Source organism: Cobetia sp. MMG027 (assembly GCF_027947415.1).
Classification (GTDB): domain Bacteria; phylum Pseudomonadota; class Gammaproteobacteria; order Pseudomonadales; family Halomonadaceae; genus Cobetia; species Cobetia marina.
Genome location: NZ_JAQJIO010000005.1, coordinates 288237 through 385409, shown reverse-complemented (window position 1 = coordinate 385409; position 97173 = coordinate 288237). Strand labels below are relative to the sequence as shown.

Here is a 97173-nt window from a genome sequence, read left to right as displayed (position 1 = left end):
GGGGCGGGGAGCATCAGTCCTTGTCGTGGGTGTAACCCAGGCTTTTCAGCGCGCGCTCGTCATCCGACCAGCCACGCTTGACCTTGACCCACAGGTTGAGCATCACCTTGGCATCGAAGGCACGCTCCATCTCGAGACGCGCTTCGCGACCGATGTTCTTGATGCGCTCGCCGTTCTCGCCGATCAGGATCTTCTTCTGGCCCTGACGCTCGACCATCATCAGCGCGCTGATGTGCAGCGTACCGCGCTGATCGGTCTTGAATTCCTCGATCTCGACGGTCATCTGGTACGGCAGTTCGTCGCCCAGCTGACGCATCACCTTCTCGCGCACCAGCTCGGAGGCCAGGAAACGTGAGCTCTTGTTGGTGATCTGATCATCCGCGAACATGTGCTCGCCGTGCGGCAGACGCCCCATCACGTTCTCGAGCAGCAGGTCGATGTTGGTGCCATTCTTGGCCGACATCGGGATGATGGCCGCGAAGTCACGACGCTCCTGCAGACTCTGGAGCCAAGGGGCCAGAGTGGTCTTGTCCTTCAGCCAGTCGATCTTGTTGACGACGAGAATCACCGGCGCCTTCACGTGGGCCAGCTTCTCGAGCACGATCTGGTCTTCTTCCATCCAGCGGGTGCGGTCGACGATGAACACCACGGCGTCCACATCGCGCAGCGCCTGGGTGGCGGTCTGGTTCATGAAGCGGTTGATCGCCTTGTTGCGATCGCGCTGCATGATGTGGATCCCCGGGGTATCGACGAAGACGCACTGGGTGCCGTCCTCGGTGTGGATGCCCATCACCTGGTGACGTGTGGTCTGCGGACGACGCGAGGTGATCGAGACCTTCTGGCCCAGGATGTGGTTCATCAGCGTCGACTTGCCGACATTGGGGCGCCCGACGATGGCGACGAAGCCACAGCGGGTATCCGGCAGCGGCTGATCGCTGACACCGGCGGCCGCCAGCATGCCCTCGAGGGCATCGGCGTTGCCGGTGTGCGTCTCGGTAGAGGCATCAGGGGCGTCGCCGCTCGGGGTGACGTTGTCTTCTGGGGTATGGCTCATGAGCGGCCTCCGCGGGCAGGTTCGAGCAGTTGCAGCGCGAACTCGGCCGCCTGCTGTTCAGCATGGCGACGGCTGGAGCCGACGCCTGTGGTCTTGGTGTCGATCATCTCGACGTGGCAATCGACGCTGAAGGTCTGCGAATGCGCTTCGCCTTCGACGCTGGTCACCTCATAGCGTGGCAGGGCCGCCTGACGCGATTGCAGGAATTCCTGCAGACGTGTCTTGGGATCTTTCTGGGTGTCCTGGAGGTTCAACGCCTCAAGACGGCTGTCGTACCAGCGCAGCACGTGTTCACGCACGACCTGCATGCCAGCATCCAGATAGATGGCACCGATCACGGCTTCCACGGCATCGGCCAGGATGGATTCGCGACGATGACCGCCGCTCTTCATCTCGCCGGAGCCCAGGCGCAGGTTCTCGCCCAGCTTGAACTCACGGGCAAGCTCCGCCAGGGTCTGGCCCTTGACCAGACGCGCACGCAGGCGTGACAGCTGGCCCTCACGGGCCTGGGGGAAGCGCAGGAACAGCGCTTCGGCGATCACGAAGTTGACGATGGAATCGCCAAGAAACTCGAGCCGCTCATTGTTCTGGCCACCATAGCTTCGATGGGTCAATGCCAGTTCCAACAGACTGGCATCCTCGAAGGTGTGGCCGATACGCTTTACAAAGGCATTCAGCGGGCTACTCACAGGTCTCCCTACTCTCTTTTTGTCGCTGACGCCCGCAGGCGTCCTGTCGAATGGTGCATCAGTCTTGACGGCTGATGCCTGTCGTCATCGACATGCTTCGCGATGCCCGAAGCCTACACGGCTTGAGGAGTTGCCGATCGCCACCATCCCAATCCGATATTCGTCAGCCGCGCTGCCCGCAGGCTCGTGGCCTCGGGTCCGACATGATGAACAGCAGGTTGACATGGCAGGCACGACGCATCGTCCCATGTCGAAAGATCCGTCCTTGCGGTACTGGCACGCCGCCGGGCGGCGCTGCCAGACACGACCGGGCCGCCTCTCGGCGGCCCGGTCAATGCACTGATCAATGAATCAGGCGTACCGAGGAAAAGTCCGGGAATCCGTCCTTCCAGTGCATCCACACCGCGACCGCCTTGCCGACGATGTTCTCTTCCGGCACGAAGCCCCAGTAGCGGCTGTCGTTGGAATGGTCGCGGTTGTCACCCATCACGAAGTACTGGCCTTCAGGCACCCGGATCTCGCGCATCTGCGGGCCGGGGTCCTGAGGGTTATTGTAGATTTGATGGGCGTGTTTCCCCAGTGTCTCATCCAGCAGACTCTCGCCGGGCTGCTCACTGACATTGCGCGCATTGAGCGTCTTGCTGACCGCCTGGCCATTCACGTAGAGCTGCTTGCCCTCATAGCGGATGGTGTCACCGGGCAGACCGACGACGCGCTTGATGAAGTTGGTGGACGGGTCCTCCGGGAAACGGAACACCATCACGTCACCACGCTCGGGCTCGCCGACCTCCAGCACCTTGGTGTCGACCACCGGCAGGCGCAGGCCATAGTCATACTTGTTGACCAGGATGAAGTCGCCGATCTTGAGCGTCGGCAGCATCGAGCCGGAGGGAATCTGGAACGGCTCATAGGCGAATGAGCGCACCACCAGCACCAGCAACAGTACCGGAAAGAACGACTTGGCATAGTCCACCAGCCACGGGTCCCGCGTCAGCTTCTCACGCGTACCACTGTCCAGCTCCCCTTCGACGGATGCCTCGGCCTTGGCCAGACGCGCCTTGCGCGCACCGCGCAGGGCAATCAGGTCTATCAGCCACACCACGCCGGCTACCGCTACGGCAATCACCAATACTAGCGAGAAATCCATCGTCATCCCTGTCTGCCCTGGGTCTTGGGGCAGGCCGCCAGCCGGCGGCCTGCATCAGTCGTTCATCTTGAGCACGGCAAGGAAGGCGTCCTGGGGAATTTCCACCCGGCCGACCTGCTTCATGCGCTTCTTGCCCGCTTTCTGCTTCTCGAGCAGCTTCTTCTTGCGGCTGACGTCGCCGCCGTAGCACTTGGCGGTCACGTTCTTGCGCAGCGCCTTCACGGTGGAGCGTGCCACGACCTGGCCACCGACGGCCGCCTGGATCGCCACGTCGAACATCTGACGCGGAATCAGTTCCTTCATTTTCTCGACCAGCAGTCGGCCACGGCCGTGAGCATGGTCGCGGTGGATGATGGCCGCCAGCGCATCGACGCGATCGCCATTGATCAGCACGTCCAGACGTACCAGCTTGGCCGCCTCGAAACGCTCGAAGCTGTAATCCAGAGAGGCATAGCCCTTGGAGATGGACTTGAGGCGATCGAAGAAGTCCATCACGACCTCGGCCATCGGCAGCTCGTAGACCAGCTGGATCTGGCTGCCCAGGAACTGCATGTCGAGCTGGACGCCGCGACGATTGACGCACTCGGTGATGACGTTGCCGACGTATTCCTGTGGCACGAGGATGGTGGCGCGGCAGATCGGCTCACGCAGTTCATCGACGTTGGCCATGTCCGGAAGCTTCGAGGGGTTGGACACCGGCAGCACGTCGCCGTTGTCCATCAGCACCTCGTAGATCACCGTCGGCGCAGTCGTCAGCAGGTCGAGATTGTACTCGCGCTCCAGACGCTCCTGGATGATCTCCATGTGCAGGGTGCCCAGGAAGCCGACGCGGAAGCCGAAGCCCAGTGCGTCGGAGTTCTCCGGCTCGTAATCCAGCGAGGCATCGTTGAGCGCCAGTTTCTGCAGCGCGTCACGGAAGTCCTCGTAGTCATCGGAGCTGATCGGGAACATGCCGGCGTAGACCTGCGGCTTGACCTTCTGGAAGCCCGGCAGACGCTCGACCTTGTCGGCCGTCTTGGTGTGCACGATGGTGTCACCCACCGGCGCGCCCATGATGTCCTTGATGCCGGCGACGATGAAGCCGACCTCGCCGGCACGCAGCACACCGGTTTCCTTGCGCTTGGGCGTGAAGATACCGATCGCGCCGGTTTCCCAGTCGCGGCCGGTGGACTTCAGGCGGATCTTCTCACCCTTCTTCAGGGTGCCGTCGAAGATACGTACCAGCGAGACGACGCCGAGGTAGTTGTCGAACCAGGAGTCGATGATCAACGCCTGCAGCGGCGCTTCCGGATCGCCCTTGGGCGGCGGAATGTCACGCACCAGACGCTCGAGCAGCGCTTCCATGCCCATGCCAGACTTGGCCGACACCTGACAGGCATCCGTCGCGTCCAGACCGATGATCTCCTCGATCTCCTGGGAGACCTTCTCCGGGTCCGCCTGCGGCAGATCCATCTTGTTGAGGACCGGCAGCACCTCGAGGCCCTGCTCGATGGCGGTGTAGCAGTTGGCCACCGACTGGGCTTCGACGCCCTGACCGGCATCCACCACCAGCAGCGCCCCTTCACAGGCATACAGCGAGCGCGAGACTTCATAGGAGAAGTCGACGTGGCCCGGGGTATCGATGAAGTTCAGCTGATAGGTATTGCCATCATCGGCGTGGTAGTCGAGGGTCACCGACTGAGCCTTGATGGTGATGCCGCGCTCACGCTCGATGTCCATCGAGTCAAGCACCTGCTCCTTGAGCTCACGGTCACTCAAGCCTTCGCACAGCTGAATGATGCGGTCAGCCAGCGTGGACTTGCCGTGGTCGATGTGGGCGATGATTGAGAAGTTGCGGATATGCTTCAAGGACGGCGGCGTTACGCGTTCGGTCATGGATCACTGCTCTGTATTTGTGCCCGTCTCCGTGAAATCACACGGCCAACACGGGAGACGACGGAAATCGAATTGCACGCATTGTACAGTCCGACTTGAGGCGATGATAGAAGGCGTTACCTTTTGCACCTCTCTCACCCAGCCGTTCGAACGGCAGTCACAGGGCAATCCTCATTCTTGCGAGCCCCGCGAGAAGGGGCTCGCCCCTGAATGCAGACGGGGCGCACAGTCGCCCGTGCGCCCCGTCGTCACTCGCCTCCCTTGCTGGCGTCCGCGTCATTCATCGCGCATGCGCAGAGCGATGTACAGCGGGCGACCGTTGCGCACCAGGCGCAGCGAGACCGGGCGATCCGCCGGCAGCTTGGCCACCACGTCACGCAACGACTGCACGCTGGTCAACGGCTGCTGATTGAGCTCGACCAGCACATCGCCGGCAGTGATGCCCGCCTCTGCCGCCACGCCCTGTGGGTCGACCTCCAGCACCTTGACGCCATTGTCGAGGTTCATGTCTGCCAGCGCCGCCTTGCCAAGCTCGGTCACGGCAATGCCCAGGCCCTGTTTGTCATTGCTGGCAGCGGCAATCTCGTCCTGATCGCTGCCCGGCCAGTGACCTACCTTGGCCTGCAGGGTCTGATGCTTGCCATCTCGCAGGATGGAAAGCTTGAGCGAATCCCCCGGCGAGCTGGCACCGACCATGCGCGGCAGGTTGGCGGAGGTTTCCACCTCATCGCCATCGACCGCCATGATGATGTCGCCCGCCTTGAGGCCGGACGCTGCGGCCGGGCCATCCGGGTCAAGATCGGCGATCAGCGCGCCACGCGCCCGGTCCAGCCCGAAGGATTCGGCCAGATCCTTGGACACCGGCTGGATGACGACCCCCAGCCAGCCACGATCGACGCGACCATCGGTCTTGAGCTTGTCGGCCACATCCATCGCCACATTGATGGGAATCGCGAAGCTCACCCCCATGAAGCCACCGGAGCGGGTGTAGATCTGGGAGTTGATTCCGACCACGTCTCCCTCGAGATCAAACAGCGGCCCCCCGGAGTTGCCCGGGTTGATCGCGACATCCGTCTGGATGAAGGGCACATAGGCATCCGAGGGCAGCGTGCGATCGATGGCACTGACGATCCCCGCCGTGACGGAGTGATCGAAGCCGAACGGCGAGCCGATGGCCGCCACCCACTGACCGACTTCCAGAGCGTCACTGTCGCCCATCGGCAGAGTGGGCAGATCATCCGCCTTGACCTTGAGCAGCGCGATATCGGTCTTCTTGTCCTCGCCGACCACCTGAGCCTTCAGCTCCCGACGGTCATTCAGGCGCACCATCACCTCGTCGGCACCATCCACGACGTGGGCGTTGGTCATGATGTAGCCATCGTCGGAGATGATGAAGCCGGAACCGAGGCTGGAGCGCTTCTCGATCCCCCCACGCCCCTGACCGGGGAACTGATCACCGAAGAAGTGCTTGAAGAACTCCGGCATCTCCTGGCCATCCGGGCCACGAAACACCGGGCCCGAGGTACGTTTGATCTCGGTGGTGGTCGCGATGTTGACCACGGCAGGCGCCGAATCCTTGACCAGCTGGGTAAAATCGGGAAGTTCACGCGCCTGGGCCATCTGGGCACCCATCAGGGCAGCCATGGCCAACGCGGGCGCCATCAGGCGAGAAAGCGATTTCATCGATGCGACTCCTGGTACGTCCTGTCACTTGTTATGAGGCACGCTGTCACTTGCCATCCAGCATGCTGACGTCGCACATCACGACCATGGCGACGTCCCATTCATTGACGCCAAGACGGCGTTGAAGTTCAGCGAATGATACCGCGCTCGACGCAACATCAGGTCGCATGAAAGCGACAGACGACATGCAGCAGGCATTCTCGGGGACGGGCGAGGGTCGACCACTGCCGCTCACGCGCACGAGCAGCTGTCAGCCGAGCGCAAGAGCCGTCAGACGGCCTTGATGGCCAGCGAGCCCACCCCCAGGCGACGCAGCAGGCGGGGACGATACAGCGCCTGCTGCTCAGGACGCGCGGCATGCCAGCGCACCACGCCCAGCCCCGCCGCCAGCGAGAGCGCAAAGCCCAGCGGCACCACCAGTGCCCCTGCGCCTGCCAGCTGCTCGGCCACGATACCGCCGAGCATGCCACTCATCAGCGGCAGGCCATACAGCAGTCCCGCACTGCGCAGGAAGGCGGATTCGTCGATACCGATCACGACCCGTTCGCCGACCATCGGCCACGCCTCGCCAAGCGGCACATGAATCAGCACGCGGTGTGCCTTGCGGCGCGAGAACTGGCTCAACAGCCCGCTCCCGCAACTGCTGCGAGCCTTGCAGGCTCCACAGGTGGAGCGGCGCTGAGTCTCGACCCACACCCCTTCCCTGCCATGACCGGTGACCTGCCCTTCTTCCTGCATCATCTTGCCGACTCCTGAAATCTCGCCACCTGCCGGCAGCACATACGGGTAGAATAACGCCTTTCAGGGGGACGCTTCACCTCACCCCGCCGCCATTGCCCATCATCCCGGTCGACCGGGATGACACCCATGTCCGCACAGGAACTCTCATGAGCGAAGTACCGCCACCCTCCACCTCGCGTCTCGACCCCCTGCATGGGGTCACCCTCAAGGCGTTGCTGACCTGGCTGGTTAACCATTACGGATTCGAGACGCTGGGCGAACTGATCCCCATCAATTGCTTCCTGAGTGACCCCAGCATCAACTCCAGCCTCAAGTTCCTGCGACGCACGCCCTGGGCACGCGCCAAGGTCGAGGCGCTCTACATCCAGACGGCAGATCGCTATCTACATGACTGAGGCGGAGAGTGGCCACACCGCCAGGTGACGGCGCTGGCCGGACGCGACCAGGATATGCGGGCGCAACCAGAATATGCGGGCGCAACCAGGATATGCAGACGCAAAAAGAGGGGCAGCCACTGGCTGCCCCTCTTTTCCTGTCGCCACTTGCTGCTTTCACCTACCTTGGCAATGACGCCATCGCAGGCCAGTCATCCCGCGAAGGTTACTGGGCGACATCCTGCAGACTGATCCATTCGCTGCGCTCCGGCACGGGGCCGCGCTCGGACGACTTGCTCAGGTACGCTTCAAGCAGTCGACGCTGGGCAAGATCCGCCGCCGCGACGTTGCTGGACGACATGCCGGAGTCATAACCGCCATTCTGCGGGGCCATGAACATGGGACGTGACGGGGAAGCCGTCACGCCGACCTGCATCAGGCCGCCTGCAGCACTCGGTTGTGCCCACTGGGAAGCCTCGGCATTCACGGACGGCTGGCTGACCTGATGCACCGCGCCACCCTGCAGGCCTGAAGCCCCGCTGGCCAGCTCCGCGCCTGAGCCGTTGAGGCTCGGCACGCCGGTGTCAGTGCCGTTGAAGACCTGCACACCGGTGATCACCATCACCGCGACACCCGCCGCGATCGCGGCAGAGCCTGCGAAGGAGAAGAGGCTGCGGCGCTCGGCCACGGGTTCGGCAACCGGCGCTTCACGGGAGATCATCTCGACCTCGGCACTCACGGCCGCCGAGATATCCATGGTGAAGCTGCTCTCGCGCTCGCGGTGCATGACGCTGCGCGCAAGATGATAGCGACGCCAGGTGTCTGCCGCCTCAGGCGATTCGTCGAGCCCCTTGAGGACACGTCGCAGATCCAGCTCGTCACCCTCCGCATCCATCAGCGCGGACAGCGACTCCTTCACGGATTCGGTGGTCTTAAGATTCATGCGTAAATACCCTCACACTCGACAGGCCATCACGGGGCACAACCTGCATTTCAGACAACGAATGGCGTCATGACACGACTGGCTCGCTGCATGACTCTTGGCGGCCCGACTGAACGAACCGGCAATCTGCACACTATGATCACGCGCGCGCCAGTTCGTTCCGCGATTCATTCAGAAAACATTCACTTTTCATGCACTATCTGAACAAGCCATTGTTTTTGATGAATTTTCTCAGCAGACAAGGATGTAGACCATCGGAGACAGATACTTGCCTGTCGGGTCCTGCTCGACCGCCAGACGCCATCTTCAACAGTGCCCCTCTCAGTCAGCTACCGCCCCAGCTGCAGCAGGACTGAGCAGCCCCTGGATGGCCTTGTCCACCGATTCGCGAGCACGGAAGATGCGTGAGCGAACGGTCCCCACCGGGCACTGCATCACCTCGGCGATATCCTCATAGGACAGACCGTCGAACTCGCGCAGCGTGATGGCGGTGCGCAGGTCTTCCGGCAATTTCTCGATGGCATCGAACACCACCTTCTCCAGCTCGTCACGCGCCATGGCCGCTTCCGGTGTCTCGACATCCGCCAGACGTCCGGACTGATCCAGCACCTCGGCATCCCCGATGTCCAGATCCGTCCCCGGGGGACGCCGCCCCCGCGAGACCAGATGATTCTTGGCGGTATTGATGGCGATGCGATACATCCAGGTATAGAAGGCGCTCTCCGCCCGGAAATTGGACAAGGCGCGATAAGCCTTGATGAAAGCTTCCTGGGCGACATCCTGGACTTCGGCATGATCATGCACATAACGGCTGATCAGGCCGAGAATCTTGTGTTGATACTTGTTGACCAGCAGATCGAAGGCGCGGTTATCCCCTTTCTGGGCGCGCTCGACCAGCTGCTGATCTGTCTCATTGACACTCATTCACTCGCTCCCTCCGCGGGAGTGGAGGCACCGCTAGAGACGACTCGCAAAGACGTCCCCGGGGCATCAGTACCTGATGGAAATTGCGACTCGCGCATATGGAATCCGGCCCCTTTGACATTCATGCTCATGGATGCGTCGCGCAATTCGAACAGCACACTGGCTACCTTGCACCCGTTCGGGCGACCAAAATCAACGCACAGTGTTCCTGTTTATCATTTGCACGGCAAGACACGTGGTGGCCAAAGCCACAGGTTTTCCATGCCTACGCCTGAGATGACCGTGTTTGGCGACGCTGACTCGCTCAAGTGTAACGTTTACTTTACGACTGACTCATTGCCAGGCATGACACTCGCTCCTGACCCCTCCATTTACCTTGACAGGTGATTTATATTGCGCCAAAGCCGCTGACAAGCGTCAAAGCAGCAGATACCATGGAGCCATTCACGACTCCACTCACGGCAGGGGGACAGCCTCTGCCAGGATCTGCGCTCACGATTGCGGACCGAACAACGCTCAGGACACCGTCATGTCAGAACAGCACGTCAACAACCTCAACGTCCTGTCCCAGGATGTACTGATCACTCCGCAGGCGCTCAAGCAGGACATCCCGCTGACCGACAAGGCCGAGCAGACCGTCATCGAAGGCCGTCGCACCATCCAGCGCATTCTGGACGGCGAAGATCCGCGCCTGCTGGTGGTGGTCGGCCCCTGCTCCATCCATGACCTGGACGCCGCCCGCGACTATGCTCGCCGCCTGAAGGTGCTCGCGGAAGAGGTCAAGGACAGCCTCTACATCGTGATGCGCGTCTACTTCGAGAAGCCGCGCACCACGGTCGGCTGGAAGGGATTGATCAACGACCCGCACCTCAACGATTCCTTCGAGATCGAGGAAGGCCTGCACATCGCCCGCGGCCTGCTGGTCGAACTGGCCGAGATGGGCCTGCCGCTGGCCACTGAAGCGCTGGACCCGATCTCCCCGCAGTACCTGCAGGACTGCATCAGCTGGTCCGCCATCGGCGCGCGCACCACCGAATCCCAGACTCACCGTGAGATGGCGTCTGGCCTCTCATGCCCGGTCGGCTTCAAGAACGGCACCGACGGCTCGCTGGATGTCGCCGTCAACGCCCTGCAGTCCGTCTCCCACGGCCACAACTTCCTGGGCATCAATCAGGCCGGTCAGGTCGCGATCATCCGCACCCGCGGCAACGCCTACGGCCACGTCGTGCTGCGGGGTGGCAACGGCAAGCCGAACTATGACAGCGTCAGTGTCGCCCTGGCCGAGCAGGAACTGGCCAAGGCCGGCGTCACCGCCAACCTGATGGTCGACTGCTCCCACGCCAACTCCAACAAGGACCCGGGCCTGCAGCCGCTGGTGCTGGAAAACGTCACTCAGCAGATTCTCGAGGGCAACCGCTCCATCATGGGCCTGATGGTCGAATCGCACATCAACTGGGGCGCCCAGAAGATCAATGCCGACCGCAGCAAGATGGAATATGGCGTTTCCATCACCGATGCCTGCATCGACTGGGCGACCACCGAAGAGACCTTCAAGACCATGGACACCAAGCTCAAGGACGCCCTGCGCGCCCGTCTCGAGCAGTCCGCCGAAGCCTGATACGCACCGGACAGGCAGACAGAAAAAGCCCCGCCGATCGGCGGGGCTTTTTTGTGGCCACTCAGTACCTGCGAATCAGTACTTGCGAATCAGTACTTGCGAATCAGCACTTGCAGATCAGGGCTTGCGGATCAGTTCTGACGTACGCCGTCAATCTCGCGCACGAAGGGCGGCAATGCCTCGATCAGCTGCTGACCGTAACGCTTGGTCAGGATGCGCCGATCCAGAATCGTGATGCGCCCTTCATCGGCCTCCTTGCGGATCAGGCGTCCGCAGGCCTGCACCAGCTTGATGGACACATCGGGCACCGCGATGCGCATGAACGGATTGCCGCCTCGCGACTCGATCCACTCTGCAAGCGTCGCACCGACCGGGTCATCCGGCACCGCGAACGGCAGCCGCGTGATCACCACATGGGTCAGGTACTTGCCGGGCAGATCGATCCCCTCGGCGAAGCTCGCCAGGCCGAAGATGATGCTGCCGCGACCACCATCCACCGCCTTGCGGTGCTGACTGAGCAGCTCGTGCTTGGGCAGGCGACTCTGGGCCAGCACCCGCTTGCGGGTCTCGTTGTCCAGCGCCTTGTTGACCGCCGCCAGCTGCTTGCGCGAACTGAACAGCACCAGCACCGCCTCGCGCACATCCAGCGCATTGACGAAATCGACGATCGCCTGCTCATGCGGGCCGGGCGGCGACGGTTCTACCGCCTCGCGCGGGATGGCCAGCACCGCCTTGCCATAATCGAACGGGCTGGGCAGTCGCTGATAGCGATAGCGATTGGCCAGACCAGCGCGCTCCTGCAGGCGTTCGAAGCGGTTGAGCGCCGTCAGGGTCGCGGACGTCAGTACCGCGCCGAAACAGGCCCCCCACAGGTGGCGCGCCAGGGTCTCCGCCGCCGAGACGGGGCTGGCCGAGACGGTCATCTCCGGTTCGCCATTGAAGCGCTCGAAGGTCAGCCAGCGCGCATGCGGCGGGCCATCCGCGGGGTCGCTCAGGCCGATGGCCTCCCACAGCGCATGGGCTTCCAGCGCACGTCCATGCAACAGGGCCACCAGCGGCAACCAGTCCTCGGCATTCTCCTTGGGCAGGCCTGTCGCCTTCTCCGGGTCCAGACTCTCGCGCAGGATATCGGCGATCTGCTCCAGCGCCCGTGACAGCTCCGCGAAGCCCTTGAGCAGATTGTGCCCCAACTCCTTGAGCGCCTCCGGTGCCTGGCCGCGCTCGAAACGATGATTGGTGGCATCATCGCCCGCCCCCTCCGGCAGGTCAGCCAGCTGGTGGCCCAACCCGAACACCTCGCCCAACCGCGGCTCGATGTCGGCCAGCAACTCCGGCATGCGCGCCAGCAGGCGCCCGATGGTCGGCTGACTGCCCAGCGCCGCGTTCAGCTCGGTGAGCGACTTCTTGAGATTGCCCAACCAGCGCAGCGTCTGATTGATCGGCGTGCGGTGGTGGAAGTGGTCCAGCGCCTTGTCCGGCAGGTGATGCGCCTCATCGAAGACGTAGATGCAGTCACTGGGTGAGGGCAGCACCAGCCCGCCGCCCAGCGAGAGATCCGCCAGCACCAGATCATGGTTGGCGACGATGATGTCGGCCTGCTCCAGCTGACGGCGGGCACGGAAGAAGGCGCACGCCGAGAAGTGGCTGCAGCGGCGATTGGTGCACTGGCGGTGGTCCGTGGTCAGCCGCGCCCAGTCGCGATCCTCGACCTGCAGCGGCCAGCTGTCGCGGTCCCCGGCCCACTCGCCGCTGGCATAGTCCTCGGCCATCTTGCCGGCCAGCTCCACGAAGCTGCCACCATCGCTGGCGATCATGTCGCGCTCGAACAGCGCCATGGTCGGGTTGTCCTCGACGCCTTCCAGCGCCTGATCCAGCTTCTGTACGCACAGATAGCGCCGCCGCCCCTTGGCCAGCGCATAGTCGAAGGTCAGCCCCGAATGCTTCTTGAGCGCCGGCAGGTCCTGATGCATGACCTGCTCCTGCAACGCGATGGTGGCGGTGGAGACCACCAGCCGCTTGTCGCGTGCCTTGGCCACCGGCAGCGCGGAGAGCAGGTAGGCGAGCGTCTTGCCGGTACCGGTACCGGCCTCCAGCACGCAGACGTGCTCGTTGCCGAGGCGATACCCTTCCGGATTCTGCTCGATGTTGCCCAGGGTGCGTGCAATCTCGGCGATCATCAGCCGCTGCCCATAGCGCGGCGTCAGCTCAAGCCCCTCAAGCAGCTTGCGATAGGCGGTCTGGATCTCGCCCTTGAGACTGTCTTCCAGCATTGCGTGTCTCTCCTTGTGCCGAGCTGACCGCCGTGCGGTGCCCTAGCGCAAGACGGCGAACAGCCTGAGCTGTTCGCCGTCTTGCGCTTACTTTCTTCTGACTGCGCTGCCGAGCCATGCCCTGATGAGTGGCATCGGTCATCCAGGCCAGACAGCCAGCATGAGCGGGGTATCACCCTCGCGTCACAGCATGCCCTGTGGCGGTTGCTCGCGGGGCAGCGTTTCCTGGATGTACTCCTCGATCTCCGGCAGGGAGAACACATCCTCCTCGCCGATGAAGCTGATCAGGCTCACGTCACTGAAGCTGGCACGATGCACGTAATCTTCCGGCACCTCCGGCAGCGTGAAGTTGATGGCATGGGTGGCATCTTCCAGCGGCAGTCCCCGCCCGGCCACGTCACTGACCACCAGCACCTTGAGCTTGCCGTTGCGGAAGGCGTCCTGCGCCTCGAGACGTGCCGTCTGGGTCTCGGCACCCGACATCAGCGCCACCTCGATGCCTGCCTCGCGCAGAGCGGCATCGATGCGACGCACCAGCGCACGGGTATTGCCGAATACCACCACGCGCTCCAGCGCGTCCTGCTCGACAAGCTTGACCAGCAGACGCAGCTTGTCGTCGTCGCTGACGGTATAGGCCTGCACGCCCGCGTTGTCTGCCGGGATGGCAGCCGCGGCTTCATGCTCCACCGCCACCTGAGCGGCCTCATGCGTCCACTGCTCTGCCAGGCCCAGCACGTCGGAGGACAGCTCGGCGGAGAACAGCAGTGTCTGGCGCTCCTCGGCACGCGGCGTGGCGCGGATGATGCGCTTGACGTCCGGGATGAAGCCCATCGACAGCATGCGGTCGGCCTCGTCGACCACCAGCACTTCGGTCTCGGAGAGATCGACATCGCGCTTGGTATGGAAGTCCAGCAGGCGGCCCGGCGTGGCGACCAGCAGGTCGACCTTGCGCTCGAGACGCTCACGCTGCTTCTGGTAGTCCATCCCGCCGACCACGCAGGCCACGGAGATGCGCGCGAATTCGGAGAATGCCTTGGCATCCTTCTCGATCTGCAGCGCCAGCTCACGGGTCGGCGCGATGATCACGGCACGCGGGGCACCCGGCTTCTGACCTTCCGGCGCCTTCTCTTCCAGAAAGTAGGCGAGCGTGGCGATCAGGAAGGCAGCCGTCTTGCCGCTGCCGGTCTGGGCGCGCCCGACCACGTCACCGCCCAGCAGCGCCTTCTCGAAGGTCTGGGTCTGGATCGGGGTGCAGTATTCGAAACCGGCCTTCTGGATGGCACGCATCAACGGCAGCGGCAGATCGAAATCGTGGAAGCGCCACTGACCGGCGACCGGCGCGACCTGGAACTGATCAAGGTTCCACTTGGACTGGGAGCGACGCGGCTTGCGGCGACGACGCTTGGGCTTTCTGGGCTTCTGGTTCGGGTCCTGCGGCTCTTGCTGAGTCTGCTCAGCGGCTGGCTGGGTCTGATCCGTCTCGCTCATGTAATCCGTTCTTTTCAAGGGTTCATATGCGACAGGCGCGGGCCGCTCTCGGAATCTCGCCACGACAGGCCACACCCGGATGGTTCGTCATGCCCAGTGGTCTCACCTGGTTCGCCTGACCCGCTTGTGACAAGCGGTCGTCTCGGGCTGCATGCGCCTTTGCCGGATTGGGAGTCATCCCGTGCCTGTCTGCTCCCCTTCGGGGGTATGCGTCTCCAGGGCCACGCAGGCCCCGGGTGCAGACATGCACGAATGCTCTCACCTGTTCTGAACGGATTCACGCATCCGGATCTCCCCTGCCCGAATGTTCGGCAGGGGCTGGAGCGGACGTCGGCCATGAGGGTCAGCTCACCTGGCATCGGTCATGTCATCGCCGCGCACAGGGAACCGACAGGCTCATGGGTCGCCACAAGGGCGGCCAGTACTGCGTGTCGGTGGAATGGTTGTCTTCTGTCATCTTCTTTGGGCCCGGCGAGGACACGCTGAACGCTTCCTGCCGGAGCGACCGGGCGGTACGTTGCAGGCCAGGTCAACGAGGCTGGCGGGTCCTGAGAGCCGTTCCCCCGGCACGGCATTCAAGCAACGTGCCGCGAAGGCAGGGTACTTGAGACATGCGTGTGGAGGGTGAGGCTTCGGATCCTGCGGCCAGTCGCGAGTCGCGCCTGCGGGTAACAACGATGATGCCGGATCATTGTACCAGCACGTGACCATCTTCGCGCCCCTGCGTGGCATCGTGATGACCCCGCCCGGGCATGGGGAAACCTCCCATCACCATCTGCGTCCTGCAGACATCAGGGGAGCGGCGTGTGACATGGCGCATGGCACCTGCCCCGTGCAGGCTGGTAGAATGCCCGCCAACTGATGCGATTGCCCGCACGCCACGCCCTGACTTGCGCGTGTGCCCGAGGCTGGCGACTGCTGACACCGAACAGGAAAGCCCGAAGATGACACGCAGAAAGAAGAGCCGCTCCATCGCCGACAAGGTGCAGATTCGCACCGGCCGCCGCAAGGACTTCAAGAAGTGGCGCGCCGAGAATCCGGATCAGGTACATTCCGGACCTCGCTATGTGGCCAAGAAGAAGGATCAGCGCAAGAGCCAGGCAGCCGCCAAGCTGGAACGCATGAACGCCGCCCCGCTGCTGCCGCTGCATCCGGACGCCCCTGCCGAGCAGGACGACAAGGGCGGAAATGATGAGGGAGGCAAGGCGTGATGCGACTGGTGTCCTTCAACATCAATGGCATCCGTGCGCGTCCGCATCAGCTGGAAGCGCTGATCGAGGCGCATCAGCCGGACGTCATCGGCCTGCAGGAAACCAAGGTGCAGGACAGTGAATTCCCCCACGCGCACATCGAGGCACTGGGATATCACGTGGTCTGGCACGGCCAGAAGGGCCACTACGGCGTCGCGATGCTGACCCGCCAGGTGCCGAAGAAGGTGCATTACGGCATGCCCGATGACAGCGAAGATGCCCAGAAGCGCATGATCGGCGTCGAGATCGACGGCCCGAACGGCGAACCGCTGATCGTCTACAACGGCTACTTCCCCCAGGGCGAGAATGTCGAGCACCCGGTGAAGTTTCCCTACAAGACGCGCTTCTATCAGCAGCTGTTCCGCCTGCTGGAAGAGGACCACACCCCCGATCAGCACGTGGTGGTGATGGGCGATTACAACATCTCGGCGACTGACCGCGACATCGGCATCGGCGAGCCCAATCGCAAGCGCTGGCTGCGCGAAGGCAAGACCAGCTTCCAGCCCATCGAGCGCGAGTGGATGGAGCGTCTCTACGCCTGGGGCCTGACCGACAGCTTCCGCCACGTGCACCCGGAAGTCGATGACCAGTTCAGCTGGTTCGACTATCGCTCGCGTGGCTTCGAGCGCGAGCCCAGACGCGGCCTGCGCATCGACCTGATCATGACCAGCCCGGGGCTGACCCCGCTGATCAAGGATTCCGGTGTCGATTACGTGCTGCGTGGCATGGAAAAGCCATCGGACCACGCGCCCGTCTGGACCGATATCGGCTGATACGCTGAGCAACGCTAGCGCGAACACGATCGCCAGATACGCAAACGCCGCCTTCCCCCCGTCTCAGGACGACCAGGAAAGGCGGCGTTTGCGTTGCACTGACGGTCAGACAGCCAGGAATCGCGGGGGTGGGCGCCTCAGCGCTGCGCGAGTGACTTCAGCCAGTCATCGGCCCCTTCGGCGCCGCGTGCCTGCGCCTTCTTGAAGGCCTCACGCGCGGGGTCCAGCTGGTCAAGCTGACGGGCGACCACACCGCTGAGCAACCAGTGACGCGCGGAATCATCCCCGCGCTCACCGGCACTGGCCAGGGCACCGCTCGCGATATCCCAGCGCCCCCAGTCATAGGCCAGTTCCGCCAGCTGCCGAGCATCCTCGACACGGCCACTCTGCTCGGAAACCGTCGCCCACGCCGTCAGCGAGTGCTCGATGTCGCGCGCCGAGGTCCAGGCCTCTGCCAGCTGACGACGCAGTACCGGCGTGTCTACCAGCAACGGCTGCCCCTCGGGGGTTGCCGACGTTGAAAGTCCCGCCTCGATCAACTCCGCGGCTCGCGCCGGCGCGCCGGCGGCCAGTTGCAGATCGATGCGCTGCTGATAGGCCTCGCGACCACTGACGATTCCCGCCGCCCAGGCGGCTTCCCAGGTACTCGCCGCACGCCGCTGCTGATTGAGACGCTGATAGAGCGCCACGGCGCGCTGCCAGTCCTGCGCATCCCGCGATTCGCCAAGTCCCTGCTCGACCAGTGCCACCGCCGCAGCATGGCGTCCCGTCTGCTGATAGACGCTGACGGCAAGTTTCAGGCGATCGCCTTCAGGCGCACTCGCTCTGCTGGCGCGCTCCAGCCAGTCCTCGGCCCGCGACCACTGGCCACGGTTGGCTTCCAGGCTGACGGCCAGCCACAGATCATCGGCACTCGCCGAGCCGCCATGCAGGTACTCCGCCAGACGTGCGGTACCGGCTTCCTGCTCTCCCGCCCGCAATCTCAGCATGGCTTCGCGCCGCAGCCACTTGCGCGCCTGACTGGCATCGACGCCCGGCAACCGGCGCGCTTCGCCATAGAGACGCGCCGCCTGGGCCTGATCCCCTTGTCTTGCCCGCGCGCTGGCGGCCAACGACAGATACAGCGCACGTACCTCGCCACGTTGCTGACGGGCTTCCCGCTCGGCACGCTCGCCGACCTCGTCGTAATCCCCCTCTTCCAACCGTGACTGGAGCGTGCGCAGCTGCCCCGCGACCTCCGCCGACACGCGCATTGCCCCATTCGCGGTGGCGACGCCCCCGACCTCCATCATCAGCATCAGACAGGTGGAGACCAGGGTCACGCGCGTCAGGCGACGCCCGCCGCGACGAATCGCCGTCATCAGACGAGCGCCGAGACCTTCAGGCGTCGCTGACTCGGCAGGCGCCTGTCGCGTGGACTGCCCGCGCGGTGAGCGCTTGGCGGAATGCTTGTCTTGGTTCGACATCGTACGGATATCCTTTGCTCCACGACTCAAGTACGTCTCAGATACGCCTCAGGCGTCATGCCTGCCATCTGCTTGCAACACCAGCTCTCTTCTACACCAGATTCGCGGCGAAGACATGAATGACAGGTACCGCTTTGCATGCGCCCGGGTTGCCTCAACGCAACTGGAACTCAAGCCGTTGACGCGCCTGACGCGCTGTCTGGGCCGCCGGGAACTCCCAGCGCGCGATGGCCTTCATCGCGGCGCGATCAAAGACACCGGAAGGCTCTGCACGCACCACCCTCAGCGAACTGCCATCGACATTGCCATCCGGACGAATCACGAAGGCCACCTCGACGAAGCCCTCGATGCCACGCCGGCGTGCACGACTGGGGTACTCAGGCGCCGTGCGCAGCGTCGGGCGGGGCGAGCCCCCTTGCGCCGCGGGTGCCGGGGTCGACCTGGCCTCCGATCGAGAAGCACTGGCGGTGGCCTGGGCACTGGACTGGGCTGACGCCTGGGAGGCGGGTGCCGGGGCCGGCTTCGGCGTTGGCTTGGGTTTCGGATCCGGTTTCGGCTCCGGTTTCGGCTCCGGTGTCGGCGGACGCTTCACCTCCAGTGGCGGCAGGCTGTCATCCAGCGTCAGCTCCGGCGTTGGCGGCAGTGGTGTCTTGACCTCAGGGATCGCCACCGAGCTTGTCACCTCTGGTGACGGCATCGGTGCCGCTTTAGGCGGCGGCGGTGGCTCGGCCGGTGGTGTCGGCAAGGCCTCTGCCGGCGCCGCTTCAGGGGCGGGTGCCTCTTCAGGCGCCTGAACGGTCGAGACCGACAGCGGCTCAGGCGCCGGCGCATCGTTCACCGGCGGCGCCACCAGCAGTGCCAGGGCATAGAACAGGGCCAGCGCCAGCAGGGCTCCGCCCAGCAATCCGATCAGTCGATTGGCATACAGACGTCGCGTCATGTCATTCGCCTTTCGATGCCGCGACCGCGATGTCCTGCACTCCCGCACTGCGCAGCGCATCCATCGTCTCCACCAGCAGCCCGGTCCGCGATTGACGGTCCGCCTGGATCACCACCGGTTGGCCATCGGCCAGCTCCGCCACCGCGTCCCCGACACGGTGGGCATCCACCGGCTTGCCATCGACCCACACCGCGCCCTCGGCGGTGATCGCCACCATCACGGCCGCATCCGGACGCGCCGTGGCATGCGAGGCCTCGGGGCGCTGGATCTCGACCCCCGACTCCTTGACGAAGCTGGTGGTGACGATGAAGAAGATCAGCATGATGAAGACGACGTCCAGCATTGGCGTCAGGTTGATCTCGCCGCTGTCTTCCGCGGCTTCCATGCGACGTCTACGCATGCGGTGTCTCGCTTGTATCAGAGGAATCGGAGTCAGGCGCGATGGACATGCCGCCAGGTACCTTGCCCTTGCGGGCATCATCCACGGCGCGCGCCAGGCGGTCGTGCAGGCGTTGGTCCTCACGACGCACGACACGCTCGAAACGGGTCACGAACAACAGTCCCACCACCGCCACCGCCATGCCGGCCAAGGTCGGCAAGGTGGCACGCGCCACGCCATCGGCCATCGCTCGCGCCTGGCCGGTACCGGCGATCGCCAGGGAATCGAAGACGTGAATCATGCCGGTCACGGTGCCCAAAAGGCCCGCCAGCGGGCAGATCATCACCAGCAGCTTGAGCCACGGCAACGGCGCGCGCAGGCGTGACAGCAGCTCACGGGTCAGTACCTCGCGGTGAGTGAGCGCCGACCAGCTGTGGTGCTCGCTGCGCGCCACCCAGTCGTGGATCAACTGGCGGCGTGCCGGCCGATGCACCAGCCGCCAGTAAAGGCCGCGCTCCAGCGCCAGACCGAACAGCAGCATGGCGATCAGGCAGATCACCACGATCAGAGGCCCGCCGCTATCCACCAGCCGCATGACCGGTGCCAGCGCACCGGGCAACAGGGAAGAAGAGGCCAGCGACTCAGGCATGCTCGGTTTCCCGCGTGCGGGCATTGGCCGTCGCCGCGGCGGCGGGCGCACGACGCTCGAGGTGATCCGCCAGACGCGCACTGGCACGCCCTTCCAGGCGTCCCATCAGCCCCTTCGACAGGCTCGACAGACCGGTCTGCGCGAACAGCAGCGGCACGGCGGTGATCAGACCCAGCACGGTGGTCACCAATGCCTGGGAGATGCCGCCGGCCATCAATTTCGGATCGCCGGTACCGAAGACGGTGATCGACTGGAAGGTGCCGATCATGCCGGTCACGGTGCCCAGCAGACCCAGCAGTGGCGCGATGGCCGCCAGCAGCTTGACCAGTGCCTGACCACGTTCCAGCTTCGGTTGCTCGGCGAGCAGCGCCTCATCGAGACGCGCTTCCAGCGCTTCCGGCTCATGATCATGACGCATGCCTTCAAAGCGGGTCAGCACGCGGCCCAGCGGGTTGTCATCCTTGAGCTGGGTCAGATCCGCTTCCTGACGCTTGACCGCGCGCCGCGTGGCCGTCAGGCGCACCAGCTGGATCAGCGCGATGATCAGCCCCAGCACGCCAAGCCCGACGATCACGTAACCGACCGCCCCGCCCTGCTTGAGTCGCTCGGTCAGCCCCGGCGCACGTGACAGGGCGCGGGTGACATCACCCCCGGTGGGATCGAAATCGAGTCGATCGGTATCGCCGGCATTGAACGCCGCCAGCTGATCACGCATGGTCGCTGGCGTCTTGCCGGCAAGGCCGAGACTTTCCAGTGCGCTTGCACCATCCACGGCCTTGTCATCGGACAACGGTGAGAGCAGCAGATCGCCACTGAAGGCCATCTGCTCGCCGACACGCACGATCTCGCGTGGCTTGATGCTGCCATCGGCACCGGCCAGCGGTGCCTTGAAACGCAGCGCACGGCCACTTTCGCGGGCGATGCTACTGATGTCGGCCGTCAGGGCCGCGAGTCGCTCACGACCGGGCACTTCATCCCGCGGACCAAGGTCCGGCAGTCGGGCCTGCCCACCGGCCAGCAACCAGTTGCCGGCCACCCCTTCACGGACTTCCCGCGCATGCTTGCGCGCCACCGTGAAGACCTGGCCGAGATCACCCTGCTGCGCCTGGCGCTCGTCATCCAGGCCGCTGAGGGTCGCCTGCTGCTGCTTCGCTTCGGCTTCAAGGGTCTCGCGCTTCTCGCGCAGGCTGTCACGTTGCGCCTCGGCCTTGGCCACGGCCGCCTTGAGCGCTTCACTGTCCGACAGCAACGTCTCCAGGCGTGTCTGATCGCGACCTTCCGCCTGACTGGCCGCCTGCTCGAACTGCTCGACGCTCAGTGCCTGTGCCGCGGAGCCGGTCACGGCATGTGCCGGCAGCGCGCTCATGCCGAGCACGCCCAGCAGGCTCACGCCGAGCCACCCGCGCTTGAGCGCGCCAGACATCGACAGTCGCGGGAATGTCTTGTGCATCATGGACATCAGCTGGACTCCTGCGCGGACGGGGTAGACGAAGCGGCATTGGAGACAGCCTGACGAGAGGCGTCGAGCTCCACGTTTTCCACCGGGACGGACAGCGGCAAGGTGAGCAATGACGGTGCCTGCTGGTCACGCGCCATGCTGATTCCCTGGCGCAGCTCGCTCAGCGCACTGTCATCCAGTACCTGCCAGCTGTCATTCTGCGTCTTCCATGCCCCGCCGTGCTGGCCATCCAGCGTCAGGTAATAAAGCCCCACGCGACCGACACGCAGATACTGCACCTCGGTGTCCTCCGCACCGATCAGCCCCGCACGCCAGGTATCCAGGCCCTGGCCGTAGCTCAGCTCCTGCTGCCAGGCATTGAGCAGCTGATCGAGGCGCTCGTCATTGGTGAGACTGGCGTTGGACAGGTTGTCGCGCAGCCGTGCGACACGCGCCAGACGCTCTTCCTTCAGGAAGGGCAGGTCCTGCTCGATGAACGCTTCCAGCTCATTGACCTGCTCACGCAGCAGGCCCGGCAAGGACTCGCGAGTGGCCTCGAGATTCTCGAGCGCCGTGCGCTGACGCTCGATTCGCGCGGCACGGTCGGCATTGAGAGGGGTCAGTTCCGCGGTATAGCTTTCCAGACGCGCCGCTTCCTGACGCGCCTCGCGCAGCCTCACCAGCAATTCGCGGGTCTCGTCGTCAGCCGCGTCGATGCGCGACTGCAACTCCCCCTGGGTCTGCTGATGACTCGCCGCACTGTCACGCAGCGTCTGTGCATGAACCGGCAGACTCGTGGCACACAGAGGCACCATCAGCGCCAGCGCGGGCAGCATGCCGCCAAACGCGCGCGCCCTCGGGAAAGAGAAAGAAGTGGAACGCCGCACGGACATCTCCTGAAGAACAAGACTGGGTTGCATCCTCGGTCACTGGCCATGCTGCCAGAGAGTCGCGAGTGGAAATGCAAATCACTGGCAGGGACGGTATTACAAACAAGAACAATTATCAATTGATCTCGATCCGCACTCGCCTCCATCTCTGCAATGCCGCGTTGCAGGCTTTCCCCTCGCGTGCCGACGCTCATGCAGAGCCTGTCAGATGTCATGCCCTCGGGATGCCATGCAGGCAGACGCCATGACGTGACGATGTCTGATCCGGGCACAAAAAAAACGCGACCCGCCGAAGCGGGTCGCGTTTTCTGCTCATGTCCGGTCCGGGTGTCCGGCGCCGGATGAGAGGTCAGCGCACTGTCTTACAGCTTGCCTTCCAGCTCCGGCAGCACCTCGAACAGATCTCCGACCAGACCGTAATCCGCGACCTGGAAGATCGGCGCCTCATCATCCTTGTTGATCGCGACGATGACCTTGGAGTCCTTCATGCCCGCCAGGTGCTGGATCGCACCGGAGATGCCGACGGCAATGTACAGGTCCGGGGCAACGATCTTGCCGGTCTGGCCGACCTGCATGTCGTTGGGCACGAAACCGGCATCCACGGCGGCACGTGAGGCACCGATGGCGGCGCCCAGCTTGTCGGCGATGCCGTCGAGCAGAGCGAAGTTCTCACCGTTGCCCATGCCGCGGCCACCGGAGATCACCACCTTGGCAGCTCCCAGCTCCGGACGCTCGCTCTCGGCCAGCGTCTCGTTGACGAAGCTGGAGACACCGGCATCCTCGACGACATCCACCGCCTCGATGGCCGCCTGGCCGTCAGCCGCCACCGGGTCGAAGCCGGTGGCACGCACGGTGATCACCTTCAGGACGTCGTCACTCTTGACGGTCGCGATGGCGTTGCCGGCATAGATCGGACGCAGGAAGGTATCGGCACTCTCGACCGCGATGATCTCGGAAATCTGTGCGACGTCCTTCAGCGCTGCCACGCGCGGCATGAAATTCTTGGCCGTGGTGGAAGCACCGGACAGCACATGGCTGTAGTCGTCCGCCAGCGCCACGACCAGTGCCGAGACATTCTCCGCCAGCTGATGGGCGTAGACCGCGTTGTCCGCCACGCGCACACGCTTGACGCCGGCAAGCTTCGCGGCCTGCTCGGCAACGCTCCCGACACCTTCCCCCGCGACGAGAACATCGATATCGCCACCGATGGCGCTGGCAGCCGCTACCACACTGGCAGTGGTACCTGTCAGCTGGCCATCGTGATGATCGGCAATGACGAGAATGCTCATGAGATCACCTTTGCTTCATTCTTGAGTTTGTCCACCAGCTCATCGACGGAGCCGACCTTGACGCCACCCTGGCGCTCGGCCGGCGGCGTCACCTTGACCAGCGTGACCTTCGAGGCCGTGGAGACACCCAGCTCTTCCGGCGTCTTGACGTCCAGCGGCTTCTTCTTGGCCTTCATGATGTCCGGAAGCTTGGCGTAGCGCGGCTCGTTGAGGCGCAGGTCCGTGGTGACCACCGCCGGCAGGCTGAGCTTGACGGTCTGCAGCCCCCCGTCGATCTCACGAGTGACGTTGACGCTCTCGCCGTCGACCACCACCTCGGAGGCGAAGGTGCCCTGCCCCATGCCGGTGAGCGCCGCCAGCATCTGGCCGGTCTGGTTGTTGTCGGCATCGATGGACTGCTTGCCGAGAATCACCAGGCCAGGCTGCTCTTCCTCGACCACCTTGGCCAGCAGCTTGGCCACTGCCAGAGAGTCGACGGCGTCATCGGTCATCACCTGCACCGCGCGATCTGCCCCCAGCGCCAGCGCGGTACGCAGCTGTTCCTGGGCGGCCTTCGGCCCGATGGTCACGGCCACGACCTCGGTCGCCACGCCTTTTTCCTTCAGGCGTACCGCTTCTTCCACGGCAATCTCGCAGAAGGGGTTCATGGCCATCTTGACGTTGGTCAGATCCACGTCAGACTGATCCGCCTTGACGCGAATCTTGACGTTGTAATCGATGACGCGTTTCACCGCGACGAGTACTTTCATGGTGTCCTCGCTGATCTCTCATGGAGCGAGAGGCTGCTCGAGGCGCCCCCGCTCGATTCATGCAAGCGTTTGATAGGTGAATATCATCCAAAATAGGTCGTGCTGACAAGCACCGCGTCACGGCACCCCATCCCACGACCCGAAGGCATGCTGCCTGCTGCTGGCGAACGCTGCTCGCCGGCCGTTGACAACCGGCCCTGATGGCAACGGATCATCATTCTCATGGGGGCATCTTGCGCAGAATTGGGGGTCGGGGTCAAACCGGAAAGCCACCATCCGGGTGCCCGGACATGAAACCCGTCAGGCGATATCCTGCAACACGCCGTGTGGCTATTACGTCAGACCCAAGCATAATAAACAAACGGTCGTTTTAAATGCTACTGTTGCGGCATGCTATGCGGCTGCCTTGCGCATGACAGCTCGCCACGACGGGATGGGAGCCATATCCTTCACTGTCGACACGACGAGCACAGCATCGTTTTTTGCTTTGGCGAGCCACCGCCCTGACGCGCGCCGCCGAAGATCAATAGCCCTGCGATCAGCAACGACTGATCGTGATACGCCCACCCCGCCGGATCCGCGGGGCCTGATACAGGGCATCAAGATTGAGGAGACGGGTCATGGAACGCGAATTCATGGATTTCGACGTCGTCATCGTCGGTGCCGGGCCTTCCGGCCTGTCGGCGGCCTGTCGACTGATGCAGCAGGCCAATGAGGCGGAGCACGAACTGACGGTCTGCGTGGTCGAGAAAGGCTCTGAAGTCGGCGCCCATATCCTGTCAGGCGCAGTGCTGGAGCCACGCGCACTCACCGAACTCTTCCCCGACTGGGCCGAGCGCGGCGCGCCGCTCAATACCGCCGTGACCCGTGATGAAGTCGTGCTGCTCAAGGATGACCAGAAGGCACAGGTCATCCCCAATGCACTGGTTCCCAAGACCATGCACAACGATGGCAACTACATCATCAGCGCCGGCAACCTGACCCGCTGGCTGGGCGAGCAGGCAGAGGAACTGGGCGTCGAGATCTTCCCGGGCTTCGCCGCTCAGGAAGTGCTGCACGGAGAAGATGGCACGGTGCGCGGCATCGTGGTCGGCGACATGGGCGTGGCCGCCGATGGCAGTGAAAAGGATGGCCACATGCCGGGTATGGAACTGCGCGGCAAGTACACCCTGTTCGCCGAGGGCTGCCGCGGGCATCTGGGCAAGCAGCTGATCTCGCGCTTCTCTCTCGACAAGGACGCCGATGCCCAGCATTACGGCATCGGCCTCAAGGAGCTGTGGGATGTCCCGGCCGAGCAGCATCAGCCTGGGCTGGTAGTCCACGGCAGTGGCTGGCCGCTCAAGGGCAACGCCGAAGGCGGCTTCTTCCTCTATCACACCGATGACCAGCAGGTGGTGGTGGGCCTGATCGTCGATCTCGCCTACGACAATCCGTACCTGTCACCCTTCGATGAATTCCAGCGCATGAAGCAGCACCCGACCCTGGCTCGGCACCTCGAAGGCGGCAAGCGGGTCTCCTACGGGGCGCGCGCCATCGCCAAGGGCGGCCTCAACTGCCTGCCGAAGATGAGCTTCCCGGGTGGCCTGCTGATCGGCTGTGACGCCGGTACGCTCAACTTCGCCAAGATCAAGGGCCTGCACACCGCGATGAAGTCCGGCATGCTGGCGGCGGAGAGCGTGTTCGCCGCCATCAAGAGCGGCGATGAGGGTGGCGTGGACCTCGTCGACTTCGGCAAGCGCTTCCAGGACAGCTGGGCCCATGAGGAGCTGGATGCCTCGCGCAGCTTCGGCCCGGCGATGCACAAGTACGGCACCTTCCTCGGTGGCGCCTACAACTTCCTCGACCAGCTGATGGGCGGCCGACTGCCGACCCTGCATGACACCACCCCGGACTACGCGCGCATGCGCCCGGCGGATGAATGCACGAAGATCGAGTATCCCAAGCCGGACGGCAAGCTGTCCTTCGACAAGCTGTCCTCGGTGTTTCTCTCCAACACCAATCACGAGGAAGACCAGCCGTGTCACCTGCGTCTGGCAGACCCGGCGCTACCGGTGCGTGACAACCTGCCGCGCTTCGCTGAGCCGGCCCAGCGCTACTGCCCCGCCGGGGTCTACGAGATCATCGAGGAAGCCGGTGAGCCGCAGTTCCAGATCAACTTCCAGAACTGCGTGCACTGCAAGACCTGTGACATCAAGGACCCGGCGCAGAACATCACCTGGGTCGCCCCGGAAGGTGGCGGTGGCCCCAACTATCCGAACATGTGACCCAACGCTGCCCGCCAGCTGACAACGCCGCCGTGGCCCTGCCGCGGCGGCGTTGTCGTTTCTGGCCTCCCGTACGGAGCTGCTCCGTGGACCGCTGCGCGGTCCGCTTCAGCAGGGAGATGTCGCGCTCTCACGAGGGCGCTTCTTGTGTTATTCCAAAATAGTCTCAAATACTTCATTGATATAACTTTCCATGGATAGCACATTAGCCATCCTTGATTTCACTCACTCCAACGGGGTCAGACGGCGCAGCACCCGAGCGTCGACTCGCCTCTTCCTGACTTCCCTTGCTTCGGAGCCACCATGTCCGTCACTCGTCAGATACTGCTCGCCCTGGGGCTGGGTATCCTCAGCGGCCTTGCCCTGAACGCCGGAGCAGGTGCCTTGCCCGAGGGCAGTGTCGCCTGGCTCGACGTCAACCTGCTGACGCCGGTAGGCCAGATCTTCCTGCGTCTGCTGCAGTTCGTGGTGGTACCGATGGTCTTCGGTGCCCTCATCCTCAGCCTGACCAGTCGCGAAGGCGGTGCTGACGTGGGCCGCCATGCCGGGCGTCTGCTGGGCAGCTACGTGGTCACCAGCGCCGTGGCGCTGACGCTGGGCATGCTGGTCGCTCATTGGCTCAGCCCGGGCAGCGGTGCCGAGAGCCTGGTGGACTCGGCGCCTGAAGGCCGCAATGCCGACAGCATCGCCCAATGGCTGGTGGGGCTGGTGCCCAACAACCCCTTCACGGCGCTGGGTGGCGGCGGCCTGCTGCAGGTCATCTTCGCGGCCGCCCTGATCGGCCTGGCGATGCGTGCCCTGCCGGAAGAAAGCGCGCCGCTGCATCGCGTGATCGAAAGCGGCTACACCGTCAGCCTCAAGGTACTGTCCTTCGTGCTCAAGCTGGCCCCGCTTGGTGTCTTCGCGCTGATCACCTCGGTGATCGCCACCCAGGGGCTGGATCTGCTGATGCGGCTGGGCATGTACGTGATCGGTCTGATCATCGCGCTGGCCTTGATGGCACTGCTCTATCTGGTGCTACTGGCCGTGACCGGTGCCCGCCCGCTGGCCTTCATGCGCCACTTCGGCCAGAGCCTGGGCTTCGCCTTCGGTACCGCCAGTTCCGGTGCCACCCTGCCGCTGGCGCTGGGCAATGCACGCGACTACGGCATGCAGGAATCCCTGGCCAGCTTCGCGCTGCCCTTCGGTACCGCGCTCAAGCGTGATGGCGCCGCCGTGCTGCAGGGCTTCAATGCGCTATTCGTGGCGCAGCTGTTCGGTATCGACGTCACGACGTCACTGGTGATCACCGTCTTCACCACCGGTCTGCTGGTCAGCTTTTCCACGGCGGGCGTGCCGGGTGCCGGGCTGGTCGCGATGACCACCGTGCTGGGCGCGGCGGGCCTGCCGCTGGAGGGCGTGGCCGTGGTCGCCGGCGTCGACCGCTTCACCGACGGCCTGCGCACCGCCCTCAACGTGATGGGCAACTGCGCCAACGCTGCCCTGCTGGAGCGCTTCGAGTCGCGCAAGCCCGCCGCGGAGCCCAAGACGCCAGCCTGAGCGCGCACGGAAAGCGCGCCCCACAAACGACAACGCCCGCCAGAGGTTTCTCTGGCGGGCGTTGTCGTTTCGGCAATATCCTTGTCGGGCTTGCCTGAATGCTACCCTTCGCTGGCCTCGCCGGTGGCGACCGGGCGTTCGGCGTCACTGATCCAGTCACTCCAGGAGCCGGCGTACAGACGCGGCAGCGGCAGTCCCGCGATCGCGAAGGCCAGGATATTCTGACAGGCGCTGATGCCGGAACCGCAATAGGCGATCACGGCGCTGTCATCCGGCAATGTCCGGCGCAGCTCGCGCATCAGGCTCATGCGGTCCTTGAAGCGACCATTGGCCTCGAGATTGCCGGGGGTCGGGCGACACAGGGCGCCGGGGATATGGCCGGCCACCGGGTCGACCGGCTCCTGCTCACCGCGAAAGCGCGCTTCACCCCGGGCATCCAGCAGCACCGCCTGACTGCCCACCACCTCCTCGGCAGTGACCAGCAGGCTGTCGTCAAAGCTCGGCTGCCAGTCACTGGGCGCGGAGGCCACTGGCTGGGAGGGAGCGCGCTTGAGCTCGCCCATGGCCTGATTCCAGGCCTGGATGCCGCCATCCAGCACACGCACATCCGGATGCCCGGCCCAGGTCAGCATCCACCACAGGCGCGCCGCCGCCATCTGGCCACCCATGTCGTCATAGACCACCACCTGTTGCTCGGGCGTGATGCCGAGACGGCGAAACAGCTCGGCTGTCGCCTGGTGCGACGGCAGTGGATGACGACCGCCCACGCCGTCCTCGCGCACGGGCGCGGAAAGATCACGTTCCATATCGACATGGATGGCCCCTGGCAGGTGCCCTTCACGCCACATCCGCTCGCCCGCCTCGCCATCCTCGAGGCGAGCGCGGCAATCCAGTACCACGGGGGACTTGAGCCCTGCCATCGCCAGCTGGGTCACCAGCTGACTGGCGTCGATCAAGGGTGCCTGCCGCTGGTCCGGGGCCAGCAACGATGAGGTGGAGACGGAGGCTGCCGCCAGTGCGGCAGGATCGGGATACTGGGCCATGGGAACTCCTTTCCAGCGGACGGTGACGCCATGAAGGCATGATGGCCCTCACGTCGATGATTGGCAATCGCGCACCTTGCCACCCTGGGCGTCTGGTCTTACAGAGCGGACAGTGGCGCACGCGAGGCGATCAGGCGTCGCTTGCTGCCATCGGTAAAGCGCACTTCGACCAGCGGATTGGTGTCATTGCCGGACACCTCTTCGATCACGCCCTCGCCAAAGGTGTCATGAGCGACACGCTGCCCCACCTTCCAGCCACCGACGCTTTGCAGCACGCCAGACACCTCGCTGCGAGAAGAGGATGACGTGCGGGAATGACGGCCCCCGGAACGAGGCTGACGCCGGCTGGATGCGGCGTCAGCGGTCTTGCCTACGCCACCGGGCTTGCTCTGGTGCTCGGCTCTGGGCCTGGGCGAGGCCTCAAGCGTCGGCGGCGTGATGCCATGACGTACCAACGGCAGGCGCGCCAGATAGGCCTCGCCAAGGGCTGGCGCGCTCACGCGCAGGGTCTCGGTACTTTCAGAGGACGCCTCGCGACTGGATGCGTCGCCTTCACCGGCCTGCTGGCGAGCGAGCTTGGCACGCTTGCCCGCACCGTGAATCCAGTCACCGAGGCGGGAGCAGTCCTCTACACACAGTTCCGCCAGGAAGCGACTCGGCGCATGGGTCCCGCCATCCCGCCACAGATGCAGCTGTTCGCGAGCACGGGTCACACCGACATAGCACAGACGTCGCTCTTCCTCGAGGCGCTCCGGCGACAGCGGGTTGTCGCGCGAGTAGGCCGGGAAGTCCTCTTCGTTCATGCCCCAGAGGCCTACCAGCGGCCATTCCAGCCCCTTGGCACCATGGACCGTGGTGATCAGCACGCCATCGGCGGCATCCTCGACCGGGTTGCGCAGCAGGTTGACGAAGGCCTCGGGGTCGTTGGCAAGCTCCCCCGCCTGCTCGATCAGCACGTCCAGCAGACGCACGTCCTCCTCGCCCTTGTCCCGTCGGGCCGCGGCCCGTCTCAGCACCTTGTCGGCTTCCAGCTCATCGACCACGTGCCGCAGCAGCCGCGCGGGAGCCCAGTCGCCCAGCGAAGGGAGATCACACAACAGCTTCCAGCGCTTGTGCAGGTTGCGGCGCTGCAGCGGCTTGAGCCCTTCGAGAATCGGGTCTTCCTTGCGCGGCCAGCGCTGGCTGTCGGCCAATTGCTGACACAGACGCTCGAGGCGTTCGCGCGCGACGAAGGCGGTGGGCTGGGTGAACAGCAACATCAGATGCGCCGGGTCACGCAGCCGCGTGGCGTCACGCGCAAGCTCCAGATAGCCTGCCAGCGCCTGCACCAGTGGCAGGCGGAACACGAAGCGATCGCCCTGCCCGAGACGGAAGGGAATCCCGGCCTTGAGCAACTGCAGCTGCACCGGCACCGACAGCGCCCAGCTGCGCACCAGCACGGCGGCCTCGGCACCGCTGCGCCCCGACTCACGCCAGGCGGTCAGCGCCGCGACCAGACTGGCGGCCCCCTGCCCTTCGAACAACCGCGTCGGCGGTGTGCCGGGTGCAGCCAGACACAGCTGATCCGGGCGGCGCGCATTGGCGGCGATCGCGTGATTGGCCGCCAATGCCAGACGATGACCATGGCGAAAGGTGTAACTGAGCGGGAAGTCCAGCGGGGACGGGAAACTCTCGGCGAAACGCGTCAGCATGTAATCAGGGCGGGCGCCACGCCACTCATAGATGCACTGGTTGGCGTCACCTACCGCCATGACTTCTGCCACGGTGCTGGATGATTCGCCGGTGACTGCCGGCGAGGAAGCCGCAGTGGACGGCGCACCGGCCAGCAGCGCCAGCATGCGCTGCTGCGCCTCATTGATGTCCTGATACTCATCGATGATGACGTGCTGCAGATGCCCCTGGATACGCGCACGGGTCTCCGGCTCCTTCTCCAGCTGACGCAGCGGCCGGTAGAGCAGATCGGCATAGGTCATCTGGCCATGCTGCTCGAGCAGCTGCTCAAGCTGGGCGAAGGACTCGACGAAGTGACCGGTGTGCTCACCAAGGTTCATGCGCTCGTACAGCAGCGTCGGTTCGCACATCTCGGCCTTGACCAGATCACAGAACTGGGCAAGCGCTTCGAGACGCTCACCTTCCAGTGCCGCCTCACGATCGGCGCGGTCGGCATCGCCCAGGGCACGCTGGGCGGCCTGCTTGAGCAGCCGCTCCAACGCCCAGTCCTGCTGGATCAGCTCGCGCGGCGCCAGACTCCCCCAGCGCACCAGGGTAGTGGTCAGGCGATGACCGATGGAGTGGAAGGTGCGGACATCCGGCAGCCGCGTGCCCGGTGGCGCCGACTGCGCCAGCTTGGCGACGAAGTCCTCGCGCGCCGAGCGGTTGAACATCAGCACCAGAATCCGCTGCGCCGGAATGCCTTCCGCCAGCAGACTCAGCACTCGCGCCACCAGCGTGGTTGTCTTGCCGGAGCCTGCCACCGCCGCGACCCGTGCGTGTCGTCCGCGATGTGCCACCACGGCACGCTGCTGATCCGTCAGCCGTTGCGTCAGCTGGCCGACGGCGTGCGCGAGCGGCGAGACCGGTTCCGCACCGTCGGTGGCGACATCATCTGGCGTGACGCCGATGGCCTCGACAGGGGTATCAGGCGCGACTGGCGGGAGAGTAGAAGACATGAAGACCTGCAATGGCTGACGAGGGACGGCAAGGATGCCATGCGTCGTTGATGAATACGGTTCAGGCGGCGCTGCCGCGGGCGATACCGGGTGGCTCAGGTGTCGAGGTCACGGGCACTCAGTACGCCGAGCATCTGCCAGTGGCCGTCGCTCATGAAGCCCAGTGCCTGATCGCCATTGTCCAGCTCGCGCATCTCGGCCTCTTCCAGCAGACGATAGTAGAGATTGCGATGCAGACGCGCGGCGAGTCCGAAGCGCACCGGCGCTTCCGGCAACCACAGGCCATCCGGTGTCTCGCTGAGCGTCAGACGGGTATCCCCTTCCAGTCGCACGATATCACCCTGGTCGGTGACCAGCTGCCAGATGTCCGGCTGAGGCTGAGGCTGAGGCTCAGCCTCTCCGAGTGCTGCCTGTCCAGGCTGTGTCTGACCAGACTGTGTCTGACCAGGTTCAGACTCGACACGGGTGCAATCCACCGCCAGGAAGGGGCGATCCTCGACCTGGATGGTGACCTTCTCCGCCGGCGTGACCAGGCAGTAGCTGCCATCGGGTTCGCGCCGCATGACCCGCGACAGCATGTGCACCAGCCGTGCACGACCGATCGGCGTGCCTTCATGCACCCAGCGACCATCGGCGCGGATGACGAGATCCATCTCGCCGCAGTGCTCCGGGTGCCAGGTCTCCACCGGTGGCAGTGGCCCATCCTTGCCGGCCCTGTCGCCCAATCGAGTGAGAATGGCGGCTGGATTCATGACATTTCCTCCCTGCCTGGCGTGTCACGCTGCCCGTGGGCGCTCATCCGTCGATGAGCATGCCGCTGCTGGCCAGCGCTTCGCGAACGTTGTCCGGGGCTTCCGGCGCGGCGGCGCGGAACAGACGATAGAAGTTGGCGGTGGTCTGCATCGCCAGCTCATCGACGGTGATGCCGCGCTCGGCGGCGATGCATTCGGCGACCTCGACCACGTTGCCCGGCACGTTGGAGGTGCCGCGGTACGGCACCGGCGCCAGGTAGGGGCTGTCGGTCTCGATCAACAGGCGATCCAGCGGGATGGCGCGCGCCAGCTCGCGGACATGCTCGGCATTGCGGAAGGTGACGATCCCGGAGATGGACACCATGAAACCGTGGCCCACCGCGACACGTGCCATGTCCAGATCTTCCGTGAAGCAGTGCAGCACGCCACCCACGGCGGGATCGGTATGCTCCTTGATCAGCGCCAGGGTGTCCTCGCGGGCTTCACGGGTGTGGATGATGACCGGCAGCTCCAGCTCGCGCGCGGCAATCAGATGACGCGTGAAGCGCTCGTATTGCAGTTCACGGCTGACGCTCTCGTAGTGATAATCGAGACCGGTCTCGCCGATGGCCACCGCACCGAAGCGCTCGGCACACTTCTTGATGTCCTCGACCGAGGGCTCCGGGTCCACCTGATGCAGCGGATGCACACCGGCGGAAATCACCACATCGTCATGCTGCCGGGCGATGGCCGAGATCTCGGGCACATCGTCCAGCGTGACCGCGATGGCGAGAAATTGGTGCACGTGACGGGCGCGTGCGGCGTCCAGCACGACGTCAAGGCTGCCGCCATGTTCTTCAAGCTTGAGGCGATCAAGGTGGCAATGCGAATCGACAAACATCCGGAAACTCTCAGACTGGGGGCCACGCGAGGCATGGCGAAAACATGAACGACCGACACGCCAGCATGGCGGCGCCGGTCGGGGTGACAGGCAGAGCGGGGTCAGCTCATAGCGTATAGGTGGCGTGGCCCTTGCCCAGCATGCCGGCCAGATGGTTCTCGATATGGTCACGCACCTGGCGGTCCTCTTCACTGAAGTGGATGCCGATGCCTGCGGTACGGCGACCGCCGACACCCGAGGGGGAGATCCAGACCACGCGACCGGTGACCGGAATGCGCTCGGATTCTTCCGGCAATGTCAGCAGCAGGTAGACCTCCTGCCCCATGGTGTAGCGCTCGGTGGTCGGCACGAAGATACCGCCTCGCACGAGAGTCGACATGTAGGCGGCCAGCAATGTCTTCTGGTCGCGAATCGTCAGCGACAGTGCCTTCTGGCCTTGCTGTGGAGCGGTGTGCATCCTTCACCTCCGGCCGGTGATCCGGCGAATTCAGTCTCGTGGCTCGGCGTCTGCTCTTCTCACGACGACGCCGAGCAGCGTGAATCTCATGGCGCCTGTCCTGCGGTTCGCGCGGCGCCTGCTGTCAGTCTAGCCCGCGGGGCACGTTGAGCGCTGCCTCCTGCTCACGGGCATCACGAACGCAGCAGCGCTGCCCAACGCACCAGCCAGGACTCCAGCACCAGCTGCGGGTTGGGGTTGCCCCCCGCCGCCAGCAGACGGCGCTGCTCACGGGCAAAGTCCAGCAGCTTGAACCAGTCACGGGTGCGGCCATTCTTGACCGCCTGACGCAGCAAGGGCTCAAGACTCGGGTCACGCAGCTGCGCGGTATTGCCAGACAAGCCCATGCGTATCAGATCTTCCAGCCAGGCAATACCGTACCACAGCACCTGCGACAGCGGTTGGCGCTCCAGACGCCAGGCTTCCGCCACCGGCTCTCCCCCGCGCACCAGCGCGTCGAACAGTTCACGCAATGCCTGCCTGAGCTGGCGCTGGTCCGCCTCGCCCAGACGCACCGCCAGCTGCGGCAGGCCTCCTGCCATGCGCAGCAACGATTGGGCATCTTCGCCCAGCTGCTCGCTCAACCACGGCAGACTGTCTTCAGCCGACGGAATCACCAGGGGCCACTGCTGGCAGCGGGAGCGAATGGTCGGCAGCACGCGCGATGGCATGTCACTGAGCAGGATGAACAGGGTGTTGGCGCCGGGCTCCTCGAGACTCTTGAGCAGCGCGTTGGCCGAGGCGATGTTCATCGATTCCGCAGGCTGCAGGCGAATGACACGATAGCCGCCCTGCTGGGCCGTCTGAGCGACGAACCGGTTGACGTCGCGGATCGGGTCGATACGGATCATCTTGCCGACGTCCTGAGGTGACACCGCCATCAGGTCAGGATGGTGCCCTGCCGCCAGCATGTGGCAACCATGGCAGTCACCGCAGGCGGCAGCGCCGGGTTTGCCCTGTGCGGTGCGGCACAGCACACGGGCGATCATCGCATCCGCGAGTTCCTGCTTGCCAAGCCCCGAAGGCCCGCTGAGCATCACCGCGTGCGGCAGGCGACCGCTGTCATGCACGGCGGTGAAGTGCTGCCACAGCGAGTGCTGCCACGGCAGCGGCGAGAAACTCGAGAGTGTCACGCCGTCATCACTGGATCGCGTTGCACTCATGCGGTCTCTCCTGCCTGCCAGGCGGCGATGCGGGCCGACAGCACGCCGGCGATCTCGGCCTGTACCTCTGCCAGCGACTGATCGGCATTGATGGTGGCAAAGCGCTCGGGGGCTGAATCGCGCCGCTGGTGATAGCCGACTCGCACCGCTTCGAAGAACTGCTCGGCTTCCTGCTCGATGCGATCCGCGCCTTCGCCGGTCTCGGCGCGCCGTGCGGCCAGACGCCCTCGTGCGGCCTCGACCGGCATGTCCAACAGCAACGTCAGATCCGGCTGCAGCCCTTTCTGCACCAAGGCTTCCAGTGTGGTGATGTCGGCCAGCGGCAAGCCACGTCCGCCGCCCTGATAGGCGAAGGTGGCATCGGTGAAGCGATCACACACCACCCAGGCACCACGTTCCAGCGCCGGGCGAATGGTCGCGGCCAGGTGCTGGGCACGCGCGGCGAACATCAGCAGCAGCTCGGCATCATCGCTCAAGGCCTCCGCGGGGGCCGGGTCCAGCAACAACCGGCGAATGGCTTCCGCCCGCTCACTGCCTCCGGGTTCCCGCGTACGCACCACCTCGATGCCGTGCGCCTCGAGCTCGGCGACCACGAAGGCGACATTGGTGCTCTTGCCGACACCTTCTCCTCCTTCCAGGGTGATGAAACGCCCCGTCGATGGGCTCACCTCGAGGGGGGGGATGTGGCGAGAAGACGTCGTGCTTGCGGCGCTCGGACGTGAAGACATGAGGTTTCCTGATTCAGACGGCAGATGACTCGCGACGAAGGCCCACGCGGCATGGCGATGATCACCGGACCACGCGGAGATTTCGCCTCATTCACGGCGTATTACCGCTTGAGAATATAGCGGCGCACGGCGTTGTTGTGCTCTCGCAGAGTGCGCGAGAAGTGGTGCTTGCCCTCGCCCTTGGCGACGAAGTAGTAGGTGTCGCCTGGCTTGGGGTGTACCGCGGCTTCCAGGGCGGCACGCCCCGGCATCGCGATCGGTGTCGGCGGCAGGCCGGTGATCACGTAGGTATTCCAGGGGGTCGGCTTGCGCAGATCGGCACGCGACAGCGAGCCATCATAATCCTCCCCCAGCCCGTAGATCACGGTCGGGTCGGTCTGCAGGCGCATGCCACGCTCCATGCGACGCTTGAACACGCCGGCGATCTCGCCACGTTCTTCCGGGGCACCGGTCTCGCGCTCGATCAGCGAGGCCAGAATCAGGGCCTCGTACGCGGTGGTGATCGGCAGGTCGTCGTCACGCCCGGCCCACACGTCCTCCAGCGTCTTGCTCATGCGCGCGTAGGCCTGCTTGTAGAGCGACAGATCGCTCACGCCCTTGTGATAGCGGTAGGTGTCCGGGAAGAAGCGCCCTTCCGGCTTCTCGCCTTCTGCCCCTACGGCCGCCATCAGCTCCTCATCGCTCATGTCGCGAGTCGTGTGCTCAAGCTTGGGTGAGGCGTCCATGGCGGTACGCATCTGGGCGAAGGTCCAGCCTTCCGGCACGGTCAGGGTATAGCTGACGACGTCATCGCTGGACAGCAGTGCCACCAGCTCACGCCCGTTCAGGCCCGGCGTGAGACGGAATTCACCGGCGCGCAGACCATTGACGGCATCAGGCTCCAGACGTGCCCATATCTTGTACGGCCAGCTGGCCTCGATGATGCCTCGGGATTCCAGCTCGCTCACCACCTTGGAGAGACTGGCACCGCGCGGGACCTCGAACAGCTGTTCCTGCTCGATCGCCAGCGGTGACAGCAACTGTGCCTGCCAGTAACGAAAGCCCACCATACCCGCAGCCACGGCCACGACGACCAGCATCAGAAGGATCTTGAATACACGCATAATCGGATTTCCAGTCTTCATGGCGAAGAAGGTGTCTGCTCGGGAACGCCCCCGCAGCCTGGACGCCTTCCATCAATACGCGGGCTCGCCCAGCAAGCGCGCGACAATGTCGTTCAGTGGCGCAAGCGCCGGATGCCCCTCATCACTCCATTGGGCCAGAGGCGCTCCCGACGCCGCCAGCAAGGTGCGCAGCGGCCAGACGCCCTGCACGGAATTCATCACCACCGCCACCTCGGCCGCCCTCAGTGATGCCAGTCCTTCGCGCACTCGCATGACGGGGAGCTCGGCCTCTAGCGCCACCAGCAAGGTGCCCTCGACACCGGCGCGATCCAGGCATGGCGTGAACCATTGCCCGTCGCGATACCAGGCGAGGTTCATGCTGGTGGCCTCGACGAGCTCATCGCTTGCCGTCAGCAACAGCCCCTCCCGGATGGCGGGGTCTGTCCACTCACGGCGTGCCAGCACATTCTCGAGCCGGTTGAGATGCTTGAGTCCCGCCAGCGCCGGCTGCTCCGCCACGCGCAATTCGCACACGCGCGCCGTGATGCCCTGACGGGCCTCACGATTGACCACAAAGGGCATTGCGCGTGCCCGCAGACGAGGTTCGGGTGACTCGGGTGCCTTGTAGCCACGACCACCGGACCCGCCGGTGACGACCAGCTTGAGCACCTCGAGCCCCTCGCCCCGACAGACATTCAGACACGCATCGAGCGCCTGCGACGAGGGCACGGGCAAGCCAAGTCGCCGGCAACCACGGGTCAGTCGCGCCAGGTGCCGTGACCATAGCTGCGGCTGGCCATCGCGCACCAGAATCGTCTCGAACACGCCCTCACCATAGGCAAGGCCGCGATCCTCCATGGGCAGGTCCGCCGCAAGCGAGTCGTGAAGCATCTCCTGCGTGGTACCGGTATGGTCAGCCGTCATCGATGCAACACTCCTTCGCGACATGCATGGCACACAAGGTGTCAGCAAGACATCGTGATCCGGTCATCACCGCCTGGCAACGCCCCACAGACAGACGCGCCCCCGGATGGGAGCGCGTCAGAGGGGAGATCACGACAGCGTGCGACCTCAGTCCTTGAGCTTGCCGAACACCAACGAGCCGTTGGTGCCACCGAAGCCGAAGGAGTTGGACAGGGTGTACTCGATCTTCATGTCGCGTGCGACATTGGGAACGTAGTCGAGATTGCAGCCCTCGGCCGGATTGTCGAGGTTGATGGTCGGCGGGGCGACCTGATCACGCATCGCCAGCACGCAGAACACGGCCTCGACGGCACCGGCGGCACCCAGCAGGTGACCGATCATCGACTTGGTGGAACTGACGGCCACATTGCGCGCCGCGTCGCCCAGCACGGATTCGACGGCCAGGCTCTCGGCCTTGTCGCCGGCATTGGTGGACGTGCCGTGAGCATTGATGTAATCGATCTCGCTCGGGTCCAGCTTGGCATCCCGAATGGCGTTGCGCATCGAGGCGGCCGCGCCACGGCCGTCTTCAGGCGGCGCCGTCATGTGATGCGCATCATCGGACATGCCGAAACCGAGCACCTCGGCGTAGATGGTCGCACCACGTGCCTTGGCGTGCTCATACTCTTCCAGCACCACGACACCGGCACCGTCGGACAGCACGAAGCCATCACGATCACGGTCCCATGGGCGGCTGGCCGCCTGAGGGTCGTCGTTGCGGGTCGAGAGCGCGCGCGCCGCGGAGAAGCCGCCCAGACCCAGCGGTGTGGTCGCCATCTCGGCACCACCGGCCACCATCACGTCAGCATCGCCGTAGGCGATGGTACGAGCGCTGTAACCGATGTTGTGCGTTCCGGTGGTACAGGCGGTGGTGATCGCGATGTTGGGGCCGCGATAACCGAACTGGATCGCCAGGTTGCCGGAGATCATGTTGATGATGGAGCCCGGCACGAAGAACGGCGAGATGCGACGCGCACCGCCTTTCTCCAGCGCCTTGTGATTGTGCTCGATCATCGGCAGACCACCGATACCGGAACCGATGGCAACACCGATGCGATCGGCATTGTCTTCCGTGCACTCGATACCGGAATCGGTGATGGCCTGATGGGCCGCCGCGATACCGTACTGGATGAAGAGGTCCATCTTGCGGGCCTCTTTCGGGTTCAGATACTGACCCACATCGAAATTCTTGATGGAACCGCCAAAACGGGTATTGAAACCGCTGACATCGAAATGCTCGATGGGTGCGATGCCACTCTTGCCCGCCTTGATGTTGCTCCAGCTTTCCTCGACGGTATTCCCTACCGGGGTCACCAGGCCTAGACCTGTCACCACTACCCTTCTGCGAGGCATCGTGTCTCCTCCAAAACTATCGACTTGGCACGCCTGGGCCAGCTGCACCTGGGCGGTAATTGAGCGCATTATACAGAAACCTTGCCAGTGATGGGCAGTCGGTTTTCCTGCGGTTTTCCAGACGCTGTCCTGCGCACAGGCGACAAGGGTGACACCGCCATGTCACCTGCGATCAACACTGCCGACCACACGCCCTGCTCCCGCCTCTTTTCGCCCACAAAGACAGGGCTCTGGCACAGGAAGGTCGCGCGAGACATCCCGGGACAGGCTCACGCTCCTGCGCAGACCTCGCCCTTGCCTCGGACGTCGCCCGCCCCTGGCACCGCCAAACTCTCGCATCTCCCGCCGACAGAGAAGTCTGCCGTCCTTGCTGGCCGCTCTGCCGAGAAAGGCACGGCCGACCAGCGCTCAAGAGTGACGAATGGCAGAAACGACAAGAGCCGCACTGAAGACAGTGCGGCTCTTGAACGTACAGACGATTGCATCACGACCCTGAGCCACGAAGGGCCCGCTGGTCGCTTCAATCCACCTTACTGGTGGTTGACGATGTAATCGATAGCTTCCTGCACGGTGGTGATCTTCTCTGCTTCTTCGTCAGGAATTTCAGTATCGAATTCCTCTTCCAGAGCCATCACCAGCTCAACGGTGTCCAGGGAGTCGGCGCCCAGGTCTTCAGTGAAAGAGGAAGAGTTCTGGATGTCTTCTTCTTTGGCGTTCAGGCGCTCGGCCACAACCTTCTTGACGCGTTCTTCAATGGTGCTCATTTAACAATCACTCCTAGTGGTACGGAATCCGCAGCTCGAAAAAGCTGGGCGTAGTTTATAGGCCACCCCAAAAGGACGCAACCACGTCCCCGCGCGGGGCTTAGCGCATGTTCATGCCGCCGTTTACCTGCAACGTCTCACCGGTAATGTAGCCTGCTGCATCACTGGTCAGGAAGCCGACTGCCGCAGCAATCTCTTCCGGCTGGCCAAGGCGCGCCAGCGGGATGTTGCCGAGCAGCGCTTCGTGCTGCGCTTCCGGCAATGCTTCGGTCATGTCAGTGGCGATGAAGCCCGGCGCCACTGAATTGACGGTAATGTTGCGCGACGCGACTTCACGCGCCAGCGAGCGGGCAAAGCCTTCCATGCCTGCCTTGGCGGCAGCATAGTTGACCTGACCGAGGTTGCCCATGGTCGCGACCACGGACGAGATGTTGACGATGCGACCGAAGCGCGCCTTGGTCATGCCGCGCAGGCAGCTCTTGCTGACACGGAAGACCGACTTGAGGTTGGTGTCGAGCACCGCATCCCAATCATCTTCCTTGAGGCGCATCAGCAGGTTGTCACGGGTGATGCCGGCGTTGTTGACCAGGATGGTCGGTGCGCCGAAGCGCTCGCCGATTTCCTTGAGCACGGCGTCGACGCTGGCCTGGTCGGTGACGTTGAGCAGCATGCCCGCGCCTTCGATACCGTGCGCCTCGAGGTCAGCGCCGATGGCGGCCGCCCCTTTTTCGCTTGTGGCCGTGCCGATCACGATACGGCCCTGACGGCCGAGTTCACGGGAGATGGCTTGGCCGATGCCACGACTGGCACCGGTTACCAGTGCGATTCTGCGTTCGCTCGTCATCTTGAGTCCTGAGTTGGCTGATCCAAGTCACATGACTGGCCGCGCGGGCCAATCACGAGCTTACTGATTCTGTTCGGCAGCGGTCTCACGGGCAAGTTCCAGCGCCGCTTCCAGGCTGTCCGGGTCGTTCACGGCCAGGCCACGGGCCTGACGCTGGATACGCTTGCCGAGACCGGTCAACACCTTGCCCGGACCGCATTCGATGAAGGTCCGCGCGCCGCTGTCGAACATGGCATTGACGCAATCCGTCCAGCGCACCGGCTGATAGAGCTGCTCGATCAGACGCTGACGCAGTGTCTCGACATCCTCATGGGCCTTGACATCGACATTCTGGATGACGGTGTAGCGCGGCGCACGGAAGTCGATGTCGTTCATCGCCTCGGCCAGCTTGTCAGCCGCCGGACGCATCAGATCGCAATGCGAAGGCACGGAGACCGGCAGCGGCATGGCACGCTTGGCACCCGCCTCCTGACACGCCGCGATGGCACGCTCGACGGCAGCCGTGCCGCCCGCGATGACCACCTGACCCGGCGCATTGTAGTTGACTGCCGCGACCACTTCACCCTGCGCCGCACTGGCACAGGCAGCTTCGACCTGAGCATTCTCGAGACCGAGAATGGCCGCCATCGCGCCCTGCCCCTGAGGCACGGCAGTCTGCATGGCTTCGCCGCGCAGATTGACCAGCTTGACGCCTTCGGCAAAGCCGATCACGCCGGCGCAGACCATCGCGCTGTATTCGCCCAGGGAGTGACCGGCCATGCGCGCCGGACGCGGACCTTCCAGCTCCTGCCAGACGCGCCAGATGGCAACGCTGGCCGTCAGAAGCGCAGGCTGGGTCAACTCGGTACGATTGAGCTCCTCTGCCGGGCCTTCCTGCGTCAGATGCCAGAGATCGCGCCCCAGCGCGTCAGAGGCTTCTTCGAAGGTAGTGCGGACGACGCTGTAGCGCTCCGCCAGCTCCCGCAGCATGCCGACCTGCTGGGAGCCCTGTCCCGGGAAGATGAGGGCCAGGGAATCTGTCATTGCTGTCACCATTTCCATCTGTTCAGGTGGGACTGACACGGGTAAGGAAACCCGATTTCCGCTGGCCCGCCAGTGCGCTGCGCCGTGTCGCTCCCCTCCGGAGCCATTCACCAACGCCACACACTCCTGCCAGGGGAAAGCCTGCTTCTCCCTTCACTGCATTGTACTCACCAGCGACACACTTGCTGCCTGCTGCCACCCTCTCACTCGCCATCCCTCGCGAGCACAGGCCTTCACACCTGCCGGACATCCCGGACATCAGGCGGCGCCTTCGCGTCAGACCCGATGCCACATCGGTCGAGCGCAGGCATTGTCGCACCGAGTGAGACTAAGCTCGACCCCCGCCGACCAAGAATCCGACCAATTTACGCAATTAACCCGGCAGGCTGCCCTTGAGAGCATGCGCAAGACGCTCCGGCAAGCCTCGGCGCGCCTCACTCGCCGCGCGCGAGACAGCATAGGCGAATCCCTCCGCGGCCGCCCCGCCATGACTCTTGACGACCACGCCGGCCACCCCCAGCAGACTGGCACCGTTGTAGCGCACCGGATCCAGCTGACGAGACAGGCGCGTCAATGCCGGACGTGCCAACCAGGCCATCAGGCGCGTACGCCAATCCGCCGCCAATGTCGCCCCCAGCTGTGCCGACAGCATCTGGGCCAGCCCTTCACTGCTCTTGAGCACGACATTGCCGACGAAACCGTCGCAGACCACGACGTCTACCTCACCTGCGAAGAGGTCGCCCCCTTCAACGAAGCCGAGATAATCGAAATTCGCACCGCTGCCAGCCAGCAAGGCATGCGCTTCCTGCACCTGCGCCGTCCCCTTGCCGGATTCGACACCGACATTGAGCAGCCCCACGCGCGGGTTGGCGACACCTTCCACCAGCTGGCACCGCACGGCACCCATGCGAGCAAATGCCAGCAGATGCTGCGGCGCGACCGCCACATTGGCGCCAAGATCCAGCAGACTGCAGGACCGCTCTCCCTGCGTGGGTACCGCCGCACAGATGGCTGGCCGCTCCACTCCCTCGACCGTTCCCACGTCCCGCATGGCCAACGCCATCAAGGCGCCGGTATTGCCCGCACTGACGCAGGCGTCGGCCTGCCCGCTCGCCACCAGGTCGAGCGCACGGGACATGCTGCTGGGCTCGCGACTGCGCACGACACGCGAGGGGCGAGCATCAGACGCGACAATGCCGTCGACAGCGAGTGTCTGAAGGCGATCACGAACACGGGAGAGTGAAGCAGGGAGGGAATCAAGCTCGGCATCCAGAAGATGCCCTGGACCCACCAGCGTGGCGCTGAGTCGTGGGTCACGCAACAGTGCACTGGCAGTGCCCCGTAACGTAGCGCGGGGACCGAAGTCCCCGCCCATCGTATCGATGGCGATACGCACGGCGTTACGCCGTGCGCTGCATCAATGCTTTAGGCATCGACGACTTTACGGCCACGGTAGAAACCGTCGGCAGACACGTGGTGACGCAGGTGAACTGTACCGGTTTCCTTGTCCTGGGACAGGGTCGGTGCAGTCAGGGCGTCGTGGCTGCGACGCATGCCACGCTTGGAACGGGTTTTGCGGTTCTGCTGAACTGCCATGGGAATTACTCCAATCTTGTCGACAAATTGAGTTCAGTGCTTGTCCTTCAGGGTGCCAAGCACACTGAATGGATTCACAGCGGGTGCGTCCGAGGCCTCGGGTTCCACACCGCTGGCCAGCTGGTCGCGAGAGACGGCACAATCGGCCTCCTCGTGGTAGACCACCTGCGGCAGGACAAGGAGCACTTCATCCTCGATCACTGACAGGAGATCCAGCTGTTCGTTTTCCACCACTACCGGCTCGTACTCACCGGGCAGCTGCGATGCCAGTGCGTCATTGGTGACCAGTCCCAACAGGAATTCGCTGGAAAGCGGTTCCGGCTCGGTAGGTCCCAGGCAGCGCTGGCACAGCAGACTTGCCTCGAAGGCGATGCTGCCCTCGATGAAGCTGCGACGCTGAGTATCGATGTCAAAGGCCAACGTGATGCTCACGTCACCCTCCTGCGCACCGATCGCTTCAACTACACGGGGCATGTCCGCCAGAGGAATCACGCCTTCAAGGCGTTTTCCCGCTGACGCCAGCCGGTAGGGCTCGACCTTGGTCGGCAGTCTTGTGGTCAACATAGGCGCGCCATAATAGGGATTCCCCCTCCCGGTGTCAAAATGCATGAGCAACTTGTTCATTCTGCCAGCCCACGGCATGGCGGCCTTTCCGCGCCACCCGACCCGAGCATGAGCGCAGATGAGGTCAGGCGGATCCTTCAGCGCGCGATTGTACGCCTGTGTCGCTTCAATGCCGAGAGGATTTGCGGCATCCTCCAATCTCAAGCATATCAACGAGTTGTCGTGAGAAAGCATGGCGGCGATGCATCACACGGAGAATCACGCGCGCGCCGGCCCCTCTCGACCTTCTACCCCTCTCATGCTCCGCCCCCTTCGCGTCCCGAACGCATGCACGAATCGAGAGCCCAAAAAGAGAACAACGCCATGACACGACTGGTACTGGCTTCCAGCTCCCGCTGGCGCCGAGCCTTGCTTGATCGACTCGGACTCCCCTACACATGGGGGGCGCCTGACATCGATGAAACCCCTCGTCCCACGGAATCTCCCGAGGCACTGGTCCATCGCCTGTCCCTGGGCAAGGCCAACGCCCTGGCGGAGGCCTATTCACACCACTTGATCATCGGCAGCGACCAGGTGGCCGTCTTCGGGGGCGAGATCCTCGGCAAGCCACAGGACCTGGCCGCCGCCCGCGCTCAGCTGACACGCTTCTCGGGACGCCGAGTCCGCTTCGTCACCGGCCTGGCGCTGATGGACACACACAGCGCGCGACACTGGGTCTGCCATGAAAGCTACGACGTGGTGTTTCGCACGCTGAGCGAGCAGGAGATCACGCGTTACGTCGAGCGCGAATGCCCGCTGGACTCGGCCGGCAGCTTTCGCATGGAGGGGTTGGGCATCACGCTCTTCGAGCGTCTCGAGGGACGTGATCCCAACACCCTGATCGGCCTGCCGCTGATTCGCCTGTGCGAACTGTTGCGTGAGGCAGGACTGGATCCACTGCTGGAGGGCTAGGGCAGGCGATAGCTGACCGGCGAGACATTGGCGTCAAGCCCCAACGCGCTGGCCATCACACCGGCAAAGCGCCGCGTGAAGCGCTCGAAGGGATCCTGACGCGGCGTGTAATCATGCACGCCACCCTGCGGCGCCAGCTCGGCGGCCAGCTCCTCAAGCGTTGCGGTGCGATCCACAAGCCCGAGCGCGCGAGCCTGCTCGCCGGTCCAGATCAGTCCGGAGAACAGCGCCGGATCGTCCTTGAGCCGCTCACCGCGCCCGGCCTTGACCGCCGCGATGAACTGCTGGTGAGTCGTGGCCAGCACGTTCTGCCAGAAGTCGCGCTGCTCAGGCGAGATCTCGGAGAAGGGATCGAGAAACGCCTTGTTGTCACCTGCCGTGAACACACGTCGCTCGATCCCCAGCTCTTCCATCGGCCCCTTCAGCCCGAAGCTCGAGGAGATCACCCCGATGGACCCGACCAGACTCGACGGTGCCGCGAGAATCTCGCCGGCGCCGGCTGCCATGTAATAGGCGCCACTCGCCCCGAGATCCTCGATCACGGCGATCACCGGCTTGCCACCCTGCTCCCGCATGCGCATCAACTCGTCATAGACGCGCTGGGACTGCACGGGACTGCCGCCGGGGGAATTGATATCCAGCACCACCGCCACGGAGGCCGGCGACTCATTGGCCGCTCGCAGGCCCTTGATGATGCGCTCGGCATTGGCTTCGCCATCCGCCTCGATCACGCCCTTGACGCGCACGACACCGAGGTGCCGTTCACCGGGCAAGGCTGCCGGCTGGCTGCCGAGCGTGAAGAGGGTCACGGATGTCGCGATCGAGGCAATGAACAACAACGCGAACAGGAAGCGAAAGAACAGCTTCCAGCGCCTGGAGCGCCGTTGCTCGGTGACCACGCCCTGCACCCAGCGGTCCATCATCTCGAGCTGCACGGTACGCTCACGCGCCTGCCAGTCCACCTCGCTGCTGGAGGTGGCAGCGCTGTCAGCGCCCTGTCCGCTCGCGCCCGCTTCACCCTCGTCCTTGCCACCTGGCCCTTCACGCCAGGGATCCTGCGGCCTGTCACTCATCGCTTGCTGCTCCTGTCATGGGCAGGACACCGTCATCATCTGACCGCGCCAAGCCACTCCATCAATTCATCGAAGTGCGAGACGATGCGCTGTGGGGCACAGGCCTCGAGTCGCGGCACGCTGTGCACGCCATAGGTGACACCGACACTGTGCATGCCCAGCGCACGCGCCATCTCGAGATCATATTCGGTATCGCCGACCATCAGCGCCTCATGCGCCTCAACGTTCAACTCGGCCAGCAGCTCTTCGAGCATCAGTGGATGCGGCTTGGACAGCGTCATGTCCGCGGTACGCGAGGCGTGGAACCAGTCACCGCAGTCATGGGCCTGGAACATCCGATCCAGCCCGCGACGACTCTTGCCCGTCGCGACGGCCAGCAGCTGCTCCGGGTGAGCTCGCAGACGTTCGATGCCATTTTCCACACCCGGAAAGAAATCCAATGGCGTGGTATCGACTGCCACGAAATGCTGCTTGTAGGCCTCGACCAGTGCCTCGCACTGGGCAGCCGAAGCTCCGGGGAACAGCCGCGCCATGGCCTCCGGCAATCCGAGACCGATGATGTCGCGCGCGGCATGCGCCGGAAGCTCTCCCATGCCGACCGCCAGCGAGGCCGCCTGCAGGCAATCGACGATGCGTGCCTCGGAGTCCATCAAGGTACCGTCCCAATCGAAGATGACCAGACGATAGCGAGGTGAAGGCAGTACCGCAGAGGCGTCAGTCATGACGGGCTCCCAATTCTCGAGCATTGGCAAGGACGCGCTTCATGCGCTTGTCCAGCGGCGCACGGACCGTCACGGTCCGCCCGTCGGTGGGGTCCGGGAAGCTGAGCTGAGCGGCATGCAGGAACAGGCGCTCCAGCCCGACCTTCTTCGCCAGCGCATTGCCGCGCTCGGTCCCGTACTTGGTATCGCCGAGCAGCGGGTGACCGGCATGCACGGAGTGCACACGAATCTGGTGGGTACGCCCGGTGATCGGCTCGGCCTCGACCAGCGTCATGCTGGGATAGGCTTCGCGCACCGCATAACGGGTACTGGCCGTCTTGCCGGCCTCGTCGACGCGCACGCGACGCTCCCCGTTGCCGCCGTCGTAACGCTCAAGCGGTGCATTGACGTAATCACGCCGCGAGTCCCAGCGCCCTTCCACCAGCGCCAGATACAGCTTGGTCATCTTGTGGGCCTTGAGGTCCGCATTGAGCTGCAGCAACGCCGCACGCGTCTTGGCCAGCAGGATGCAGCCGGAGGTATCACGATCCAGACGATGGACCAGCTCCAGAAACGGCAGTTCATCACGAATCTGACGCATGGCCTCGATCAGCCCGATCTTGACGCCGCTCCCGCCGTGCACGGCGAGACCGGACGGCTTGTTGATGACCATGAAATCATCGGTCTCGCGCACGATGCAGCCCGCCAGCACCTCACGCAGATTGCCACTGACTTCCTGCACCGCGGCTTCTGGCGACAGGCGCAGTGGCGGTACGCGCACCAGGTCTCCCGCCTGCAGGCGATAGTCGACCTTGATGCGCTTCTTGTTCACCCGAACCTCACCCTTGCGCACGATGCGATAGATCAAGGCCTTGGGTGCCCCCTTGAGACGTGTACGCAGGAAATTGTCGATGCGCTGCCCGGCCAGTTCCGGGGCAACCTCGATCCACTGGACTGATTGGCCCTCGGCCATGTCTCGCTCCTTTCCGGCCTCGCCTTCGCGCGGCCTGTTCATCATGTTGCCGTACGCCGGGGCGCACTCAGACTGGCCATTCTACGGTGTCATGCGACCAATGGGGAATCATCCCGCCATCGGAGGGCTCTGGCTGCGCCGCTCAAGGCCGCGAAACCCGGGACGAATGGCGGGCATTCGGGCGAAGCATTTGATATGCCTGCCGAATTGCTGGCCCATACCTTTACTGGTATATTCGGGCCCAGTGAGATGGGCCTTCTCTATATGCCCGATCACCCGCGTCACGACCCCGCCGAGACGGCGAGGTAGACGGTTCTGCATGCGGCGTGAAACCCCATGCAGACCACGTGAACAGGGCCAGCCGGCCCACGACGAAACAATGCGCACCGACGTCAGCACCGTGCAGAGTCTTCACGCACCCTGTTGTCACCTGGACTGTCGGCCGCGTGCTGTCCTGCGCAACGGGTCTGCCGATTGCAGATCACGAATGCCGCCTCACGGACAGTCGTCCAATGCCGCTGGCTGGCCAGCATCATGACGAAAGACATCGATAACGTCCGCGCCAGAGATGGCGAGGTAACGCTATCAGCGGGCGCGGGACGTGTTACCCCGCGCGCCGCAGCGCGACCGGCCGTGACGCCACCTCCCCGCGAGACACGTCACTGCCCTCGAGCGCAGCAACACGATGCAATGCCCAGCCTTCTGGTGGGCCAATGACACACTACCGCCCGGGCATGATGCCCGGGCAATCATTCGATATCCGTGCCGAAGGCCGGCGTCGATGAATCGGCGAATGCCAGGTGTTAGGGAAGAGACCGCAGGGCCGGAGGAGTCAACGTTCCCCGCAACACGTCCTGCCTCTTTCCAGTACTCAACATGATCATGCCGCATGTGGCACGTCACGAGACGTGCCTGCATGCGAAAGACGCATCCCACGACATGCGCTGAGCACAACACGAAGCTGAAAACGGTTCCTCGTCGCCGACGCAAATGCGGCTGCCCTTCGGCACGCCCAGTCTAGCGAGACGACATGAAACGGATGCTCATCAACGCGACCCAGCCGGAAGAGCTGCGCGTCGCACTGGTCGACGGACAACGCCTTTACGATCTCGACATCGAGTCTGGTGCCCGCGAGCAGAAGAAAGCCAACATCTACCGCGGCAAGATCACCCGCATCGAGCCCAGCCTGGAAGCCTGCTTCGTCGATTTCGGCGCCGATCGCCACGGCTTCCTGCCGCTCAAGGAAATCTCCCGCGAGTACTTCAGCAAGGACCCGGGCCAAGGCCGCCCCAACATCAAGGAAGTGCTCAAGGAAGGCCAGGAAGTCATCGTCCAGGTCGACAAGGAAGAGCGTGGCAACAAGGGCGCCGCCCTGACCACCTTCATCAGTCTGGCCGGCCGCTTCCTCGTGCTGATGCCCAACAACCCGCGTGCCGGTGGCATCTCCCGCCGCATCGAGGGGGAAGAGCGCGCCCAGCTGAAAGAGGCGATGAACAGCCTCACCCTGCCGGACAAGATGGGCGTCATCGTACGCACCGCCGGTATCGGCAAGAGCGCAGAAGAGCTCCAATGGGACCTCGACTATCTGGCTCAGGTCTGGGATGCCGTCACCAAGGCTGCCGCCAGCCGCCCTGCCCCCTTCCTGATCTATCGTGAATCCAATGTCATCATCCGTGCCATGCGCGACTATCTGCGCAATGACATCGGTGAGGTGCTGATCGATTCCGGTGACGTCCAGGAAGAAGCCCTGTCCTTCGTCCGTCAGGTCATGCCGAGCTATCAGCAGAAGATCAAGCTCTACGAAGACGACGTCCCGCTGTTCTCGCGCTTCCAGATCGAATCCCAGATCGAGACCGCCTATCAGCGCGAAGTGAAGCTGCCTTCCGGTGGCGCCATCGTCATCGACCACACCGAAGCTCTCGTCTCCATCGACATCAACTCCGCGCGTGCCACGCGTGGCAGCGATATCGAGGAAACCGCGCTGCAGACCAATCTGGAAGCGGCGGACGAGATCGCGCGCCAGCTGCGTCTGCGTGACATCGGCGGCCTGGTGGTGATCGATTTCATCGACATGACCCCGGCGCGCAATCAGCGTGAAGTCGAGAATCGCGTGCGAGACGCGCTCAAGATCGACCGCGCTCGCGTGCAGATCGGTCGCATCTCACGCTTCGGCCTGATGGAAATGTCGCGTCAGCGCCTGCGTCCGTCACTGGGCGAGACCAGCGGCGTGGTCTGCCCGCGCTGTGACGGCCAGGGCACCATCCGCGACGTGCGCTCCATGGCGCTCTCGATCATGCGCCTGATCGAGGAAGAGGCCATGAAGGAGCGCAGCTCGCAGATCCGCGCCATCCTGCCGGTGCCGGTCGCGACCTACCTGCTCAACGAGAAGCGCGCCACGCTATTCGACATCGAGCGTCGTCAGGGCGTCAATGTCGTGCTGCTGCCGAACCCGGAACTCGACACGCCGCACTACGAAGTCGTGCGTCTGCGTGATGACCATGTCGATGAAGACGGTGCCGACAAGTCCAGCTTCGAGCTGTCCGTCGAGACCGAAGTCGGCAAGGAGCCGGATCCGAACTTCGACAAGCCACCGGCACGCACCGAAGCGGCGGTCAAGAGTGTGTCCCACACGACACCAGCCCCCGCCTCCGCACCGGAAGTCAGCAAGCCTGCCGAGCCCGCCGAGACTGACGAGAACACCTCCGCTTCCAGCAACGGCAACGGCAACGGCAACGGCAACGACAATGCCAAGAGCGGCAACCGTCGTCGCAATGGCAATGGCAGCAATAACCGCAGCCGCAACGACAATCGCAACGACAATCGCAACGACAGCCAGAGCGAGACTCGCAACGACAGTCGTCAGGGATCGCGCAGCGACACTCGTAATGACGGTCGCAATGCCAATCGCAACGACAACCGTCAGACCTCTCGCAATGACGGGCGCAATGCGGTGAGCAAATCCGAGGCCACAGCGACCCCGGCCACCCAGGCACCGGCAGCAGCCCCTTCCGGCGGCGGTCTGCTGGCACGTCTGGCCAAGGGCTTCAGCCGCCTGCTGGGCAGCGACGACAGCGCCAGCGCGACACCGGCCAAGTCCAGCGAAGCCCGCAAGGCACTGGAAAAGGCACGCGAGCGTCGCGAAAGCGTCAGCGAAGCCTCAACCGACGGCAATGCACGCAAGGATGGCCGCAATGCCAACCGCGGCAACGCACGCAACGACAATCGTCGCCGCAACGCCGAGGGCGATTCACGCCAGCAGGACTCGCGTCAGCAGGACTCTCGTCAGCAGGACACGCGCGGCAACGACAACGATGGTCGCAACGACAGTCGCAACGACAACCAGAGCGACAACCGCTCCGAGGGTCGCAGCAACAACAAGCGTCGTCAGCGCAATGACCGTGGCAATCGTCGCAAGTCCAGCGAGTCGCGTCAGGACAACGCTCAGGACATCGTGACCAACGACAGCAAACCGCAGGCAGAAGCGACGGAGAAGACATCCGACGCACAGACGCCTGTCAAGGCGCCGTCCGGCAATGATGCCAAGAGCGATGCGAAGCAGAACGATGCCAAGCAGGACAATGCTGCCAAGCGTGATGACAAGCCGGCGCGCCGTGAGAAGCCTTCCAAGGCGGACAAGGCAGAGCAGGTCAACAGCCATCATGCTCGCGAGTCCATCAAGGCGGCAGAACAGGCCCAGCAGAGCGAGCAGCAGGCAGACGATGTCCAGCAGCCGACGCGCAACAATCCGCGCGCTCGTAGCCGCAGCCATGCACTCAATCCCGATGCCGTCGCTCAGCAGCAGTCCCTGAAGGCCATGGCACTGGCCGGCCCGCAGGCGCAGAGCGCTCAGCCAGCCGACACCGTGCTCGATGACGTCGCCTCGACCGCAGCACCGCAGCAACCGGTTCCCGCTGTTGCCGAGGAAGGTGCCGAAGGCGTGAAGGTCGCGCCTGAGACGGTCGAGAGCAGTGAACCGCAAGCGCAAGCTGTCGTCGCTGACAGCGACGGCGACAAGGCAGCGCCTGCCGGCACCAGTGCCGACGTCAGCGCCAAGGTGGAGACGGACGTGACGCCGGCCGTGGCTGTGACCGCTGACGACGCCACGCCTGATGAGCAGCCGTCGGTCGCCGAGACGCCAGAGGCGCCGGAAATCAGTGCGCCCAGCACGCAAGCCCTGCAACAGGACGTGACGACACGGCATGACTCTGCCGAGGTCAACGACTCCAGCACCGCGCCTGCCACGCCCCATCAGGCTCAGCGCACTGAACAGCACGCCACCCAGCGTACTGAGCAGCATGCACCGCAGCAGGCCAGCGCTCATCAAGCGCAGGCCGAGACGCTGAGCGCAACGACCAAGACCGATGCCGACACCTCTGAAACCGTGTCCGATGCCGAGGCCGATGTGACAGCAACGGACGTCAAGGCGGATGACAGCGCGGTACAGGAGCACGTCGCGGTGGAGACCGCACCGGAAGCGGCCGTCGATAGCCAGGCGCTGAAGGACAGCGTGATGCCGCAGGAGACGGCGTCCGTGGCCGAGACCGAAGCTTGCGTGGAAGCAGACACCCCCCATCGCACTGAGCACGCCAGCGACGCTGCGCCGACTGCGACAGCAGAAGACGCCAGCGAAGCGGCGACGCAGCCAGAGGCGACAGCTCAGGTAGAAGCGACTCCTGAGACTGCACCTGCCGAGCAAGATGCAGGACAGTCTGAAGCCGCCAAGCCGGAAGTGCAGCAGCCACAGACGGAATCTGCCGCGACCCCGCTGGCGTCGACTCAGGCCGATGCACAGCCTGATGCGTCTCAGGCAGAGGCTGCGCCAGCAGAGCCCGCTCTGGAAGATGTCGAGGCGACCGCCTCCGTGCAGACGGAAACGCCAGCACAGGATGACGACATCGCCGCGGCAGACGCTCAGGCACCTGCGAGCGATGACAAGCAAGATGAGGCAGCCGGGACCGCCAACGCTTCACGTCGCCGCCGTGGTGCTCGCGCCTACAATGACCCGCGCGAAGTTCGTCGTCGTGAGCGTGAGGCCGCCGAGAAAGCGGCCGCCGATGCTCAGGCGACAGAGGGTCAGGCAGAAGTCAGCTCGCAGGACAACGACGACAGCACGTCACGTTGAGCCCTGCCCCCTGCCTCACCGGCTTCATCGGTGCAGGCAGGGGATTGACCCGCCACGAAAAAGCCCCGCAGATCACTCTGCGGGGCTTTTTCGTGGCGGAATACCTTCGACAAACCGACCAACCGTCAGGAAGGCGTCGCGGCCATCTCTCCCAGTACGCGCGGTTCCTGCTCCAGCCAGACCCCGAAGCGCGTATGAACGCTCTCACGCACCTCCTGTGCCAGCGCCAGCAGTTCCGAGACCTGCCCGCCCCCAAAGTGAACCAGCACCAGCGCCTGGCGATCATGCACGCCGACATGACCCCGACGTGCCCCCTTGAGGCCACATTGGTCGATCAGCCAGCCAGCCGCCAGTTTCACGCTGCCATCGGCCTGCGGGTAGTGCGGCAAGGTCGGATGATGCGCCAACAGCTCGCGAGCCTCGTCGGCGGCAAGCTGAGGGTTCTTGAAGAAGCTTCCCGCATTGCCGAGCACCGCAGGGTCCGGCAGCTTTTCACTGCGCGTGGCAATCACGGCATTCGCCACGCTCAATGGCGTGATGGCCTCCCCTTGCGGTGTGGCGGCATTGACGCGCTGAGCGAGGTCCCCATAGGCCAGTTGCGGTGTCGCTTCACGCGTCACCACGAACTCCAGGCGAGTGATCAGGACGCGATGCTCAAGCGACCCCTTGAAGAGACTGTCACGGTAGCCGAAGGCGCACTCCTCGCGACTCAGCCAGCGCGTGCTGCCATCCTCCAGCGACATGACTTCCAGTCGCAGCAGATGGTCGGCCAGCTCGACACCATAGGCACCGATGTTCTGGATCGGGGCTGCGCCACAGCAGCCGGGAATCAAGGCCAGATTCTCATAGCCCCACCAGCCAGCTGTCGCCAGCTCCATCACCAGGGCGTGCCAGCGCTTGCCCGCCTCGACACTCACGGTGGCGGTTCTGCCATCCGCTGCCGGCGTGATCGTCATGGCCTCGAAGGCCGGGCGCATCACATGGGCATCCAGCCAGGGCAGCAACACCAGATTGCTGCCCCCACCGATCACCACCAGACGCTCATCGGCCGCACGCGAGTCCAGAATCTGGCGACGCGCCTCGGCCACGCTGCGTGGCTCACTGAAGGTACGTGCGGTGGCGGCAAAGCCCAGGGTATTGCAGGCCGTCAGTGATGCTCTCGTCGATGACTTGTCGGGCGCCATCATGAAGGGGCCCGCGTGACAGGCGGCAAGGCATCGATCAATGCCTCACAGGCGATGTCGATCAGGTCCAGCACCTGCTCGAAGGCCGCAGGCCCCCCGGTATAGGGGTCCGGCACTTCGCGACTGCCTCGCGCCAAAGCCGGCAGCGACGTCGGCAGCAGGTCCAGCAGACGGCCAAGCAGTGCCGGACTGTCCTGGGGTGCCAGACGCCGCGCGTCACTCAGGTTGGCATCATCCATCACCAGGATCAGATCGACGTCATAAAAGTCCTGCACGCACAGCTGGCGGGCGCGCAGGCCACTGATGTCGTACCCACGCTCAGCCGCATGCGCGATGGCACGTGAATCCGGCGGAGCGCCCACATGCCAGTCACTGGTACCACAGCTGTCGACCTCGATGAGCTCATCCAGCCCATGGCGTGCCAGCGCGGCACGCAGTACGCCTTCCGCGCTGGGGGAGCGACAGATATTGCCCAGACAGACCATCAGAATTCGTCTGACCGGCGGTCTGCGCGCCGCTATCCGCTCAAGCAACTCACTCATCACCGGCCTCTTGCGTCAGCCAGTCACGCACGCGCTCGAGATCTTCCTGGGTATCCACACCGGCAGGATGGGAGGTGCAGGCGATGGCGACCTGAATCGCATGACCATGATGCAGTGCGCGCAATTGCTCGAGCTGCTCGAGCTGCTCCAGCGGCGCCGGCAGCCAATCGACATATTCGCTCAGAAAGCTGGCGCGATAGGCGTAGAGACCGATATGGCGCAACCAGGAATCGGTGGCCAGCACGGTCGGCGGCGTGGTGAAGTGCTCCCGATCCCACGGCAGCGGCGCGCGCGAGAAGTACAGCGCGCGACCACGCAGATCACGCACCACCTTGACCACATTGGGATTGAACAGGCTATCGACACTGGTGATGGGCTCGGCCAGGGTCGCGATGGAAGCCCCCTCGTCTTGCTCGAGACGCAAGGTGACCTGATCGATCAGCGCGGCAGGCAACAACGGCTCATCTCCCTGCACGTTGACGACCAGCGTCTCGGGAGCCAGTGCCAGCCGCTCGACCACTTCCGCGAGACGATCGGTGCCACTGGGGTGATCGGCACGAGTCATCACGACCTCGGCACCGAAGCCCTCACAGACGGAGCGGATACGCTCATCGTCCGTGGCGATCACCACACGGCTCGCCTGACTGGCACAGGCATTGCGCCAGACATGCTCGATCATCGGCCGACCATGGATGTCCGCCAACGGCTTGCCGGGCAGGCGCGAGGAGTTGAAGCGCGCCGGAATCACCACCACGGCGCCACGACCTGTCACATCACTGCTGTGCGCCACATCGCTCATCAGCCGCGACTCCCCTTGAGCTTCTCGTCGGCATCCATCACGCGCGCTTCTTCTTCCAGCATGACGGGGATGCCGTCACGCACGGGATAGGCCAGCCCATCATAGAAGCACTTGAGCTCGGCATTCGCCGCATCATAGGTCAGCTTGGCCTGACAAAGCGGGCAGACCAGCAGCGCGAGCAATTCCTTGTCCATCGAGACATCTCCGGGATAACAGCTAATAAGAAAGAAACAATCGGTCAGTCGCTCACAGCGCCTCGAGGCGGTTGGCGAGCCAATCCACCAGCGCCTGATCCGGACGCGCCTCGACATCCAGTGCCCAGCAACGCTCGTTGGCGAAGCGGCGACACTTCACGGCATCCTTGGCCGTCATCACCACCGGCAGGTTGTCGGAAAAACGCAGATCCGTCGGCGTGAAGCGATGATGGTCCGCCAGGGGATGGGGCTGATGCTCCACCCCCAGATTGGTCAAGGTACGGAAGAAACGCTGGGGATTGCCGATACCGGCCAGTGCATGCACCGAGCCACTGAATGGCTGATGAGTGGCGGGATAACGCACATCATCGATCAGATGGCGCCAATGGACCGGCGTCAGCGTCATGCAATGCGATTCCACCGGCAGGCGGGTGCAGTCGATCACCCCATTGGAGATCACGGCATCGACACTCGCCAGCCGTGACAGCGGCTCCCGCAGGGGACCCGCCGGCAGGCACCGCTGATTGCCGAAGGCGCGCTCGCCATCCACCACCACCAGCTCGATGTCGCGCCCCAGCGCATGGTGCTGCAAGCCGTCATCGGAGAGCAGGATGTCGCACCCCGCCGCGATCAGACGACGCGCGGCACTGGGACGGTCCGGGTCCACCGCCACCGGCAGGCCGGTCTGCTGAGCCAGCATCACCGGCTCATCACCGGCGTGCTGCGGGTCCGTATCGGCCTGGACATACAGCGGGTAACGCGGCGCGTGGCCACCATAGCCCCGTGAGATGATGCCCGGGCGCCAGCCCTGCTCGCTCAACCAACGGCCGAGCCAGGCCACCAGCGGCGACTTGCCGGTTCCACCGACGGTGATGTTGCCGATCACGATCACCGGCACCGGCGCCTTCCAGACCTCACGCTTGCCAGTGAGATAGGCATCACGTCGGCGTGCCACCACCCCTTTATAGACATGCTCCAGCGGACGTAACAGATGGAGCCAGGCGGCGCCCCGATACCAGGCGTCTACCAGTCGTTCACTCATGCGTCAGCCGTCTCCCGGAACTGGATGCGATGCAGGGCGGCGTAGGCCCCTTCCTGAGCGATCAACGCTTCATGCGTACCGTCTTCGATGATCTCGCCGTCATCCATCACCAGGATGCGATCCGCCTTCTCGATGGTGGACAGGCGGTGCGCGATGACGAAGGTGGTACGGCCCTGACAGACTTCCTCCAGCGCCCGCTGGATGTAGCGTTCCGACTCGGTGTCCAGTGCCGAGGTGGCCTCATCGAGCACCAGAATCGGCGAATCCTTGTAGATGGCACGCGCGATGGCGATGCGCTGACGCTGCCCTCCCGAGAGCATGATGCCGTTGTCACCGACGATGGTGTCATAGCCCTGACTCATGCGTTCGATGAACTCGTGGGCATAGGCGGCGCGCGCCGCCTCCTCGACCCGCTGGACATCCGCTTCCCCGGTGCCGTAGGCGATATTGGCGGTGAGGTTGGCATTGAACAGCGTCACGTTCTGGGAGACCAGCGCGATCTGCTGGCGCATCGGGCGCAGCTTGTAGTCCTCGATGGCCACGTCGTCGATCAGGATGCGGCCCGTGGTAGGCGAGTAGAACCGTGGCAGCAGGCTCATCAGCGTCGACTTGCCGGAACCTGAGCGCCCGACGATGGCTACCATCTGCCCGGCCTCCACTTCCAGATCGATGCCCTTGAGCACATCCGGCTGGTTGTCGGCGTAACGGAAGTGGACGTTGTCGAAGCGCACCCGGCCCGCCAGGCGACCGTCCGGGACCACGTTGCCGTTGTCGGGCTCCGCGGGCATGTCGAGCAGCCCGAACAGCTCCTCGGACGCCGCCATGCCCTTCTGGATTTCGCCGTTGACCTCGGTCAGCTGACGCACCGGCTTGGCCATCATCGAGGCCGCGGTGATGAAGCCGACGAATTCACCCGCCGACATGCCAGCCATCAATTCCGGCGCCATCGCCAGCCACACCAGGGTCGCCAGTGCCACGGCGATCAACAGCTGGATCACCGGCGTGGCGGTGGCCTTGGTCAACGCCTCCTTCATCTTCTGCTCGCGGTTGTACTCACTGACCGCAGCGAAGCGCGCCTTCTCGTAATCTTCCGCACCGTGAGTGCGGACCACGCGATGCCCGGACAGCGCCTCGGATGCCACATGGGTGACCTCCCCCATCGAGCCCTGGATACGCTTGGAGAGCTTGCGGAAGCGCTTGCTGGCATAGCTGACCACCCAGCCGATCAGCGGCGTGACCGCGATGAATACCAGCGTGAGTTTCCAGTTGGTCCAGAACAGATAGCTCAGCAGACCCAGCACGAAGAAGCCTTCGCGCATGATGATGGTCAATGCCTTGGTGGCGGCGCCGGTGATCTGCTCCACGTGATAGGTCACGCGGGTGATCAGGTGACCGGTGGAGTTCTCGTCGAAGTAACGTCCCGGCAGATGCAGCATGTGGTTGAACACGGTGGTACGCAGGGTATGCACCACATTGCGTGCCACGTCGCTCATGCAGTAGGTCCCCAGGAAGGTCCCCACACCGCGTATCGCGAACATGCCGATCACGAACAACGGCAGGAACAATCTGAACTGGGCGTCAGGATTCTGAATGCCATCGATCAGGCGCTTCATCATCTCGGCCAGCGCCGTGCTCGAGGCACCATAGATGACGTAACCCAGCACGGCAGCCAGGAACATCTTCCAGTACGGACGGACATAGCCGAGCAGGCGGCGGTAATGAATCCAGGTGGAGTCGCGACTCACGGGGTCTCCATAGACTTGAGCGGCGCCCTCATGGGGCATCCGGTGGTGATGTATCGGTCCCGGTGCGCGTACTGATGCGCACTCGGGTAATGCCCACTTCGGCGGCAGCGTCCAACGCTTTCACCACCTTCGCATGTGGCGTACGGCCATCGGCTTCGAGGATCAACCCGAAGCGATCAGCCTGGTCCTTGTGTCGTGCAAGCGCAGCCCCCAATGCTGACTCGGTGAGCGAGGTGTCACCGAGCGTGAAATCTCCCTTGGCGCCGATGGTCATGATCAGCGGCGCCTGCTCCACGGCGCTGGCCTGACTGGATTGCGGCAGAATCAGGTCCAGGGCGCGTCGACTGTCAAACGTGGTCGAGACCATGAAGAAGATCAGCAGCAGAAAGACCACGTCGATCAGCGGCGTGAGATTGACCTCGACCGATTCACGCTGGCGACGAGGAAACCTCATGACGGCCTCCCGGGCCCCACGCCTCGATCGGCGAGCGTGTCGGAGCCCGACAGCGGATCATCCTCGTCCCGACGCATGTAGGCCGGCAGGTCTTCCGGCAGACTCTCCCTCGGCGCTGGCCCGTTGCGCTGGCCCGCGCGACGATCGAAGCCGTCATGACTCTCGGCCAGCCCCAGCTCCCCCTGATGGTGCGAGATGTACTCCACCACCTGCCCCGCCTGCTCTTCCATGGTCACGGTGATATCTTCCACTCGACGCTGGAAATAGCGATGGAACATCAGCGCCGGAATCGCGACCGTCAGACCCGCCGCCGTGGTGACAAGCGCCTGGGAAATCCCGCCGGCCAGCTCCTGGGCACGCTCGGCGGACCCGGCGTCCACGATCACGGCGAAGACATCGATCATGCCGACCACCGTGCCCAGAAGGCCCAGCAGCGGGGTGATGGCCGCGATGGTCCCCAGGGGGCTCAGGAAGCGCTCCATGTCGTGGATTACCGCAACGGCCGATTCCTGAATGCGCGCACGCACCTGTTCATTGCCCAGGCGCGCATTGCGAAGCCCTGCCGCCAGCACCCCCCCAAGGGGCGAATGACTCTCCAACCAGTAGACATTGACCTGTCCCTGACTGATCAGTTCACACACCTGCTGTCCCAGACCGCGCGGCGCGATACGGCGCGTGCGCAACGTCCACAGACGTTCGAGGATGATGGCCAGTGCCACGACCGAACATCCCAGGATCGGGAGCATCAGCAGCCCCCCTGCGTACAAGGCTTCCAACATGTGACCTCTCCCTTGGTCTTGATGGTGCACCGTCAACGGCGCCGATCATTGTTGTCGTCATCAGGCCTGCGCGACCGCGTCCCTGGCACGCTGACAGGCAGACATTCGCCATGCCCCTGATCAATCAACGGATTTTACCCCAAGGCACTGCGTATCGATACCGGCAGCACCCCGCGCGGGAATGAGGCGCTCCGCGTCAGGGGACCACTCCCAGCGCAGCGCTCCCTCCAGGCCACTGTGCCAGACACATTGCGCATGCCGCATCAGGCGTTCGACCACCTCGTCATGCGGATGACCATGCGGATTGTAGCGTCCGGCACTGATGATCGCGTGGCGCGGTGCCAGACGCGCGAGCCAGGATTCCCCACTGCTGCTGCGACTGCCATGGTGCGCGACGACCAGCAATGGCAGCGGGCTTCCCGCCAGCCGACGCGAGAGCAGCTCCACCAGCTGGCGCTCCTCCTGCACCCCGATATCGCCACTCAGCAACGCCAGCGGACGCTCACCCCACGCGATCAGGACCACACAGGAGTGGGCATTGTCACGCCGCACCTTCCACCCGGGCGGCGGCCACAGCATCTCCAGTTTCACGGGGCGGTCGGCGAGATGGCCGAGCGTGATGCGCCGCCCTGCCTCACAGGACGCGGTCGGCACGCCCTTCAGCCAGCCGACCTGACGGTCAAGACGGCCTCTCTGTCCCTCAGGCACCCACAACTGTGCGACCTGCTCCGCTCGCAGCGCCGCCAGCCCGCCTGCATGATCGCCATCACCATGACTGATGATGACGCCCCAGGGCGCCTCGGCAGCCGTCAGCAGCTCCCCCATGCGCGGTGGCCCAAAGGCAGCACCGGGGCCGAGATCATAGAGCCAATGACGAGGAAGATCCTCCATCGTCTCAGGTGACAGCACGCGCCCCGCTACCCTGAGCGATATCGCCAGCCCCTGTCCGACGTCATGAACGGTCAAGACCAACGGGGCCGCTCGCGAATCGGCAAGCCATTCGCTGTCGCGCCCTGTGCGTCCTTCGCCGGCGTGGGCGCTGGACGGCCATGGCGCAGGCGGCCACAGCAGCAAGGCAAGCCCCGTCCCCCACAGCATCGCCAGGGCGGTGCACAGCCCTCTGACACGGCGCTCCAACCCCGGCACTCCACTTGCCAGCCACAGGCCGCCCAGTACCATCATCGCCATCGCTGCTGCCATGTCGGCGGACAGGGTGTCCGTCGCTGCCCGTGCGGGCCAGAGGCCATGGCGCTGCGTGACGGTCCCGAGCCACGCCATGCCATGATCCACTCGCTCGGCGAGCCACTGCCACAGCGCCCCGCTCATTCCCGCCCCTTCCGACAGCCGCAAACCCATCGCGTCCAGCAGGGAGTCGATGCCAGCCAGCCCCCAGCCCAGCATTCCCAACGGCACGACCAGGAGGGTCGCGAGCGGTGCAATGACGAGGTTCATCGGCATGGCAAGCCATGACAGCTGACCACGCCCGACCAGCAGAGCGACCCCCATCACCAGCGTCAACACCCATTGGCTGCGCAGCGTGGCACGACACCAGCCCAGCGCGCCGCGGGGACGCTCACACCCCTGCCAGGCCAGCAGCAGCGCTGCCACGGCAAGGAACGAATACCAGGTGCCGGGTCGCCACAAGGCCAGCGGATCAAGGCCGATCACCAGCGACAACGCCAGCATCCATATCTGCCAGACGCCCAGGCCGCTGCGCCCGCTGGCCATCCACAACCCAACACTTGTCATCAGCGCCGCTCGCAGCGCCGGCGGCGCCAGCCCCGCCAGTATCGCGAAACTCCAGGCCGCCAGACACGCCAGCCACCAGGGAGCGACGCTGAAACGCCAGTCGGCAGGACGAAGACGGCGCAGGACGCCAAAGCTCACCACCAGCACCAGGCTTGCCATCAGCCCGACATGCAGCCCTGACACCACGGCGAGGTGCGTCAACCCGGTGGCATTCAAGGACTCCCAGTCATCGCGAGTCAGCGCCGAGGCACGCCCCAGCGTCAGCGCCGCCAGCCAGCGGCAGGGCGAATGCGCCCATTGGATGTCATCGCTCCGCCCTCCACAGCCCTGCCAGAGCCGCTGCTCGGCCGCCAGGCGCAACGCTGCCACCCCGCGGGGTGGTGCCAGTCGCTGTGCTCGGGCGGGGTCTCGCACGTACCCCGTCGCCACGATCCCCTCGCGCCACCACCAGCTGACCCGATCAAAACTCTGCAGCGCGTCCGGGTTGCTGGCAGCATGCGGCGGCACCAGTCTGGCGATCAGCCGCCACCGCTCCCCTGCTTGCCAGGGAACGAGAAGAGGCGAAGCTGATGATTCAGAGGCGGTACGCCGCGGCCAGTAGCGCCGCAATTGCACCCGCTGGCCCTCGAGACGACGACAGGCCAGCTCACGCCCGGCGCTCGTCATGCCGGATGCGTTCACCCTGGGGGGCTTGAGCGCCTCACCTTGCTCTCCGCCTGCTTCGCCGTCAGCGCCCGAGGCTCGACAGGCTTCCACCCTGAAGACCAGACGCACCGACTCCCCCGGGGCCGGGAGCGAACGGCTGGCCTGCTCGATGCGCCCCTCCAGCCAGATATCCTCGCGCGCCAGTGCTTCGGCAAGCATGAGTGGCTGATGCACCAGCCCGAGCAGCAGCCCGCCCCACAGAGCAATCCCCAGCCGCAGGACTGCCGGGCGTCGCGCGAAGGCGAGCATCACCAGCAGGCTGAGCACCAGGGATGGCAGCAACAGGCTGTCTGCCATCCCGCTCAAGACATCCCCTGCGCTTTCGGGTGCGCCATCCGGCATGCGTCCCTGCCAATCGGCCGCCCACTCCCCCTGACGCGACAGCCACACCCCGGCCACCAGACCGGCGAGCCACTGGATCAGAGCCCCCGGTGTCAGCCAGGACCCGCGAAACCGCGTGGCGTCGCTCGCGCCCACGGGCAGCTTTTCAGACGAATCGTTCAAGGAGGCAGATATCGCTCTTCATCAGGCATGACGGGGGCTGGCCTGCGTTCAGCATCATTTCAAGCACACAGGATTGCACGATGCGGGCCGCTTAACTGAGCTCACAGCATGGCAGTCCCGGGGACATGTATGGATAATGGCCGGCGTTGAATGCCAAATGGCCAAGCCATGCCTCGTCGTCTACTCAAGCGGTTCATGCCGGAACCGGATGCCCTCAGGCGCAAGAAATCCCTGCGCTTCATGCATCACCTGATCGCCGACCCCGCGTTGTGGGCGTTGTCGCGTCGAACCGTTGCCAATGCGTGCATGGTGGGCTTCTTCTGTGCCTTGCTGCCGATCCCCTTCCAGATGGTGGTGGCCGCCTTCGGCGCCTGGGCGTTGCGCTGCAACCTTGCGCTCTCGGTAGGTCTGGTGTGGATCACCAACCCGTTGACCATGCCCGTGGTCTACTACGCGACCTATCGCGTGGGCGCCTGGATGCTCGATACGCCTGCCCGGGTGATGCCGGACCAGGTCTCCGCGGCCTGGTTCGCCAACCAGCTGGAAGATATCCTGCCGGCACTTGCGCTGGGCTCGCTGGTCAGCGCGGTGGTGGTCGCCCTGCTCGCCAACGTGCTGGTCCGGCTGCTGTGGCGTTATCAGGTCGTGCGTAGCTGGCGCAGTCGCCGCAAGGCGCGTCTGGCCGCCAGGCGTTGCACCAAGGCGCAGCGGTCCGACCAGAACACTGCCCCGGATACCGACAAGTCCTGAAGGCTGACGACGCCGCCTATGAAAAAGCCCCGCCATCTCTCGATGGCGGGGCTTTTGGCTTTCTGGCATGGCGTGAGGCAGACATCCGCCACTCAGCGGTGGAGCTCAGTCCTCGTGCAGCTTGCCGCCATCCAGGCGCAGCACACGGTGCTGGTGCGCGGCCAGCCCATTGTCGTGGGTCACGATGATGAAGGCGGCCTGCGCTTCCCGAGCGATGTCGTCCATCAGCTCCAGAATGCGCGCCGCCGTGGTCTGATCCAGGTTGCCGGTCGGTTCATCCATCAGCACCAGGCTCGGGTCCGTCACCAGCGCACGCGCGATGGCGACGCGCTGACGTTCTCCCCCGGACAGCTCGCCCGGCTTGTGATCGGCGCGCGGCGCCATGCCGACACGCTCCAGCAGCTTGCGCGCCTTGACGGCGGCCTCGGCACGCTTGTGGCCCCGGATGATCAACGGCATCGCCACATTCTCTTCGGCGCTGAATTCCGCCAGCAGATGATGGAACTGATAGACGAAGCCGATGTGCTGATTGCGGAAGCTGCCCAGCGCCGACTCACTGAGCTCGGACAGGCGCTGGCCGGCCACCTTCACGATGCCCTGACTGGGATGATCCAGCCCGCCGAGCAGATTGAGCAGCGTGGTCTTGCCGGAGCCGGAGCTGCCGACGACGGCGACCCGTTCGCCGGCGTGCACACGCAGCTCCAGTTCGTCCAGAACCTGCACCTTCTGCGGGCCTTCGTCGTAGCTGCGACTCAGGCGCTCACATATCAACATCGGCTTGCCGTGAGCCAGGTCAGTCGCACGGGTGTCAGAAGCCGGGGTCGGCATGGCGGAGTCTCCAGCAGCAGAGCGGGATGATGCATCGGTCGATGTCGGTAGATCATTCATAGCGCAGCACCTCGGCCGGCTGGATGCGGGAAGCGCGCCAGGCCGGATAGAGTGTCGACAGGAAGCTCAGCACCAGCGCGGAGCCGATGATGACGCCCATGTCGGACAGCTCGAGACGAGACGGCAGATAGCTGATGAAGTAGACGTTGGGATCCAGGAACTGGATACCGAAGGTCGACTGCACCCAGGCGATGATGTCGGAGACGCTCAATGCCAATGCCACCCCGGCGATGGCGCCGATGATGATCCCCATCACGCCGATGGTCAGCCCCTGGACGATGAAGATGCCCATGATGCTGCCGGGCTTGGCCCCGAGGGTGCGCAGGATGGCGATGTCGGCGTGCTTGTCGGTCACCATCATCACCAGCGTCGAGACGATGTTGAAGGCTGCCACGGCGACGATCACCATCAGTAGCAGGCCGATCATGTTCTTCTCCATCTGGATGGCGGCGAACAGGTTGCCGTGGGTACGCTTCCAGTCCATGCCGCGATACTGCGGCCCCAGCTGGCTGATGATGTCACGGGTGACGGCATCGGCACTGAACAGGTCATCGAGTTTCAGGCGTACGCCCTGCACCTCGCCTTCCTTGAAGCGTGCCAGCTTGGCCATGTCCGAGATGTCGGTGTAGGCGAGACTGGCATCCACGTCCGCGCCGACCTTGAAGATGCCGGTCACCGTGAAGCGCTTGAGGCGCGGGAAGATGCCCCCGGGCGTGATGGAGGCCTCGGGCACCAGCAGCGTGACGCGATCCCCGACGCCGACCCCGAGATTGCGTGCCAGCAGCTCCCCCATCACGATGCCCCAGCTGCCCGGCGTGAGGTCTGCCAGACTTCCTTGCACCATGTGCTCACTGATGATCGAGACCTGGTCCTCCGCGGACGGATCGATACCGGTGACCAGCGCGCCCTTGTTGCGACCATTGGTGGTGAACATGCCCTGCTGCTCGATGTAGGGAGCGGCACCGACGACATGCGGCTTCTCGCGCAACATGCCGGCGAGCGTCTCCCAGTCGGTGACGCTGTCGCGCGCCTCGACCCGCACATGCGGCACCATGCCCAGTACGCGGGTACGCAATTCGTGGTCGAAGCCGTTCATGACGGACAGCACCAGAATCAGCACGGCCACGCCCAACGACAGGCCGAGCATCGAGGTCAGGGAAATGAAGGAAATGAAATGGTTACGGCGCTTGGCGCGGGTATAGCGCAGGCCGATCAGAAAGGGTAGGCGATCCAGCAGCATCGAAGTCGATTCCTTGGGTCAGGGTCGCGGGCCATGATACGCATTCCGCAGGCTCGGCGCATGGGGCCACAATCGCGCCCAGTTTGCCAGCCCTCGCATGAGAACAGCATGAACCGCCAGTCTCGAGTGTCTGGCCATATGACGCACGCAGGGGCTAGCGTCGACGCATGGCTCTGCTATCATCGCGCGCCGAGTCCGCGGTATCGCGGCATTACCGTCACTTCTTCATCAGGGAGATGCCCATGGCCACCCGTCTGCTTGCCGAATGGCACCCGCAGGATGCCATCCAGCTCAGCTGGCCCAGCCCCCACAGCGACTGGAACGAGATGCTCGAGAGCATCGAAGCCACCTGCGAGGCCATGGTGATCGCCATCAGCCGGTATCAGCACGTGCTGATCAGCGTCAGTGACGAGGCCACCCGCGAGCGCCTCACGTCACGCTTCGCCGGTTTCGGCGTGCCGGCCGAGCGTCTGCATCTGCATGTGGCGCCGCTGGATGACACCTGGACGCGTGACCACGGCCCCATCACCGTCGAACGTGATGGCCAGCCGGTACTGCTCGACTACACCTTCACCGGCTGGGGCGGAAAGTTCGAAGCCGCTCGTGACAACGCCCTGACCCGAGCGCTGGCCGCTCAAGGGGTCTATGCAAGCCCGGTGGAAAGTCGCGATTTCATTCTGGAAGGCGGCGGCATCGAGACGGATGGCCTGGGGACACTGTTGACCACCGAGGCCTGCCTGCTCAACGACAATCGCAATGCCGGGCTGAGCCGCGAGCAGGTCGAGGCACAGCTCACGGCTGATTTCGGTGTCTCACGCATCCTGTGGCTGGCCAATGGCCATCTGGAAGGCGATGACACCGACAGTCATGTCGACACCCTGGCGCGCTTCTGCGACCCGCGTACCATCGCCTACGTGCGTTGCGATGATCGCGACGACCCGCACTACCCGGCGCTCAAGGCGATGGAAGCCGAACTGGAAGGTATGCTGGATGCCAATGGCGATCCGTACTTCCTGGTACCGCTGCCATGGCCGGATGCCTGCTTCGATCCCGAAGATGGCCATCGCCTGCCGGCGACCTATGCCAACTTCCTGATCATCAACGGCGCGGTGCTGGTACCGACCTACGCCGATCGTCACGACATGATCGCGCTCAAGGCCCTGGCGGGCGCCTTCCCGGGACGTGACATCATCCCGGTCGACTGCCGCGCCGTGATTCGTCAGCATGGCAGTCTGCACTGCATGACCATGCAACTGCCCAAGGGCACTCTGGCCACCTCGAACACCTCTCAAGGAGCACTGTGATGACCACTTCCCGCCGTACACTCAAGGTCGGTGTCGTCCAGCAGCAGGGCTGGCCCGACAAGGATACGAGCCTGGCGGCCAGCGAGGCGGCCATCCGCCGCCTGGCAGCCGGCGGTGCTGAGCTGGTGATGCTGCAGGAGCTGCATGCCAGCCACTATTTCTGCCAGACGGAAGACACCGCGATCTTCGATCTCGCCGAACCCCTCGAAGGCCCGACCACCCAGCGCCTGGCCAGTCTGGCCACTGAACTCGGTCTGGTCATCGTCGGCTCCATCTTCGAGCGCCGCGCGGCGGGCGTATATCACAATACCGCCGTGGTGCTCGACAAGGCCGATGGCCTGGTCGGCACCTTCCGCAAGATGCACATCCCGGATGATCCCGGCTTCTACGAGAAGTTCTACTTCACGCCGGGTGATGCGCCCAGCGCTCAGTCGCCGCGCCGCGGTTTCGAGCCCATCGATACCTCGGTGGGCCGCCTGGGCGTGCAGGTCTGCTGGGATCAGTGGTACCCGGAAGGCGCGCGGCTGATGGCACTGGCCGGTGCCGAGATGCTGCTCTATCCCACCGCCATCGGCTGGGACCCGCGCGATGATGCGGCCGAGCAGACGCGCCAGAAGGATGCCTGGACCCTGATCCAGCGCAGCCACGGCGTCGCCAATGGCGTGCCGGTGATCGTCGCCAATCGGGTCGGCCATGAAGCGGACCCGACGCCTGCCAGCGAAGGCATCCAGTTCTGGGGGGGCAGCTTCGTGTGCGGACCCCAGGGCGAGCTGCTGGCGCATGGCGGCACCGAGCCCGAGGAGTTGCTGGTCGAGGTGGATCTGGCGCGTGGCGAGGACGTGCGCCGCATCTGGCCCTATCTGCGTGACCGCCGCATCGATGCCTATGGCGATCTCACCGAACGCTATCGCGATCGCTAGACGCAAGGTCGCGATCAGCTCCTGAGGAAGCCGCGTGTTTCTTGACGACGCTTCCCGCCCGGGAGATGCCAGCCATGCCACGAGGCGCCCTGCGGGGCGCCTCGTGTCGTATCCGCACGCTTGTCTTTCCCGCCAGGCTGCGCTAAACAGGATAACGCGATAAAAAGAGTGTATCCCTCAAGCGCCAACCAGGACGCGGACCATGCCCGAATATCAGCTGATGGCCAGAATAGAGGCGGCCTTCGATGAACAGATCAGCGCAGCCGAACAGGTCATCACTGCCGTCGCGGAGGAGAATTCGCCGCTGTGGCGGCTGGATGGCGGCCATGCCGATCTCGATTGGCTACGGTTCGCGCTGCAGGATGTGTGGTATCAGGATGGGCAGGATGGGCGTGTCACCCGCCCCTATCTGGGCGTGGTGGCGGCAGGCCCGCAGGTGATCCAGGCGGTCTGCGCCCTCAATCTGGCCAAGGAGCATCTGGCGGGACTGTTTGCCGAACTGCGTGAGGCGTATCCCGATCAACTCGCGGAGCTCAAGGCCATCCTGCCCTTCCGCCACCCCGGCCTCAACCAGCACCTGAAGGGCGATGGCCTCGCTCGTCTGCATCTGAAGCAATGCTGGCGGCGCGTACCGGTCGCGGAAGCAGCGGTGGCGCGAGTGCGTTTCGCCTGGTACAGCTCTGGACGCTCCATTCAGCGCGTCAGTGTGCCGGAGTGCGAGGCGATGCTGATGAAACTGGATACCGAGGCCGATCACGTGCGCCTGCAGCTCAGACTGCTGGCGGGCCTGCCCTCTGACGAGGTACTGGCACGCATCCAGCCTCAGGCGCCGCTGATGCGCGCCAATCTCTTCTATCGTGAGCCGGTCTTGCGCGAGGATGGCGAGCTGCGCACTCGCCGCGCGATGAACGTCTCGCTACCGCTGTTCCTGCCCCACGATGACCTGCGCCTGCCGGCGCTCAACCAACCCTCACCGACCCCGCCCGCACAGCGCACACGCGCCAGACGCGGAGATGTGCGCATCGAGGACACGCCCTTTCTCAAGAGCCTGCGCGTGCATCGCTATCGCTGATCTCTAGAGCCGGAGAGCCAGTGAGACTGTGAAGTCGCCTGCTAGAGATCCAGCCCTGATTCCGGCAGGCGCTTGAGGTGCATGCGGCGCGCCAGGCGGATCAACGGCTTGAGCGTCAGCTGCAGCGAGCCGATCACGAACAGCCAGATCCCCAGCGTCATCCACTCATCCCAGAAGAAGCACACGCTGCCGATGGTGAACAACAGGCCCAGCACCAGCTCGTTGATGATGCTGGCCAGCTCGTAACGGCGGTGGATGACCAGCTCCTCATGCCCCAGCCTCAGGGTCAGGTCCGTGGTCGGATCATCCTGCAGCGCCCTGCGTGAATGATTGCTTGTCTGCCGAGTGTCGCTTGTCTGCGAGCTGTTTTCCTGCGTGCCGCTTTCCCCGCAATCATGCTGCTGCATGCGTCATTGCCCTCAAGGTTCGTCAATGGAAAGGTCACTGCGAGAGCCCCGGATACGACAAGGCCTCGACACCAGAGATGTCGAGGCCTTGTGAACCGCTTTCAAGCGCAGCGTAATCAGAACAGACGATTCAGCCCGTTCATGGCAGCGACCCGATAGGCTTCCGCCATGGTCGGGTAGTTGAAGGTGGTGTTGACGAAGTACTTGAGCGTATTCGCCTCACCTTGCTGCTGCATGATGGCCTGGCCGATGTGCACGATCTCGGATGCCTGATCACCGAAGCAGTGGATGCCGAGGATTTCCAGCGTGTCGCGATGGAACAGGATCTTGAGCATGCCAACGGTGTCGCCGGTGATCTGGGCGCGTGCGGTGTCCTTGAAGAAGGCCTGCCCCACTTCGTAGGGAATGCGCGCTTCGGTCAGTTCGCTCTCGCCACGCCCCACCGAGCTGATCTCGGGGATGGTGTAGATGCCGGTCGGCACCTCATTGACGAACTTGAACTCCTCGCCCAGCAGATTGGCCGAGGCGAAGCGACCCTGATCATAGGCAGCAGAGGCCAGGCTCGGCCAGCCGATGACATCGCCCACGGCATAGACGTGATCCAGCTCGGTGCGGTACTGATCATCGACCGTCAGCTGACCACGGCCATTGGCCTGCAGACCGATGTTCTCGAGGCCGAGGCTGTCGGTGTTGCCGGTGCGCCCATTGGCCCACAGGAAGGCGTCCGCACGCAGCTTCTTGCCGGACTTGAGGTGCACGACCACACCGGACTCATCGCCCTCGATGCGCTCGTATTCCTCATTGTGGCGCACCAGCACGCCGTTGTTGCGCAGGTGGTAGGACAGCGCGTCGGAAATCTCGTTGTCCAGGAATGACAACAGACGATCACGGGTATCGATCAGGTCCACCTTGACGCCCAGCCCCGAGAAGATGGAGGCGTACTCGGACCCGATGACACCGGCACCGTAGATGATCAACGTGCGCGGCGTGTGCGACAGACCCAGGATGGTATCGGAGCAATAGATACGCGGGTGGCGGAAATTGACGTCTGCCGGGCGGTAGGGGCGCGACCCGGTGGCGATCACGACCTTCTCCGCGTGCAGCTCCTCGGTCCCTTCATGGGCATCACGCACCAGCACGGTGTGCTCGTCCTTGAAGCGCGCGGTACCGAAGAACACGTCGATGCGATTGCGAGCATAGAAGCGCGTGCGCATCTCGACCTGCTGCTCGATGGTACGACGCGAACGTTCCAGCACCTTGGGGAAGGAGAACCAGCGCGGCTCACCGATGTCGCGGAACATGCGATTGGTGTTGAACTCGATGATCTGCTTGACCGCGTGACGCAGGGCCTTGGAGGGGATGGTGCCCTTGTGGGTGCAGTTGCCGCCCACGGAGGACTGGGCCTCGATCACGGCCACTCGCTTACCATGCTTGGCCGCATTGACCGCCGCGCTCTCCCCTGCCGGACCGGTACCGATCACGACCACATCGTAGTTGTAGACTGCCATGAGACTCGCTTTGCTCCTTGGTTGTTCGTAGGCCGGCCCTGACACGCCACACTCTGCTCAGGGAGAGAATGGCATGCCAGGGCCGGCGGCTGGCCTTGCGGCCGGCGGGCTCTGAGTCATCAGAGCAGAAATCAGCGACGCGGGGCTTCGTAGGCCAGATCACTGGCCGGCTTGCCGCCGCTCTCGGCCATCAGACGCTGGCGCTCCTGCTCCTTCTCGCACTCGTCATCCTTGCCGCCACAGATATCACAGCCATCCTTGAGCCCGAGGTTGTTGAGGCCGCCGCAGGAGCCGGCGATCGGCTTGCGCCCCATCAACACCCCGACAGCCATCGCGCCGATCAACAGCAGCATGGCGGCGAACACCAGTAACCAGATAGTCATGTCATTTCTCCCGGGGCATGGCCCCATGTTGGCCCACTGTGACCGACCCGACTCGACCGCCACATCGGTACCCGCCCTGACGGGAGGGTGCCGATGCATCGTGAGTGGCAGGCCCGGTCAGGGGCGTGTCACGACAGGTGGCAGCGGATCACGTCCTCCCCGTCTGCCTGACGGCAGACAGGCTCAGACGCTGGATTCCCCTGCGGGCTTCGTGTCGCCTGTCGCCGGCGCGTCCTTCAGATAGGGCGCGAATGCCGGACTCCAGGACTGCTTGAAGCCATCATCCGTTTTGACAATGAAATAGGCGGCAATGTTCTCGCGTCTTGCGATGGCCATTGCCTTCTCGGCGCCAAGCACGTTGAGTGCCGTGGCCCAGGCGTCCGCACTCGCACAATCTGGCGTGATGACCGTCACCGATGCCAGGGAGTGCTGAATGGGACGACCGGTACGCGGATCGATCGTGTGTGAGTAACGTACGCCGTCCTGCTCGAAATAGTTGCGGTAGTCACCGGAAGTCGCCACGGCAGCATTGCCGGGGTCGATGATCCGCTGCACGGAACGCTCGAAGGACTTCGGCGCTTCGATGGCGATACGCCACGGCTTGTGGCCGGGCTTCTCACCCTTGACGCGGATCTCGCCACCGACCTCGACCAGATAGTTCTCGATGCCATTGGCCTCGAGCACATCGGCGACTCGATCCACCCCATAGCCCTTGGCGATCCCCGACAGGTCGGCATACACCGGCTTGCGCTTGATCACCGTATTGCCATCGAGCTCCAGCGCCAGATGATCGACCTTCTCGAGCGCCTGCGCGATCTGTGCATCACTCGGTGCCTTGTCGAGACGCTCATCCGGGCCAAAGCCCCACAGATTGACGGCCGGGCCGACGGTGATGTCAAAGGCACCCTCGGAGCGCCTGCCGATATCCTGCGATTCGGCCAGCACCTGCGCCAGGCCATCCGACAGCATGATCGGCGTATCCAGCGGTGCCTGATTGAGCTTCGAGAGCTCCGAGGTGTCCTTGTAGGTCGACATCTGCCAGTCGACCTTGTCCAGCGCCTCGACGCTCGCCTGCTTGAGTGACGCCACCTCATCGACATCCAGATCCCCTGCCACCGTGACATGGAATCCGGTGCCGAAGATGGGACCGGCAAAGCGATGCAACTCAGGGTTGCTGGAATTTTCACAGCCTGCAACCAGCAGGGCCAGCCCCATGAGGGCCGGCCCTGCCAGTCGTCTTGCGACGCGTGACATCATCGATCAACCACCGAAGTCATCGAGCAGGATGTTCTCCGGCTCCACACCCATGTCGGTCAGCATCTTGACGACGGCGGCGTTCATCATGGGCGGCCCGCACATGTAGTACTCGCAGTCCTCAGGGGCCGGGTGGTCCTTGAGGTAGTTTTCGTACAGGACGTTGTGGATGAAGCCCGTCGGGCCTTCCCAGTTGTCCTCAGGCTGCGGATCAGACAGCGCCAGGTGCCACTCGAAGTTCTCGTTCTCTTCGGCCAGCTGGTCGTATTCCTCGTTGTAGAACGACTCGCGCATCGAGCGCGCACCGTACCAGAACGACATCTTGCGCTTGGAATTCAGACGCTTGAGCTGATCGAAGATATGGCTGCGCATCGGCGCCATGCCGGCACCGCCACCGATGAAGACCATCTCGGCGTCGGTATCCTTGGCGAAGAACTCACCGAACGGCCCCATCACGGTCACCTTGTCACCCGGCTTCAGCGAGAAGACATAGGTGGACATCAGCCCCGGCGGATGCTGGGAATTCGGCGGCGGAGTGGCGATACGGATGTTGAACTTCAGGATGCCGTACTCTTCCGGATAGTTCGCCATGGAGTAGGCGCGGATGACCGGCTCTTCGTTCTTGTGCTGAACGTTGAACAGACCGAACTTCTCCCAGTCACCACGATACTCTTCTTCGATATCGAAGTCGGAGAACTTGATGTCGTAGGCCGGCGCTTCCAGCTGCACGTAACCGCCGGCGCGGAAGTTGACTTCCTCGCCTTCCGGCAGCTGCAGGTTCAGCTCCTTGATGAAGGTCGCGACGTTCGGGTTGGCGGTCACGGTGGTTTCCCACTTCTTCACACCGAAGATCTCTTCCGGCACTTCGATCTTCATGTCCTGCTTGACCGGGACCTGGCATGACAGGCGCCAGCCTTCCTTCTTCTCACCCATGGTGAAGTGGGATTCCTCGGTGGGCAGGATGGAGCCGCCGCCCTCCTCGATCCGACACTTGCACTGGGCACAGGAACCACCGCCACCACAGGCGGAGGACAGGAAGATGCCATTGGCCGCCAGGGTCTGCAGCAGCTTGCCGCCGGCCTGGGTGGTCAGGGTGTTGGCGGGGTCGCCATTGATCTCGATCTGGACGTCACCGCTCGAGACCAGCTTGCTGCGTGCCGCGAGAATCACGAGCACCAGGCCGATCACGACCACAGTGAACATGACGACGCCGAGCACGATGATGGAGGTATCTACCATTTCGATTTCCTTATGCTCGGTTGCGTTACAGCTGGACGCCGGAGAAGGACATGAAGCCCAGCGACATCAGGCCAACGGTAATGAAGGTAATGCCGAGACCCTGCAGGCCAGCCGGCACGTCAGAGTACTTGAGCTTCTCGCGGATACCGGCCAGTGCGGCGATCGCCAGTGCCCAGCCGAAGCCGGCACCCACGCCATAGATCACGGACTCGCCGAAGCTGTAGTCACGCTGCACCATGAACAGGGCCGCACCGAGAATCGCGCAGTTGACCGTGATCAGCGGCAGGAACACGCCCAGCGCGTTGTAGAGCGCCGGCACGAACTTGTCGAGGAACATCTCGAGGATCTGGACGATCGCCGCGATGACGCCGATGTAGGACAGGTAACCCAGGAAGGACAGGTCGATGCTTTCCGCACCTTCCAGACCGGTCCAGGTCAGCGCGCCTTCACGCAGCAGATAGTTCAGGATCAGGTTGTTGACCGGGACGGTCACCGCCAGCACGACGATGACGGCCACGCCCAGACCGATCGCGGACTGGATCTTCTTGGACACCGCCAGGAAGGTGCACATGCCCAGGAAGAAGGCCAGCGCCATGTTCTCGACGAACACGGCCTTGATGAACAGGCTCAGGTAGTGTTCGAACATGTTACACGGCCTCCTTGATCTTGGTGTTGGCGGTAATCTTGTACTCCGCCTTCTCGACCTGCTCCGGATAGACGCTGCGCAGCACCCAGATGAACAGACCGATGACGAAGAACGCGGACGGCGGCAGTAGCATCAGACCATTCGGGATGTACCAGCCACCGTCGTTGACGGTCTGCAGGATGGTCACGCCGAACAGGGAGCCGGAACCGAACAGCTCACGCACGAAGCCGACCACCAGCAGGATCACGGTGTAGCCGAGACCGTTGCCGATACCGTCGATGAAGCTCATCGCCGGGCCATTCTGCATGGCGTAGGCTTCCGCGCGGCCCATCACGATGCAGTTGGTGATGATCAGACCGACGAAGACCGACAGCTGCTTGGAGGTCTCGAAGGCGAAGGCCTTGAGCGACTGATCGACCACGATGACCAGCGAGGCGATGATCGTCATCTGCACGATGATGCGGATGGACGACGGGATGTGATTGCGGATCAACGAGATGAACAGACTGGAGAACGCCGTCACCAGTGACACCGCGATCCCCATGATCAGGGCGGTGTTCATCGAGTTGGTCACCGCCAGCGCGGAGCAGATACCGAGGATCTGCAGCGCGATGGGGTTGTTCTTGAAGATCGGCGTCGTCAGGACACCTTTAGGAGTTTCGGCTGCCATCATTACGCTCCTTTGACGTCGCGGAACTGGGTCAGGTACTTGGCGAAGCCATTCTCACCCATCCAGAACTGCAGCAGGTTGGTCACGCCGTTGCTGGTGAGGGTAGCACCTGACAGGGCATCAACCTGGTACTTGGCATCCGGAGATGACGGATTGACACCGCCCTTCTTCAGGTGCACTTCCGGGTCCATGCTGTCTTCGGGATAGATCTTCTTGCCATCCCACTGGGCCTTCCACTTCGGGTTGTCGACTTCGCCGCCCAGCCCCGGAGTTTCCCCCTGCTGATAGAAGGACAGACCCACCACGGTGTTGCCGTCACCCTTGAGTGCCAGGTAGCCGTACATCATCGACCACAGGCCGTTGCCACGCACCGGGACGATGATCTCGTCCGGCTGCTCGACATCACCGACCAGATAGACCACCGAGTACTGCTCACGACGCTTGATGCCCGGCAGATCCTCATCACCGGACAGGGTACGTGAGGTGGCCGGGTCCTTGGACATCTTGGCCTGGTCGTACTTTTCCGGATCGATGTCGTCGACGTACTCACCGCTGTTCAGGTCGACGACCTTGGCGGTGACCTTGTCACGGAACTGCTGGCCGACATCCTCGCCCGGCTGCAGCAGCTCGGCGACCGCGAGGATGTTGCTCTTGCGGTCCAGCTCGGCATTGGTCATCTGCATCGGACGCAGCACGACCGCTGCGGTGGATACCACCACCGAGCAGACGATGCACAGCCCGAGCGCGACGCCGAGGGTCTTCTTGATGGAATTGTTGCTGGCCATGTCAGGCGGTCTCCTCGTTCGCGATGCCGGCAGCCTCGCGCTTGACGCGGCGCTTGATGTTGGCCTGCACGACGAAGTGGTCGATCAGCGGGGCGAACAGGTTGGCGAACAGGATCGCCAGCATGATGCCCTCCGGGAAGGCCGGGTTGGCGACACGGATCAACACGGTCATCACGCCGATCAGTGCACCGAAGATCAGCTTGCCCTTGTCGGTCATGGAAGCCGAGACCGGATCGGTGGCCATGAAGACCATGCCGAAGGCGAAGCCGCCGATGACCAGATGCCAGTACCACGGCATCGCGAACATGGCATTGGTGTCACTGCCGATGGCGTTGAACAGCGCCGAGGTCGCGACCATGCCCAGCAACACGCCCAGCATGATTCGCCAGGAGGCGATGCGCGTCCACAGCAGTACCGCCGCGCCGAGGAAGATGGCCAGCGTCGACACCTCACCCAACGAGCCCGGAATGAAGCCCAGGAAGGCATCGGTCCAGCTCATCTGCTGCATCAGGGCGCTCATGCCGTCCTGTGCCGCGGTGGACAGTGCGGTCGCACCGGTATAGCCGTCAGCCGGCACCCACACCGCGTCACCGGAAATGCTGGCCGGATAGGCGAAGTACAGGAAGGCACGACCGGACAGCGCCGGGTTGAGGAAGTTCTTGCCGGTACCGCCGAAGACTTCCTTGCCGATCACCACACCGAAGGTGATGCCGAGCGCGACCTGCCACAGCGGGATGGTGGCCGGCAGCGTCAGCGCGAACAGCACGGAGGTGACGAAGAAGCCTTCGTTGACCTCGTGACCGCGACGCATCGCGAACAGCACTTCCCAGAAGCCGCCGACCGCGAAGGTCACCAGATAGATGGGCAGGAAGTAGGTGGCCCCCAGGATGAAGTTGGCCCACACGCTGCCCGCATCATGGCTGCCCGCCAGCATCATGACGATGGCTTCACGCCAGCCGCCCAATGCACTGTAACCGCCAGCGATGGCCTCGTTGGCCTGCAGGCCGGCGTTGTACATGCCGAAGAACATGGCCGGGAAGGTACACATCCAGACCGTGATCATGATGCGCTTCAGGTCGATACCATCACGCACGTGCGCGGTGGTACGCGTGACACTCGCCGGCGCATAGAAAATCGTGTCCACGGCTTCGTAGAGCGCGTAGAACTTCTCGTACTTGCCACCCTTGTGGAAGTGCGGCTCCAGGTTATCCAGAGTCTGTCGAATACCCATCATCAGACCTCTTTCTCGATCGTGGTGAGGTTGTCACGCAGGATGGGACCGTACTCGTACTTGCCCGGGCACACATAGGTGCACAGTGCGAGGTCCTCTTCATCAAGCTCCAGGCAGCCAAGCTGCATGCCGGTCTCGATATCACCCACGATCAGCGAGCGCAGCAGCTGCGTCGGCAGAATGTCCAGCGGCATGACCTTCTCGTACGCCCCCACCGGCACCATGGCACGCTCGGAGCCATTGGTGGAGGTGTTGGGACGATAGTCACGCAGACCGGTCAGCTTCGACAGGTAGATACCCAGCACCGAGTGACGATTGGCACCGGTGGACAGCCAGCCCATGAAGGCACGCTTGTTGCCTTCTTCCAGCAGACTCACCTGAGTGTGATAGCGGCTGACGAAACGCAGCGCCCCTTCACAGGTCAGACCGGAGAACACGGAACCGGAGATCACACGGGTATCTTCCGGCTGCTCGACTTCCCCCTTGAGCAGTTCTTCAGTGCTCGCGCCCAGACGGGTACGCAGCAGGCGGGGCTTGGTGGCACGCGGGCCACCGACGGCGATGACACGCGTGGTGTCCAGACGCCCTTCCGCCAGCAGGGTACCGATGGCGACGACATCCTGATAACCGACATGCCAGACATGACGTTTCAGGCTGACCGGTGCGAGATGATGGATGTGCGTACCCGGCAGACCTGCCGGGTGCGGGCCCTTGAAGGACTCGCTGACCACGCCGGCCACATCGCCGCCCGGGATGTCCGCGCCCGGTGCCTGGCACAGGAACACCTTGCCTTCGGTCAGACGCGTCAATGCGACGAGACCCTGACGGAACGCAACTTCCTGCCCCTTGAGCACCACGGCCGGATCTGCGGCCAGCGGGTGGGTATCGATGGCGGTGACGAAGATGGCTGCCGGGGTGGCATCCAGTGCCGGTACACGCGAGAACGGGCGGGTACGGAATGCCGTCCACAGACCGGAGTCGACCAGCTGGTCGACCACGACCTGACGCTCGAGACCGGCCAGCGCCGCCTCGCCATGCGCGGTGAATTCCACCGCTTCGCCCTGCGCATCGGTCTCGATGACCACGGACAGAAGCTTGCGCTTCTCGCCACGGTTGATCTCGACCACGGTCCCGGCAGCAGGCGCGGTGTAACGGACGCCCGGGGTCTTCTTGTCGGTGAACAGGAGTTGCCCCAGTTTCACCTTGTCCCCTTCACGGACTTCCATCGTCGGCTTCATGCCGACGTAGTCAACACCCAGGATCGCTACGCGACGAACGGGCTGCGCATCCTCGATACGCTGCTCCGGCGCCCCGGCGATGGGGAGATCCAGGCCACGTTTGACTTCGATCATAGACTCGCCCAATTGTCGGATCTGATGTTGTTCAGGAAAGATCACGCATCAATGACACGCCTCGAGGCCGACATACGGCCAGGCAACCTCGCGAGATTCGCGTTTCAGTTGATGTGAATGCTTTTCTTATCAGACGGTTGGAGGTGTAGCCCAGAGATTGGACCGGCCCAAAAAAATCCGCCTCATTATAAAGATGCGAGCCCCGAAAGACCATACGACACTAAAGTGGTGAGGGCATTCAACACGCCAACGCCCCTGCCATCGAGGACGGCAGGGGCGTTGTATTGACAGGCATTTTTTCCTCACCGTGCGTGAATCACGCCATGGCGCGACCCATTGCCTCAGCGAGTGGGGAAATAGCTGAAACGCACGTTGGACATGTGCTGCAGGATACGCACGACCTGGCAGCTGTAACCGAACTCGTTGTCATACCACACATACACGACGGCCTGCTTGTCGGTGACGATGGTCGCCTGGCCATCGACGATGCCGGAATGACGGTTGCCGACGAAGTCGGAAGAGACCACTTCACAGGAATCGACGTAGTCGATCTGCTTCTGCAGTGAAGAGTGCAGAGAGGCCGTGCGCAGGAAGTCATTCATGCGCTCGGCGTCGCTTGCGGTGTCCAGCGTCAGATTGAGAATCGCCATCGAGACGTTGGGCGTCGGCACACGGATCGCGTTGCCGGTCAGCTTGCCGGAAAGCTCCGGCAGCGCCTTGGCGACGGCCTTGGCGGCACCGGTCTCGGTCAGCACCATGTTGAGTGCCGCCGCGCGACCGCGACGGTCCCCGCTGTGGAAGTTGTCGATCAGGTTCTGGTCGTTGGTATAGGAGTGGACCGTCTCCACATGCCCCTGACTGACGCCGTATTCGTCGTGCAGCACCTTCAGTACCGGCACGATGGCGTTGGTGGTGCAGGACGCCGCGGAGATGATGCGATCATCGTCACGGATGTCGGTGTGGTTGACGCCATAGACGATGTTCTTCAGATCGCCCTTGCCCGGAGCGGTGAGCAGCACCTTGGCCACGCCCTTGCACTCGAGGTGCTGCCCCAGGCCGGCCTCGTCGCGCCACTTGCCGGTATTGTCGACCACGATGGCATTGTCGATGCCGTGCGCGGTGTAATCGATCTCGGACGGCGAGTTCGCGTAGATGATCTTGATGTAGTTGCCATTGACGATCAGCGCCGAATTCTCCTGATCGACCGTGATGCTACCCTCGAAGGGACCATGCACGGAATCACGACGCAGGAGGCTGGCCCGCTTTTCCAGATCCTCCTTGCTGCCACGCACCACGATGGCGCGCAGACGCAGCAGATTACCGCCACCGGCCTTCTCGATCATGATGCGCGCCAGCAGGCGGCCGATACGCCCGAAGCCATACAGGACGACATCCTTCGGGTCGCCGCCCATGCCGCCTTCGACGTAGCCACCGACGATCTCGGCAAGCTCGCGTTTGAGGAAGGCAGTGATGTCCGTCTCGTCGGAGCGCTTGAAGGCCACCGCCAGCTTGCCGATATCGACATGGGCCGGCCCGAGATTCAGCTCGATCATGGCACGCACCAGCGGGAAGGTGTCCTCGACGGACAGCTCCACCCCTTCCGCCTTGCGCACCCAACGGTGGTTCTTGAGGATACGCACCATGGAGCGGTTGATCAGCGAACGCCCATAGATGGAGGGCACGACATTGAAGCGACGATAGAGGTCACCCAGCAGCGGGATCATCTGTTCGGCGAGGGCTTCATTGTCTTGCCACTGCTTGAAACAGGCTTCGAGATTCTCTTTGCTCACGGAGGAATTCCTCTGACTGGCGAACGATAGGCGAACGCGGCAAGCGAGCTTGCAGCGTCGGACAAGGCCAGCTGAGTATGCGTAACGGGGGGCGGGGTCACAATGAAAGGATGGTCGCACGGAGGGTAGTAGTGCTACAGAATCAACGATTTGACTACAAGAGCCCTTCCTGAAGCACCGTCCGCATCCCGTGGAGGATCGCCGGATAAGCTCTTGCGAGATTCCGGGCCTCGCCACCGATGAAAAGGCCACGCCTCGCCCCCATGACAGGGAATGACTTGCTATCATCAGGCGCAGGGCATTGACGACACCGCCTCGGCAGCCCCGTCACGGCAAGGGGTTGGGTCTGCGACCATCAGAGCGGGCCGTCAGAACGCCCCCTCCATGCTGGCTGCCACGAGGAGCGCCCTGCGCCGACCATTGCGCCTTCATCACCATCGCTCGCGCCGTCGCGGGCTTTCACCGTTTGGCGTGACTGGCGAGGAGCACCCCTCCCGCCGGTAAATCTTCCCGTGCGCCCAAGCCCAGGACACAAGACACCAGAGCCCATGTTCGAGACTCCGCTGACGCCCCCGTTGCCACGCTCTCCCCGTGAGACCACCTACTGGACGCTGCAGGATGGCAGCGCTGCCGCCTTGGCGCTGGCGCGCCTGGCGGACGCCGATGAAGCGCCACTGATGGTGATCACGCCGGACACCGCCAGCGCCCAGCGTCTGGAGGCGGACCTGCACTTCTATACCCGCCACCCGGAGCGCCTGCTGCCATTCCCTGACTGGGAGACACTGCCCTACGACAGTTTCTCGCCCCACCAGGACATCGTCTCGGAGCGCCTGCGCACGCTGCGCACCCTGCAGGCCAGCCGCCGCGCCATCGTGCCGGTGCCGGTCAACACCCTGATGCAGCGCCTGGCGCCGGCGGATTACATCGCCGGCCAGGTCTTCAGTCTCGCCAGGGGAGACACCCTCGACCGCGAGAATTTCCGCTCACGCCTCTCACGTGCCGGATACCGTGCGGTGGAGACCGTCTACGAGCCCGGTGAGTATGCGTTGCGCGGCGCGCTGATCGACCTGTTCCCGATGGGCAGTGAGCAGCCGCTGCGCATCGATCTGTTCGATGACGAGATCGACACCCTGCGCGCCTTCGACCCCGACACCCAGCGCAGCGGCGACAAGGTCGAGGCGATCGAGATCCTGCCCGCCCACGAATATCCTCTGACGCGCAGCGCCATCGCCTGTTTCCGCGAGGGCTTCGAGACACTGTTCGATGTCGACCCCCGCCAGTGCATCCTCTACAACGATGCCATCAAGGGCATTCCCTCACCGGGGCTCGAGCAGTATCTGCCGCTGTTCTTCGAGGAGACCGCGACGCTGTTCGATCACATGGGCGACAACCTGCGGATCGCCATGCTGCCGGGAGCTCGCGAAGCGGCCGAACATCATTGGGACGCCATCACCACGCGCTACGCCAATCTCGGCGTGGACCCCACGCGCCCGCTGCTGCCGCCGCATCGCGCCTTCGTGCCGGTCAACGAACTGTTCGCGTTGATCAAGCAGCATGAGCGCATCGAACTGCTGCGCGAACCCAATGCGCACACCATCGAATTCGGCCAGCAGGCGCTGCCCAGCCTCGCCATCGATGCACGCAGCGCCGACCCCACCCAGGCGCTGGCGAGCTTCCTCAAGCAGCGACTCAACGGCCAGAGCGCACAGCGCATCCTGTTCGTCGCCGAGACCCAGGGTCGCCGGGAAGTCGTCGAGGAGCAGCTCGCTCCGCTGCTGCGCAGCTTCGGGCTACGCAGCCTGGAGGACTTCGCGAGCTTCCAGCACTTCGTCGACAGTCCCGCCGCAGTCGGCCTGACCGTCGGCGGCCTGACGCGTGGTGCCTGGGTAGCGGGTGAGCAGGCCTCCCAGGCGCCCTCCCCCGAGCGTAAAGACGCCGCCAAGGGGCTGGTCATCGTCACCGAGACCGAGCTCTATGGCGAGGTAGTCCGCCAGAGCCGTCGTCAGGCGCGTGCCACCGATGACAACGAACTGGCCGTGCGTCATCTCTCGGAGCTGCGCGAAGGCGCACCGGTGGTACACCACACCCACGGGGTCGGTCGCTACCTGGGACTCGAGACCATCGACGCCGGCGGTCAGGAAGCCGAGTTCCTCGCTCTTGAATACGCCGACGGCGCCAAGCTCTATGTGCCGGTGGACAGCCTGCATCTGATCTCACGCTATTCCGGCGCCAGCGATGAACTGGCACCGCTGCACAAGCTGGGGTCCGAGCAGTGGGAGAAGGCCAAGCGCAAGGCGGCCGAGAAGATTCGCGACACTGCCGCCGAACTGCTGGATGTCTATGCACGGCGCGAAGCGCGTGTCGGCCATGCCTGCGACTTCCCCGCCGAGGACTACGCCCGTTTCGCGGCCAGCTTCCCCTTCGAGGAGACACCGGACCAGGCGCAGACCATCGGCGCGGTGATCCAGGACATGTGCTCTCCTCAGCCGATGGATCGCGTAGTGTGCGGCGATGTCGGCTTCGGCAAGACCGAGGTGGCGATGCGCGCCGCCTTCCTGGCCGTCAACTCCGGCCGTCAGGTGGTGGTGCTGGTGCCCACCACCCTGCTGGCCCAGCAGCACTACGACAACTTCCGCGATCGCTTCGCCGACACCGCGGTGGAGATCGCCCTGCTGTCGCGCTTCACCAGCGGCAAGGGCCAGGAAGCGTCACTGGAGCGCATCCGCAAGGGCCAGGCGGATATCGTGATCGGCACCCACAAGCTGCTCTCCAAGTCGCTGGAATTGCCCAACATGGGACTGCTGGTCATCGATGAGGAGCACCGCTTCGGGGTCTCCCAGAAGGAGCGACTCAAGAGCCTGCGTGCCGAAGTGGACATCCTGACCCTGACCGCCACGCCGATTCCGCGCACGCTAAACATGGCGATGAGCGGCATTCGCGACCTGTCCATCATCGCCACGCCACCGGCGCGCCGCCTGTCGGTGAAGACCTTCGTCCAGCAGCGCAACGACGGCGTGATCAAGGAAGCCATCCTGCGTGAGCTGCTGCGCGGCGGACAGGTCTACGTGCTGCACAACGAGGTCAAGACCATCGAGGAAAGCGCGGCACGCATCGCGGAACTGGTGCCGGAAGCCATCGTCGGTGTCGCCCACGGGCAGCTGCCGGAGCGTAGCCTGGAGCGGCGCATGTCGGACTTCTACCACAAGCGCTTCAACGTGCTGGTCTGCTCGACCATCATCGAGACCGGCATCGACGTCCCGAGCGCCAACACCATCATCATCGAACGCGCCGACAAGTTCGGCCTCGCGCAGCTGCACCAGCTGCGTGGGCGCGTCGGGCGCTCGCATCACCAGGCCTACGCCTACCTGCTGACCCCGCACCCCAAGGCCATGACCCGCGATGCGGTCAAGCGTCTGGAGGCAATCAGCGAATCGCATGACCTGGGGGCAGGCTTCACCCTGGCCTCCCATGACATGGAGATCCGTGGCGCGGGCGAGCTGTTGGGTGATGAGCAGTCCGGCCAGATGGAAACCATCGGCTACTCGCTGTACATGGAGATGCTGGATCGCGCCGTGAAGGCCATCAAGGCCGGCAAGACGCCCAACATCGAATCGCCGCTGGATGAGGGCGTGGAAGTCGGACTCAATCTGCCGGCGCTGATTCCGGGTGACTACCTCCACGATGTCCAGCAGCGCCTGATGATGTACAAGCGCATCAGCAACGCCGAGAACACCAGCGATCTCCGGGAACTGCAGGTCGAGATGATCGACCGCTTCGGCCTGTTGCCGGAGCCGGTCAAGACGCTGTTCCGCCAGACCCGGCTGCGCCAGCGCGCCCAGGCACTGGGCATCGTCAAGCTGGAAGCCGGTGCCGCACGCGGCCGCATCATCTTCGGCGCCCAGACGCCTGTCGATCCCTTGACGCTGGTGACACTCATCCAGCGCCAGCCCGATGTCTACAGGCTGGAAGGTGCCGACACGCTGCGCTTCACCACCGAGATGGAAGACGCCGAGGCGCGCTTCAGCTTCTGCGAATCCCTGCTTGAGCTGCTCAACGCCAAGACCCAGGCGGCCTGACGCCCCCACTCACCTCTGTGCACGTGAAAATGCGCAGAACATGAAAACGGCCTGCATCGCTGATGCAGGCCGTTTTTCTGGCAGTCAGACCGCCTCACCTCCCAGGGACAAGCGCCTCACGCATGGCGTGCCAGCAGCGCCGCCAGCAAGCGCTGCACCTGCGGCATGCCTGCCTCGATCACCGACTCCGTTCCGGCCCTCGTCGGCTCCTCCTCCCCGACCCCGGCCGCGTGACTGATCACCAGGCACAGGCTGGCGTACTCCATCTCGAGTTCACGGGCCAGCACGGCCTCGGGCATCCCCGTCATGCCCACCAACGTATTGCCATCGCGCGCCATCAGACGAATCTCGGCCGCGGTTTCCAGTCTCGGCCCCTGCACCACGCCCAGCACTCCGCCTGCCTGGATCGCCAGTCCCGCGTCAGAGGCCGCCGAATGCAGCTCCTCGCGCCAGACACGGTGATACGGCCAGGCGAATGCCACATGCTGGAACGGCTTGAAACGGCCATCGAAGAACGAGCCCTCGCGCCCCGTCGTGTAATCGATCAACTGATCCGGGACCACCAGCGTGCCCGGCGCAAGCGTCGGGTCGATACCTGACACGCAGTTGACGCCAACGACGTGAGTCGCCCCGGCCTGCTTGAGCGCCCACAGGTTGGCGCGATAGTTGATTCGGTGCGGCGGCATCTTGTGGGGTTGACCATGCCGCGCCAGAAACAGGATCGACCTGCCGCCGAGCCGCCCCTGCACCACCCCGCAGGACGCCGCCCCCAAGGGAGTTTCCTGACCACCCCGCTTGAGCACCTCCAGACCCGGCCAATGGCCGAACCCGGTCCCCCCGATGACTGCCAGCATCCCCTGTCTCCTCGCCACCCATGTGCAGGAATCTCTCAAGGGCCGAACGCTTCGGCCCTCAGCGAACGCTACTCCGAGCCAACCGACAACGACAAGCACAATCGTCACGCTCTGCGCCAAGAGACGAGCAAAGGCCCCGAAAACGACACCACCCGCCGCGGTGGCCCGGGCGGGTGGTGATCACATGCCGGCGTGGCTGCGATGGTGAGACAGGACGGCAGCGCGACGAAACCGCCTCGTCTTCAGGAACGTTACAGCCCCTTGGGCGCGTAGATGCCCGGCGCGTTGCGCCAGTAGCCCTTGTAGTCCATGCCGAAACCGAACAGGAAGCGGTCCTCGACATCCAGACCACAGAAGTCGGCCTTGAAGCCCGGATAGGCCTTGCGATCGTGCTTCTTGTCCACCAGCACACAGCTGGACACGCTGCGCGCACCCGCTTCACGGCAGTACTCGATGATGGCCGCCAGAGTGCCACCCTCATCGAGGATGTCATCGACGATGACCACGTCACGACCGGCCATCGGCAGTTCCGGATTGACGCGCCAGAACAGCTCGCCACCGCGCATGGCACCGCGGTAACGCGTCGCGTGCAGATAATCGACTTCCAGCGGGAACTTGAGTCGGGTCAACAGCTGACCTGCGGTAATCAGGCCGCCATTCATCACGCAGTAGAAGATCGGCATGCGATCACCAAGGCTGCGGGTCAACTCCCCGGCCATGCGATCAAGTGCGACCTCCAGCTCTGCCTGGGGAATCAGGCAGTCGGCGTTGTCCATCACGTCTCGCATTTCGGCATGCAGGGCGCTCAGGGAGTCAGGCGTCGGAGTCAGCATCGGGAGTTTCCTGGGTATCACTGGCCTCATCTCCACGTCGGGCGGACGTGGCAGAGGATGTAGCAGCGGAGGATGAAGCAGAACGGCGGGACCCGCTCTGCGCAGCGTGTGACGGCGAGGCTTCAGCGGCCTTGCCGTCCTGTTCGTCTTGCGGTCGGCGCGGGGACGACTCGCGATCAGCATTCGTGTCGCCTTGAGGAGCAGCGCCCTCGAGGGACAGTACGTCAGCGAAGTGCAGGCGCTGCCCCGGCAGGGCCACGCGTGCATCGTGCTCACGGATGATGTCATGGATGCGCAGCAGCACATCCTGCTTGATGGCGTGATACTTCACCCAGTCGGTCGTGCGCGTGAAGACGTACACGAAGAAGTCCAGAGAGTGTTCACCGTAGCTGTTGAAGTTCACGATCTGGGTCCGCGTCTGGTCGATCTCGTCATGCCCTTCCACCATCTCGCGGACCGCGGTGATGATGTCACCGACCCGGGTGGCATCTTCGTAACGCAAGCCGATGGTCTCGAAGATGCGCCGGTTGTACATCCGTGACGGATTCTCCACCGCGATGCTGGTGAAGATGGCGTTGGGGATGTAGAGCGGACGCATGTCGAAGGTGCGGATGCGCGTCAGCCGCCAGCCGATGTCCTCGACGGTGCCCTCGATCTCGCGGTCCGGCGAGCGAATCCAGTCACCGACCTTGAACGGGCGGTCGAGATGGATCATCAGGGCACCGAAGAAGTTGGCCAGCAGATCACGCGCGGCGAAGCCCACCGCGATACCGCCGACGCCACCGAAGGCCATCACGCCGGACAGTGACACACCGAGATTCTGTAGGATGGCCAGACCCACCAGCACGATCACGACGGCACGCAGCAGCTTGCTGATCGCCGAGGCCGTGGTGGCATCCATCGCGTTGACGTTGGTGCCGGGCGGTGGCGTGGTACGCAGCGACTCGAAGCGCTTGATCATGCGAATCAACGCCCAGGCCAGCGCCAGCAGGGTGATGATCTGGCGCACCGTGCCCAGATAGGCCTCCAGGCTGCCGGGCGCGAACTGATGGGCAAGAATGTCCAGCGCGACCAGCGACCCCATGCTGTAGAGCCACAGAGACAGCGGATGGCGCAGCCCGTGCAGCAGCGCGTCATCCCACAGGTTGCGACTCTTCTCGGCATGCACGGCCAGGCGACTGAGCAGAATGCGCTCGCTCAGATGCAGCACGACCACGGCCACCAGCACCAGGGCGAGGTTGATCCCCCAGAGTGGCAGACCGAAGGTCTGCTCCACCCAGTTGCGCAGCGGCTCGACCCAGTGATTGATCATCTCTTCGGCAGGCGCCGCCAGCTTGTCGGCAGCCGCCTCGGTGGCGGATTTCTCAGCCATGTGGAGTCCTTGGGTGACGTCTGGAGGAAAAGCCCCTCAAGGCTGGCTCATTCAGCCAAGCCCGATGGCATGGCCACCTGCTCGAGCGGCTGACTGGCCGCCAGCGCCTCGAGACGTGCATGGGTACGCCGCCAGCGAGACAGCCCCGCAAGGCCCTCGAGCGTCGGGCGGGCGCGCCCGTAGCGCAGACGCGCCTGACGCTTGCCGGCATTGCGCTGCTCATCCCCATCGAGGCTGTCGAGCACGGCACGTGCGGCGGCGGGATCATTGCACACCAGCGCCATGTCGCAGCCGGCATCCAGTGCCAGACGAGCGCGCACTTCCGGCTCGCCCTCGGCCACGGCAGCCGCCATGCCCAGGTCATCGGAGAAGATGGCACCCTTGAAACCGAACTCCTCACGCAGCAGTCCCAGCCAGCTTGGCGAGAAGCCGGCGGGGCGCGCATCGAAATCGGGGTAGATGACATGAGCCGGCATCACGCCACCCAGGCGATCCGCCAGCGCCGCGAAGGGCTTGAGATCATGCTCGCGCAGCTCGCGGAAGGAGCGGGGGTCGATCACGCGCTCGCGGTGGGTATCCGCCGCGATGCCACCATGACCGGGATAATGCTTGCCGACCGCAGCCATGCCAGCTTCGCGCAGGCCCTCGATGAAGGCGGTCCCGACGGCAATCACGTCCTCGGGAGTCGTCCCGAAGCTGCGGTCGCCGATGATGGTGGAACCCGCGACATCGATATCCAATACCGGCGCGAAGGTGATGTCGCAGCCAATGGCAGCCATCTCCATGCCCAGCAACCAGCCGGCGTCACGGGCAAACCCGAGCCCTGACGACTGGGCATCATCACCGCAGCCGTCACAGTCACGTCCCAGGCAGCAATGTGCCAGGGCGCGCATCGGCGGCAGGCGGGTCACGCCTTCGCGCAGCCGTTGCACCCGTCCGCCTTCCTGATCGATGGCGATCAACAGATGTGGATTGACGCGGCGGATCTCACCGCACAGCGCCAGCACCTGCTCGGGAGAAACACAGTTGCGCGCAAACAGGATGACGCCGCCGACGGCGGGGCGTGCCAGTAGTTCACGTTCGTCAGACGTGAGGGTATGCCCCTCGACGTCGAGCATTACGGAGCCCAATGGCTGTGTCATGACATCCTTCCTGTCCATGGCCTGCTGGCCGTGTCATGCGCTGCAAGGCATGGCACGCACGGCAGGGTTTCATGTCGTTACGGGGCTCGGCAGCCTGGAAGACAAGCCTCAGGACAGGCGGCCGGCGCGAGGAAAGGCGCAATTCTAGCCGACTGAGCGCGACTCGAACAGTCGCGAGCACCAGCCGCCAGGCAACGCAGCGTCAGGCGTGCAACAGCACTGGCGTTCCGGCGGGCGCATGCCGGTAAAGGCACAGCAGATCCTCATCGCGCAGACGAATGCACCCATGGGAGGCCGGGGTGCCCATCGGCTCGCTGGTCGGCGTGCCATGGAAGTAGATGTAGCGCCGCAGGCTGTCGACGCGCTGTCCCGCCGCGTTGCGGCCACGGTTGATGCCGGACTCGCGACCGCTGAGCCACAGGATACGCGTCAGGATCCAGTCGCGTTCGGGGTGCTCGGCGGCCAGTCGAGGCGTGAACACCTCTCCCGTGAAGCGCCGCCCACGATAGACGGCACCACGCGGATTGCCCTCCCCGATCGCGGCGCGAACCACATGCCAGCCGGTCGGCGTGCAACCGCTGCCATCGAGCTCGCCGATACCGTTGAGGCCGCTGGAGATCGCACAGGCATGCACCAGCGTGTCAGGGTCAGCCGCGGGGGGCGGCGCATCACGACTGCCACTCGGCGCGTCATTGCGTATCTCGAGACGCTGGCGGGTGAGATCCACCGCCACCCAGCAAGCCATCAGCTGGCCGCCTGGGTGACCGCTTCACCATCTCCGAGCGAGGCCGGCAGCGGAGCCGCCATCGCCGCCACCACCACCGGACGCATGTGCTGGATCAGCTCGCGCACACTGGTGTGATGGCCGTATTCGGCCTCTTCGATATCGCGCAGTGCGTCCAGTCCCGAGAAGGTGAAGATCACGCTGCCGAGCATGAAGTGCAGACGCCAGAAGCGCTCGTTGTCTGGCAGGTCCGGCGTCGCAAGCTTCAGGAGCTCGGCGAAGCGGCTGAAGACCGTGCCGTAATGCTCGCGGATGTAGCGACGCATGTGGCCCTGCCCCTGGGTATAGGCAAGCCCGAGCAGGCGCATGAAGGTACGCAGGCTGTTGCGCTCGGCCGGCACCTCCAGCACCGTGCGCGCCATCACTTCCAGCAGCGTTTCCAGCGGCACCTGACGACCGGCATGCTGCTGCTCGACACTGTCGAGTGCCGCATGGAAACGCTCGCTGAAGGGGTCGAGATAGCGGGCGAACACTGCCTGGATCAATGACTTCTTTGAGCCGAAGTGATAATTGACCGCCGCCAGGTTGACCTTGGCCTTGCTGGTGATATTGCGCAGCGAGGTTTCGGCGAAGCCTCGCTCGGCGAACAGGACCTCGGCGGTATCGAGGATACGGGTAACGGTATCGGTCTGGGCCATGGGCGGATGCCTTGTCAGGTGATCAGTCACGAGGGGGCACGGGAGTCCTTGTCCCCCCGGGAAACGGCAAGGCCGTGGCCCGGGGGCGACTCTTCTCATGCAGGTCAATCAAACGACATGTCGGTCTTCACGCACCGCGTGTCAGGCAGCGACTCCGAGGCGGAGGCTGCCACGAGCCGTATCCCGAGCACAGGACAGAAGCACAGGACACACAGGGTCAGGTACCGGTAGCCTGATGCGCCCGACGAACATTCGTTTGAAACAAGATAATTCTAGCTGTCCATGCCATGACTGGCAATTGCTGGTTGTTTCAAACACTCGACAGCCAAGACCGGCAGGACGCGCATTCACGCGGGACGCTCGGGGACGGGATGGTCATGGGGTGTCCCGGACACCCGCTGTCTCGCGTCAGCATGTCGATGTCGACGAAGATGCCGGCAACGTTGCTGCCAAAGCACCCACGATGCCTTGCATGACCGCCATGACTGGATACAATGACAGTTGTATGGATGCACACCCCGTGCCGTCAGCTCAGATGCCGCCCAGGCAAAAGGCAATGCCCATGACTCAGCCGCTTACTCCGCGCCAGCAGGATGTCTTCGACTTCATCATCAAGACCATCAAGTCCTCAGGCTATCCGCCAACGCGTGCCGAAATCGCCCAGGCACTGGGCTTTCGCTCACCGAATGCCGCGGAAGAGCATCTGCGTGCCCTGAAGCGCAAGGGAGCCATCGAGATGGTACCGGGCACCTCGCGGGGCATCCGCGTGCCGTCTCTGGCCGAGGCGGAAGAGGATAGCGAGCAGGGCCTGCCGGTCATCGGGGAAGTGGCCGCTGGCAGCCCTATCCTGGCCAGCCAGCATATCGATCGTCATTGCCCGCTGCCCAGTGACTACTTCTCGCCTGCCGCCGACTATCTGCTGCGCGTGCGCGGGGTCTCGATGAAGGATGTCGGCATTCTGGAAGGTGACCTGCTGGCCGTGCACCGCACGAGCAGCGTGCGTGACGGACAGATCGTGGTGGCGCGTCTGGGGGATGAAGTGACGGTGAAGCGTTTCCGTCGCGATGGCCATTACGTATGGCTGGAAGCCGAGAACGAGGACTTCGCTCCCATCAAGGTGGATCTGCGCACGGACAGCCTGGAAATCGAGGGCCTCGGCGTGGGCGTGATCCGCGATGGCGGCCTGCACTGATCTCAAGGCTCGCAGGCAGTCTGTCCTCACAGCGCTGACGCGCAGATGACGATTGTCGCCATCAGGGCATCCACGAAAAAACCCGCCGATTGGCGGGTTTTTTCGTGGCTGGCAGACATGCGGGAAGTGCTCAGTGCACCATGCCTTCCGACTGCTCGTCCTCATCATCCTCGCCATCCCACAGGCGGGTGCGGGTGATGGCGTGATCGATCATCTCACGCGCGACCTCGAAGCGATTGTCACGCAGCAGATCGGCAGCTTCATCGGAGATGCGGATACTGAGAAGTGGCTCACCTTCACTCTCGGCGGCACGCAGGATCACTTCCCCATCTTCCATTTGCACGATTTCAAGTACGGCGGGATCGGACACGTCATTCCTCCTGCACGGCATCCTGAGGATACCGGCGTCGTTGTGATCGTCAGCTTGACGGCGGGCAGGCCCTGCGACTTGCAGTCACTGGCGACAATGCAGAAAAAAGTACGACCACAGCCAGAGCCATGGTCGTACCGGAGAATGCAGGGCTTGCCACAATGCCGCCAGTCTAGCACCCGTCATGCCAAGGCGTCACCTGAATGACAGGTGCGTGACATGCCAGCGCCTTCGGGTCAGGCAAGGCGCGACGCTACCACTCCACATTCGACTCGCGAAGGTGTGACAGCAACGCCTTCATGGCGCTGACTGCCGTGGCGAGACGCTCTGCCAGAGGCGCATTGGCCGCCGCGGCGATGATGAGACCATCGCCACGCGCCTGGCCTTCCTCACGCCGGGCAGCACCGCCCTCTTCATGCAAACGCGTGATATCGGCCACCAGCTGGCTCAACCAACTGTCCGGCTGCGCCTGCAGGCTTCGCAACTGCTCGATTTCCGCCACGGGAGTCGGCGGTGTGGCCAGCCGCTCGCGCCAGCTGCCCTCAGGCCAGCGTGCCGACGCGGCGCACTCCTCGATCAACGAGGCCAATGCCAGCTCCATCAACGCCAGCGCCCCTTCCTCACCGGCCATGCGCCGTGCGACGGCATGCTCATCACGCGTCGCGACGGCCGCCTGCTCCAGCAGCAACTCGGCCTGATACAGCAGTTGATTGGTGCGGCCACGCTGGCTCATCAGCTCTTGGCTCCCTTGCGCTTGTCCTCGACGACCCAACGGCCGTTGTCGAAGGTCGCCTTCCACCCCGTCGCCTTGCCATCCTCGTCCGTCATCACGAACTGCTCCTTGGCCTTGCGCGAGAAACGAATCTGCGTCGGGCGGCCATCGGGGTCTTTCTCCGGCGCCTTGAGGATGAAGTGATACTTCTCCGGCAGCTCGTCGGCATGCGCCTTGAGCTCGCTGACCAGCGGCGGACGCGTCTCGCGATTCTTGGGGAACTGACTGGCGGCAAGGAACAGGCCACTGGCGCCATCACGCAGCACGTAGTGATCCTCGACCTTCACGCAGGCAAGTTCCGGCATGGGGATCGGGTCCATCTTCGGCGGTGCCACTTCCCCGGACTTGAGCAGCTTGCGGGTGTTCTTGCAATCCTCGTTGGTGCAGCCGAAGTACTTGCCGAAACGCCCGGTCTTGAGCTGCATGTCGGCACCGCACTTGTCGCACTCGATGACCGGCCCATCGTAGCCCTTGATGCGGAACTGACCCTGCTCGACTTCATGTCCCACGCAGTCCGGGCTGTTGCCGCAGACGTGCAGCTTGCGCTGCTCGTCGATCAGATAGCTGTCCATGGCCGTGGCGCAGATCGGGCAACGGCGCTTGGCACGCAGTGCATCGGTCTCGGCATTCTCATCCGCGTCAGCGGCGACCGCCTCATCCCCCGGCAACAGGTCGATGGTGGTCTTGCAGCGCTCCTTGGGCGGAAGGTTGTAACCGGAGCACCCCAGGAAGACGCCGGTGGAGGCGGTACGGATCTGCATCTCGCGACCACAGGTCGGGCAGGCGATATCGGTCGGCACCGGCTGATTCGGGCGCATGCCCTCTTCTGACTGGGCGTGATCCAGCTCGGCCTTGAACTCGGCGTAGAAGGCATCCAGCAGTTCACGCCAGTTGCGCTGACCGTTGGCCACCTCATCGAGGTAGTCTTCCATGCGCGCGGTGAAGCCGAAGTCCATCAGGTCCTTGAAGGATTCACTGAGACGATCAGTGACGATGTCACCCAGCTTCTCGGCGTAGAAACGCCGATTTTCCAGCGCCACGTAACCACGATCCTGAATGGTCGAGATGATGGCCGCATAGGTCGAAGGACGGCCGATGCCGCGCTTCTCCAGCTCCTTGACCAGACTGGCTTCGGTGTAACGCGCCGTCGGCTTGGTGAAGTGCTGCTGCGGGTCCAGCTCGACCAGCTCCAGCACCTCGCCGATGGCCAGGTCCGGCAGTGACTGGTCCTCTTCCTTCTTGCCCGCCGGCTTCATCACGCGGGTATAACCGTCAAACTTGAGCACCCGGCCCTTGGCACGCAGCTCGTAGCCATCGACCTCGATGGTCAGGGTCGAGGACAGATACTCCGCCGGCACCATCTGGCAGGCGACGAACTGACGCCAGATCAGCTCATACAGACGCTCCGCGTCACGCTCCATGCCGGTGAGGTCCGTCGCGCGACGCGCCACCTCGGAGGGACGGATCGCTTCGTGAGCTTCCTGGGCGCCTTCCTTGCTGGAGTAGACGTTGGCGGCCTGCGGCAGATAGTTGTCGCCGAATTCCTCAGCGATGAAGTCCCGCGCGGTGGCCACCGCGTCCGCCGACAGATTGGTCGAGTCGGTACGCATGTAAGTGATGTAACCGGCCTCGTAGAGGCGCTGCGCCATCATCATGGTCTTCTTGACCGAGAAGCCGAGACGACTGCTGGCCGCCTGCTGCAGGGTCGAGGTGATGAAGGGGGCATTCGGCTTGGAGCGGGTCGGCTTGTCTTCGCGATTGGAAATCGCGAGCCGAGCGGTACGCAGCGCCGCGATGCGATCCAGCGTTTCCTTCTCGCTGGTCGGACGGAAGGCCTTGCCATCCTGACGCGCCAGTTCGAAACGGATCGCCTCGCCGCTGGTCGCGGCAAGCTCTGCGTGCACATCCCAGAATTCTTCCGGAATGAAGGCACGGATCTCACGCTCGCGCTCGACGATCAAGCGCACGGCAACCGACTGCACTCGCCCGGCCGACAGCCCACGGGCCACCTTGGCCCACAGCAGCGGCGAGACCATGAAACCGACGACACGATCCAGATAGCGACGCGCCTGCTGAGCATGCACGCGGTCCATCTTCAGATCGCCCGGCTCATCGAAGGCCGCCGTGATCGCCTTCTTGGTGATCTCGTTGAACACCACGCGCTTGTAGCGGGTATCGTCGCCACCGATGGTCTCGCGCAGGTGCCAGGCAATCGCCTCACCTTCGCGGTCCAGATCCGTCGCGAGATAGATGGTGTCGGCCTTCTCGGCCAGGCGCGTCAGCTCGGAGACGACCTTTTCCTTGCCGGGCAGGATCTCGTAATGCGCCTCCCAGCCGTTCTCCGGGTCTACCCCCATGCGACGGATGAGCTGCGTCTTGGCCTTCTTTTCCTTGTGAGCCGCCTTGGCTTCCGGCGACATCTTGCGCGTCTCGGCTGCCTGACGGGCACGCTCCTTGGGATCGGTGGCCTGCTTGCCGCTACCGCTGGTCGGCAGATCGCGGATATGCCCGACACTCGACTTCACCACGAAGTCGTTGCCGAGATACTTGTTGATGGTCTTGGCCTTGGCAGGCGACTCGACGATCACCAGTGACTTGCCCATGGTTGCTCGCATCTCCTGGCCGGCGCTGACTGCACCGGCGAATGACTCGTAGCGCTGGGTTTTATCCCAGCCTAAAAATGCGCCTACCCTACCCCAGCATTTCAGCGCTGACCAGCAATGTTGCCAGCACCACGACATGTGGGTGGTGGCAGCGGACATCACACACCACCCCGAATCTCGAGAATCGACGCCCGAGGCATGACGCGGTCATCGACCGGCACCCGGACCTGCCAGACCCGCCAGATGCATGTGTCGCCATGACGACAGGCAAGCCATGACTATATATAAGTGGCCTTTTCACGATTCGTCACATCAGTGTGGCATTACTGACACAGGCAGTGGCAGGCCTGCGGGTCAACGTAGATGCCATCCCCACAGCCGGGGCCTCTCGGATCACGCCGTGTCTGGCTGACCACCAGCCTGACGCCAGCGCTTGTGAAGACGCAAGTCATGTCGCTACCATCGCCACCATGGCAGCCGAATCACTCACGCGCTACCACACCAATCAACCACGACACTCGACAGGCTCCCTTTACGTCGTCAATGTAGTAAAATGACAACACAAACCGCCTGACCCCTCACGCAAGTGTTCAAGGAGTATGTTCTCATGCCGCACGCGTTCAACGGCCCGATCCGCCGCACCAAGATTGTCGCCACACTCGGTCCGGCCAGTGACAAGCCGGGCGTCCTCGACGCGATGATCCGTGCCGGAGTGGATGTGGTTCGCCTCAACTTCTCTCACGGCAGCCCCGAAGACCACCGCATGCGTGCCGAGGCCGTCCGTGCCGCCGCCGCCGCCCAGGGCCGCAGCGTCGCCGTGCTGGGTGATCTGCAAGGTCCGAAGATCCGCATCGCCCGCTTCAAGGACACCGCTGTCCAGCTTCAGGAAGGCCAACCGTTCATCCTGGACATCGGCCTGGGCCGCGATGAAGGTACCGTCGAGCGTGTCGGCTGCGACTATCAGCAACTGGCCGATGACGTGGTCGCCGGCGACGTTCTGCTGCTTGATGACGGTCGCGTGGTGCTCGAGGTCAACGAACTCAAGGGCAACGAGATCCACACCACCGTCAAGGTGGGTGGCAAGCTGTCCAACAACAAGGGCATCAACAAGCAAGGCGGTGGCCTGTCCGCCGAGGCGCTGACCGAGAAGGACAAGGCAGACCTCAAGACCGCCATCGACATCGGCGTGGACTATCTGGCCGTCTCCTTTCCGCGCAGTGGCGCCGACATGCAGCTGGCACGTGAGCTGCTGGGCGAGGAAGGTCGTGACATCGGCCTGATCGCCAAGGTCGAGCGCGCCGAAGCCGTCGCCGACGACGCCGTGCTCGACGGCATCATCCTCGCCAGTGAAGGCGTGATGGTGGCGCGTGGCGATCTGGGCGTGGAGATCGGCGACGCACAGCTGATCGGCGTGCAGAAGCGCATGATCCGCCGTGCCCGCAGCCTCAACCGCGTGGTCATCACCGCGACCCAGATGATGGAGTCGATGATCAGCGCCCCGCTGCCGACCCGCGCCGAAGTCTTCGACGTCGCCAATGCCGTGCTCGACGGCACCGACGCCGTGATGCTGTCGGCCGAGACCGCGGCAGGCGATTTCCCGGTCGAGACCATCGAGACCATGGATCGTGTCTGCCTGGGTGCCGAGCGTGAACGTGCCGCCCAGGAATCCCAGCACCGCATCCACGAAGGCTTCAGCAAGACAGACGAGACCATCGCACTGTCTGCCATGTACGCGGCCAACCACCTGACGGGTGTCGTGGCCATCGTCTGCATGACCGAATCCGGCTACACCCCGCTGATCGCCTCGCGCATCCGCTCGGGTCTGCCGATCGTCGGTCTCGCCCAGGACCAGAAGACCCAGCGCCGCATGGCTCTCTATCGTGGCGTGGTGTCCCTGCCCTTCGATTCCAGCGAGCTGCCGGCGCAGGAGATCAACCGTCGCGCCATCGCCGAGCTGGAAGCGCGCGGCATCGCCAACCGTGGTGATCTGGTGATTCTGACCCGCGGCGATCAGATGAATGCCCACGGTGGCACCAACACCATGAAGATCGTCACTGTCGGTGGCACCATCGACTGAGCGACCGGCATCGACGGATCGACACCGGCAGCGTTATCACTGGCGGGGCTGACACCCCGCCTTCAGGAGATCAAGCGGCATGAGCGAGCAACGACCCAAGCGCCAGGCACGACGCACCCTGGCAGAACGCA

At 64.0% G+C, this 97173-nt stretch carries 83 protein-coding genes and 1 pseudogene (1 of these 84 cut by a window edge); 16 read left to right on the top strand and 68 right to left on the bottom strand.

Going from position 1 to position 97173, the window contains the following annotated elements:
* Window positions 1-13: 13 nt before the first annotated feature.
* The 6 genes from era to PJK54_RS09150 form a co-directional block, all read right to left on the bottom strand.
* Entirely contained in the window at window positions 14-958 is a 945-nt protein-coding gene (gene era, locus PJK54_RS09175) for a GTPase Era (RefSeq protein WP_077373161.1), read from the bottom strand.
* Window positions 959-1050: 92 nt separating this feature from the next.
* Window positions 1051-1743, bottom strand: coding sequence for a ribonuclease III (gene rnc / locus PJK54_RS09170; RefSeq protein WP_077372170.1), 693 nt, complete (start codon window positions 1741-1743; stop codon window positions 1051-1053).
* 343 nt (window positions 1744-2086) lie between these two features.
* Entirely contained in the window at window positions 2087-2890 is an 804-nt protein-coding gene (gene lepB / locus PJK54_RS09165; protein WP_077372167.1) for a signal peptidase I, read from the bottom strand.
* A 54-nt stretch (window positions 2891-2944) separates the two neighbouring features.
* On the bottom strand, window positions 2945-4765 hold the full coding sequence (gene lepA / locus PJK54_RS09160) for a translation elongation factor 4 (protein WP_077372164.1): 1821 nt from the start codon (window positions 4763-4765) through the stop codon (window positions 2945-2947).
* Window positions 4766-5041: 276 nt separating this feature from the next.
* Complete coding sequence (locus PJK54_RS09155; RefSeq protein WP_271302684.1) at window positions 5042-6448, bottom strand: DegQ family serine endoprotease; 1407 nt, start codon at window positions 6446-6448, stop codon at window positions 5042-5044.
* A 270-nt stretch (window positions 6449-6718) separates the two neighbouring features.
* On the bottom strand, window positions 6719-7189 hold the full coding sequence (locus PJK54_RS09150; protein ID WP_271302683.1) for a SoxR reducing system RseC family protein: 471 nt from the start codon (window positions 7187-7189) through the stop codon (window positions 6719-6721).
* A gap of 146 nt (window positions 7190-7335) precedes the next feature.
* Between PJK54_RS09150 and PJK54_RS09145 the strand changes: the two genes are divergently transcribed.
* Window positions 7336-7584, top strand: coding sequence for a VF530 family protein (locus PJK54_RS09145; RefSeq protein WP_271302682.1), 249 nt, complete (start codon window positions 7336-7338; stop codon window positions 7582-7584).
* Window positions 7585-7789: 205 nt separating this feature from the next.
* Here PJK54_RS09145 and PJK54_RS09140 read toward each other — a convergent pair whose 3' ends face one another.
* Window positions 7790-8506, bottom strand: coding sequence for a sigma-E factor negative regulatory protein (locus tag PJK54_RS09140; protein WP_077372155.1), 717 nt, complete (start codon window positions 8504-8506; stop codon window positions 7790-7792).
* Window positions 8507-8827: 321 nt separating this feature from the next.
* Window positions 8828-9430: an RNA polymerase sigma factor RpoE gene (gene rpoE / locus PJK54_RS09135; RefSeq protein ID WP_271302681.1), complete on the bottom strand. Its 603-nt coding sequence runs from the start codon at window positions 9428-9430 to the stop codon at window positions 8828-8830.
* A gap of 529 nt (window positions 9431-9959) precedes the next feature.
* On the opposite strand from rpoE, the gene PJK54_RS09130 reads away from it, so the two are divergent.
* A complete protein-coding gene (locus PJK54_RS09130) occupies window positions 9960-11048 on the top strand; it encodes a 3-deoxy-7-phosphoheptulonate synthase (protein WP_077372149.1) in 1089 nt (362 codons plus the stop codon).
* 131 nt (window positions 11049-11179) lie between these two features.
* On the opposite strand, the gene dinG is transcribed toward PJK54_RS09130, so the two are convergent.
* Entirely contained in the window at window positions 11180-13318 is a 2139-nt protein-coding gene (gene dinG, locus PJK54_RS09125; protein WP_077372146.1) for an ATP-dependent DNA helicase DinG, read from the bottom strand.
* Between the two features lie 183 nt (window positions 13319-13501).
* The gene (locus PJK54_RS09120) at window positions 13502-14806 is read right to left on the bottom strand and encodes a DEAD/DEAH box helicase (RefSeq protein ID WP_077372143.1); all 1305 of its coding nucleotides are present in this window, start codon (window positions 14804-14806) and stop codon (window positions 13502-13504) included.
* 944 nt (window positions 14807-15750) lie between these two features.
* On the opposite strand from PJK54_RS09120, the gene PJK54_RS09115 reads away from it, so the two are divergent.
* Both PJK54_RS09115 and xthA read left to right on the top strand, forming a co-directional pair.
* A complete protein-coding gene (locus PJK54_RS09115) occupies window positions 15751-16017 on the top strand; it encodes a hypothetical protein (RefSeq protein WP_077372139.1) in 267 nt (88 codons plus the stop codon).
* On the top strand, window positions 16017-16829 hold the full coding sequence (xthA, locus tag PJK54_RS09110; RefSeq protein ID WP_077372136.1) for an exodeoxyribonuclease III: 813 nt from the start codon (window positions 16017-16019) through the stop codon (window positions 16827-16829). Before PJK54_RS09115 ends, xthA begins: the two co-directional genes overlap by 1 nt.
* A 137-nt stretch (window positions 16830-16966) precedes the next feature.
* Here the strand turns inward: xthA and PJK54_RS09105 are convergent, their stop codons facing one another.
* From PJK54_RS09105 to PJK54_RS09070, 8 genes are all read right to left on the bottom strand, one after another.
* Window positions 16967-18295: a hypothetical protein gene (locus PJK54_RS09105; protein ID WP_271302680.1), complete on the bottom strand. Its 1329-nt coding sequence runs from the start codon at window positions 18293-18295 to the stop codon at window positions 16967-16969.
* A gap of 154 nt (window positions 18296-18449) precedes the next feature.
* On the bottom strand, window positions 18450-19235 hold the full coding sequence (locus PJK54_RS09100; RefSeq protein ID WP_077372129.1) for an energy transducer TonB: 786 nt from the start codon (window positions 19233-19235) through the stop codon (window positions 18450-18452).
* A gap of 1 nt (window position 19236) precedes the next feature.
* Window positions 19237-19635 carry an ExbD/TolR family protein gene (locus PJK54_RS09095; protein WP_077372126.1) on the bottom strand — a complete coding sequence of 133 codons (399 nt, stop codon included), beginning with the start codon at window positions 19633-19635 and terminating at the stop codon, window positions 19237-19239.
* The gene (locus tag PJK54_RS09090) at window positions 19628-20263 is read right to left on the bottom strand and encodes a MotA/TolQ/ExbB proton channel family protein (protein ID WP_077372123.1); all 636 of its coding nucleotides are present in this window, start codon (window positions 20261-20263) and stop codon (window positions 19628-19630) included. The genes PJK54_RS09095 and PJK54_RS09090 overlap by 8 nt, the downstream gene beginning before the upstream one ends.
* On the bottom strand, window positions 20256-21722 hold the full coding sequence (locus tag PJK54_RS09085) for a MotA/TolQ/ExbB proton channel family protein (RefSeq protein WP_258038154.1): 1467 nt from the start codon (window positions 21720-21722) through the stop codon (window positions 20256-20258). Before PJK54_RS09085 ends, PJK54_RS09090 begins: the two co-directional genes overlap by 8 nt.
* The gene (locus PJK54_RS09080) at window positions 21722-22588 is read right to left on the bottom strand and encodes a DUF3450 domain-containing protein (RefSeq protein ID WP_167593047.1); all 867 of its coding nucleotides are present in this window, start codon (window positions 22586-22588) and stop codon (window positions 21722-21724) included. Before PJK54_RS09080 ends, PJK54_RS09085 begins: the two co-directional genes overlap by 1 nt.
* A gap of 365 nt (window positions 22589-22953) precedes the next feature.
* Window positions 22954-23880 carry an electron transfer flavoprotein subunit alpha/FixB family protein gene (locus tag PJK54_RS09075; RefSeq protein WP_084209126.1) on the bottom strand — a complete coding sequence of 309 codons (927 nt, stop codon included), beginning with the start codon at window positions 23878-23880 and terminating at the stop codon, window positions 22954-22956.
* Window positions 23877-24629, bottom strand: a complete 753-nt coding sequence (locus tag PJK54_RS09070) for an electron transfer flavoprotein subunit beta/FixA family protein (protein WP_077372115.1) — start codon at window positions 24627-24629, stop codon at window positions 23877-23879. Before PJK54_RS09070 ends, PJK54_RS09075 begins: the two co-directional genes overlap by 4 nt.
* A gap of 620 nt (window positions 24630-25249) precedes the next feature.
* Between PJK54_RS09070 and PJK54_RS09065 the strand changes: the two genes are divergently transcribed.
* Window positions 25250-26893 (top strand): electron transfer flavoprotein-ubiquinone oxidoreductase, encoded by a 1644-nt coding sequence (locus tag PJK54_RS09065; RefSeq protein WP_271302679.1) that lies wholly within the window; start codon window positions 25250-25252, stop codon window positions 26891-26893.
* A 303-nt stretch (window positions 26894-27196) separates the two neighbouring features.
* The gene (locus tag PJK54_RS09060; RefSeq protein WP_271302678.1) at window positions 27197-28432 is read left to right on the top strand and encodes a dicarboxylate/amino acid:cation symporter; all 1236 of its coding nucleotides are present in this window, start codon (window positions 27197-27199) and stop codon (window positions 28430-28432) included.
* Between the two features lie 101 nt (window positions 28433-28533).
* Here the strand turns inward: PJK54_RS09060 and PJK54_RS09055 are convergent, their stop codons facing one another.
* The 16 genes from PJK54_RS09055 to PJK54_RS08980 form a co-directional block, all read right to left on the bottom strand.
* Window positions 28534-29475, bottom strand: coding sequence for a sulfurtransferase (locus PJK54_RS09055; protein ID WP_271302677.1), 942 nt, complete (start codon window positions 29473-29475; stop codon window positions 28534-28536).
* Between the two features lie 98 nt (window positions 29476-29573).
* Entirely contained in the window at window positions 29574-32144 is a 2571-nt protein-coding gene (locus tag PJK54_RS09050; protein WP_271302676.1) for an ATP-dependent helicase, read from the bottom strand.
* A gap of 95 nt (window positions 32145-32239) precedes the next feature.
* A complete protein-coding gene (locus PJK54_RS09045) occupies window positions 32240-32896 on the bottom strand; it encodes a DUF1285 domain-containing protein (protein ID WP_271302675.1) in 657 nt (218 codons plus the stop codon).
* 43 nt (window positions 32897-32939) lie between these two features.
* Window positions 32940-33776, bottom strand: a complete 837-nt coding sequence (locus PJK54_RS09040) for a TatD family hydrolase (protein ID WP_077372100.1) — start codon at window positions 33774-33776, stop codon at window positions 32940-32942.
* Between the two features lie 106 nt (window positions 33777-33882).
* Window positions 33883-34233, bottom strand: coding sequence for a PilZ domain-containing protein (locus tag PJK54_RS09035; RefSeq protein WP_077372097.1), 351 nt, complete (start codon window positions 34231-34233; stop codon window positions 33883-33885).
* Between the two features lie 173 nt (window positions 34234-34406).
* A complete protein-coding gene (locus PJK54_RS09030; RefSeq protein ID WP_077372094.1) occupies window positions 34407-35435 on the bottom strand; it encodes a DNA polymerase III subunit delta' in 1029 nt (342 codons plus the stop codon).
* A complete protein-coding gene (gene tmk / locus PJK54_RS09025) occupies window positions 35432-36163 on the bottom strand; it encodes a dTMP kinase (RefSeq protein ID WP_271302674.1) in 732 nt (243 codons plus the stop codon). Before tmk ends, PJK54_RS09030 begins: the two co-directional genes overlap by 4 nt.
* Window positions 36164-36264: 101 nt before the next feature.
* Window positions 36265-37266, bottom strand: a complete 1002-nt coding sequence (gene mltG / locus PJK54_RS09020) for an endolytic transglycosylase MltG (protein WP_077372088.1) — start codon at window positions 37264-37266, stop codon at window positions 36265-36267.
* A 72-nt stretch (window positions 37267-37338) separates the two neighbouring features.
* Complete coding sequence (gene pabC, locus PJK54_RS09015; RefSeq protein ID WP_258038153.1) at window positions 37339-38190, bottom strand: aminodeoxychorismate lyase; 852 nt, start codon at window positions 38188-38190, stop codon at window positions 37339-37341.
* A gap of 147 nt (window positions 38191-38337) precedes the next feature.
* Window positions 38338-39582 (bottom strand): beta-ketoacyl-ACP synthase II, encoded by a 1245-nt coding sequence (fabF, locus tag PJK54_RS09010; RefSeq protein ID WP_077372085.1) that lies wholly within the window; start codon window positions 39580-39582, stop codon window positions 38338-38340.
* Window positions 39583-40112: 530 nt separating this feature from the next.
* Window positions 40113-40346 (bottom strand): acyl carrier protein, encoded by a 234-nt coding sequence (acpP, locus tag PJK54_RS09005; protein WP_065392587.1) that lies wholly within the window; start codon window positions 40344-40346, stop codon window positions 40113-40115.
* A gap of 100 nt (window positions 40347-40446) precedes the next feature.
* Window positions 40447-41190: a 3-oxoacyl-ACP reductase FabG gene (fabG, locus tag PJK54_RS09000; protein ID WP_043331893.1), complete on the bottom strand. Its 744-nt coding sequence runs from the start codon at window positions 41188-41190 to the stop codon at window positions 40447-40449.
* Window positions 41191-41250: 60 nt separating this feature from the next.
* Window positions 41251-42213 carry an ACP S-malonyltransferase gene (fabD, locus tag PJK54_RS08995; protein ID WP_271302673.1) on the bottom strand — a complete coding sequence of 321 codons (963 nt, stop codon included), beginning with the start codon at window positions 42211-42213 and terminating at the stop codon, window positions 41251-41253.
* 373 nt (window positions 42214-42586) lie between these two features.
* Complete coding sequence (plsX, locus tag PJK54_RS08990) at window positions 42587-43609, bottom strand: phosphate acyltransferase PlsX (protein ID WP_271302672.1); 1023 nt, start codon at window positions 43607-43609, stop codon at window positions 42587-42589.
* A gap of 29 nt (window positions 43610-43638) precedes the next feature.
* Window positions 43639-43809: a 50S ribosomal protein L32 gene (rpmF, locus tag PJK54_RS08985; protein ID WP_065392644.1), complete on the bottom strand. Its 171-nt coding sequence runs from the start codon at window positions 43807-43809 to the stop codon at window positions 43639-43641.
* 33 nt (window positions 43810-43842) lie between these two features.
* Window positions 43843-44373, bottom strand: coding sequence for a YceD family protein (locus tag PJK54_RS08980; protein ID WP_077372076.1), 531 nt, complete (start codon window positions 44371-44373; stop codon window positions 43843-43845).
* A gap of 363 nt (window positions 44374-44736) precedes the next feature.
* Between PJK54_RS08980 and PJK54_RS08975 the strand changes: the two genes are divergently transcribed.
* Window positions 44737-45324 carry a Maf family protein gene (locus PJK54_RS08975; protein WP_271302671.1) on the top strand — a complete coding sequence of 196 codons (588 nt, stop codon included), beginning with the start codon at window positions 44737-44739 and terminating at the stop codon, window positions 45322-45324.
* On the opposite strand, the gene sppA is transcribed toward PJK54_RS08975, so the two are convergent.
* The 3 genes from sppA to rluC are packed head-to-tail and all read right to left on the bottom strand — an operon-like array spanning window position 45321 to window position 48071.
* Complete coding sequence (gene sppA, locus PJK54_RS08970) at window positions 45321-46397, bottom strand: signal peptide peptidase SppA (RefSeq protein ID WP_271302670.1); 1077 nt, start codon at window positions 46395-46397, stop codon at window positions 45321-45323. The genes PJK54_RS08975 and sppA overlap by 4 nt on opposite strands.
* A 35-nt stretch (window positions 46398-46432) precedes the next feature.
* Entirely contained in the window at window positions 46433-47119 is a 687-nt protein-coding gene (locus PJK54_RS08965) for an HAD-IA family hydrolase (RefSeq protein ID WP_136938267.1), read from the bottom strand.
* Complete coding sequence (gene rluC, locus PJK54_RS08960; RefSeq protein WP_077372067.1) at window positions 47112-48071, bottom strand: 23S rRNA pseudouridine(955/2504/2580) synthase RluC; 960 nt, start codon at window positions 48069-48071, stop codon at window positions 47112-47114. Before rluC ends, PJK54_RS08965 begins: the two co-directional genes overlap by 8 nt.
* Before the next feature lie 1030 nt (window positions 48072-49101).
* Here rluC and rne point away from each other — a divergent pair.
* Window positions 49102-53193 carry a ribonuclease E gene (gene rne, locus PJK54_RS08955; RefSeq protein ID WP_271302669.1) on the top strand — a complete coding sequence of 1364 codons (4092 nt, stop codon included), beginning with the start codon at window positions 49102-49104 and terminating at the stop codon, window positions 53191-53193.
* Between the two features lie 125 nt (window positions 53194-53318).
* On the opposite strand, the gene murB is transcribed toward rne, so the two are convergent.
* The 9 genes and pseudogenes from murB to PJK54_RS08910 form a co-directional block, all read right to left on the bottom strand.
* On the bottom strand, window positions 53319-54380 hold the full coding sequence (gene murB, locus PJK54_RS08950; RefSeq protein WP_271302668.1) for a UDP-N-acetylmuramate dehydrogenase: 1062 nt from the start codon (window positions 54378-54380) through the stop codon (window positions 53319-53321).
* The gene (locus tag PJK54_RS08945) at window positions 54377-54919 is read right to left on the bottom strand and encodes a low molecular weight protein-tyrosine-phosphatase (RefSeq protein ID WP_271302667.1); all 543 of its coding nucleotides are present in this window, start codon (window positions 54917-54919) and stop codon (window positions 54377-54379) included. Before PJK54_RS08945 ends, murB begins: the two co-directional genes overlap by 4 nt.
* Window positions 54912-55718 (bottom strand): 3-deoxy-manno-octulosonate cytidylyltransferase, encoded by an 807-nt coding sequence (gene kdsB / locus PJK54_RS08940; protein ID WP_271302666.1) that lies wholly within the window; start codon window positions 55716-55718, stop codon window positions 54912-54914. Before kdsB ends, PJK54_RS08945 begins: the two co-directional genes overlap by 8 nt.
* Window positions 55718-55912: a Trm112 family protein gene (locus PJK54_RS08935; RefSeq protein ID WP_077372055.1), complete on the bottom strand. Its 195-nt coding sequence runs from the start codon at window positions 55910-55912 to the stop codon at window positions 55718-55720. Before PJK54_RS08935 ends, kdsB begins: the two co-directional genes overlap by 1 nt.
* A 52-nt stretch (window positions 55913-55964) precedes the next feature.
* Window positions 55965-56954, bottom strand: coding sequence for a tetraacyldisaccharide 4'-kinase (gene lpxK / locus PJK54_RS08930; RefSeq protein WP_271302665.1), 990 nt, complete (start codon window positions 56952-56954; stop codon window positions 55965-55967).
* On the bottom strand, window positions 56951-58699 hold the full coding sequence (gene msbA / locus PJK54_RS08925) for a lipid A export permease/ATP-binding protein MsbA (RefSeq protein ID WP_254696427.1): 1749 nt from the start codon (window positions 58697-58699) through the stop codon (window positions 56951-56953). The genes lpxK and msbA overlap by 4 nt, the downstream gene beginning before the upstream one ends.
* 28 nt (window positions 58700-58727) lie before the next feature.
* Window positions 58728-59153: an ExbD/TolR family protein gene (locus tag PJK54_RS08920; protein WP_077372047.1), complete on the bottom strand. Its 426-nt coding sequence runs from the start codon at window positions 59151-59153 to the stop codon at window positions 58728-58730.
* 194 nt (window positions 59154-59347) lie between these two features.
* Window positions 59348-59932, bottom strand: a pseudogene (locus PJK54_RS08915) (MotA/TolQ/ExbB proton channel family protein); the annotation flags it as partial.
* Window positions 59933-60052: 120 nt separating this feature from the next.
* Window positions 60053-62890 (bottom strand): ComEC/Rec2 family competence protein, encoded by a 2838-nt coding sequence (locus PJK54_RS08910; RefSeq protein WP_271302664.1) that lies wholly within the window; start codon window positions 62888-62890, stop codon window positions 60053-60055.
* Window positions 62891-63058: 168 nt separating this feature from the next.
* Between PJK54_RS08910 and PJK54_RS08905 the strand changes: the two genes are divergently transcribed.
* Window positions 63059-63640, top strand: a complete 582-nt coding sequence (locus tag PJK54_RS08905) for a DUF2062 domain-containing protein (protein ID WP_271302663.1) — start codon at window positions 63059-63061, stop codon at window positions 63638-63640.
* 105 nt (window positions 63641-63745) lie between these two features.
* On the opposite strand, the gene PJK54_RS08900 is transcribed toward PJK54_RS08905, so the two are convergent.
* A complete protein-coding gene (locus tag PJK54_RS08900) occupies window positions 63746-64468 on the bottom strand; it encodes an ABC transporter ATP-binding protein (protein WP_077372034.1) in 723 nt (240 codons plus the stop codon).
* Between the two features lie 52 nt (window positions 64469-64520).
* Window positions 64521-65765 carry a lipoprotein-releasing ABC transporter permease subunit gene (locus PJK54_RS08895; RefSeq protein ID WP_077373141.1) on the bottom strand — a complete coding sequence of 415 codons (1245 nt, stop codon included), beginning with the start codon at window positions 65763-65765 and terminating at the stop codon, window positions 64521-64523.
* Window positions 65766-66010: 245 nt separating this feature from the next.
* On the opposite strand from PJK54_RS08895, the gene PJK54_RS08890 reads away from it, so the two are divergent.
* From PJK54_RS08890 to PJK54_RS08880, 3 genes are all read left to right on the top strand, one after another.
* Entirely contained in the window at window positions 66011-67072 is a 1062-nt protein-coding gene (locus PJK54_RS08890) for an agmatine deiminase family protein (RefSeq protein WP_271302662.1), read from the top strand.
* The gene (locus PJK54_RS08885; RefSeq protein ID WP_271302661.1) at window positions 67072-67992 is read left to right on the top strand and encodes a carbon-nitrogen hydrolase; all 921 of its coding nucleotides are present in this window, start codon (window positions 67072-67074) and stop codon (window positions 67990-67992) included. The genes PJK54_RS08890 and PJK54_RS08885 overlap by 1 nt, the downstream gene beginning before the upstream one ends.
* Window positions 67993-68194: 202 nt before the next feature.
* Entirely contained in the window at window positions 68195-69064 is an 870-nt protein-coding gene (locus PJK54_RS08880) for a DNA replication terminus site-binding protein (RefSeq protein WP_271302660.1), read from the top strand.
* 41 nt (window positions 69065-69105) lie between these two features.
* Here PJK54_RS08880 and PJK54_RS08875 read toward each other — a convergent pair whose 3' ends face one another.
* The 11 genes from PJK54_RS08875 to PJK54_RS08825 form a co-directional block, all read right to left on the bottom strand.
* Window positions 69106-69471 carry a YrhK family protein gene (locus PJK54_RS08875; protein ID WP_084209146.1) on the bottom strand — a complete coding sequence of 122 codons (366 nt, stop codon included), beginning with the start codon at window positions 69469-69471 and terminating at the stop codon, window positions 69106-69108.
* Between the two features lie 116 nt (window positions 69472-69587).
* Complete coding sequence (gene sthA / locus PJK54_RS08870) at window positions 69588-70979, bottom strand: Si-specific NAD(P)(+) transhydrogenase (RefSeq protein ID WP_077372019.1); 1392 nt, start codon at window positions 70977-70979, stop codon at window positions 69588-69590.
* Between the two features lie 131 nt (window positions 70980-71110).
* Window positions 71111-71362: a (Na+)-NQR maturation NqrM gene (nqrM, locus tag PJK54_RS08865; protein ID WP_077372016.1), complete on the bottom strand. Its 252-nt coding sequence runs from the start codon at window positions 71360-71362 to the stop codon at window positions 71111-71113.
* A 183-nt stretch (window positions 71363-71545) separates the two neighbouring features.
* On the bottom strand, window positions 71546-72616 hold the full coding sequence (locus PJK54_RS08860; RefSeq protein ID WP_271302659.1) for an FAD:protein FMN transferase: 1071 nt from the start codon (window positions 72614-72616) through the stop codon (window positions 71546-71548).
* 6 nt (window positions 72617-72622) lie between these two features.
* Entirely contained in the window at window positions 72623-73855 is a 1233-nt protein-coding gene (gene nqrF, locus PJK54_RS08855) for an NADH:ubiquinone reductase (Na(+)-transporting) subunit F (protein ID WP_077372013.1), read from the bottom strand.
* A 25-nt stretch (window positions 73856-73880) separates the two neighbouring features.
* Window positions 73881-74501, bottom strand: a complete 621-nt coding sequence (gene nqrE / locus PJK54_RS08850; protein WP_077372011.1) for an NADH:ubiquinone reductase (Na(+)-transporting) subunit E — start codon at window positions 74499-74501, stop codon at window positions 73881-73883.
* A gap of 1 nt (window position 74502) precedes the next feature.
* Window positions 74503-75171 (bottom strand): NADH:ubiquinone reductase (Na(+)-transporting) subunit D, encoded by a 669-nt coding sequence (locus PJK54_RS08845; RefSeq protein ID WP_077372008.1) that lies wholly within the window; start codon window positions 75169-75171, stop codon window positions 74503-74505.
* Between the two features lie 2 nt (window positions 75172-75173).
* On the bottom strand, window positions 75174-75956 hold the full coding sequence (locus PJK54_RS08840; protein WP_077372005.1) for a Na(+)-translocating NADH-quinone reductase subunit C: 783 nt from the start codon (window positions 75954-75956) through the stop codon (window positions 75174-75176).
* A gap of 1 nt (window position 75957) precedes the next feature.
* A complete protein-coding gene (locus PJK54_RS08835) occupies window positions 75958-77190 on the bottom strand; it encodes an NADH:ubiquinone reductase (Na(+)-transporting) subunit B (protein WP_077372002.1) in 1233 nt (410 codons plus the stop codon).
* Window positions 77190-78539 (bottom strand): Na(+)-translocating NADH-quinone reductase subunit A, encoded by a 1350-nt coding sequence (locus PJK54_RS08830; RefSeq protein ID WP_084209148.1) that lies wholly within the window; start codon window positions 78537-78539, stop codon window positions 77190-77192. The genes PJK54_RS08835 and PJK54_RS08830 overlap by 1 nt, the downstream gene beginning before the upstream one ends.
* 341 nt (window positions 78540-78880) lie before the next feature.
* Window positions 78881-80329, bottom strand: a complete 1449-nt coding sequence (locus PJK54_RS08825; protein ID WP_077371996.1) for a glyceraldehyde-3-phosphate dehydrogenase — start codon at window positions 80327-80329, stop codon at window positions 78881-78883.
* Between the two features lie 548 nt (window positions 80330-80877).
* Between PJK54_RS08825 and mfd the strand changes: the two genes are divergently transcribed.
* Complete coding sequence (gene mfd / locus PJK54_RS08820; RefSeq protein WP_271302658.1) at window positions 80878-84405, top strand: transcription-repair coupling factor; 3528 nt, start codon at window positions 80878-80880, stop codon at window positions 84403-84405.
* A gap of 116 nt (window positions 84406-84521) precedes the next feature.
* On the opposite strand, the gene PJK54_RS08815 is transcribed toward mfd, so the two are convergent.
* The 6 genes from PJK54_RS08815 to PJK54_RS08790 all read right to left on the bottom strand — a co-directional run bounded on the left by PJK54_RS08815 (window position 84522) and on the right by PJK54_RS08790 (window position 90028).
* Window positions 84522-85259: an S-methyl-5'-thioinosine phosphorylase gene (locus PJK54_RS08815; protein ID WP_176502784.1), complete on the bottom strand. Its 738-nt coding sequence runs from the start codon at window positions 85257-85259 to the stop codon at window positions 84522-84524.
* A gap of 251 nt (window positions 85260-85510) precedes the next feature.
* The gene (locus PJK54_RS08810) at window positions 85511-86092 is read right to left on the bottom strand and encodes a hypoxanthine-guanine phosphoribosyltransferase (protein ID WP_077371987.1); all 582 of its coding nucleotides are present in this window, start codon (window positions 86090-86092) and stop codon (window positions 85511-85513) included.
* Entirely contained in the window at window positions 86073-87464 is a 1392-nt protein-coding gene (locus tag PJK54_RS08805; protein WP_271302657.1) for a mechanosensitive ion channel family protein, read from the bottom strand. Before PJK54_RS08805 ends, PJK54_RS08810 begins: the two co-directional genes overlap by 20 nt.
* 47 nt (window positions 87465-87511) lie before the next feature.
* Entirely contained in the window at window positions 87512-88606 is a 1095-nt protein-coding gene (gene nagZ, locus PJK54_RS08800; protein ID WP_077371984.1) for a beta-N-acetylhexosaminidase, read from the bottom strand.
* A 202-nt stretch (window positions 88607-88808) separates the two neighbouring features.
* Window positions 88809-89351 (bottom strand): L,D-transpeptidase, encoded by a 543-nt coding sequence (locus PJK54_RS08795; protein WP_271302656.1) that lies wholly within the window; start codon window positions 89349-89351, stop codon window positions 88809-88811.
* Window positions 89351-90028: a TetR/AcrR family transcriptional regulator gene (locus PJK54_RS08790; RefSeq protein WP_077371978.1), complete on the bottom strand. Its 678-nt coding sequence runs from the start codon at window positions 90026-90028 to the stop codon at window positions 89351-89353. Before PJK54_RS08790 ends, PJK54_RS08795 begins: the two co-directional genes overlap by 1 nt.
* Before the next feature lie 562 nt (window positions 90029-90590).
* Between PJK54_RS08790 and lexA the strand changes: the two genes are divergently transcribed.
* Window positions 90591-91220: a transcriptional repressor LexA gene (lexA, locus tag PJK54_RS08785; RefSeq protein WP_077371975.1), complete on the top strand. Its 630-nt coding sequence runs from the start codon at window positions 90591-90593 to the stop codon at window positions 91218-91220.
* 130 nt (window positions 91221-91350) lie between these two features.
* Here the strand turns inward: lexA and PJK54_RS08780 are convergent, their stop codons facing one another.
* From PJK54_RS08780 to topA, 3 genes are all read right to left on the bottom strand, one after another.
* Window positions 91351-91590, bottom strand: coding sequence for a hypothetical protein (locus tag PJK54_RS08780; RefSeq protein WP_103751365.1), 240 nt, complete (start codon window positions 91588-91590; stop codon window positions 91351-91353).
* Window positions 91591-91843: 253 nt separating this feature from the next.
* Window positions 91844-92323: a DUF6586 family protein gene (locus PJK54_RS08775; RefSeq protein ID WP_077371969.1), complete on the bottom strand. Its 480-nt coding sequence runs from the start codon at window positions 92321-92323 to the stop codon at window positions 91844-91846.
* The gene (topA, locus tag PJK54_RS08770) at window positions 92323-94965 is read right to left on the bottom strand and encodes a type I DNA topoisomerase (protein ID WP_077371966.1); all 2643 of its coding nucleotides are present in this window, start codon (window positions 94963-94965) and stop codon (window positions 92323-92325) included. The genes PJK54_RS08775 and topA overlap by 1 nt, the downstream gene beginning before the upstream one ends.
* A 607-nt stretch (window positions 94966-95572) precedes the next feature.
* On the opposite strand from topA, the gene pyk reads away from it, so the two are divergent.
* Both pyk and PJK54_RS08760 read left to right on the top strand, forming a co-directional pair.
* Complete coding sequence (gene pyk, locus PJK54_RS08765; protein ID WP_077371963.1) at window positions 95573-97042, top strand: pyruvate kinase; 1470 nt, start codon at window positions 95573-95575, stop codon at window positions 97040-97042.
* A gap of 79 nt (window positions 97043-97121) precedes the next feature.
* Window positions 97122-97173, top strand: the beginning of a protein-coding gene (locus tag PJK54_RS08760; protein ID WP_077371960.1) for a methylglyoxal synthase. Its footprint extends 422 nt past the window's final position; the window shows 52 of its 474 coding nt (coding positions 1-52); the start codon lies at window positions 97122-97124; its stop codon lies beyond the right edge, outside the window.

Bases quoted from the DNA above. Each gene is read 5' to 3' on its own strand.
- era (WP_077373161.1), bottom strand. From the start codon at position 958: ATGCTGGCGGCCGCCGGTGTCAGCGATCAGCCGCTGCCGGATACCCGC.
- lepB (WP_077372167.1), bottom strand. From the start codon at position 2,890: ATGGATTTCTCGCTAGTATTGGTGATTGCCGTAGCGGTAGCCGGCGTG.
- lepA (WP_077372164.1), bottom strand. From the start codon at position 4,765: ATGACCGAACGCGTAACGCCGCCGTCCTTGAAGCATATCCGCAACTTC.
- PJK54_RS09155 (WP_271302684.1), bottom strand. From the start codon at position 6,448: ATGAAATCGCTTTCTCGCCTGATGGCGCCCGCGTTGGCCATGGCTGCC.
- PJK54_RS09150 (WP_271302683.1), bottom strand. From the start codon at position 7,189: ATGATGCAGGAAGAAGGGCAGGTCACCGGTCATGGCAGGGAAGGGGTG.
- PJK54_RS09145 (WP_271302682.1), top strand. From the start codon at position 7,336: ATGAGCGAAGTACCGCCACCCTCCACCTCGCGTCTCGACCCCCTGCAT.
- PJK54_RS09140 (WP_077372155.1), bottom strand. From the start codon at position 8,506: ATGAATCTTAAGACCACCGAATCCGTGAAGGAGTCGCTGTCCGCGCTG.
- rpoE (WP_271302681.1), bottom strand. From the start codon at position 9,430: ATGAGTGTCAATGAGACAGATCAGCAGCTGGTCGAGCGCGCCCAGAAA.
- PJK54_RS09130 (WP_077372149.1), top strand. From the start codon at position 9,960: ATGTCAGAACAGCACGTCAACAACCTCAACGTCCTGTCCCAGGATGTA.
- dinG (WP_077372146.1), bottom strand. From the start codon at position 13,318: ATGCTGGAAGACAGTCTCAAGGGCGAGATCCAGACCGCCTATCGCAAG.
- PJK54_RS09120 (WP_077372143.1), bottom strand. From the start codon at position 14,806: ATGAGCGAGACGGATCAGACCCAGCCAGCCGCTGAGCAGACTCAGCAA.
- PJK54_RS09115 (WP_077372139.1), top strand. From the start codon at position 15,751: ATGACACGCAGAAAGAAGAGCCGCTCCATCGCCGACAAGGTGCAGATT.
- xthA (WP_077372136.1), top strand. From the start codon at position 16,017: ATGCGACTGGTGTCCTTCAACATCAATGGCATCCGTGCGCGTCCGCAT.
- PJK54_RS09105 (WP_271302680.1), bottom strand. From the start codon at position 18,295: ATGTCGAACCAAGACAAGCATTCCGCCAAGCGCTCACCGCGCGGGCAG.
- PJK54_RS09100 (WP_077372129.1), bottom strand. From the start codon at position 19,235: ATGACGCGACGTCTGTATGCCAATCGACTGATCGGATTGCTGGGCGGA.
- PJK54_RS09095 (WP_077372126.1), bottom strand. From the start codon at position 19,635: ATGCGTAGACGTCGCATGGAAGCCGCGGAAGACAGCGGCGAGATCAAC.
- PJK54_RS09090 (WP_077372123.1), bottom strand. From the start codon at position 20,263: ATGCCTGAGTCGCTGGCCTCTTCTTCCCTGTTGCCCGGTGCGCTGGCA.
- PJK54_RS09085 (WP_258038154.1), bottom strand. From the start codon at position 21,722: ATGTCCATGATGCACAAGACATTCCCGCGACTGTCGATGTCTGGCGCG.
- PJK54_RS09075 (WP_084209126.1), bottom strand. From the start codon at position 23,880: ATGAGCATTCTCGTCATTGCCGATCATCACGATGGCCAGCTGACAGGT.
- PJK54_RS09070 (WP_077372115.1), bottom strand. From the start codon at position 24,629: ATGAAAGTACTCGTCGCGGTGAAACGCGTCATCGATTACAACGTCAAG.
- PJK54_RS09065 (WP_271302679.1), top strand. From the start codon at position 25,250: ATGGAACGCGAATTCATGGATTTCGACGTCGTCATCGTCGGTGCCGGG.
- PJK54_RS09060 (WP_271302678.1), top strand. From the start codon at position 27,197: ATGTCCGTCACTCGTCAGATACTGCTCGCCCTGGGGCTGGGTATCCTC.
- PJK54_RS09055 (WP_271302677.1), bottom strand. From the start codon at position 29,475: ATGGCCCAGTATCCCGATCCTGCCGCACTGGCGGCAGCCTCCGTCTCC.
- PJK54_RS09050 (WP_271302676.1), bottom strand. From the start codon at position 32,144: ATGTCTTCTACTCTCCCGCCAGTCGCGCCTGATACCCCTGTCGAGGCC.
- PJK54_RS09045 (WP_271302675.1), bottom strand. From the start codon at position 32,896: ATGAATCCAGCCGCCATTCTCACTCGATTGGGCGACAGGGCCGGCAAG.
- PJK54_RS09040 (WP_077372100.1), bottom strand. From the start codon at position 33,776: ATGTTTGTCGATTCGCATTGCCACCTTGATCGCCTCAAGCTTGAAGAA.
- PJK54_RS09035 (WP_077372097.1), bottom strand. From the start codon at position 34,233: ATGCACACCGCTCCACAGCAAGGCCAGAAGGCACTGTCGCTGACGATT.
- PJK54_RS09030 (WP_077372094.1), bottom strand. From the start codon at position 35,435: ATGAGTGCAACGCGATCCAGTGATGACGGCGTGACACTCTCGAGTTTC.
- tmk (WP_271302674.1), bottom strand. From the start codon at position 36,163: ATGTCTTCACGTCCGAGCGCCGCAAGCACGACGTCTTCTCGCCACATC.
- mltG (WP_077372088.1), bottom strand. From the start codon at position 37,266: ATGCGTGTATTCAAGATCCTTCTGATGCTGGTCGTCGTGGCCGTGGCT.
- pabC (WP_258038153.1), bottom strand. From the start codon at position 38,190: ATGACGGCTGACCATACCGGTACCACGCAGGAGATGCTTCACGACTCG.
- fabF (WP_077372085.1), bottom strand. From the start codon at position 39,582: ATGCCTCGCAGAAGGGTAGTGGTGACAGGTCTAGGCCTGGTGACCCCG.
- acpP (WP_065392587.1), bottom strand. From the start codon at position 40,346: ATGAGCACCATTGAAGAACGCGTCAAGAAGGTTGTGGCCGAGCGCCTG.
- fabG (WP_043331893.1), bottom strand. From the start codon at position 41,190: ATGACGAGCGAACGCAGAATCGCACTGGTAACCGGTGCCAGTCGTGGC.
- fabD (WP_271302673.1), bottom strand. From the start codon at position 42,213: ATGACAGATTCCCTGGCCCTCATCTTCCCGGGACAGGGCTCCCAGCAG.
- rpmF (WP_065392644.1), bottom strand. From the start codon at position 43,809: ATGGCAGTTCAGCAGAACCGCAAAACCCGTTCCAAGCGTGGCATGCGT.
- PJK54_RS08980 (WP_077372076.1), bottom strand. From the start codon at position 44,373: ATGTTGACCACAAGACTGCCGACCAAGGTCGAGCCCTACCGGCTGGCG.
- PJK54_RS08975 (WP_271302671.1), top strand. From the start codon at position 44,737: ATGACACGACTGGTACTGGCTTCCAGCTCCCGCTGGCGCCGAGCCTTG.
- sppA (WP_271302670.1), bottom strand. From the start codon at position 46,397: ATGAGTGACAGGCCGCAGGATCCCTGGCGTGAAGGGCCAGGTGGCAAG.
- PJK54_RS08965 (WP_136938267.1), bottom strand. From the start codon at position 47,119: ATGACTGACGCCTCTGCGGTACTGCCTTCACCTCGCTATCGTCTGGTC.
- rluC (WP_077372067.1), bottom strand. From the start codon at position 48,071: ATGGCCGAGGGCCAATCAGTCCAGTGGATCGAGGTTGCCCCGGAACTG.
- rne (WP_271302669.1), top strand. From the start codon at position 49,102: ATGAAACGGATGCTCATCAACGCGACCCAGCCGGAAGAGCTGCGCGTC.
- murB (WP_271302668.1), bottom strand. From the start codon at position 54,380: ATGATGGCGCCCGACAAGTCATCGACGAGAGCATCACTGACGGCCTGC.
- PJK54_RS08945 (WP_271302667.1), bottom strand. From the start codon at position 54,919: ATGAGTGAGTTGCTTGAGCGGATAGCGGCGCGCAGACCGCCGGTCAGA.
- kdsB (WP_271302666.1), bottom strand. From the start codon at position 55,718: ATGAGCGATGTGGCGCACAGCAGTGATGTGACAGGTCGTGGCGCCGTG.
- PJK54_RS08935 (WP_077372055.1), bottom strand. From the start codon at position 55,912: ATGGACAAGGAATTGCTCGCGCTGCTGGTCTGCCCGCTTTGTCAGGCC.
- lpxK (WP_271302665.1), bottom strand. From the start codon at position 56,954: ATGAGTGAACGACTGGTAGACGCCTGGTATCGGGGCGCCGCCTGGCTC.
- PJK54_RS08920 (WP_077372047.1), bottom strand. From the start codon at position 59,153: ATGAGGTTTCCTCGTCGCCAGCGTGAATCGGTCGAGGTCAATCTCACG.
- PJK54_RS08905 (WP_271302663.1), top strand. From the start codon at position 63,059: ATGCCTCGTCGTCTACTCAAGCGGTTCATGCCGGAACCGGATGCCCTC.
- PJK54_RS08900 (WP_077372034.1), bottom strand. From the start codon at position 64,468: ATGCCGACCCCGGCTTCTGACACCCGTGCGACTGACCTGGCTCACGGC.
- PJK54_RS08890 (WP_271302662.1), top strand. From the start codon at position 66,011: ATGGCCACCCGTCTGCTTGCCGAATGGCACCCGCAGGATGCCATCCAG.
- PJK54_RS08885 (WP_271302661.1), top strand. From the start codon at position 67,072: ATGACCACTTCCCGCCGTACACTCAAGGTCGGTGTCGTCCAGCAGCAG.
- PJK54_RS08880 (WP_271302660.1), top strand. From the start codon at position 68,195: ATGCCCGAATATCAGCTGATGGCCAGAATAGAGGCGGCCTTCGATGAA.
- PJK54_RS08875 (WP_084209146.1), bottom strand. From the start codon at position 69,471: ATGCAGCAGCATGATTGCGGGGAAAGCGGCACGCAGGAAAACAGCTCG.
- sthA (WP_077372019.1), bottom strand. From the start codon at position 70,979: ATGGCAGTCTACAACTACGATGTGGTCGTGATCGGTACCGGTCCGGCA.
- nqrM (WP_077372016.1), bottom strand. From the start codon at position 71,362: ATGACTATCTGGTTACTGGTGTTCGCCGCCATGCTGCTGTTGATCGGC.
- PJK54_RS08860 (WP_271302659.1), bottom strand. From the start codon at position 72,616: ATGTCACGCGTCGCAAGACGACTGGCAGGGCCGGCCCTCATGGGGCTG.
- nqrF (WP_077372013.1), bottom strand. From the start codon at position 73,855: ATGGTAGATACCTCCATCATCGTGCTCGGCGTCGTCATGTTCACTGTG.
- nqrE (WP_077372011.1), bottom strand. From the start codon at position 74,501: ATGTTCGAACACTACCTGAGCCTGTTCATCAAGGCCGTGTTCGTCGAG.
- PJK54_RS08845 (WP_077372008.1), bottom strand. From the start codon at position 75,171: ATGGCAGCCGAAACTCCTAAAGGTGTCCTGACGACGCCGATCTTCAAG.
- PJK54_RS08840 (WP_077372005.1), bottom strand. From the start codon at position 75,956: ATGGCCAGCAACAATTCCATCAAGAAGACCCTCGGCGTCGCGCTCGGG.
- PJK54_RS08835 (WP_077372002.1), bottom strand. From the start codon at position 77,190: ATGATGGGTATTCGACAGACTCTGGATAACCTGGAGCCGCACTTCCAC.
- PJK54_RS08830 (WP_084209148.1), bottom strand. From the start codon at position 78,539: ATGATCGAAGTCAAACGTGGCCTGGATCTCCCCATCGCCGGGGCGCCG.
- mfd (WP_271302658.1), top strand. From the start codon at position 80,878: ATGTTCGAGACTCCGCTGACGCCCCCGTTGCCACGCTCTCCCCGTGAG.
- PJK54_RS08815 (WP_176502784.1), bottom strand. From the start codon at position 85,259: ATGCTGGCAGTCATCGGGGGGACCGGGTTCGGCCATTGGCCGGGTCTG.
- PJK54_RS08810 (WP_077371987.1), bottom strand. From the start codon at position 86,092: ATGCTGACTCCGACGCCTGACTCCCTGAGCGCCCTGCATGCCGAAATG.
- PJK54_RS08805 (WP_271302657.1), bottom strand. From the start codon at position 87,464: ATGGCTGAGAAATCCGCCACCGAGGCGGCTGCCGACAAGCTGGCGGCG.
- nagZ (WP_077371984.1), bottom strand. From the start codon at position 88,606: ATGACACAGCCATTGGGCTCCGTAATGCTCGACGTCGAGGGGCATACC.
- PJK54_RS08795 (WP_271302656.1), bottom strand. From the start codon at position 89,351: ATGGCTTGCTGGGTGGCGGTGGATCTCACCCGCCAGCGTCTCGAGATA.
- PJK54_RS08790 (WP_077371978.1), bottom strand. From the start codon at position 90,028: ATGGCCCAGACCGATACCGTTACCCGTATCCTCGATACCGCCGAGGTC.
- lexA (WP_077371975.1), top strand. From the start codon at position 90,591: ATGACTCAGCCGCTTACTCCGCGCCAGCAGGATGTCTTCGACTTCATC.
- PJK54_RS08775 (WP_077371969.1), bottom strand. From the start codon at position 92,323: ATGAGCCAGCGTGGCCGCACCAATCAACTGCTGTATCAGGCCGAGTTG.
- topA (WP_077371966.1), bottom strand. From the start codon at position 94,965: ATGGGCAAGTCACTGGTGATCGTCGAGTCGCCTGCCAAGGCCAAGACC.
- pyk (WP_077371963.1), top strand. From the start codon at position 95,573: ATGCCGCACGCGTTCAACGGCCCGATCCGCCGCACCAAGATTGTCGCC.